Source organism: Paramicrobacterium humi (assembly GCF_900105715.1).
GTDB lineage: Bacteria > Actinomycetota > Actinomycetes > Actinomycetales > Microbacteriaceae > Paramicrobacterium > Paramicrobacterium humi.
Window position 1 is genome coordinate 1 of the sequence record NZ_FNRY01000002.1, and the last position, 114438, is coordinate 114438.

At 67.9% G+C, this 114438-nt stretch carries 105 protein-coding genes, 1 tRNA gene, 2 pseudogenes and 2 riboswitches (1 of these 110 only partly in view); of the genes and pseudogenes, 62 read left to right on the forward strand and 46 right to left on the reverse strand.

The genetic code is table 11. The features are described 5' to 3' along the window. The coding region (gene rmuC / locus BLV49_RS15120) for a DNA recombination protein RmuC (protein ID WP_143034073.1) at positions 1 to 665 on the reverse strand (665 nt) is incomplete at its 3' end. Positions 666 to 949: 284 nt separating this feature from the next. Between rmuC and ychF the strand changes: the two are divergent. Continuing rightward, positions 950 to 2021, forward strand: a pseudogene (gene ychF / locus BLV49_RS15125) (redox-regulated ATPase YchF). A gap of 298 nt (positions 2022 to 2319) precedes the next feature. Next, complete coding sequence (locus BLV49_RS15135) at positions 2320 to 2730, forward strand: type II toxin-antitoxin system VapC family toxin (protein WP_091178658.1); 411 nt, start codon at positions 2320 to 2322, stop codon at positions 2728 to 2730. Positions 2731 to 2930: 200 nt separating this feature from the next. On the opposite strand, the gene BLV49_RS17385 is transcribed toward BLV49_RS15135, so the two are convergent. Further along, positions 2931 to 3572 (reverse strand): TIR domain-containing protein, encoded by a 642-nt coding sequence (locus BLV49_RS17385; protein WP_342706607.1) that lies wholly within the window; start codon positions 3570 to 3572, stop codon positions 2931 to 2933. Positions 3573 to 4007: 435 nt separating this feature from the next. Between BLV49_RS17385 and BLV49_RS15145 the strand changes: the two genes are divergently transcribed. The 4 genes from BLV49_RS15145 to BLV49_RS17270 all read left to right on the forward strand — a co-directional run bounded on the left by BLV49_RS15145 (position 4008) and on the right by BLV49_RS17270 (position 6370). Beyond that, positions 4008 to 4241 carry a FitA-like ribbon-helix-helix domain-containing protein gene (locus BLV49_RS15145; protein ID WP_091178643.1) on the forward strand — a complete coding sequence of 78 codons (234 nt, stop codon included), beginning with the start codon at positions 4008 to 4010 and terminating at the stop codon, positions 4239 to 4241. Beyond that, positions 4238 to 4657, forward strand: coding sequence for a type II toxin-antitoxin system VapC family toxin (locus BLV49_RS15150; RefSeq protein WP_091178656.1), 420 nt, complete (start codon positions 4238 to 4240; stop codon positions 4655 to 4657). Before BLV49_RS15145 ends, BLV49_RS15150 begins: the two co-directional genes overlap by 4 nt. Before the next feature lie 100 nt (positions 4658 to 4757). Beyond that, the gene (locus BLV49_RS15155) at positions 4758 to 5366 is read left to right on the forward strand and encodes a YdcF family protein (protein ID WP_091178655.1); all 609 of its coding nucleotides are present in this window, start codon (positions 4758 to 4760) and stop codon (positions 5364 to 5366) included. Positions 5367 to 5440: 74 nt separating this feature from the next. Then, positions 5441 to 6370 carry a dihydrofolate reductase family protein gene (locus tag BLV49_RS17270; RefSeq protein ID WP_245723470.1) on the forward strand — a complete coding sequence of 310 codons (930 nt, stop codon included), beginning with the start codon at positions 5441 to 5443 and terminating at the stop codon, positions 6368 to 6370. On the opposite strand, the gene BLV49_RS15170 is transcribed toward BLV49_RS17270, so the two are convergent. Together BLV49_RS15170 and BLV49_RS15175 are read right to left on the reverse strand one after the other, a co-directional pair. Further along, positions 6367 to 6765, reverse strand: coding sequence for a hypothetical protein (locus tag BLV49_RS15170; protein WP_091178647.1), 399 nt, complete (start codon positions 6763 to 6765; stop codon positions 6367 to 6369). The genes BLV49_RS17270 and BLV49_RS15170 overlap by 4 nt on opposite strands. Before the next feature lie 83 nt (positions 6766 to 6848). Continuing rightward, a complete protein-coding gene (locus tag BLV49_RS15175; protein WP_091178652.1) occupies positions 6849 to 7763 on the reverse strand; it encodes a LysR family transcriptional regulator in 915 nt (304 codons plus the stop codon). A gap of 137 nt (positions 7764 to 7900) precedes the next feature. Between BLV49_RS15175 and BLV49_RS15180 the strand changes: the two genes are divergently transcribed. Continuing rightward, positions 7901 to 9283: an MFS transporter gene (locus BLV49_RS15180; protein WP_091187437.1), complete on the forward strand. Its 1383-nt coding sequence runs from the start codon at positions 7901 to 7903 to the stop codon at positions 9281 to 9283. A gap of 49 nt (positions 9284 to 9332) precedes the next feature. On the opposite strand, the gene BLV49_RS15185 is transcribed toward BLV49_RS15180, so the two are convergent. Next, positions 9333 to 9770 carry a hypothetical protein gene (locus tag BLV49_RS15185; protein WP_091187439.1) on the reverse strand — a complete coding sequence of 146 codons (438 nt, stop codon included), beginning with the start codon at positions 9768 to 9770 and terminating at the stop codon, positions 9333 to 9335. An 87-nt stretch (positions 9771 to 9857) separates the two neighbouring features. Between BLV49_RS15185 and BLV49_RS15190 the strand changes: the two genes are divergently transcribed. The 3 genes from BLV49_RS15190 (at position 9858) to BLV49_RS15200 (ending at position 12017) form a co-directional block, all read left to right on the forward strand. Further along, the gene (locus BLV49_RS15190; protein ID WP_245723726.1) at positions 9858 to 11345 is read left to right on the forward strand and encodes an MFS transporter; all 1488 of its coding nucleotides are present in this window, start codon (positions 9858 to 9860) and stop codon (positions 11343 to 11345) included. A 64-nt stretch (positions 11346 to 11409) separates the two neighbouring features. After that, positions 11410 to 11652: a type II toxin-antitoxin system VapB family antitoxin gene (locus BLV49_RS15195; protein ID WP_245723727.1), complete on the forward strand. Its 243-nt coding sequence runs from the start codon at positions 11410 to 11412 to the stop codon at positions 11650 to 11652. Beyond that, positions 11649 to 12017: a type II toxin-antitoxin system VapC family toxin gene (locus BLV49_RS15200; protein WP_091187444.1), complete on the forward strand. Its 369-nt coding sequence runs from the start codon at positions 11649 to 11651 to the stop codon at positions 12015 to 12017. Before BLV49_RS15195 ends, BLV49_RS15200 begins: the two co-directional genes overlap by 4 nt. A gap of 21 nt (positions 12018 to 12038) precedes the next feature. Here the strand turns inward: BLV49_RS15200 and BLV49_RS15205 are convergent, their stop codons facing one another. Beyond that, positions 12039 to 13706: a class I adenylate-forming enzyme family protein gene (locus tag BLV49_RS15205; RefSeq protein ID WP_218132672.1), complete on the reverse strand. Its 1668-nt coding sequence runs from the start codon at positions 13704 to 13706 to the stop codon at positions 12039 to 12041. 151 nt (positions 13707 to 13857) lie between these two features. Here BLV49_RS15205 and BLV49_RS15210 point away from each other — a divergent pair, with 151 nt between their 5' ends. Next, on the forward strand, positions 13858 to 14775 hold the full coding sequence (locus tag BLV49_RS15210) for a GNAT family acetyltransferase (RefSeq protein ID WP_245723728.1): 918 nt from the start codon (positions 13858 to 13860) through the stop codon (positions 14773 to 14775). Between the two features lie 2 nt (positions 14776 to 14777). On the opposite strand, the gene nhaA is transcribed toward BLV49_RS15210, so the two are convergent. After that, positions 14778 to 16565, reverse strand: coding sequence for a Na+/H+ antiporter NhaA (gene nhaA / locus BLV49_RS15215; protein WP_245723729.1), 1788 nt, complete (start codon positions 16563 to 16565; stop codon positions 14778 to 14780). Between the two features lie 340 nt (positions 16566 to 16905). Here nhaA and BLV49_RS15220 point away from each other — a divergent pair, with 340 nt between their 5' ends. The 4 genes and pseudogenes from BLV49_RS15220 to BLV49_RS15235 all read left to right on the forward strand — a co-directional run bounded on the left by BLV49_RS15220 (position 16906) and on the right by BLV49_RS15235 (position 19568). Further along, entirely contained in the window at positions 16906 to 17445 is a 540-nt protein-coding gene (locus BLV49_RS15220) for an MOSC domain-containing protein (RefSeq protein WP_091187449.1), read from the forward strand. An 86-nt stretch (positions 17446 to 17531) separates the two neighbouring features. Beyond that, positions 17532 to 18119: a dienelactone hydrolase family protein gene (locus BLV49_RS15225; RefSeq protein WP_091187451.1), complete on the forward strand. Its 588-nt coding sequence runs from the start codon at positions 17532 to 17534 to the stop codon at positions 18117 to 18119. A 25-nt stretch (positions 18120 to 18144) separates the two neighbouring features. After that, positions 18145 to 18640 (forward strand): annotated as a pseudogene (locus BLV49_RS15230) (aldo/keto reductase); the annotation flags it as partial. A gap of 55 nt (positions 18641 to 18695) precedes the next feature. Further along, positions 18696 to 19568: a carbohydrate kinase family protein gene (locus BLV49_RS15235; protein ID WP_176980901.1), complete on the forward strand. Its 873-nt coding sequence runs from the start codon at positions 18696 to 18698 to the stop codon at positions 19566 to 19568. 7 nt (positions 19569 to 19575) lie between these two features. Here BLV49_RS15235 and BLV49_RS15240 read toward each other — a convergent pair whose 3' ends face one another. Then, complete coding sequence (locus BLV49_RS15240) at positions 19576 to 19830, reverse strand: DUF3072 domain-containing protein (RefSeq protein ID WP_091187455.1); 255 nt, start codon at positions 19828 to 19830, stop codon at positions 19576 to 19578. A gap of 86 nt (positions 19831 to 19916) precedes the next feature. On the opposite strand from BLV49_RS15240, the gene BLV49_RS15245 reads away from it, so the two are divergent. From BLV49_RS15245 to BLV49_RS15255, 3 genes are all read left to right on the forward strand, one after another. Then, complete coding sequence (locus tag BLV49_RS15245; protein WP_091187458.1) at positions 19917 to 20456, forward strand: hypothetical protein; 540 nt, start codon at positions 19917 to 19919, stop codon at positions 20454 to 20456. A gap of 26 nt (positions 20457 to 20482) precedes the next feature. Continuing rightward, complete coding sequence (locus BLV49_RS15250) at positions 20483 to 21532, forward strand: GNAT family N-acetyltransferase (protein WP_091187460.1); 1050 nt, start codon at positions 20483 to 20485, stop codon at positions 21530 to 21532. Positions 21533 to 21612: 80 nt separating this feature from the next. Next, positions 21613 to 21990 (forward strand): VOC family protein, encoded by a 378-nt coding sequence (locus tag BLV49_RS15255; RefSeq protein WP_176980902.1) that lies wholly within the window; start codon positions 21613 to 21615, stop codon positions 21988 to 21990. On the opposite strand, the gene BLV49_RS15260 is transcribed toward BLV49_RS15255, so the two are convergent. After that, positions 21962 to 22594: a histone deacetylase gene (locus tag BLV49_RS15260; protein WP_218132673.1), complete on the reverse strand. Its 633-nt coding sequence runs from the start codon at positions 22592 to 22594 to the stop codon at positions 21962 to 21964. The two genes, BLV49_RS15255 and BLV49_RS15260, sit on opposite strands and share 29 nt — an antisense overlap. A gap of 75 nt (positions 22595 to 22669) precedes the next feature. Here BLV49_RS15260 and BLV49_RS15265 point away from each other — a divergent pair, with 75 nt between their 5' ends. Beyond that, positions 22670 to 23248 (forward strand): DinB family protein, encoded by a 579-nt coding sequence (locus BLV49_RS15265; protein ID WP_245723730.1) that lies wholly within the window; start codon positions 22670 to 22672, stop codon positions 23246 to 23248. Positions 23249 to 23251: 3 nt separating this feature from the next. Here BLV49_RS15265 and BLV49_RS15270 read toward each other — a convergent pair whose 3' ends face one another. The 5 genes from BLV49_RS15270 to BLV49_RS15290 all read right to left on the reverse strand — a co-directional run bounded on the left by BLV49_RS15270 (position 23252) and on the right by BLV49_RS15290 (position 27997). Beyond that, a complete protein-coding gene (locus tag BLV49_RS15270) occupies positions 23252 to 23461 on the reverse strand; it encodes a DUF6186 family protein (RefSeq protein ID WP_091187465.1) in 210 nt (69 codons plus the stop codon). A gap of 2 nt (positions 23462 to 23463) precedes the next feature. Continuing rightward, a complete protein-coding gene (locus BLV49_RS15275) occupies positions 23464 to 24084 on the reverse strand; it encodes a hypothetical protein (RefSeq protein ID WP_091187468.1) in 621 nt (206 codons plus the stop codon). Positions 24085 to 24116: 32 nt separating this feature from the next. After that, positions 24117 to 24728 carry a hypothetical protein gene (locus tag BLV49_RS15280; RefSeq protein WP_091187471.1) on the reverse strand — a complete coding sequence of 204 codons (612 nt, stop codon included), beginning with the start codon at positions 24726 to 24728 and terminating at the stop codon, positions 24117 to 24119. A 4-nt stretch (positions 24729 to 24732) separates the two neighbouring features. Next, complete coding sequence (locus BLV49_RS15285) at positions 24733 to 26580, reverse strand: anthranilate synthase family protein (protein WP_091187472.1); 1848 nt, start codon at positions 26578 to 26580, stop codon at positions 24733 to 24735. Positions 26581 to 26734: 154 nt separating this feature from the next. After that, complete coding sequence (locus BLV49_RS15290) at positions 26735 to 27997, reverse strand: FAD-dependent oxidoreductase (RefSeq protein WP_245723731.1); 1263 nt, start codon at positions 27995 to 27997, stop codon at positions 26735 to 26737. 50 nt (positions 27998 to 28047) lie between these two features. Between BLV49_RS15290 and BLV49_RS15295 the strand changes: the two genes are divergently transcribed. After that, positions 28048 to 28647: a TetR/AcrR family transcriptional regulator gene (locus BLV49_RS15295; protein ID WP_091187475.1), complete on the forward strand. Its 600-nt coding sequence runs from the start codon at positions 28048 to 28050 to the stop codon at positions 28645 to 28647. Between the two features lie 12 nt (positions 28648 to 28659). On the opposite strand, the gene BLV49_RS15300 is transcribed toward BLV49_RS15295, so the two are convergent. The 5 genes from BLV49_RS15300 to BLV49_RS15320 are packed head-to-tail and all read right to left on the reverse strand — an operon-like array spanning position 28660 to position 34159. Further along, a complete protein-coding gene (locus tag BLV49_RS15300; protein ID WP_091187477.1) occupies positions 28660 to 29793 on the reverse strand; it encodes a cysteine desulfurase family protein in 1134 nt (377 codons plus the stop codon). 1 nt (position 29794) lies between these two features. After that, positions 29795 to 30652, reverse strand: a complete 858-nt coding sequence (gene nadC, locus BLV49_RS15305; protein WP_091187480.1) for a carboxylating nicotinate-nucleotide diphosphorylase — start codon at positions 30650 to 30652, stop codon at positions 29795 to 29797. Beyond that, complete coding sequence (nadB, locus tag BLV49_RS15310) at positions 30646 to 32160, reverse strand: L-aspartate oxidase (protein ID WP_091187482.1); 1515 nt, start codon at positions 32158 to 32160, stop codon at positions 30646 to 30648. Before nadB ends, nadC begins: the two co-directional genes overlap by 7 nt. A gap of 1 nt (position 32161) precedes the next feature. After that, positions 32162 to 33445: a quinolinate synthase NadA gene (gene nadA / locus BLV49_RS15315; protein ID WP_091187485.1), complete on the reverse strand. Its 1284-nt coding sequence runs from the start codon at positions 33443 to 33445 to the stop codon at positions 32162 to 32164. 36 nt (positions 33446 to 33481) lie between these two features. Further along, a complete protein-coding gene (locus BLV49_RS15320; protein WP_091187487.1) occupies positions 33482 to 34159 on the reverse strand; it encodes an NUDIX hydrolase in 678 nt (225 codons plus the stop codon). Between the two features lie 158 nt (positions 34160 to 34317). Next, positions 34318 to 34405: riboswitch (glycine riboswitch) on the forward strand. Next, a riboswitch (glycine riboswitch) is annotated at positions 34406 to 34496 on the forward strand. A 45-nt stretch (positions 34497 to 34541) separates the two neighbouring features. On the opposite strand from BLV49_RS15320, the gene gcvT reads away from it, so the two are divergent. From gcvT to gcvP, 3 genes are read left to right on the forward strand one after another with little or no spacing between them, the layout of a single operon-like run. Next, positions 34542 to 35675 (forward strand): glycine cleavage system aminomethyltransferase GcvT, encoded by a 1134-nt coding sequence (gcvT, locus tag BLV49_RS15325; protein WP_091187489.1) that lies wholly within the window; start codon positions 34542 to 34544, stop codon positions 35673 to 35675. Positions 35676 to 35680: 5 nt separating this feature from the next. Further along, positions 35681 to 36055: a glycine cleavage system protein GcvH gene (gene gcvH, locus BLV49_RS15330; protein WP_091188033.1), complete on the forward strand. Its 375-nt coding sequence runs from the start codon at positions 35681 to 35683 to the stop codon at positions 36053 to 36055. Then, positions 36055 to 38913 carry an aminomethyl-transferring glycine dehydrogenase gene (gene gcvP / locus BLV49_RS15335; RefSeq protein WP_091187492.1) on the forward strand — a complete coding sequence of 953 codons (2859 nt, stop codon included), beginning with the start codon at positions 36055 to 36057 and terminating at the stop codon, positions 38911 to 38913. Before gcvH ends, gcvP begins: the two co-directional genes overlap by 1 nt. Before the next feature lie 221 nt (positions 38914 to 39134). Here gcvP and BLV49_RS15345 read toward each other — a convergent pair whose 3' ends face one another. Together BLV49_RS15345 and BLV49_RS15350 are read right to left on the reverse strand one after the other, a co-directional pair. Beyond that, entirely contained in the window at positions 39135 to 39380 is a 246-nt protein-coding gene (locus BLV49_RS15345; protein WP_091187494.1) for an AbrB/MazE/SpoVT family DNA-binding domain-containing protein, read from the reverse strand. A 40-nt stretch (positions 39381 to 39420) separates the two neighbouring features. Next, positions 39421 to 40206 carry a CPBP family intramembrane glutamic endopeptidase gene (locus tag BLV49_RS15350; protein WP_091187497.1) on the reverse strand — a complete coding sequence of 262 codons (786 nt, stop codon included), beginning with the start codon at positions 40204 to 40206 and terminating at the stop codon, positions 39421 to 39423. A 161-nt stretch (positions 40207 to 40367) separates the two neighbouring features. On the opposite strand from BLV49_RS15350, the gene BLV49_RS15355 reads away from it, so the two are divergent. From BLV49_RS15355 to BLV49_RS15370, 4 genes are all read left to right on the forward strand, one after another. Then, positions 40368 to 42062 carry an ABC transporter family substrate-binding protein gene (locus BLV49_RS15355; protein ID WP_176980903.1) on the forward strand — a complete coding sequence of 565 codons (1695 nt, stop codon included), beginning with the start codon at positions 40368 to 40370 and terminating at the stop codon, positions 42060 to 42062. Between the two features lie 422 nt (positions 42063 to 42484). After that, positions 42485 to 44137, forward strand: coding sequence for an ABC transporter family substrate-binding protein (locus tag BLV49_RS15360; RefSeq protein WP_342706644.1), 1653 nt, complete (start codon positions 42485 to 42487; stop codon positions 44135 to 44137). A 141-nt stretch (positions 44138 to 44278) separates the two neighbouring features. Then, the gene (locus BLV49_RS15365) at positions 44279 to 45820 is read left to right on the forward strand and encodes an ABC transporter permease (protein ID WP_091187505.1); all 1542 of its coding nucleotides are present in this window, start codon (positions 44279 to 44281) and stop codon (positions 45818 to 45820) included. Positions 45821 to 45863: 43 nt separating this feature from the next. Further along, on the forward strand, positions 45864 to 46883 hold the full coding sequence (locus BLV49_RS15370) for an ABC transporter permease (protein WP_091187507.1): 1020 nt from the start codon (positions 45864 to 45866) through the stop codon (positions 46881 to 46883). A gap of 4 nt (positions 46884 to 46887) precedes the next feature. Here BLV49_RS15370 and BLV49_RS15375 read toward each other — a convergent pair whose 3' ends face one another. After that, on the reverse strand, positions 46888 to 47505 hold the full coding sequence (locus BLV49_RS15375) for a PH domain-containing protein (protein WP_245723732.1): 618 nt from the start codon (positions 47503 to 47505) through the stop codon (positions 46888 to 46890). A gap of 77 nt (positions 47506 to 47582) precedes the next feature. Between BLV49_RS15375 and BLV49_RS15380 the strand changes: the two genes are divergently transcribed. From BLV49_RS15380 to BLV49_RS15400, 5 genes are all read left to right on the forward strand, one after another. Further along, a complete protein-coding gene (locus BLV49_RS15380; protein ID WP_091187510.1) occupies positions 47583 to 49325 on the forward strand; it encodes an ABC transporter ATP-binding protein in 1743 nt (580 codons plus the stop codon). Between the two features lie 230 nt (positions 49326 to 49555). Further along, positions 49556 to 51466, forward strand: a complete 1911-nt coding sequence (gene typA, locus BLV49_RS15385) for a translational GTPase TypA (protein ID WP_091187512.1) — start codon at positions 49556 to 49558, stop codon at positions 51464 to 51466. Positions 51467 to 51526: 60 nt separating this feature from the next. Continuing rightward, a complete protein-coding gene (locus tag BLV49_RS15390; protein ID WP_143034074.1) occupies positions 51527 to 51961 on the forward strand; it encodes a hypothetical protein in 435 nt (144 codons plus the stop codon). A gap of 1 nt (position 51962) precedes the next feature. After that, the gene (locus BLV49_RS15395) at positions 51963 to 52667 is read left to right on the forward strand and encodes an AzlC family ABC transporter permease (RefSeq protein WP_091187516.1); all 705 of its coding nucleotides are present in this window, start codon (positions 51963 to 51965) and stop codon (positions 52665 to 52667) included. Then, positions 52664 to 52975, forward strand: coding sequence for an AzlD domain-containing protein (locus tag BLV49_RS15400; protein ID WP_091187519.1), 312 nt, complete (start codon positions 52664 to 52666; stop codon positions 52973 to 52975). Before BLV49_RS15395 ends, BLV49_RS15400 begins: the two co-directional genes overlap by 4 nt. A gap of 1 nt (position 52976) precedes the next feature. Here the strand turns inward: BLV49_RS15400 and efeB are convergent, their stop codons facing one another. The 3 genes from efeB to efeU are packed head-to-tail and all read right to left on the reverse strand — an operon-like array spanning position 52977 to position 56268. Further along, the gene (gene efeB, locus BLV49_RS15405) at positions 52977 to 54254 is read right to left on the reverse strand and encodes an iron uptake transporter deferrochelatase/peroxidase subunit (RefSeq protein WP_091187521.1); all 1278 of its coding nucleotides are present in this window, start codon (positions 54252 to 54254) and stop codon (positions 52977 to 52979) included. Between the two features lie 5 nt (positions 54255 to 54259). Next, positions 54260 to 55429 (reverse strand): iron uptake system protein EfeO, encoded by a 1170-nt coding sequence (gene efeO / locus BLV49_RS15410; RefSeq protein ID WP_091187524.1) that lies wholly within the window; start codon positions 55427 to 55429, stop codon positions 54260 to 54262. Next, a complete protein-coding gene (gene efeU / locus BLV49_RS15415; RefSeq protein WP_091187526.1) occupies positions 55426 to 56268 on the reverse strand; it encodes an iron uptake transporter permease EfeU in 843 nt (280 codons plus the stop codon). Before efeU ends, efeO begins: the two co-directional genes overlap by 4 nt. A 127-nt stretch (positions 56269 to 56395) precedes the next feature. On the opposite strand from efeU, the gene BLV49_RS15420 reads away from it, so the two are divergent. The 4 genes from BLV49_RS15420 (at position 56396) to BLV49_RS15435 (ending at position 59774) form a co-directional block, all read left to right on the forward strand. Then, entirely contained in the window at positions 56396 to 56845 is a 450-nt protein-coding gene (locus BLV49_RS15420; RefSeq protein WP_143034075.1) for a hypothetical protein, read from the forward strand. A 38-nt stretch (positions 56846 to 56883) separates the two neighbouring features. After that, entirely contained in the window at positions 56884 to 57207 is a 324-nt protein-coding gene (gene fdxA / locus BLV49_RS15425; protein ID WP_091187531.1) for a ferredoxin, read from the forward strand. A 1-nt stretch (position 57208) separates the two neighbouring features. After that, positions 57209 to 58342: a succinyldiaminopimelate transaminase gene (gene dapC / locus BLV49_RS15430; RefSeq protein WP_091187534.1), complete on the forward strand. Its 1134-nt coding sequence runs from the start codon at positions 57209 to 57211 to the stop codon at positions 58340 to 58342. Positions 58343 to 58466: 124 nt separating this feature from the next. Next, positions 58467 to 59774, forward strand: a complete 1308-nt coding sequence (locus BLV49_RS15435; protein WP_091187537.1) for a citrate synthase — start codon at positions 58467 to 58469, stop codon at positions 59772 to 59774. Positions 59775 to 59837: 63 nt separating this feature from the next. Here BLV49_RS15435 and BLV49_RS15440 read toward each other — a convergent pair whose 3' ends face one another. Next, positions 59838 to 62390, reverse strand: a complete 2553-nt coding sequence (locus tag BLV49_RS15440) for a penicillin acylase family protein (protein ID WP_245723733.1) — start codon at positions 62388 to 62390, stop codon at positions 59838 to 59840. A gap of 33 nt (positions 62391 to 62423) precedes the next feature. Continuing rightward, a complete protein-coding gene (gene dapD / locus BLV49_RS15445; RefSeq protein WP_091187540.1) occupies positions 62424 to 63398 on the reverse strand; it encodes a 2,3,4,5-tetrahydropyridine-2,6-dicarboxylate N-succinyltransferase in 975 nt (324 codons plus the stop codon). 63 nt (positions 63399 to 63461) lie between these two features. On the opposite strand from dapD, the gene dapE reads away from it, so the two are divergent. From dapE to BLV49_RS15460, 3 genes are all read left to right on the forward strand, one after another. Next, on the forward strand, positions 63462 to 64544 hold the full coding sequence (gene dapE / locus BLV49_RS15450; RefSeq protein WP_091187544.1) for a succinyl-diaminopimelate desuccinylase: 1083 nt from the start codon (positions 63462 to 63464) through the stop codon (positions 64542 to 64544). 7 nt (positions 64545 to 64551) lie between these two features. Then, positions 64552 to 65757, forward strand: a complete 1206-nt coding sequence (locus tag BLV49_RS15455; RefSeq protein ID WP_245723734.1) for a mannosyltransferase family protein — start codon at positions 64552 to 64554, stop codon at positions 65755 to 65757. Positions 65758 to 65840: 83 nt separating this feature from the next. Further along, the gene (locus tag BLV49_RS15460; RefSeq protein ID WP_091187546.1) at positions 65841 to 66014 is read left to right on the forward strand and encodes a DUF3117 domain-containing protein; all 174 of its coding nucleotides are present in this window, start codon (positions 65841 to 65843) and stop codon (positions 66012 to 66014) included. A gap of 78 nt (positions 66015 to 66092) precedes the next feature. Here BLV49_RS15460 and BLV49_RS15465 read toward each other — a convergent pair whose 3' ends face one another. After that, positions 66093 to 66722 carry an O-methyltransferase gene (locus BLV49_RS15465; protein ID WP_091187548.1) on the reverse strand — a complete coding sequence of 210 codons (630 nt, stop codon included), beginning with the start codon at positions 66720 to 66722 and terminating at the stop codon, positions 66093 to 66095. Positions 66723 to 66820: 98 nt separating this feature from the next. Here BLV49_RS15465 and BLV49_RS15470 point away from each other — a divergent pair, with 98 nt between their 5' ends. From BLV49_RS15470 to BLV49_RS15480, 3 genes are read left to right on the forward strand one after another with little or no spacing between them, the layout of a single operon-like run. Beyond that, complete coding sequence (locus tag BLV49_RS15470) at positions 66821 to 67189, forward strand: twin-arginine translocase TatA/TatE family subunit (protein WP_245723735.1); 369 nt, start codon at positions 66821 to 66823, stop codon at positions 67187 to 67189. A 9-nt stretch (positions 67190 to 67198) separates the two neighbouring features. Next, positions 67199 to 68410 (forward strand): MFS transporter, encoded by a 1212-nt coding sequence (locus BLV49_RS15475; RefSeq protein WP_245723736.1) that lies wholly within the window; start codon positions 67199 to 67201, stop codon positions 68408 to 68410. A gap of 33 nt (positions 68411 to 68443) precedes the next feature. Continuing rightward, positions 68444 to 69037: a class I SAM-dependent methyltransferase gene (locus BLV49_RS15480; RefSeq protein ID WP_091187556.1), complete on the forward strand. Its 594-nt coding sequence runs from the start codon at positions 68444 to 68446 to the stop codon at positions 69035 to 69037. A 4-nt stretch (positions 69038 to 69041) separates the two neighbouring features. Here BLV49_RS15480 and BLV49_RS15485 read toward each other — a convergent pair whose 3' ends face one another. The 3 genes from BLV49_RS15485 to BLV49_RS15495 are packed head-to-tail and all read right to left on the reverse strand — an operon-like array spanning position 69042 to position 71983. After that, positions 69042 to 70202, reverse strand: coding sequence for a P-loop NTPase (locus tag BLV49_RS15485; RefSeq protein WP_091187559.1), 1161 nt, complete (start codon positions 70200 to 70202; stop codon positions 69042 to 69044). Further along, entirely contained in the window at positions 70192 to 70713 is a 522-nt protein-coding gene (locus BLV49_RS15490; RefSeq protein WP_091187562.1) for a DUF1003 domain-containing protein, read from the reverse strand. Before BLV49_RS15490 ends, BLV49_RS15485 begins: the two co-directional genes overlap by 11 nt. After that, positions 70706 to 71983: a magnesium transporter MgtE N-terminal domain-containing protein gene (locus BLV49_RS15495; protein ID WP_091187564.1), complete on the reverse strand. Its 1278-nt coding sequence runs from the start codon at positions 71981 to 71983 to the stop codon at positions 70706 to 70708. The genes BLV49_RS15490 and BLV49_RS15495 overlap by 8 nt, the downstream gene beginning before the upstream one ends. Positions 71984 to 72127: 144 nt before the next feature. On the opposite strand from BLV49_RS15495, the gene BLV49_RS15500 reads away from it, so the two are divergent. Further along, positions 72128 to 72559 (forward strand): YflT domain-containing protein, encoded by a 432-nt coding sequence (locus tag BLV49_RS15500; RefSeq protein ID WP_245723737.1) that lies wholly within the window; start codon positions 72128 to 72130, stop codon positions 72557 to 72559. Here the strand turns inward: BLV49_RS15500 and BLV49_RS15505 are convergent. Then, positions 72556 to 73974 (reverse strand): aminopeptidase P family protein, encoded by a 1419-nt coding sequence (locus tag BLV49_RS15505; protein WP_091187569.1) that lies wholly within the window; start codon positions 73972 to 73974, stop codon positions 72556 to 72558. The two genes, BLV49_RS15500 and BLV49_RS15505, sit on opposite strands and share 4 nt — an antisense overlap. 99 nt (positions 73975 to 74073) lie before the next feature. Next, positions 74074 to 75129, reverse strand: coding sequence for a hypothetical protein (locus tag BLV49_RS15510; protein WP_091187572.1), 1056 nt, complete (start codon positions 75127 to 75129; stop codon positions 74074 to 74076). Positions 75130 to 75211: 82 nt separating this feature from the next. Between BLV49_RS15510 and BLV49_RS15515 the strand changes: the two genes are divergently transcribed. After that, the gene (locus BLV49_RS15515; protein WP_091187574.1) at positions 75212 to 76096 is read left to right on the forward strand and encodes a PHP domain-containing protein; all 885 of its coding nucleotides are present in this window, start codon (positions 75212 to 75214) and stop codon (positions 76094 to 76096) included. On the opposite strand, the gene BLV49_RS15520 is transcribed toward BLV49_RS15515, so the two are convergent. Further along, the gene (locus BLV49_RS15520; protein WP_176980913.1) at positions 76093 to 77487 is read right to left on the reverse strand and encodes a DEAD/DEAH box helicase; all 1395 of its coding nucleotides are present in this window, start codon (positions 77485 to 77487) and stop codon (positions 76093 to 76095) included. The two genes, BLV49_RS15515 and BLV49_RS15520, sit on opposite strands and share 4 nt — an antisense overlap. A gap of 162 nt (positions 77488 to 77649) precedes the next feature. Between BLV49_RS15520 and BLV49_RS15525 the strand changes: the two genes are divergently transcribed. Further along, entirely contained in the window at positions 77650 to 78357 is a 708-nt protein-coding gene (locus tag BLV49_RS15525; RefSeq protein WP_091187578.1) for a ferritin-like fold-containing protein, read from the forward strand. 9 nt (positions 78358 to 78366) lie between these two features. On the opposite strand, the gene BLV49_RS15530 is transcribed toward BLV49_RS15525, so the two are convergent. Beyond that, complete coding sequence (locus BLV49_RS15530; RefSeq protein WP_091187580.1) at positions 78367 to 79677, reverse strand: MFS transporter; 1311 nt, start codon at positions 79675 to 79677, stop codon at positions 78367 to 78369. Positions 79678 to 79746: 69 nt separating this feature from the next. On the opposite strand from BLV49_RS15530, the gene BLV49_RS16970 reads away from it, so the two are divergent. Further along, a complete protein-coding gene (locus tag BLV49_RS16970) occupies positions 79747 to 80361 on the forward strand; it encodes a winged helix-turn-helix domain-containing protein (protein WP_091187582.1) in 615 nt (204 codons plus the stop codon). A 150-nt stretch (positions 80362 to 80511) separates the two neighbouring features. Here BLV49_RS16970 and BLV49_RS15540 read toward each other — a convergent pair whose 3' ends face one another. After that, a complete protein-coding gene (locus tag BLV49_RS15540) occupies positions 80512 to 80799 on the reverse strand; it encodes a hypothetical protein (protein WP_091187585.1) in 288 nt (95 codons plus the stop codon). Between the two features lie 9 nt (positions 80800 to 80808). Further along, positions 80809 to 81033, reverse strand: coding sequence for a DUF3107 domain-containing protein (locus BLV49_RS15545; RefSeq protein WP_091187588.1), 225 nt, complete (start codon positions 81031 to 81033; stop codon positions 80809 to 80811). A 299-nt stretch (positions 81034 to 81332) separates the two neighbouring features. Between BLV49_RS15545 and BLV49_RS15550 the strand changes: the two genes are divergently transcribed. Together BLV49_RS15550 and BLV49_RS15555 are read left to right on the forward strand one after the other, a co-directional pair. Then, on the forward strand, positions 81333 to 84485 hold the full coding sequence (locus BLV49_RS15550) for a UrvD/REP family ATP-dependent DNA helicase (protein WP_245723738.1): 3153 nt from the start codon (positions 81333 to 81335) through the stop codon (positions 84483 to 84485). After that, positions 84482 to 87688 (forward strand): ATP-dependent helicase, encoded by a 3207-nt coding sequence (locus BLV49_RS15555; protein ID WP_091187593.1) that lies wholly within the window; start codon positions 84482 to 84484, stop codon positions 87686 to 87688. Before BLV49_RS15550 ends, BLV49_RS15555 begins: the two co-directional genes overlap by 4 nt. Here BLV49_RS15555 and BLV49_RS15560 read toward each other — a convergent pair. Next, entirely contained in the window at positions 87628 to 88845 is a 1218-nt protein-coding gene (locus BLV49_RS15560) for a phosphotransferase (RefSeq protein ID WP_091187598.1), read from the reverse strand. The two genes, BLV49_RS15555 and BLV49_RS15560, sit on opposite strands and share 61 nt — an antisense overlap. A 69-nt stretch (positions 88846 to 88914) precedes the next feature. Here BLV49_RS15560 and nudC point away from each other — a divergent pair, with 69 nt between their 5' ends. Together nudC and BLV49_RS15570 are read left to right on the forward strand one after the other, a co-directional pair. After that, positions 88915 to 89826, forward strand: a complete 912-nt coding sequence (nudC, locus tag BLV49_RS15565) for an NAD(+) diphosphatase (protein ID WP_245723739.1) — start codon at positions 88915 to 88917, stop codon at positions 89824 to 89826. After that, complete coding sequence (locus BLV49_RS15570; protein WP_091187602.1) at positions 89826 to 91550, forward strand: ATP-dependent helicase; 1725 nt, start codon at positions 89826 to 89828, stop codon at positions 91548 to 91550. The genes nudC and BLV49_RS15570 overlap by 1 nt, the downstream gene beginning before the upstream one ends. 742 nt (positions 91551 to 92292) lie before the next feature. Here BLV49_RS15570 and BLV49_RS15580 read toward each other — a convergent pair. Continuing rightward, a complete protein-coding gene (locus tag BLV49_RS15580) occupies positions 92293 to 93642 on the reverse strand; it encodes a zinc-dependent metalloprotease (RefSeq protein ID WP_176980914.1) in 1350 nt (449 codons plus the stop codon). A gap of 109 nt (positions 93643 to 93751) precedes the next feature. On the opposite strand from BLV49_RS15580, the gene BLV49_RS15585 reads away from it, so the two are divergent. The 4 genes from BLV49_RS15585 to BLV49_RS15600 all read left to right on the forward strand — a co-directional run bounded on the left by BLV49_RS15585 (position 93752) and on the right by BLV49_RS15600 (position 98508). After that, complete coding sequence (locus tag BLV49_RS15585; protein WP_342706645.1) at positions 93752 to 94960, forward strand: YlbL family protein; 1209 nt, start codon at positions 93752 to 93754, stop codon at positions 94958 to 94960. Positions 94961 to 95039: 79 nt separating this feature from the next. Beyond that, positions 95040 to 97949, forward strand: a complete 2910-nt coding sequence (locus BLV49_RS15590; protein ID WP_091187608.1) for a UPF0182 family membrane protein — start codon at positions 95040 to 95042, stop codon at positions 97947 to 97949. 12 nt (positions 97950 to 97961) lie between these two features. Beyond that, the gene (locus BLV49_RS15595; protein ID WP_091187611.1) at positions 97962 to 98372 is read left to right on the forward strand and encodes a CHY zinc finger protein; all 411 of its coding nucleotides are present in this window, start codon (positions 97962 to 97964) and stop codon (positions 98370 to 98372) included. A 59-nt stretch (positions 98373 to 98431) separates the two neighbouring features. Then, positions 98432 to 98508 (forward strand) — tRNA-Met (locus tag BLV49_RS15600). 50 nt (positions 98509 to 98558) lie between these two features. Here the strand turns inward: BLV49_RS15600 and BLV49_RS15605 are convergent. Next, positions 98559 to 99245, reverse strand: coding sequence for an SDR family oxidoreductase (locus BLV49_RS15605; protein ID WP_091187614.1), 687 nt, complete (start codon positions 99243 to 99245; stop codon positions 98559 to 98561). A gap of 184 nt (positions 99246 to 99429) precedes the next feature. On the opposite strand from BLV49_RS15605, the gene BLV49_RS15610 reads away from it, so the two are divergent. Continuing rightward, positions 99430 to 100245, forward strand: coding sequence for a carbon-nitrogen hydrolase family protein (locus tag BLV49_RS15610; protein WP_091187617.1), 816 nt, complete (start codon positions 99430 to 99432; stop codon positions 100243 to 100245). 6 nt (positions 100246 to 100251) lie between these two features. Here BLV49_RS15610 and BLV49_RS15615 read toward each other — a convergent pair whose 3' ends face one another. After that, positions 100252 to 101448: an aminotransferase class I/II-fold pyridoxal phosphate-dependent enzyme gene (locus tag BLV49_RS15615; RefSeq protein ID WP_091187619.1), complete on the reverse strand. Its 1197-nt coding sequence runs from the start codon at positions 101446 to 101448 to the stop codon at positions 100252 to 100254. A gap of 209 nt (positions 101449 to 101657) precedes the next feature. On the opposite strand from BLV49_RS15615, the gene BLV49_RS15620 reads away from it, so the two are divergent. From BLV49_RS15620 to BLV49_RS15640, 5 genes are all read left to right on the forward strand, one after another. Continuing rightward, complete coding sequence (locus tag BLV49_RS15620) at positions 101658 to 103217, forward strand: S1C family serine protease (protein WP_091187621.1); 1560 nt, start codon at positions 101658 to 101660, stop codon at positions 103215 to 103217. A gap of 113 nt (positions 103218 to 103330) precedes the next feature. After that, positions 103331 to 104419 carry a glycosyltransferase family 2 protein gene (locus BLV49_RS15625; protein ID WP_091187624.1) on the forward strand — a complete coding sequence of 363 codons (1089 nt, stop codon included), beginning with the start codon at positions 103331 to 103333 and terminating at the stop codon, positions 104417 to 104419. Beyond that, entirely contained in the window at positions 104400 to 105215 is an 816-nt protein-coding gene (locus BLV49_RS15630) for a CDP-alcohol phosphatidyltransferase family protein (RefSeq protein WP_091187627.1), read from the forward strand. The genes BLV49_RS15625 and BLV49_RS15630 overlap by 20 nt, the downstream gene beginning before the upstream one ends. Further along, a complete protein-coding gene (locus tag BLV49_RS15635; RefSeq protein WP_091187630.1) occupies positions 105202 to 106092 on the forward strand; it encodes a glycosyltransferase family 2 protein in 891 nt (296 codons plus the stop codon). Before BLV49_RS15630 ends, BLV49_RS15635 begins: the two co-directional genes overlap by 14 nt. 58 nt (positions 106093 to 106150) lie before the next feature. Further along, positions 106151 to 107413, forward strand: coding sequence for a CDP-glycerol glycerophosphotransferase family protein (locus BLV49_RS15640; protein WP_091187633.1), 1263 nt, complete (start codon positions 106151 to 106153; stop codon positions 107411 to 107413). A gap of 7 nt (positions 107414 to 107420) precedes the next feature. Here BLV49_RS15640 and BLV49_RS15645 read toward each other — a convergent pair whose 3' ends face one another. The 5 genes from BLV49_RS15645 to BLV49_RS15665 all read right to left on the reverse strand — a co-directional run bounded on the left by BLV49_RS15645 (position 107421) and on the right by BLV49_RS15665 (position 111970). After that, positions 107421 to 108266, reverse strand: coding sequence for a hypothetical protein (locus BLV49_RS15645; RefSeq protein WP_091187635.1), 846 nt, complete (start codon positions 108264 to 108266; stop codon positions 107421 to 107423). Between the two features lie 60 nt (positions 108267 to 108326). Beyond that, positions 108327 to 109064: an ABC transporter ATP-binding protein gene (locus BLV49_RS15650; RefSeq protein WP_091187637.1), complete on the reverse strand. Its 738-nt coding sequence runs from the start codon at positions 109062 to 109064 to the stop codon at positions 108327 to 108329. Further along, positions 109064 to 109882: an ABC transporter permease gene (locus BLV49_RS15655; RefSeq protein WP_091187640.1), complete on the reverse strand. Its 819-nt coding sequence runs from the start codon at positions 109880 to 109882 to the stop codon at positions 109064 to 109066. The genes BLV49_RS15650 and BLV49_RS15655 overlap by 1 nt, the downstream gene beginning before the upstream one ends. A 58-nt stretch (positions 109883 to 109940) precedes the next feature. Continuing rightward, positions 109941 to 110636 (reverse strand): phosphocholine cytidylyltransferase family protein, encoded by a 696-nt coding sequence (locus BLV49_RS15660; RefSeq protein ID WP_091187642.1) that lies wholly within the window; start codon positions 110634 to 110636, stop codon positions 109941 to 109943. A 176-nt stretch (positions 110637 to 110812) separates the two neighbouring features. Then, a complete protein-coding gene (locus BLV49_RS15665) occupies positions 110813 to 111970 on the reverse strand; it encodes a hypothetical protein (protein ID WP_143034076.1) in 1158 nt (385 codons plus the stop codon). Positions 111971 to 112109: 139 nt separating this feature from the next. On the opposite strand from BLV49_RS15665, the gene BLV49_RS15670 reads away from it, so the two are divergent. Then, the gene (locus BLV49_RS15670) at positions 112110 to 113099 is read left to right on the forward strand and encodes an ABC transporter ATP-binding protein (RefSeq protein WP_091188050.1); all 990 of its coding nucleotides are present in this window, start codon (positions 112110 to 112112) and stop codon (positions 113097 to 113099) included. Then, on the forward strand, positions 113075 to 114438 hold the 5' portion of the coding sequence (locus BLV49_RS15675) for a hypothetical protein (RefSeq protein ID WP_091187647.1). It continues 211 nt past the right edge of the window; the window shows 1364 of its 1575 coding nt (coding positions 1-1364); the start codon lies at positions 113075 to 113077; its stop codon lies off the right edge, out of view. The genes BLV49_RS15670 and BLV49_RS15675 overlap by 25 nt, the downstream gene beginning before the upstream one ends.

Below are 114438 nucleotides of genomic sequence, written 5' to 3' on the forward strand. Positions count from 1 at the left end.
GGGGCTCGCATCGAGTCCGTCCCAGTAGGACTTGTTGCCGAGAGCCGTGACGTGATCGCGCAGCGCCTTGACGTGCGCCTTGAGCAGCGCCACCCGCCGCGCCGCTCCTCGCCGTTCGCCGTCGCCGGGATCGCGCTGGCCTCGAGGTAGGAGTTGAACGGCACCTTGGAGTCGACCGCGATGCTCTTTCCGCCCGGCAAGCGGATGACCATGTCGGGACGTCCGCGCCGGCGTCGGACGTGATGCTCGACTGGACCTCGAAGTCGACGCGCTCGAGCAGCCCGCGGCCTCGACGACGCTGCGCAGCTGCGTCTCTCCCAGACGCCGCGCATCGCGTTGTTGCTGAGCGCGGCAGCAAGGGAGTCCGCTGTCTGCCGCAAGTGCTCTTCGGACTGCGCGGCGGCGCGAAGCTGCTGCGACAGCTCGCCGTGCTGCTGCTGGCGCTGCGCCTCAAGCTCCGCGACCTTCGCCTGCATGTCGTGCAGGCTCTGCCGCACGGGCGCGAGCGCCTGCAGCACGCTGTTCTCGGCACGGTCGCGCTCCGCCCGCTGGTCCCGCTCGCGGCGAAGCTCGGTCACCTGCGCCTGCAGCTGCTCCGCCGTCGCCTCCATGCGGGCGAAGTCGGCGAGGATCTCGGCACGGACAGCCGCCTCCTCGGCGCGCACCGACTGCAGCTCGGACGCGTGGCGCGCGTGCAGCAGCGCGGGAGCGGCATCCGTCGTTCGGGCACGCCGGAGGACACGACGGCGATGCCGGCGATGGCGCCGACTACGACGCCGATGACGAGACCAATGACAAGGGAGAGCGCTGGGTCCATGGGGTCAGTGTCGCAGAGGCCGCCGACATTGGGAGGTGGATGGCTCAGCGCGTCCCGCACATCACCGAGCGCTTCCGTTTAGAATCCGGGCCGGGCACGCCTCCCAGCGTGACGCCGGTACGATAGAGCCTCGTGGCTCTCACTATCGGAATCGTCGGACTGCCAACGTCGGCAAGTCAACTCTCTTCAACGCGCTCACCAAGAACCAGGTGCTCTCGGCGAACTACCCGTTCGCGACGATCGAGCCCAACATCGGCGTGGTGAACCTGCCCGACGAGCGCCTCGACACGCTCGCCGGGCTGTTCAGCAGCGAGCGCATCGTGCCCGCGACCGTGTCGTTCGTCGACATCGCCGGCATCGTGCGCGGCGCGAGCGAGGGCGAGGGCCTGGGCAACAAGTTTCTCGCAAATATCCGCGAGGCCGACGCGATCGCGCAGGTCGTGCGCGGCTTCAGCGACGGCGACGTCGTGCACGTCGAGGGACGGGTCGACCCGAAGTCCGACATGGAGACTATCAACACCGAGCTCATCCTCGCCGACATGGAGACCCTCGAGCGCGCCATCACGCGGTACGAGAAGGAAGTGCGTGGCAAGAAGCTCGATGCGGCCGTGCTCGCCTCCGCCCAGGAGGCTTTGGCCGTGCTGCAGGCGGGAACGCCGCTGTCGGCGGCATCCGTCGATCTCGAACCCATCAAGGAGCTCGGCCTCCTCACGTCGAAGCCGTTCATCTACGTCTTCAACGTCGATGAGGAGATCTTGACGGATGCTGCCAAGAAGCAGCAGCTCGCCGATCTCGTCGCCCCGGCCGAGGCCGTCTTCCTCGACGCGAAGATCGAGTCGGAGCTCATCGACCTCGACCCGAGGACGCCACGGAGCTGCTGCAGTCGACGGGCCAGGAGGAGTCCGGACTCGACCAGCTCGCCCGGGTCGGATTCGACACGCTCGGCCTGCAGACCTACCTGACCGCGGGGCCGAAGGAGGCGCGCGCCTGGACGATCCACAAGGGGTGGAAGGCGCCGCAGGCCGCCGGTGTGATCCACACCGACTTCGAGAAGGGCTTCATCAAGGCCGAGGTCATCTCGTTCGAGGACCTCGTCGAGACGGGCTCCGTGCACGAGGCGCGCGCTCACGGCAAGGCCCGCATGGAGGGCAAGGACTACGTCATGCAGGACGGCGACGTGGTGGAGTTCCGGTTCAACGTGTAGCGCGGGTGCTACGATTGTGGTATGGGCATGAGTGAGCCGCACGTCGAGAGCTTGTCGCAGCGGGAGTTGCGCAACGAATCCGGGCGCGTTCTTCGTCTTGTCAGCGAGGGCAGTCGTTCGTTCTGACCAACCGAGGTGTCGTCGTCGGTCGTATCGTCCCGGTTGACGCGCCCGCCCCCACGTTGCCCATCGTTCGGGCTGCGAAGCGTGTCGGAGGCTGGGCGGCGTTGAGGCCTCAGCCGATTGAGAGTGATCGACCGATGTCTCACATCGTTGACGAGCTTCGAGAGGATCGGGTGTGAGCAGCACTCCACTCGTCTACGTCGACACGTCCGCACTCGGAGCGCTTCTCATCGCACAAGCGGAGACCGAGGCGCTGGCGGAGTGGCTCGACCAGGCGGACGTCAGCCTCGTGTCGAGTGATCTGCTTGAAACGGAGCTGCGTCGGATGGCCGTGCGCGAGGGGCGGGATCAGGTCAAAGTCAGTGCGATCCTCGATGGCGTTTCTCTCGCAGCGCTCGATCGTGCCACCTACCGCTCGGCAGGGTTCCTGCCGATGCCATATCTGCGCACTCTAGACGCACTCCATTTGGAGGCGGCGATGCGCCTTGACGTCGATGCGATCCTCACGTACGACTACCGACTTGCGGAAGCGGCGAGAGCCGCCGGCCTTGATGTCATTGCTCCCGGGCGGGAGCAGGCTAGATGAGTGGTCAAGGGTCGATTTCAGCCGGATGATCGCCTCGGACTCGTCCCATGAAGCGAGGGCTGTCATTGATGACGTGTTGGTCGGCGCAACCAGAGTGGTTGATTCTATGCGAGAGGCAGTGTGCAGGCGCGGATGGATGGGCAGAGTAGCGCCGACCGTCGCGGACCGCGTGCTGGGCGTGTGCGGATGCGAACGCGACTTCACTGTTCGAGGATGCTCGACAACCTGACGACTGGTTTGCCCGTGGACTTCGCGTATGCGATTTCGCGACGAGTGGACTCGCCGATGTACCCTCCAGGATCTACGACGAAGACGGCATCCGCAAGATCGATCTTCTTGATGTGGAGTTCGTCGAGCGCTCGCTTCTGATCGGTTGTGATTGCGTCGCCTCGGTGCTGGAAGACCGCTGGCGCCACGACGATCGCCCCGGCGAGCGTGAGCTTGCGATTGGCATCGGCAATTTCGTCGCAAAACCTCGTGGAACCGCAGATGCAGATGACCTTTGTGGCATCCTCTGTCACCTCACGCAGTTCGTGGGGTACCTCCCAGTCGGCCGCCGTCAGTGCAAGTTCGTCATCAGCTGGCAGCTTGGCCATGACTTGATCAAGCGGGACAACTCGAGACGCTCCGCCTCGCAGGTCGAGTACGTCGAGTTTGCAGTCTTGACGCATCCGCTCGATGTCCCGCACGAGTTCCGCATATGAGTTGCCAAACGGTTTAACCGGTTCCTTCGTGTATGCCGGCTTGCCCTTGTCATCTGGGTAGAGTTCACGGATCTCCCAACTCTGCTCACCGCTGTGATCATGCACATCAAGGCTGACGACATACCTCCAAGTTCCCATATCGTCAGAGTAGCCGGGAGCTCCGACGCAGTCGCGTGCATGCACGCGTGCTGTGCGCGGAGTTTGGTGCAAAGCTCGACGACGCTGTGTTGGCAAACCGCTGGCCCTGACGCAACGTGGGAGAGTGGCGTCCACGGTGGCTGATTGAGTTGGCTTCTGCGCACAGCGATTGCTCGGTGATGAGATCACTGGGCAACCCGTGGAGACTCTCGCGCTGAAGTGACCCGACGAGAAGGTAGCCCGCGCCGCAGCTCGGGTCGGAGCGGTGGGTCGAGAAGTGGTCAACTACGGAATGTGGAGGACTTCCGCTTCATCATCAGACTGCTCGACGCTTCGCCCACAGTCGTCCGTGACAGCCGGTCGAAGCGCGTATCAAGACTTCCGACCTGCTGTCCTGATTGCTATCATTAGTGCTATCATCGGGAGGTGATGCGGATGTCGTCCATCATCGTGCGCGGTCTTGACGACTCGGTCAAGGAACAACTCGTCGCTCAGGCGAAACGCCACGGGCGGTCGATGGAGGCCGAGGTGCGCGACATCCTGACCAAAGCGGCGCAACGTCCGAACATCGGCGTCGCGCTGATGCGAGCGGCGCAGAGTGCCGGGGGCGTAGACGTCCTTCCGATTCCGGAGCGTAGTGACATTGCTCGTGCGGTGGACTTCGAATGATCGTCCTGGACACCAACGTGATCTCCGAGCTCTTCCGCCGGGAGCCCGACGCGCGAGTGGTGTCCTGGCTCGAATCGCTTGAGGATGACGTTGCGATAACGGCCATAACGCTGGCCGAGCTGTTCGCCGGCGTGCGCCGGATGCCGGACGGGCGACGGAAGGCTGACCTGGCAAGGGCCGTGTCCGCGGCGGTCGAGCCGTACCGGGGCGGGCATGCGGTGCTTCCGTTCGACGAAGCGTGTGCCGTTCCGTACGCCGAGATCCTGCTTGAGCGAGAGCGCGCGGGGCTCCCGATCGCGACGGCAGATGCGCAGATCGCGGCTATCTGCCGGACACTTGATGCAGTGTGTGCTACGCGGAACACCAGGGACTTCGCCCACACAGGCGTGGCCGTCGTCGATCCTTGGGCGAGCTGAGGCCTGCGCGGCGAATGCTCGTCGGTCAGCGCTGATTCCTGGCCGTGATGCATGACAGGCTGAGATGTATACGAGACGTATTGAGCGCTCAGGGTGACGCGTGACCGAGACGACGAACGTTAGACGGGCCAGGAAGCTTTTGTTCTCTGGCGCGCTGACGTGCGCCGTCATCCTAGGAAGCGCCGAGGCGATCAACCGAATTCTGGCCTCGCAGCTCGTCGGCGATGTCGATGCAGCGCACACAGCTGTAGTCGTTCTCGGCTTTGCGAATCGGACCCCGGAAATCAACGCAATCAACAAATGGCGGGTACGCTCCGGAATCGCGACAGCGGTACTGTACCAAGCCGATCTTCTGGTCTTCTCCGGCGGCGATCCGGGTGGGTTCTGCGAAGCCGAGATCATGGCGACCTACGCGCAAGAGCTGGGCTATCGAGGCCCCATCGAGACTGAAGCCGCGTCGCAGACGACCGAGGAGAACCTTCAGAACACCGCGCATCTCATGGAATCGGCGGACAGAATTGCCCTGGTGTCCAATCCGTTGCACGCGTATAGAGCCCGGAAACTGCTTGCGCATCTTCGGCCCGATCTCGCCCGCCGGCTTGTCAGAACGCGTGAGGTGCGATCGGGACGATGGAGCATCTTGATCCCGATCGGCACCCTGGTCGAAGCAAGCGTGCTCTTGCGCGAGAGGCTTCATCGTCGGCGCTGATTGCGGTTGGCGATCACCACGCTTACGCTCGGCCTCAGCGAGACTCTTCAACACCATCGCGAGAACGGTGACCTATGGGCACTCTGAGCTATACGGCAACGGTCTCCCTGGATGGGTACGTTGCCGGCGCAACAGGCGACTTCCAATGGTCAGCGCCGGACGCGGAAGTGTTCCAGTTCCACGTTGACCGCATGAGCTCCGTTTCCACGGAGGTGCTGGGCCGAAACACCTACGTGCTGCTGAAGTACTGGGAAACAGAGCCAGACGACGGCTCTTGGGATGCCGCCGAGCACGAGTTCGCGCGGCGATGGCGAGACATCGAGCATGTCGTCGCCTCCTCGACATTGACGCAGGATGAGCTTGCCGGCCGATCCCGATTAGTGGAGCGCCTCGGTCTTGAAGAGCTCCGGGAGATCGTGACGGCAGCGTCGGGTGAGGTCGAGATCTTCGGTCCGACAACGGCGCGAGAGGCGATCTGCAGCGGCATGGTTGACGACTTCCGGTTCTTCGTCGTTCCCATGGCAGTGGGTGCGGGCTTGCGTGCCCTGCCCGACCACGCACATCTGGACTTAGAACTGGTCGAGCATCGCATCTTCGGCAACGGCACGGCCTACCTGCACTACCGGCCCCGCCGGCTCGGTACAGGAGGCCACACGGAAACCCCGCAAGAGGCGTTGGTTTCGAGAGTCCGCAGCAGCCTCGCGGAGGTCCCGACACACCGGGAAGTCTCGATGTTCGGCGGCCGAGCTATCCTCGTAAACGACAAGATGATCGTCAGCGCGCAGAAGGACGGCGGGCTCCTGGTTCGCGTCGCGGCTGAGCGCCACGGCGAGCTCGTTCGCCGCCCTGGAGCGACGCAAGCGGTGATGGGCGCAGGCCGCGAGATGAGTCCCGGATGGATCAACGTCGCTGCGGATTCGATCCGTGAGGACGAGAATCTTGAATTCTGGCTTCACGCCGCTCTGGAGTACAACCGCCGTGTCAGCCGCCCGCGCAGCGGTTAGTTGAGGATCGCAGCGAGGGGCACGAGCGGCACGAGACCCTCCACCTTCGCCCGCAGTCCGTCGTCAACAGTGCAGAGTGCATCGGCCTGGAGGCGCGTGAGGGCGACGAGTTCCGCGTCGAGAACCGAATCCCACGACTGCTCGGCGGCGATGTCCCACGCGACGTCACGCGAGACACGATCGCCGAGCAATCGCATCGTGAATCGGGTGATCCGCTCTTGCATGTCCTTGACATCACTCTCGTCAACCTGTCCGGCGCGAAGCGCGAGAAGAAGGAGTTGAAGCGCCTGCGATCGAACACCCTGGGCTCCAACGACCTGATGGTTTGCGCTTGGGGTCAGCTGGTGCACGACGATGTGAAACAGGGTGGGCGCATCGATCACGATTCGGCTCATGGGGCCTCCCGATGTGGTCTCTTCAGCGTACGCAATGGCGAGGGAGCTGCCCACCTATCGACCCGCCTTCCGAGCTGCGCCATTCAGCGCGCCTGGCCGAGAAGCTGCGGCGTGTAGGCCTTCGCCTGCGCTCTCAGGGCCTCCGCCACCGCGGCGACGGCGGGCAGCCGAAGCGAGTCGGGGCGCAGCACCATCCAGTAGGGCAGTCGTTCGGCGAAGTCGTCGGGCAGAAGCCGCACGAGATCGTCGTGCTGGTCGGCCATGAAGCAGGGCAGGAAGCCGATGCCCGCACCCGCGCGGGCGGCCTCGACGTGCACGAAGACGTTTGTCGAGCTCAGCGAGTCCCGCATTGTCGGAACGAGGCGGCGCGGCGCGTCCAGGTCGTCGACGAGCAGCATGGAGTCGACGAAATACACCAGCGGATGCCGCGTGAGCTGTTCCGCATTGCGTGGTTCGCCGTGCTCGGCGAGATACGGGCGCGAGGCGTACATGCCGAGAAGATAATCGCCGAGGCGGAATGCGCTGGCGCGGTGAACCTGCGGCTCGCCGACGACGACTTCGATGTCGACGCCCGAGCGGTGCTGCAGCGCGCGCCTCGTCACAGTCTCGATCTCGACGCTGATGCCGGGGTGCCGCTTGCGCAGTTGCGTGACCGCCGGTGTGGCGATGTACGCGCTGAACCCGTCGGTTGCCGACATGCGCACCATGCCCGAGAGCTGAGACTGCGGTTCTTCGGCGCCGGTTCCCAGCGTCTGGAGCGCCGTCTCGATCTGCTCCGCCGCGTGCACGGCGCGCCGGCCGAGCTCTGTCAGCTCCCACGCGCCGACGGATCGGGCGAGAACATGCCCGCCGAGATCGCGCTCGAGGCTGTCGATGCGACGCGAGACCGTCGTGTGATTCAGCTGCAGCGCCTCGGCGGCGGTCGTGAAACGACCGGTGCGAGCGACAGCGAGCAGCACGAGCAGGTTGTCGGGGTCAGTCAGGGGCAACGGTGCCATATCTGCAATTATGCACACCGCATCCTCGCAGTTGCCCGTTGATGCACGCTGGCCTGGTCAGGCACACTCGATGCAGCCGTCTCCGCGCACTCGAGCGATGACGGCGGTCAATGGAGACACTGAAGGAGAAAACGCCGATGAGCGTCAATCAACAGCCGAGCGGCGCGACCGCAACCGGGCGAAAGCCGAACAGCTCGAACCAGGGTGACGTGCCGGTCGGGCTCAAGAAAGTCGTCGCGGCCTCGATGGTCGGAACCGTCGTCGAATGGTACGAGTTCTTCCTGTACGCCACGGCCGCTTCGCTCGTGTTCGGCACGTTCTTCTTTCCTGCATCGGACAGCCCTCTCGACGGCATCATCGCCGCATTCGTGACCTACGCGGTGGGCTTCGTCGCGCGCCCCCTCGGCGGAATCGTGTTCGGCCAGATCGGTGACAAGCTCGGCCGCAAGCACACGCTTCAGGCGACGATCATCCTGGTCGGTGTCGCGACATTCCTCATGGGCTGCCTTCCCGGCTTTGCGAGCATCGGCTACTGGGCTCCCGCCCTGCTCGTTGCGCTTCGCTTCCTCCAGGGCTTCGCGGTCGGCGGCGAATGGGGTGGCGCCGTGCTGCTCGTCGCCGAGCACAGCCCGGCGCGCAGCCGGGGATTCTGGGCAAGCTGGCCGCAAGCTGCGGTGCCCGTCGGGAACCTCATCGCGACGCTCGTGCTGTTCGCGATGTCCTGGCTGCTTCCCGACGACCAATTCCTCGGCTGGGGCTGGCGCGTGGCGTTCTGGCTCTCCGCTCTGATCGTGATCATCGGGTACTACATCCGCACGCGCGTCTCGGAGTCGCCGATCTTCCTCGAGGCCAAGGCCGAGCAGGAGCGCACGAAGGCCGCGGGAGTGGGCGTCGGTGCCGTTGTCCGCCGCTACCCCGGAAAGCTGCTGCAGGCGATGGGTCTGCGATTCGCCGAGAACATCGTCTACTACATCATCGTGAGCTTCTCGATCGTGTACCTCTCGACGGTCGTGAAGTTCGACACGAGTGAGCTTCTCTTCGCTCTCCTGATCGCGCATGTCGTGCACTTCATCGTGATTCCTCAAGTGGGCCGCCTCACCGACGCGCTCGGCCGCAAGCCGGTCTACCTCGCGGGCGCCATTCTCAGCGCCACCTGGGCGCTGTTCGCGTTCCCGATGTTCGACTCCGCCAACCCCGTGCTCATCGTGGTCGCGATCACGATCGGGCTCTGCTTCCACGCGCTCATGTACGCAGGTCAGCCCGCGGTGATGGGCGAGATGTTCCCCACGCGCATGAGGTACTCCGGCGTCTCGCTCGGCTACCAGGTCACGTCGATCGTCGCCGGATCGCTCGCGCCGATCATCGCGGTCACCCTGCTGAAGGACTTCGGCTCGTGGGTTCCCGTCGCCGTGTACGTCGGGATCGCCTGCGTCATCACGGCGATCACGGTGCTGACGCTGCGCGAGACCTCGGGCGTCGCTCTCGAGGACGTCGATGCGGAGGACGCCGCTCGCGTCTAGAACCTTCGGTGCGGGGCCATTCGCCGGTCGGCGAGTGGCCCCGTTGCCGCTACGCTCGCTCGAACATCAGATCGGTCAATTGATCCGGTTCGACCCAGGCGAAGGCAAAATCGCGGTCATAGGGTTCGAGCCCCCATTTCGTCGCAAACGCATAAATCGCTGCCGGCGACATGTGATCGAGAGTCTGCACGCCCAGGCGGCCTTCCGCGTTCTCCCCGAGGATCTGGACCTTGGCGTTGCCCAGCCGAGCTGTCGCGTGCGCGTTGTGCACGTCCGACACTTCAGCCGCGTCGACGGTTTTGTAGAAGCGATCCGGAGTGCGGGCGAACCGATTGGGGTAGACGAGGTGCTCCCAGTCGGCGCCCGGGCTCTCGCCGCCGTCCTGGACAACAGTGAGCGTGCCGTCCTCCGGCGCGTGAGACCACAGCTCCCACTCCTGACCCCGCCACGTCCCGTAGCTGCCCGTCAGCTCCCTGCCGTCGCTCATCCACACACCTGCACGCTACGGCATCCGCCCGCTCCGGAATAAATAGTCAATCTATGCTTGTTGCCTGCTCATGAGCGATGGAGGAGTATGGCGACACAGAGCGAGATGGAAGCGAACAGAGGCACGACACGTGAGCGCCCGGACCCGGCCCGGTGGCGCATTCTCGCCGTGCTGCTCGTCGTCATCTTCATGTCGCTCATCAGCGTCAGCATCGTCAACGTGGCTCTTCCCTCGATCCAGAGCGGACTCGACGCGAGCCAATCCGACATCCAGTGGGTGCTCTCGGGTTATGCGCTGACGTTCGGCATCGTGCTCGTCGCAGCCGGCCGCGCCGGCGACGTGATGGGGCGCGGAGGCATCTTCGTCGTCGGCGTCATCGTCTTCACCCTGTCATCGATCGCCGCAGGCCTCGCCCCGACGCCGGACCTGCTCAACGTCGCGCGATTCATCCAGGGCATCGGCTCGGGTCTCGTGAATCCGCAGGGCGTGGGCATGATCCAGCAGTACTTTCGCGGCGCCGAACGCGGCAAGGCGTTCGGCTACTTCGGCAGCGCGGTCGGCGTGTCCGTCGCCATCGGTCCCGTTCTCGGCGGCCTCCTCATCAATCTTGGCGGTCCCGACCTCGGCTGGCGGCTCACGTTCCTCGTCAACGTTCCCGTCGGCATCGTCGCCGTCATCCTCGCGCTGCTCTGGTTCCCCCGCCCGCTGATCAGACGCGCAAAGACGACGGATGCCGCGGCCGCGGCTCCGGCCGGACGCAGCCGCTCCATGGATCTCGTCGGCGCGATGCTGCTCGGGCTCGCCGTGCTCTCGCTGCTCTTCCCGTTCGTGGAATCGGCCGCGTCCGCGCTCATCTGGCTGCTCTTCCCGCTCGGCATCCTGCTCGTCGTCGCGTGGGTGCTGTGGGAGCGCCGTTACGCGCGGCGCGGCCGCAGCCCCATGGTCGACCTGAAGATCTTCTCGACGCGCAGCTTCGCGAACGGCACAGTCATCGTCGGCCTGTACTTCCTCGGCATGACGAGCGTGTGGGTGCTCGTCGCGCTCTACATGCAGGACGGTCTCGGGCTCTCCGCGCTCCAGGCCGGGATGGTTGGCGTCCCCTCCGCGATCCTGTCCGCCCTGTCCGCCCACTGGGCCGGAAGCCGCGTGATGCGCTACGGGCGCAAGATCGTGATCGGCGGCCTGTTCATCGGCCTGTTCGGGCTTGCCGCGAGCATCGCCGTCGTTCTGCTGACCGAGGCGGGGTTCATCAGCGAATGGTGGCTGCTGCTGTCGCTGTCGTTCATCGGCATCGCGCAAGGTTCGGTCATCAGCCCCAACCAGACGCTCACGTTGGCCGAAGTGCCGCTCGACTACGCCGGAAGCTCGGGAGCGATCATGCAGACCGGACAGCGCATCGGCACGTCGATCGGCATCGCCGTGATCACCGCCGCCGCGTTCGCGATCCTCGCGATCTCGTCATGGCCCGTGGCGTTCGCCGTCGGATTCGGATTGATCGGCCTCGTCGTTCTGAGTGCCCTCGGGGTGGCGTTTAAGGATCAGCGCGACCGGGTGCGGGCCGTCGCGGCGTCCTGACCGCGCGCCGGTTCTCGACCCGGACGCACCTTTTCTAGTCTCACTGCCGTTCAAAGTGACATCATTGGAAGCATCAGAAGATGTCGCTTGTGATGCGGAGGCGGATGAGATGCGTACGACGGTGACGCTTGACGACGAGTTGCTTGCGCGCGCGAGCAAGCTGACCGGCATTACAGAAAGATCTGCTCTCTTGCGAAATGGCCTGCTGACCTTGATTCGCGTAGAGAGCGCGAGGCGGCTCGCCGCCCTGGGCAGATCCGATCCATCGGCGACGGCAGCATCACGCCGGCGGGGGAAGGTGGTGTGATTCTTGTAGACACATCTGTCTGGATCGATCATCTTCATCGTTCGGAGTCGCGATTGGTCTCCTTTCTCGAGCACGACGAAGTAGCTTCGCATCCATACGTCATCGAAGAATTGGCGCTTGGATCGATGCGACAGCGAGAAGTCGTACTCGAACTGCTCGAGCAGTTGGTGATGCTCCCCGTCGTGAGTCACACGGAGTTGATGGTGATGGTCGAACGTCAGCAGCTCTGGTCTCGAGGGCTCAGCGCCGTGGATGCTCATCTGCTCGCCAGTGTCACGATCGTGCCCGGTACGTCGCTCTGGACGCGAGACACTCGCCTGGCCCGTGAGTGCCGCGACTCCGGTGTCGACGTCATACGCGAGTGATAGCGGTCCCGCACCGTCAGCTCACGGGTGGAAGAAGCGGCCCGCCGCGGCATCCTCAGGCGCCTGCTCCTTGAGCTTGTAGTGCTGTTTCTTGCCCGTCGCGGTGTAGGGAAGCTCGTCGACGAACGTATAGCGGCGCGGACGCTTGTAGTCGGCTACCGCGACACTCGAGTGCACGAACTCGTCGAGTTCTCTCGCGGCTGCGGCGTCGTCCTGCAGCCGACCGTCTTTGCGCCGCACGTAGGCGACGACGAGCTCGCCCCACTTCTCGTCGGGGAGCCCGACGACGATCGAGTCGGCGACGCCGTCGTGGCTTGCGAGCACTTCTTCGACTTGCACAGGATGCACGTTCTCGCCGCCCGAGATGATCATGTCGTCCTTGCGCCCGACGATCGTGACGATCTCGTTCTCGTCCCACGTGGCGAGGTCGCCCGGGTACACCCAGCCGTCGCGGAACTTCTCCGCCTGCTCGGTCGGGTTGCCCAGATAGGCGTAGCCGCTCTTCGTGGAGCGCATGATGACCTCCCCGATCTCCTGCCCGTCCTTCTTCGCGTGCTCGTCCGGCGGGGAGATGCGGTCCTTGTGCACCTTGACCACGGCGACATCATCGTCGAGGCAGGCGCGGCCGGCCGCGCCTGCGGCGTCCGGCAGGTCATCGGGTCGCAGGTAGGTGTTCCAGAACGCCTCCGTCGTGCCGTAGCCGTTCGCGATGCGCGGCGTCAGCACTCGCTGGTAGCGCAGAGCCGCGGCGCGGTCGAGCGGAGCGCCCATCGTCACGATGCCGTGCAGTGATGACAGCTCGCGGGGCTGAGCCTCTTGCGCGTCCGCGAGCTGGCCGAGGTTCGTGGGAGCTCCGATGACGTATGTGAGCTTGTACTCCTGCACACGATCGAGAACGACCCCCGCATCGAACTGGGGGAGCGTGACGACTTCGGCTCCGACGAAGAAGGCCGTGTTCGGACCCGCGCAGTAGTTGCCCCCGCGATGGAACCACGGCGACATGTTCATGGTCTTGTCGTTCGGCCCGAGCGGCAGGTGCATCGTCACGTCGTGCGCCGTGAGCACCTCGTTGAGGCTCGCGAGAGGCACGGCCTTCGGCATCCCGGTCGTGCCCGACGTGTACAGGCGCGACGTCTCATCCCACGTGCTCGCATCGTCCGGGGCGCGGAAGGACGCAGCATCCGAGGAGAAAAGGTCCTCGAATCGCACGGCGCCGTCGAGCAGCTCACCGCCGACGGCGGCGAGGATCCGTGGGCTGTGCGACGAGAGCTCGAGAGCCTTGGACACGTTCACAGCGTCATCGCCGTCGTAGACGAACACGGTGGGCTTCGCGCGATCGAGGATGTAGGCCGTCTCGGCGGGAGCGAGACGGAAGTTCATCGGCGAGCTCACGGCACGCAGCCCCTGAGCAGCGATATACAGGAACGCGAACTCCGGCGTGTTCTTGAGCTGGTAGCAGATGATGTCACCCGTGCCGACCTGCCGGGAGCGCAGGCCTTCGACGAGACGCCCCGTCGTCTGCCCGAGCTCCGCGTACGTCCAGCGGCGTCCCGACGGCGGATCGCTCAGCGCCGGTCGACTCGCGAACCGGTGGGTGTTGCGTTCGAACGACGCGGCCCACGTGAATCGGCTCTCGAAGACCCGCTTGAGCTCGCTCGGGTCGTACTCGGAGTTGCCGGTGTGTGTCATGACGATTCCTCTCATGCGCGTAGCGAGGCGCCGCAACCGCGTCGTTTTTTCGTATCTCTCAGAGTGGCCTCCCAGCGGGCTCGAAGCAACCACCCTGAACGCGGGGCGTCGGCGGAGGCGAGCGCACGGTGCGCGCTGATAGCGTCGGGCAATGCGCGAACCCGTTCCCTTCCGACCGGTCGACGACGACTTCCCCGGCTGGCCGATGCCCGCCTCCGTGCCCGCGGGCGTGCGGCTCGAACTCAGCAGGGCAAAGCTGCTCGACCACGCCGAGGCGCGGTTCGACGAGTGGATGGCGATGCTGCACACGCGCTACGACGAGTGCGTGGCCACGCTGCCGCGCGAGAAGATGGCGTTCGAATCGACGTTCCTCAACCAGGAGGCCGACGGCTCGTGGTGGATGTACCACGTGCAGGTGCTCGGCGCCGACTCGCCTGGACTGGACCTGCGCAACCCGGTCGACGCCGCCCATCAGGACTTCGCCCGGGCGACGAAGCATCGCGGCTGGGAAGAGCTGCGGCCGGCGTTGTTCCTCGCCGACCCGCGGGTGCGCGCGGCCGTCATCGAGGCCGCCGCGGGGGAGAGCGGTGAGTGCTGGCCCGAGGATGAGAGAACGGATGCCGCCGGGCCGCACATCGCGCCCCTGCCGTGGCCGCTTCGCGAGCGGGCCGTGCAGCTGTGGCACGACTGCGGGCTCACCCGGCCGTGGAACGATCCGCTCGCCGACCTCGACCGGGCGCTGCGGGGTGAGACGTCGGCCGTGCTGGCCGCCGTCGAAAGAGACGAACTTCTCGGCACCGTCATGGTCGGCCACGACGGGCACCGCGGCTGGATCTACTACCTCGCCGTCTCGCCGCACAGGCGGCGTCAGGGCGTTGGCGGGATGCTCCTGGAGGCGGCCGAGCGCTGGCTCCGCGAACGCGGCGTGCCCAAGGTCATGCTCATGGTGCGCGAGAGCAATCCCGACGTGCTCGAGTTCTACCGTTCGCGCGGATACGACGATCAGGGCACGCAGGTTCTCGGCAAATTCTTCGACGCGTCGCTGCAGGATCGGCGTCGCTCAGGGTGAGGTCAGGGCCGGAATCCGGCGGTGACGGGCGCTGTCTGCTCAAGCGCGCGAATGAGGGAGGCTGCGTCGAAGGGTCCGACGTGACGGTGCCCGTTCACGAAGAACGTGGGCACGGCCGTGATTTCCATCGCCTCCGCGTCGAGGGCGTCGTCGCGCACCCGCGCCGCGACGTCGGCTGAGTTCAGATCGGCTTCGAACTGCTCGACATCCAGCCCGAGGTCTCGTGCTCGCCGCAGGATGTCGGTCGGTAACTGGTGCTCCTGGTCGGCGAAGAGGCTGTGCTCGTACTCGAAGAACTTTCCCTGCAGCGCTGCCGCCTCGGCGGCTTCGGCGGCAGCCTGGGCGTTGGGGTGGTAGCGCGTGAGTGGTGCGTGCCGCCACACGTACCTCACGCGGTCGCCGAGCTCGCGCCGCACCTCCTCGACGGCTCCGGTCGCCTTGAGGCAGAATCCGCACTGGAAGTCGCCGTACTCCACGAGGGTGAACGGTGCGTCGTCCGCTCCGAAGACGTGGTCCCTCTCGGGGTCGACGGGCCGAACGAGGACGCGGCCGATCTCCGTCATGGGGTGCACGAGATCGGTGACGCGGAAGACCACTGTGGCGATGGCGAAGGCGATGACGGATGCTGCGAGAACGCCCACTCGCGCGATGTTCTGGGTCTCGGCATCCGGTATGGCGAGGTCGACGAGGAAGAGCGAGATCGTGAAGCCGATGCCGCACAGAACACCGCCGCCGGCGACGCGGTCGAGCCCGAGACCGGGCCCAAGGGTGCCGATGCGGAACACGCCCGTCAGCCAGGACGCGCCGAACACACCGAGGAACTTCCCGACGACGAGTCCGACCACGATGCCCCACAGAACGGGTGAGTGCCACGCATCCGCGACGACGCTGGCGTCGAGGCGCACGCCCGCGTTCGCGAGCGCGAAGAGGGGCAGGACGATATACGCGACGAGTGGCGCGTAAGCCGTCTGGAGCCGCTCATTGATGGAGATCGACTCGCGCAGGCTGTTCGCGGCAGCCCTCGCGTACTCGGAGTTCGGCGACTGTCGGAAGGTGCGCGCGAGGTCAAGGGCGTGCTCGACGTCGCGGCGATTCGGACGGTATACGGGCACGAGAAGTGCGATCGCGACGCCCGCAAGCGTGGGATGCACTCCCGAGGCCAGGAAACAGAGCCAGACGAGTATCGCGAGGACGGCGTAAGCGGGGCCTCTGCCGCTGCGCAGGTAGCGGACGAAGAAGATCCCGCAGAGCCCGGCTCCTGCGAGCACGAGCGGGAGCGCGGCGAGGTTCTGGGTGTACACGAGCGCGATGATGCACAGCGCGCCGATGTCGTCGACGACCGCGAGAGCGAGGAGGAAGACCCGCAGCCGACCGGGCGCTCTCGGCCCGATGAGCGCGAGCGCTCCCACGAGGAACGCCGTGTCGGTCGAGATCACGACGCCCCACGCTCCTTCGCTCCCCGTACCTGACGTGATGAGAACGTACAGTGCGGCCGGGACAGCGAGTCCCGCGATCGCCGCGATCACGGGGACAAGCGCGCGGGACCAACGCGTGAGCTCGCCGATCGCGAATTCCCGACGCACCTCAAGGCCCACGGTGAAGAAGAAGATCGCCATGACCGCGTCGTTGACGAAGCCATGCAGGGTGAAATCGAGACGCAGATCCTCGACTCCGATGACGATTCTCGTTCCCCAGACGAGGTCGTACGCCGCCGGGGCGATATTCACCCACACGATGGCTGCGACAGTCGCGATCAGCAGGAGAAGGGCGCCGATGCGGGTGCGTCCCATCCCCTGCATCCGCTCCGTCAGGCTGACTCGGTGCGGCGGCTCCGAACCATGGCGCTCAGGATCGGGTGACACCTGGATGATCGTCAGCGCCGATCGAGATGGGCGCCGTGCGGTTCGGAAAGATCGAAGAGATTTCATCGGGCGGACCTCCGCCGTCGGGGTGCCGGCCATGTGTTGGCCGCGCCCTGATTTTCAGTGTCCTGCAGCGCGGTGCAAGGCTCGGATGCCCTCGATGATAGCGCTCTCTCACCGCGTCGCGCAGGGCACTCAGCCCGCAGGATTCCCAGGAGCAGGTGACACGTCTCGTTCGACGTATCGGCGTGGTGGCAGACTGTAGGCCATGACCAGCCGCGTAGTGGGAGTGCACCGCAGCGCCGAACACACGTTCAGCAAAGAACCGCTCGCCCGCATCCGACTGATCGAGGGGATCGGCGTCGAAGGCGACGCGCACGCCGGGACGACAGTGAAGCACCGCTCGCGCGTGGCGAAGAACCCGTCACAGCCGAACCTGCGGCAAGTGCACCTGATCCACCGGGAGCTGTTCGACCTGCTCGGCCGCGCCGGGTATCGGGTGAACCCCGGCGAGCTCGGCGAGAACATCACGACCGAGGGCGTCAATCTGCTCGCTCTGCCGGTGGGCACGCGGCTGACTGTCGGCGACGCGGTCGTCACGGTCACAGGGTTGCGGAACCCGTGCCAGCAGATCAACGACTACCAGCAGGGATTGCTCAAGCAGGTTCTGCGAACGAACGACGACGGAGACATCGAACGGCTCACCGGCGTCATGGGCATCGTGTCCCGCAGCGGCGTCGTTCAAGCCGGCGACGCCATCGCGATCGAGTACCCGCCAGAGCCTCACCTTCGGCTGGCGCCCGTCTGAGGGTGGTCCCGCCACCCAGCGTTGTCAGCGTTGCCGGAGCGGCGGTAGGGTCAATCCCGGCGCACTGATGCGCTCACGGAGGCCCCATGTCAGAGATCGTCTTGTTTCACCACATGCTCGGCCGAACCGACGGAGTCGTCGCGTTCGCCGACCGTCTGCGGGAGCGCGGTCACACCGTCCACGTTCCCGACCTCTTCGGCGGACGTCGCTTCGACTGCATCGAGGCCGGCATCGCCTATGTCCAAAGCGAAGGCTTTGACACCGTTGCCCAGCGGGGCGTCGACCTCGCCGAGGATCTTCCCGCGAACAGTGTGTACGCCGGGTTCTCGTTCGGCGTCATCCCGGCGCAGCAGCTCGCGCAGACCCGGCCGGGAGCCGCCGGCGCCCTCTTCCTGTACTCCGCAGTGTCGCCGAGCGCCTTCGGCGCAGGCTGGCCGGCGTCGGTGCCCGTGCAGATCCACGCGAAGGATGCGGACCCGTTCTTCACGGACGAAGGCGACATCGACGCGGCGCGCGAGATCACCGCGGCATCCGACGATGGCGAGCTCTTTCTCTACCCCGGGAACGAACATCTCTTCGCGGAGGCGGGGCACGACCACTACGACGCGGCGGCAGCAGCGCTCGCCCTTGACCGGATAACCGCATTCCTCGAACGTCTCGACTCGGCTCACTGAGCCGCACGCCAGCAAAGGACCACACGTGAAGAAGCTCACTCTGCCCGGAACCGACATCACCGCACCGAACGTCGTGCTCGGTCTCATGCGCATCGCGGAGAAGACAGACGACGAGGTTCGCGAGCTCGTCGGCACGGCGCGGGATGCGGGCAACGACTTCGTCGACCACGCCGACATCTATGGCGGCTCCCTGCACGCGTGCGAGCGGCGCTTCAGCGAGGCCATGGCCCTCGCTCCGAGCGAACGCGAGGAATACACGATCCAGACAAAATGCGGCATCGTGCCCGACGGCCCGTACTTCGACTTCTCGTATGAGCACATCATCGAGTCCGTCAACGGCTCTCTCGAAGCCCTCGGCACCGACTACGTCGACATCCTCCTGCTTCACCGACCCGGTGCGCTCGTGGAACCCGATGAGGTCGCGCGCCTTCGACGAGCTCGAGAGAGCAGGGAAGGTGCGCGCGTTCGGCGTCTCGAATCACACGCCGATGCAGATCGAGCTGCTGCGCCGCAGCGTGTCGCCCGGCGCCCAGAATGAACGGTGGCGACTCCTTTGATAACGAGAGACGGCGTTCGATGACGCAGAGAAACGCGTTGCCGCGCGTGTTCGTGTCAGGTCCCGTGTCGTGGAACCACCTCGTCTTCCTCGATGCGCTTCCCGAGCCGAGCCCGCACACCGTTTTCGCTCAGGCAGACCGCTTCGCCATCGGCGGCACCTCCGCCGGAAAGGCGTTCAACCTGACCAACCTCGGCGCGGGCGTCACCCTCCGCACCGTCCTGGGCGACGACGCCGACGCCGCCCATCTCGAACAGGCGCTGCGCGCCGCGGGCATCCACCTGCTCGCGGAGCGAGCCGACGACGGCCAGACGGAACGTCATCTCAATCTCATGGCGCCCGGCGGAAAGCGCCTCTCCGTCTACCTGCACGCGGCGCAATTCGAGCCGCGAGACCCGTCGAGCGACGTGCTCGCCGCGCTCGCCGCGTCCGAGGTCGCGCTCATCGATCTCGCCGATCACAACCGCCCGCTGCTCCGAGCCGCTCGCGAGCGCGGCATCCCGGTGTGGTGCGACATCCACGATTGGGACGGCGAGAGCGAGTTCCACCGCGAGTTCGTCGACGCCGCCGATGTGCTGTTCATGAGCGCTGACCGGCATCCTGACCCGATCGCGTTCCTCACCGAACGCGTCGCCGCGGGAGCTCGAGCGGCAGTGTGCACCGACGGGGCGCGAGGCGCTGTCGCGGTCGACGAAACCGGTGCGCGGCACGTGGTCGCCGCCGAGCCGGTCGGCCGCGTTGTCGACACGAACGGCGCGGGCGACGGATTCATCGCGGCCTTCTGCGTCTCGTACCTCTCCGACGGCGACGTGGCGACCGCCCTCGCCGCGGGAGCCCGCCAGGGCGCTGCCGTCGTGCAGAGCCCCGAGCTCGCGCCCGTCATGGGATCGTAGCTGCCGGCTAATCCTGGGTGCGCGGGTTGCTCTTCTGCAAGCGGTCGATGTGCTCGGACGCCTCCGCTTTCGTCAGGTTCGCCGGAAGCTCCTCGCCGGCCTCGCGGGCAAGCGTGTCGAGGTAGCTCCGCTGCGCTTCGGTCATGGGCTCGTCGCCCGTCTTCCAGTCCTCGGGATCCCGCTGGAGGCCGCCCTCGTCGGGGCTTCCCGCACCGATCGTCTCGCCCTCGTGCGACGGGTTCCGCTCGTTTTCGTTCGCCATGCCCGCACTCTATGTCGCCGCCCGGCCCCGCTGAAGACCCTTGCGCAGCGGAAGCCGGTCGCGTAGCGGGGCGCTAGCGTTGAAGCATGGGTGAATCGGATGCCGCTGAGGCGGCCATCGCGCAGATCACCGCGCTGCTTGCCGAGGCCCGCGATCGGCTCACCGCCGCCTCGATCGCCGATGAGCCCCTCGCCGACTACCAGGGCCGGCAACGGCGCCTGCTCGTGTTCGTGCGGGACTCCCGGATGGTGCAGATCGACCGCGTGTGGCGGCTTGGCGTGTTCCTGCTCGATCACGACGGCGCCCTCTTCGCGACCGGGGAGACCACGCGAGCCGTGGATCCGGGCTGGCCGCAGCACCAGGCGGCCTCGGCGGAAGTGCGTCGCGAGTACCGCGGCGCCGCCCAGCGCGGCGGCTTCCCCGCCGGGCAGACCGTCAACTTCAACGCCGCTCCCATCGAGCTCGACGCCGCGGCCCTTGCGGCATCCACCGGCCCGCTCTTCCTCCGCGACGGCGCCCCGTTCGTGCGCTGGTCGCACAACGTCGGCGACGAGGGCGCGATACCGTTCGAGAGATACCTGGCCGAGCGCCTCGAGCTTCTGCTCCACCCGCCCGAGGGCGCCTGACCGCTGCCGCGTGCGAGCATGGACCGATGACAGAACGCAGCCCACTCCGCATCCGCTCCCTGGGCGACGACGACGAGGCCCAAGCGCTCGCCGCGCACGAGACCCTCGCGGCCGCGGGATTCGAATTCCTGCTCGAGCTCGTGCCCGGAGGGAACTGGGCGCGGTACGTGCGCACCCTCGAGCGGCACACAGTGGGGGAGGACCTGGCGCCCGGTCGAGTGCCGCACTCGTTCCTCGTCGCCGACATCGACGGGCGCATCGCCGGGCGCCTCTCGGCGCGGTATGAGCTCACGCCCTACCTCGCCGAGGTCGGCGGGCACATCGGCTACGCTGTGCTTCCCGAGTTCCGCCGGCGCGGCATCGCGTCCGCGCTCCTCCGGCACGGCCTCGGACTGCTCGCCGAGCGCGGCGTCGACGTCGCTCTCGTCACGTGCGACGCGGACAATCAGGCGTCGCAGCGCGTGATCGAGGGAGCGGGAGGCCACCTGGACCCGGAGAAGCCCCGCGCCTACGAGGACCAGACGACGAAGCTGCGCTTTCTCGTTCCGACGGCGTGGACCTCACGCCGCGCGGCCGACTCGCGCGAAGGCCCGGCGTTTCTCGCGGGCGAGCGAGAATCGCTCGAGCAGTGGCTCGAGTTCTACCGTGAGACCCTGCCCGTCAAGGTCGGCGGGCTCACCGCGGAGCAGCTGTGCACCCGATCGGTGACGCCGTCGAGCCTCACGCTCGCGGGGATCGTCCGGCACCTCACCTTCGTCGAGCGGTACTGGTTCGCGAACGTCGTCGCCGGCGAACAGCAGGCATCGCTGTACTGCGACGTCGACCCGGACGGCGATTTCAACGACGCGAACCCCGCGACCGCCGCCGAGGACCTTCGGCGGTACGACACCGAACTCGCGGCATCGCGCGAACGGGCAGCCCGCGTGCTCGACCTCGACGCCCCGCTGCCCGCGCTGCGTCATGGGGAGCAGCTGAACCTGCGCTGGGTCTACGTGCACATGATCGAAGAGTACGCGCGGCACATGGGACACGTCGACCTGCTCCGGGAAGCCATCGACGGCGTGACGGGCTACTGACGGCGCTCGACACCCTTCGCACTCACGCTGAGCGATTCGCGCACTTGACGCCAACCGGTCAAGACAAGAGCATGGAACTCATGTCTCGAAGCGTCGTCCAGATCAATCTGATCGTGTCCGACCTCGAACGCACTCGTGACTTCTTCGGCGTTCTCGGCTGGGAGCTCCTCGCGATGGGGGAGCGCGCCGCCCGGTTCTCCGGTGACGACCTTGTCGTCGCCTTCCACCTTCCGAGCTTCGCTCAGGCATGGAACGAGGCGTACGCGGGAGCGACCGGCGGCAGCGCCGTCATCGACGTCGGCTGCGACTCCGCCGACGACGTGGACGCGACATTCGCCGCGCTCGTCACAGCGGGCGGGCGCGCCCGGCAGGTGCCGGCCGACACGTTCGGCGACCGCTACGCGATCGTCGAGGACCCCGACGGCAACCTCATCGGGCTGAAAGCGCACTTGCCGTAGCCGGTCGCTCGGCGGCATCCGTTCCCGCGATGCGGGCGCGCAGATAGTCTCTGATGCGCTCAAGGTCCCAGTCGTGCGCTTCGCGCAGACCCGTCGCGAGCATCATGAGGTACGCCTCGGTCGGATGCGTGTGCGCAACGTCGTCCATGCCGAACGGGGCGGTGAAGGTGTACATCGGCAGTCCGTCGCGCTCACCCACCTCGAGCAGGGTCTCATAGTGTCCGAGACCGGCTTCGTGCCGCCCCTCGGGCAGGCCGCTGACGAGGATCTCCTCGATCGGGTTGCCCTGGCCGGGGAGCCTGTGCATCTCCTGCGCGGCGACGTCGGCGAACTGCTGCACCGTGATGCGGTATGCGCGAGCGGGCGTCGGCCCGGGAGCGTCGTGGTCGTAGAAAGCCATGCCGCCCGCGCCCCACACGTGCGAGACGCCCGCGAAGTACAAGGAGCCGGGCAAGTGGACGGCGACGTCGTGCGCCGGTTCTCGCCTGTCCCGTGCGCCGGGGTAGCAGACCGTCGCTCCCGTGGGCGTGCCGCCCTGCAAGTAGCAGAGCAGCCGGTCCCGGCACATGTTGGAGCCGTAGCTCACGTACCAGACCTCGCGCATCCGCCCTCTCCTGCCGACCGGTCCGAGTCTACGTGCTCAGTCGCGCACGTCGGCCGATGTCGGTACCCTGCAGGGATGATGACTCCAAAGGACGTCCTCCGGCACTATCTCCAGGAGGCGCGCGACACGATGCTGTGGAAGCTCGAAGACCTCGGCGAACGCGACATCCGGCGGCCCATGACGGCGACGGGCACGAACCTCCTCGGGCTCGTGAAGCATGTGACCGGCGTTGAGCTCGGCTATTTCGGCCAGGTCTTCGACCGACCGGCCGCGAACGCGCCCGCGTGGCTCGACGACGGTGAGGACAACGAGGACATGTGGGCGACCGCTGACGAGTCTCGAGAGTTCATCGTCGAGCAGTACCGGAGCGCCTGGGCGCACTCCGACTCCACCATCGACGCTCTCGAGCTCGACGCGAGCGGCACCGTTCCGTGGTGGCGGCCCGAGTCCCGCGCTGTGACCCTGCAGCGAATTCTCGTGCACGTGACGAGCGAGACCGCGCGGCACGCGGGTCACGCCGACATCGTTCGGGAGCTCATCGACGAGCGGGCCGGGCTGCGCCCCGGAGTCAGCAATCTGCCCAGCGGCGATGCCGCGTGGTGGCGGGAGTACCGCGAACGACTGCAGAAGGTGGCGGACAGCTTCGACGCGTGAGGCTCAGCCGTCGAGCGTCTGGGCGAACAGGAAGTGCCAGCCGATCCACCACCAGAACACGATTACCGCGATGCGCGCAGCCCGCGAGACGAAGAGCGCATCGATGAGCGTGCTCGGCCGCGTCATGGTCTCGGGACTCCGGTGCGACCAGATGATGAAGACGATGGCGGCGGCGAGGCACAGCACGTAGGCGCCGAGCGTCATGAGATACATCGCTACCCCTCCTGCCGTACGCGACTCGATCGGGGCCCGCGCCGCAGCACCGCGACGCCCGTCGTGATCCACACGCCGACGAAGACGATCTTGCCGACGACCGTGTCGAGCAGCGGGTCCACGACGTCGGAGATCGAGGGCATGACACCGTCGGCGAGCAGTCCCCATTTCCAGGTCAGGTACGCTGTCGCCTCCCACAGCCCGGCCACGAGCACGATGCAGCCCCAGGCGACCATCGCCGTGCGGAGCGCTGGACGCGGCTCCCTGCTCGCGAGCGTCGAGGAGGTCGGCTCGGCGGGCCAGCCGCCCAGCAGAGCGACGGTGAGACCCGCTGCGCCGATAATCACGATGACGACGCCCGCGGCGATGCTGTGCCGAGGCAGGAGCACGAGAAGCACCCCGACGACGATCGCGGCCGTCACGAGCCCGTTGAGCGGCGGCACTCCGCTGATCCGGCGGTCGGGCGGATCCCGGTGGACGGCCTGCCAGAGGGCGCACGCGAGAGCGATCGCGAAGATGAGGACATCGTCCCATGTGCCCCGGATGATCTGGAACACGCCGACGAGCACGAGCGCCGTGAGCCACGGGAGGTCCCGGGAGGCGATGGGCGTCGTCGGCGACATGCTCCGACTCTAGCGGCGCCTTCCCGCGCGGCTCAGGATTTCTGCTTCGCCTTGCGCTTCTCCTCCGCGCGGCGCTCGCGATCGAGCGACGCGAGGTCGATGTCGACGAGGCGCTTCATGCGGCTGTCGCGCATTCGCTCGTAGACGTCCGGCTGGTCGGGGATGAATCCCGGCGGGCCGATGCGATTGCGCACCTCTCGGCCGATGTCCTCCCACGCGTCGGTCCGGGCTCGCTCGATGATCGCGTCCATCTGCTCGCCGTCGTCGGCACGTTCACGCAGCGCCTCGGCGAGCATGCGGTGCACTTGCGGTCGCCGCCGGTGGGCCTCGTCGTCGTCGGGGTCGGGCTTGCGGAACCCTCGCGCCCGCTCGAGCCGTGACGCGGTCTGGTCGTTCTCGGCGGCGAGGGAGAGCACGTGCTCCCTCGCCGACTGCGTGAGCTTCTCGACGTCGTACGGCTGGTCATCTCGCAGAGCGCCCACGATGAGCGCATTCTTCACCGCCATGCGCACGGACGAGAGCGCGATGAGCACGCCTTCCTCGACGACCTGCTCGATGGGCGCGACGCGCACCTCCTTCGGCGCAACGTACTTGCCGACATTGCGGGTGCGCTTGCGGGGACGCAGGCGAGAGAAAAAGGGCACCCCTCTATTGTGTCGGGACGAGCGCGCCTTCGGGAACCATTACCGCCTCAACGAGCCGTGTCAGTGTGGCGAGACCGTCGGGAGACAGCACTGACTCAAGCTGACCCTGAACGGATGCCGCCGCCCGGCGCCGCAGGCCGTGCACCGCCCCGGTGCCCGGGTCCCGCGACAGCTCGAAGTCGAGCAGCGGGCTCGAGTCGGAGCTCGCGTACGCCGCGAACGTGTTGTAGAAGCCGATGCGCGCCGGCGCGCCGGCGAGATCGACGGTGTGCTGCACGCCCTGGCGCGGTTCGGGGAGCGGGCGAACCTCGAGCCCCGCGAGCTGGGCGAGCAGCTGGTGGCTCAGGCACACGGCGAGCAACGGCCGGGCGGACTCGAGGCGAGTCGACAAGAGCTCGCGCAGCCGAGTGAGGCGCGGCTCCTCGCGACGCGGGTCTCCTGGGCCGGGACCGAACACGACGAGGTCCTCGTCGGGGTCGTCCGGGGCGACTGACCAGTCGGCGACGCGCGCGGCGACGCCGAGGTGGTTCAGCTGGTGCGCGAGCATCCGGGTGAAGTCGTCGCCCGCGTCGATGACGAGCGCGGAGGCGCCGGTTGCGGGGCGAGGCGCCTGTGCTGTGCTCCAGAACGGGGCGAGGGCGTCGTTGCGGGCGGCGAGCACAGCGGCGAACCGAGGATCCTCCGCGGGCGCTGCAATTGACGCGTTCGCGCGCGGGAGAACGCCGAGGGCCGTGAGCACGCCGGCGGCTTTCGCGTGTGTCTCGGCCACTTCCGACTCCGGCCTCGAGTGCCGGACGAGGGTCGCCCCGACGGGCACGCGCACGCGTCCCGAGTCGTCGAGGTGGGCGGTGCGGATCAGGATGGGCGCGTCGAGGTCGTAGCCGCGGGGCTTCGGGGTGAACCGCGCGAGAACCGCGGCGTAGTAGCCGCGCCCGCTGCTCTCGTGCCGGGCGATCACGGTGCACGCGTTGCCCATGGGGGATCCCGTGACGGTCGGCGCGAACATCGTCCGCCGCAGCACCTCGCGCGGGTCGAGGTCGCTGCGCCCCTCGAGCGCGTACTCGGTGTGGGTGAGCTTCGACATGCGCTTGAGGAACGGGCCGCGCATGCGTCCCCCGTCGGGGCAGACGCTGCTCATCATCTTGAGCTCTTCGTCGACGACCATCACGAGTTCATCGCGTTCCTTCTCGTCGGCGAGGAAGTCGAGGATCGCCTCGGGGGTCGGCGTTCCCTCCGGGTGCCGGAAGGTGCCGCTGATGGGATTCATCGTCACGAGGCCATCGCGCACGCTCACGTGCCTCTCCGGCGTCGCCCCGACGAGGGAGACGCCCGGCGTGTGCACCGCGAAGCTCCAGTAGGCGCCGCGTTCGTGCAGCAGGAGCTCGCGCAGCCAGCCGAGCACCGCCGGGGCGGGAGCGGACTGCGTGCGCGCGCGGAAGTCCCTCCGGATGACGAAGTTCGCGCCTTCGCCCGCACCGATCTCCTCGTCGATGACGCGGCGCACGACTCTCGCGTATGCGTCGTCGTCGATGTCCACCGTCACGTCGGTGACAGTCGCGGCAGCCGGCAGGACGTCGAGCGCCGTCTCGACGTCGAGGGTCTCCCGCTCGCGGACGATCAGGCAGCGAAGCGGTGCGCCGTCGTCGTGTGCGGCGAAGCCGCGCTCGCGCACCTGGCGGAACGGTACGAGGGCGAGCACTTCCTCGCCGTCGAGGGGAATGTCGTCGAGCCGGTCGACGTCGGCGACGTCGCCGACCAGCACGTCGAGCGTCGCGGCATCCTGCCGTCGAATGATCGCGAACGGCCGACCGCCGTCGGTGAGGGAGCGGAGCAAGCGGGCTGAGTGGGACATGGTTCTCTCGATTCGGGCCCTTCGCCCGATCATCCCGCAAACGAGAACGACCGCCACGAAGGGCGGTCGTCATACGTCGATGCGTCTGGGTCCGCCTATCGGGCGGACCACCAGCTGCGGATCGACGAGGTGTGCATGCGACGATGCTAGCGCATCAGTCCACTCCCGCGGACGGGATCACGGCGGGCTCGTCGAGCAGCTTCCGGATGGGCGCGAGCGCAACGTCGACGCTCACGAACCGCATCGCCGTATTGCGCACGTGCGCGAGCAGGGTGCTGCGCCGGAACATCAGTCGAGCCAGTTGCCGTGAGTTCGACTGCGCCGCCTCCACCCTCGGCTTCTGGGCCGCCTCATACCGCGCGAGCCGTTCCGCCACACCGCCGGGAGCTGCCCCGGTGAGCGTGTTGCACAGCACCCACGCCGACTCGATCGCCATGCCCGCGCCGATGCCGGCGGTCGGCAGGAAGCCGGCGGCCGCGTCGCCGAGAAGCACCGTGCGCCCCGTCGCCCATCGGTCCGTCCGAACGTCGTCGAGCACCCAGAAGAACGGGTCCTCGGCGGCGTCCATCGCCTCGAGCACCCGGCGAAGCCGCGGCGTCGACGCCGTCAGGGCGTTTCGGATGCGGTCCACGAACGCTGACGGGCCGTCGGCGAGGTCGGCACGCGGACCGCCGATGAACGCGCCGACGGCGCCCTTCACGGGATAGCTGCCGACGAAGAATCCGTCGCCCCACAGCTCCTCGCCGAGATCGGGCTCGGCGTCGGCCGGCGCCCAGCTCACCCAGCCGCCCCATCCCGTCACGGTCGTCTGCGGCGAGCGTCCGCCTGGCACGAAGCGGCGTGTCGCGGAATGGATGCCGTCGGCGATGATCACGACGTCGAAGTCCGCCGCGCGCCCGCCGTCCGGAGTCTCGAAGGTCACCGCGACGCCGGCGCCGGACTCGGCGAGCGACGACACCCGAGTGTGCCAGGCCACGTCGCAGCCGCCGACGGAGAGCGCATCGAGCAGGGCGGCGCGGCTGAGGCCGCGGTACTGCCCGTACTCGGCGAGCAGGGCGGCGAGCGAGTCCTGCCGCAGCGCCGTCCCGCGGTGCGAGAGCACTCGATACCGGTCCATGCGCGTGCTGCCGTCCTGGTATGCCCCTCGGGCGCCGAGCTGCTTTATCGCCGCGTCGACCATGGGCATGAGCGCGATCATGTAGCCCGCGTTCGCATCGGGCCCCGTCCCGTCGACGAGCACGGGTCGGATGCCGCTTGAGCGCAGCAGTTGCGCCGCCGTCGTTCCCGCGATTCCCGCGCCGACCACGAGCACGCGCAGCTCGGACTCGGACAGGACCGCCAACTGCTTCTCGAGCTCGCGCGACGTGAACACTTCGACCTCCCGGTAGGGCCAGACACGGTGGACTGACTGGTCCACTCACGATACCTCCTTTGGACCGAGCGGTCCAGAAGGAGTATCGTCTTCTCATGGTCCTGTCCGCCGAACGCCGTTCGCTGCTCGTCCGCACCGCTGCACGCGAGTTCGCGCGCGTGGGCTTCGAACAGGCGTCGCTCAACGCCGTCATCCGCGACTGCGGCCTGAGCAAGAGCTCGTTCTACCACGTGCTCGACTCGAAGGCGGCGCTCTACGAGCTCGTGATCGACGACATCGCCCGCGACCTCGCCGCCGCCCTCGACGCGCCCGAGCCGGCCGCCTTCGCCGGTCCGGAATTCTGGCAGCGGGTCGAGGAGTTCATCGGCCGGCTCGCGGAGGTGCTCGCGTCAGATGAGGCCTTCACCCAGCTCGCGCATATGATCTACGACCGAAGGCCGCCGCGCGACGACGGCGCGGGCGCCCGCGTCACGCAGACCGCTCAGGCGTGGGTCGGCGAGCTCGTCGCCGTGGGCCGAGACTGCGGAGCCGTGCGCGCCGACCTCCCCGAGTCGCTGCAGGGCGCCCTGGCCGTCGCGGTGCTCCGCGCGATGGACGAGTGGAGCGTCGCCCACCTCGACGAGATTCCCGCGGCGGCGATGCCCGCGCTCCTGGCGGCCCAGTTCGCGGCCCTCCGCCGGCTGCTCGACGCGTAGGCCGGCTCGATGCTACGAGAACGACGCCGAGAGGGCGGCGACGGATGCGGCGACGGCCTCGGCCGCTGCCGCGCCGTCCTCGAGCGTCGCCGTCGCGGGGAAGGTGAAGCGCACCGCCGTCTGGGCCACTCGGGGCTCGATGCCCATCGCCGTGAGCACGTGCGAGGCCTCGTCGCTTCCCGCGGCGCACGCCGAGCCGCTCGACGCGGTCACTCCGCGCCGTTCGAGCTCGAGCAGCACGGCCTCGCCGCTCGTGCGGGAGAAGCAGAACGAGGCGTGGTTCGGCAGCCGCTCCGTCGCGCTCCCCGTGAGGAACGCGCCGGGTGCGGAGTCGAGGACGCGGGCGATGAACGCGTCGCGCACCGCGCTCGCTCGCGTCGCGGCATCCGCCCTCTCGGCCTCGGCGAGCTCGAGCGCCGTCGCGAGGGCAACCGCGAAGGCGACGTTCTCGGTGCCCGAGCGGCGGTCGCGCTCCTGGCCGCCGCCGTGGATGAGCGGCTCAACGGGGAGGCGCCCGCGAATGGCCGCGACGCCGATGCCCTTCGGCGCGCCGACCTTGTGCCCCGCGAGCGTCAGCGCGTCGGCGCCGAGGCCCGCGAGGGGAAGCCAGCCCGCCGCCTGCACGGCGTCGGTATGCAGCGGAACGCCCCGCCGGGCAGCGACCGCGGAGAGACCGGCGATGTCGGCGATCGTGCCGACCTCGTTGTTCGCGTATGCGAGGCTCACGAGCGTCGTGTCGTCGCGCAGCTCGCGCTCGAGAGCCTCGGGAGTGACGACGCCGTCGGAGGTCACGTCGACGAAGCTCACGTCGAAGCCGTGCAGGCGGCGCAGGTGATCGGCGGATGCCAGTACGGCCTCGTGCTCGAGCGGCGAGGTGACGATGTGCCGCCCGCGGGGGTCGCCGAGGGCGATGCCGATGACGGCGAGGTTGTCGGCCTCCGTCCCGCCGCTCGTGAACACGACATCGCCCGCGCGCATGCCGAGCACCCGCGCGACGCGCGATCGGGCGTCGGCGAGGGCGGCTGCGGCGCGCTCGCCGACGCCGTGGTGGCTCGAGGGATTGCCGAACTCGCCCGTCAGATACGGCCACGCCGCCTCGAGGGCCTCGCGGCGCACCGGCGTCGTCGCCGCCTGGTCGAGGTACATGTCAGGCCTCCGCGACCTCGACATCGAGGCCGAGATCGAGCGAGCGCACACTGTGCGTGAGCGCACCGGAGGAGATGACGTCGACGCCCGTCGCGGCGATCTGCCGCACCGTGGCGAGAGTGACGTTGCCGCTCGCCTCCACGACGGCGCGCCCGGCGATCAGGGCGACGCCCTCGCGCAGCTGCTCGAGGGTGAAGTTGTCGAGCATGACGATGTCGGCGCCGCCCGCGAGAACCGGCTCGATCTGGTCGATCCGGTCGACCTCGACCTCGATGCGCATCGTGTGCGGGATGCGCTCGCGCGCGGCGCGGATCGCCTCCGTCACCGAGAGCCCGCGGGCCGTGAGCACGGCAAGGTGGTTGTCCTTGGCCATGACCGCGTCGGAGAGCGAGAAGCGGTGATTGCTCCCGCCGCCGGCCGCGACCGCGTGGCGTTCGAACGCGCGAAGGCCCGGCGTGGTCTTTCGCGTGTCGGCGATGCGGACGCCTGTGCCGCCGACGGCGTCGACGAAGGCGCGCGTGAGCGTCGCGATTCCGGAGAGCCGCTGCACGAAGTTGAGGCCGATGCGCTCGGCGCGCAGCACCGCCCGCGCGGACCCCGTCACCGTCGCGAGAACGTCGCCCGCCTCGAAGCGATCGCCGTCCGCGCGCTCGAGGTGCACGGCTGTCGCGGCATCGGTGAGCCGGAAGGCGGCTGCGAACACCTCGCCTCCGGCGAGCACTCCCGCTTCGCGGGCGCGCAGCACCGCTCGCGCCGTCGCCGTCTCTGGGATGAACGCCTCACTCGTGACGTCGCCGCTCGGCGCGTCCTCGTCGAGCGCGGTCTGCACGGTTCGGTCGATGTGCGCGGTCGTCAGCATGTCGCTGCCTCCAAGTGAGGGATGCCGGCGCGCACGCTGCGCGCCTGAGCGGGGTCGGGGTCGGGGAAGTCCAGGCGCGCGTGCGCGCCGCGGGACTCGGTTCGCGCGGCGGCCTGCCGCACAAGAACCTGCGCGAGCAGCAGCAGATTGCGATCCTCGAGCGCCGTGCGCGCCGGCCCGGCGCACTCCTGGCCGACGTTCTGCCACGTCGCGAGCTGCGCCGCGGCGGATTCGAGCTGCTCGCCCGTGCGCTCGAGTCCGGCGGCCGCCCACATCAGGCTCTGCAGCGCCGCGCGTGGCACGGCGGGCACGAGGATCGCGGCGGCCGGATCGGATGCCGCGACGCGCCCGCGTGCGGTCTCGGGGATCGCGGCCGCGGCGCGCACGGCGAACACGGCGCCCTCGAGCAGCGAGTTCGAGGCGAGCCGGTTGGCGCCGTGCACGCCGGTGCACGCAGCCTCCCCGACCGCGAACAGGCCGGGAACGCTCGTGCGGCCGTGCAGGTCGGTGGCGATGCCGCCCATCCAGTAGTGCGCGGCGGGCGTCACGGGGATCGGCTCGCGCGTCCAGTCGAGGCCGGCGGCCCGCACCGCCGCGTCGATCGTGGGGAAGCGCCGGCGAAGCCCCGGCACCCCGGTCGCGTCGAGAAGCACGGGCGCGCCGTTCTGCTCGGCCATGCGCCGGGCGATGCCGAGCGCGACGATGCTGCGCGGCGCGAGCTCCGCGCGCGGATCGATGTCCGTCATGAATCGGCGCCCCGCGGCATCCAGGAGCACGGCTCCCTCACCGCGAACGGCCTCGGAGACGAGGAACGGGCGCTCGCCCGCGAGCACGGTGGGGTGGAACTGGTAGAACTCCGCGTCGGCCAGTTCGGCCCCCGCGCGGAGCGCTGCCGCTTGGCCGTCGCCGGTCGCGACGTCGGGGTTCGTCGTGTGTGCGAACAGCTGTCCGCCGCCGCCGGTCGCGAGGATCACGGCGTCGGCGTCGACGCGTTCGCGCCGGCCATCCCGCAGAAGCTCGATTCCGGCGACCGATCCGGCCGAGACGACGAGGTCGACGAGCATGCTGTTCTCGAGCGTGCGGATGCCGCTCTCGCGCACGCGCGCGGCGAGCGCCGTCTCGATGGCGCGGCCTGTCGCGTCGCCGCCCGCGTGCACGATGCGCGGGTAGGAGTGCGCGGCCTCGAGGCCCTTCGCGAACGCGCCGCGCTCCCGGTCGAAGTCGACGCCCGCCGCCACGAGTTCCCGGATGCGGGCGGGGCCCTCCGTGCACAGCGCGCTCACGGCATCCGCGTCGCTCAGGCCGGCTCCCGCCGCGAGGGTGTCGGCGATGTGGTCGGCGACGCTGTCGTCGTCGAAGAGAACGCCCGCGATGCCGCCCTGCGCGTGCGGCGTGCACCCGGACTCCAGGCCGGTCTTCGTCACGAGCGTGACGTCGTGCCGGTGAGCGGCGTGCAGCGCCGCGGTGAGCCCGGCGATGCCGGATCCCACCACGATGACGCGCGTCATCTCAGGCCTTCGGCTTCGCGGCGAGCATCCGCTCGAGCGCGACGCGTGCGGGCTCGGCGACGTCGTCCGCGACGCTGATGCGGTTGACGACCTCGCCGTCGACGAGGCTCTCGAGCACCCACGCGAGGTAGCCGGGGTGGATGCGGTACATCGTCGAGCACGGGCACACGACCGGGTCGAGGCAGAAGATCGTGTGCTCCGGATGCTGCGCCGCGAGGCGCTGCACGAGGTTGATCTCGGTGCCGATCGCGAACGTGGTTCCCGCGGGAGCCGCTTCGATGGCCTTGCGGATGTAGTCGGTCGAGCCGTACTCGTCGGCGGCATCCACGACGTCCATGGGGCACTCGGGGTGCACGATCACCCGCACGCCGGGGTGCTCGGCGCGCGCCTTCTCGATCTGCGCGACGCTGAAGCGCTTGTGCACCGAGCAGAAGCCCTGCCACAGGATCACGCGCGCGTCATCGAGCTGCTCGTGGACGTTGCCGCCGAGCGGTCGGGCGGGATTCCACATCGGCATGCGCTCGAGCGGCACGCCCATGTGCTTGGCCGTGTTGCGGCCCAGGTGCTGATCGGGGAAGAACAGCACCCGCTGCCCGCGTTCGAACGCCCACTCGAGCACGGTCTCCGCGTTCGACGAGGTGCAGACGATGCCGCCGTTGCGGCCGCAGAATCCCTTGATCGCCGCCGAGGAGTTCATGTAGGTCACGGGGATCACGGGCACGCGTCCCTGGGCGTCCGGCTGCGTGCCGTACAGCTCCGTGAGCTGCTCCCAGCACTCCTCGACCTGATCGATCGAGGCCATGTCGGCCATCGAGCAGCCCGCGGCGAGGTTCGGCAGGATCACGCTCTGCGCCGGCCCCGAGAGCAGGTCGGCGGTCTCGGCCATGAAGTGCACGCCGCAGAACACGATGGCCTCGGCCTCCGTTCGCGCCTTCGCGGCGTTCGCGAGCTGGAACGAGTCGCCGACGTAGTCGGCGTACTGCACGACCTCGTCGCGCTGGTAGAAGTGCCCGAGAACGACGACGCGGTCGCCGAGCGCCGATTTCGCCGCTCGCACGCGCGCGTCGAGTTCGTCGGCGGTCGCGTCCCGGTACCGCTGGGGCAGTTCGCCCTGACGCGGCGCGGTCGCGGGGATCGGGTCCGCCATCGACGCCCCCGGGCCATACCCGGGGGACACGTCGACGTCCCACGGCGCGGTGAGCAGGTCGGTCGTGCAGGTCGAGCCGGCGCGCGTGCCCGTTGAGATGTCGCGAATGGTGAGGTCGACGGATGCCGAGAGTGTCATGGTTGTGACTTTCGTGCGAGGGGAGAGGGGAGTGGGTCAGCGACCGGAGAGCGGGCCGTTGTCGGCGAGCTCGATGGAATGGTCGTGGCGGTAGAGGCGCGCGGGACGATGGCGTCCGCCCGTGCGGAATTCGTCGGTCGGCACGACGAGACCCGTCGACTCGACCTGGCGGCGGAAATTGGCGGGGTCGAGGTCGCGCTCCAGAACGACCTCGTGCACTTCGCGCAATTCGGAGAGCGTGAACGTCTCCCCGAGAAACGCGGCGGCGATGCGGCTGTACTCCATCTTGTTGCGCAGCCGCCAGAGCGCGTACTCCACGATGAGACTGTGGTCGAACGCGAGAGGCGGAAGCGCATCGGCGAGGAACCAGCGCACGTTCTCGGTCTCGAGCCCCGCGCTCGCCTCGTCGGCGTGCACGAGCGCCCAGTACACGATCGAGACCGTGCGGTCGTCCGAGCGGTCCGGACGGCCGAACGCGTACAGCTGCTCGAGGTAGCGCGGGGCGAGGTGCGTCGTCTCGCGCAGGTTGCGCGCGGCCGACGCGGCGAGATCCTCGGCGGGGCCGAGCGGTCCGCCGGGAAGCGCCCACAGTCCCTTGTGGGGCGAGCGGATGCGGCGCACGAGCGGAAGCCAGAGCGCGGGGTGCGCGGTCTCGGGGTGGGGGCGCAGCGCGAAGATCACTGTCGACACCGCGAGGGTGAGGGATGCCGCCATGAGACCTCCTGTTAAAGTCACTGTGACTTTTACTGGTGTCCATCTTAGTGTCATCGTGACCAGAAGCGAAAGTCCGTGTCGTTGCGTCGCCCGCAAACCGTCATCGATTCCGACGTCGGCCTGGGCTATGCTTGGCGTGCAAATGAATATCGGGCCGCACACGCGATGCGGGAGAGCCCGGCTCGCCGGGCACCGAAGGAGCAAGCCTCCCCGCCAATCTCTCAGGTTCTGTACCGCATCGATCTGGCCACTCTGAAAAGCGAAGCGACGCGCTTCCGCCCACGGTGAAAGCCGCCTTCCGCGGTGAAGCTCTCAGGCCAATGACAGAGGGGGAGTTCCCAGACAAGCGCACCTCGCGTGCACGGCGGCATTGGAGAACTCTGTGTCCGATTCTGAGCAGTCCCCGCAGGCGAGCGAGCCGCGCCGCAGCCCGCTGCACGCCGAGCACGAGCGCGCCGGCGCGAGCTTCACCGACTTCGCCGGCTGGCTCATGCCCGTGCGCTACACGAGCGACCTCGCCGAGCACCGCGCCGTGCGCGAGGCGGCCGGCATCTTCGACATCTCCCACATGGGGGAGGTCACTCTCGCGGGGCCAGGGGCCGCAGCGGCCCTCGACTTCGCGCTCTCGACGCAGCCGTCAACCCTCGCGGTCGACCAGGCTCGCTACTCCCTGCTTCTCGACGAGCACGGCGGCATTCTTGACGACCTCATCGTCTACCGCACAGGCGAGGAAGAATTCCTCGTCATCGCCAACGCCGGCAACCGGGACGTCGTCGCCGCGGAGCTCAGCGCTCGAGCCGCGGAATTCGATGCCGGCGTCGACGACGTGTCGGAGGCGATGGCGCTCATCGCCGTGCAGGGGCCGCGGGCGCAGGAGATCCTCGCCGACGTCGGCGGACTCGACGCTCCGGGGCTCGCCGAACTCAAGTACTACCGCGCGAGTCGCGGACGGTTCCGCGGGCTCGACGTCTTCATCGCGCGCACCGGATACACGGGCGAAGACGGCTTCGAGCTCATGATCGCGCCAGAGGGCGCGATCGCCCTCTGGCAGGCGATCCTCGCCGCGGGCGAACCGCTCGGTCTCGTGCCGGCCGGCCTCGCGAGTCGCGACTCGCTGCGCCTTGAAGCGGGAATGCCGCTGTACGGCCACGAGCTCGGCCGCGAGATCCACCCGGCGCAGGCGGGTCTCGGGCGGGTCGTGCGCTTCGACAAGACCGGAGACTTCGTCGGGCGAGCGGCTCTCGAAGCCGCCGACGACACTGCCTCGCCCGTCCTCGTGGGTCTCGTCCTGGACGGGCGCCGCGCGGGGCGAGCGGGCTACCCGGTCGTCGCGGGGGATCTGCGCGTCGGGTCCGTCACGAGCGGGCTGCTCTCTCCGACGCTCGGCTATCCCATCGCGATGGCTTACGTGGAACCCGCCGCCGCGGCATCCGGAACCGAACTCGGCATCGACGTGCGGGGAACCCGCATTCCCGCGACAGTGACCGCCCTGCCCTTCTACTCAAGGAATAAGTGATCGACATGACAGACCTCAGCGCTCTCAGCTACACGGCGGACCATGAGTGGCTCCGCGTCGACGGGAACGTCGCGACGATCGGAATCACCGACTACGCCGCCGACCAGCTCGGCGACGTCGTCTTCGTGGAGCTGCCGGCCGTCGGCGACACCGTCACGGCGGGAGCGGCGGTGGGCGAGATCGAGTCGACGAAGTCGGTCGGCGAGCTCATCGCACCCGTCGATGGAACCGTCACCGCGGTCAACGACGCCGCCGTCGACGACCCGGCCCTCGTCAACAGCGCGCCGTTCGAGGGTGGATGGCTCATCGCCGTCGAATTCTCCGCGCTGCCCGACACCCTCCTCGACCGCGCCGCCTACGAGAAGCTGGTCACCGAGTGATGGCGGACTCGTTCGACGATCGGCACATCGGCATCGACGACGCCGCGCGCCGGCGAATGCTGGACGCGCTCCGCTTCGAGAGCATCGACGATCTCGTGCGCTCTGCGATCCCGCCGAGCATCCGTGTCGACGAGGCCCACGAGAGCATCATCCCCGCTGCGCTGACCGAGCGGGAGGCGCTGCGGGAGCTGCGCGAGCTCGCCGGCCGCAACACCGTGAACACGTCGCTCATCGGGCTCGGGTACTACGGCACGATCACACCGGCCGTGATCACGCGCAACGTCCTGCAGAACCCGTCGTGGTACACGGCGTACACGCCCTACCAGCCCGAGATCTCGCAGGGCCGGCTCGAGGCGCTCATCAACTTCCAGACGATGGTCGCGGATCTGACCGGCCTCGACACCGCGAACGCCTCCATGCTCGACGAGGGCACCGCCGTCGTCGAGGGGATGCTGCTCGCGCGTCGAGCGTCGAAGGCGAAGACCGACACCTTCATCGCCGACGCCGACGCTCTGCCGCAGACCCTCGCGCTGCTGCGCGGCCGCGCCGAGGCCGTCGGCATCGATCTCGTCGTGGCGGATCTCGCGAGCGACCCTGAGCTGCCCGAGCACTTCGGCGTTTTCGTGCAGTACCCCGGCGCATCGGGGCGCGTCTGGGACCCCTCCGGACTGATCGAGCGCTCGAAGGCGCACGGCGCGCTCGCCGTTGTCGCCGCAGACCTGCTCGCTCTGACTCTGCTCGCCGCACCGGGCGAGCTCGGCGCCGACGTCGCCGTCGGCACGACCCAGCGGTTCGGCGTCCCCATGGGCTTCGGCGGACCGCACGCCGGCTACATGGCGGTGCGAAAGGGCCTCGAGCGGCAGCTGCCCGGCCGGCTCGTCGGCGTGAGCAAGGACGCCGACGGCCATCCCGCGTACCGGCTCAGCCTGCAGACCCGGGAGCAGCACATTCGCCGAGAGAAGGCGACGTCCAATATCTGCACGGCGCAGGTGCTGCTCGCGGTCATGGCCTCGATGTACGCGGTCTACCACGGACCGGACGGCCTGCGCGGCATCGCGACCGGCGTCGCCACGAAGGCCGGGCTGCTCGCCCGTTGGCTCTCGGATGCCGGGGTCGAGATCGTGCACGAGAACTTCTTCGACACCGTGCTCGCGCGTGTGCCCGGCCGGGCGGCCGCGATCGTCGCCGCTGCGCACGACGAAGGCATCCTGCTCTGGCAGCGCGATGACGACACCGTCGGCGTCTCGGTCGACGAGACCACCGACACCGCCACGGTGCACCGGGTCGTCCGCGCGTTCGGAGGGCCGGAGAGCCGCTCGTTCGCGTTCGTGGTGGAGGCGGTGGCCGATCATCTGCCGCATCAGCTGCAGCGCGCGAGCGACTTCCTCACGCACCCGGTGTTCAGCGCGCATCACTCCGAGACCGCGATGATGCGCTATCTCAAGCGCCTCGCGGACCGCGACTACGCCCTCGACCGGGGGATGATCCCGCTTGGCAGCTGCACGATGAAGCTCAACGCGGCCACCGAGATGGAGGCCATCACGTGGCCGGAGTTCGCCGAGCTGCACCCCTTCGCGCCCGCCGGCGACGTCGCGGGCAGCCTCGAGCTCATCCATCAGCTCGAGCGCTGGCTCGCCGACGCGACGGGCTATGACACGGTCTCGCTTCAGCCCAACGCGGGCAGCCAGGGCGAACTCGCCGGGCTGCTCGCGATCCGCGGCTACCACCGGTCCCGGGGTGACCACGAGCGCACCGTGTGCCTCATCCCCTCGAGCGCGCACGGCACGAACGCGGCATCCGCCGTTCTGGCCGGCATGCGCGTCGTCGTCGTCGCGTGCGACGAGAACGGCAACGTCGACCTCGGCGACCTGTCGGCGAAGATCGCCGAACACGGCGAGACCCTCGCGGCGCTCATGATCACCTACCCGTCGACGCACGGCGTGTACGAGCACGACGTGGCGCGCATCACGGCGGCCGTCCACGAGGCCGGTGGTCAGGTGTACATCGACGGCGCGAATCTCAACGCGCTGCTGGGCTACGCCCGCTTCGGCGACTTCGGCGGCGACGTGTCGCACTTGAACCTGCACAAGACGTTCTGCATCCCGCACGGCGGCGGCGGGCCAGGCGTCGGCCCCGTCGCGGCGAAGGCTCACCTTGCGCCGTTCCTGCCCGGGCACCCGATGGCGCAGTCGAACGACCACGGCGGTTTCACCCACGATGGAGCGCCCGTGTCGGCAGCGCCGTACGGCAGCCCGAGCATCCTGCCGATCACGTGGGCGTACATTCGAATGATGGGTCCCAACGGGCTCGCGCGCGCCACGCGCGCGGCCGTGCTGAGCGCCAACTACATCGCCGCTCGGCTGAACCCGCACTTCCCTGTGCTGTACTCCGGAGACAACGGGCTCGTCGCCCACGAGTGCATCCTCGACCTGCGACCGTTGACGAAGGAGACGGGAATCACCGTCGACGACGTGGCGAAACGTCTTGTCGATTACGGGTTCCACGCGCCGACGATGTCGTTTCCCGTGCCGGGCACGCTCATGGTCGAGCCGACGGAGAGCGAAGATCTCGCGGAGCTCGACCGGTTCATCGAGGCGATGATCGGCATCAAGGCCGAGGCGGACGCCGTGGCAGCAGGGGAGTACCCCGCCGACGACAACGTCCTCGTGAACGCTCCGCACACTGCTCTCAGCATCGCGAACGCCGAGTGGCAGCATCCGTACTCCCGGGAGCGAGCAGTGTTCCCGGTGAGCGCGCTCGCACGCGACAAGTACTGGCCGCCCGTGCGTCGCATCGATCAGGCGTACGGCGACCGCAATCTGATGTGCGCGTGCCCGCCGATCGAGGCGTTCAGCTGAGGGGTTGGTCAGCGAAGCTGAACAATGCGACCCGATTCGCCCCATGCGCGATCTGCGGTGAGTACGGTCTCATCACAACGGTCGGCCAGTGCGAGGCACAGACGATCGGCCAATGAGAGACCTATGCCGCTGCGCCAGAGTGAGGCCGCGCGTTCTCCGTCAGCCAGCGTGACGGGTTCCACGAGAAGCGGATAACTGAGCAGCAGGCCGCGTGCGAATTATCACGCGGCATCCTCGGTTCGTGACGCTGCTCGCCGTTCCTCCACAAGCTCGTCAACGAGACTCTTTCCTGAGAGCTGTTCACGGACGATTCGTGTTGCTTGCTCCCGCGTCGCGACCACGACGCCCTCGGGCGTCTCGATGAACAGCAGAGACGTGCCCTGCTGCCAGTGCTGCCGGCTTCGAAGTTCCGCGGGAACAACCAAACGGCCTCCCTCGCCCATCGAAGCGGCGTACGTGGTATCCATGTCCGAAACGTACCACCGGTCGTTCGTGAGTGGGAGAGTGCTAGCTCACGCCGAACAGCCCGGGCCACCACGCCACGGCGAGCGGATAGCCCACGAACGACACGAGATCGAGCAGGAAGTGCGCGACAACGAGCGGCGCGACGCGTCCGAATCGGGTGTAGAGCCAGCCGAACACGACGCCCATCACGACGTTTCCGACAAACGGCCCGAAGCCCTGGTACAGGTGGTAGCTGCCGCGCAGTACGGCCGCCGAGCAGATGATCGCCCAGCGGCTCCAGCCCAGTTGCCGTAGCCGCGTGAAGAGATAGCCGATCACGATGACTTCCTCGAGGAGGGCGGCGCGCACGGCGGAGAGCACGAGTACCGGGATCGTCCACCAGTACGCGTCAAGTCCGGAGGCGTGTACGGCGACCGTGATGCCGAAGAGACGACCGAGGGCGTACAGGCCGAGGCCGGGAACACCGATGCAGACAAGCAGGAGCGCGCCGCCGCCGATGTCCCGCAGCGGCTTCGACGCGTCCAGACCGATCCGCCGGAATGCCGATCGCCCGGGCAGCCAGAGCAGGTACAAGGCGAGCGCGACGGGAACGACGTCGAAGACGAGACCGAGAAGCTGATAGGTGAGATCAAGCCACTCGCGCGGACTCTGCGTGGGATTGAGAGTCGTTGACTGGTCCGCGAGCGACGTTCCGGCCGTGACACGGGCGATTATCGCGACGATCGAGTAGACGGCCGAGGACCCGAGGGACAGGCCGAGCACGATAACGATCTCCCACCAGAGCCTCACTCGTGCGCCTTGGTGTGTCACAGTGTCTGTCGCGGCCATTGCTCGTTTCGATCGTGTGGCAGGCAATGGCGCCAGTGTAGCGTTCTGGGGGAGCGGGAGGTGCCATGGGGAAGGCTCGAGTCGGTGCCGTAGCGATGGTTCTGGCGGCGGCGACGGCGCTGGTCGGCTGCACATCCTCCGCACCGCAGGAGGACTCCTCCGTGACCATCGGGTGGGGCGATCGCTTCAACTCGTACAACGTCAGCACGAGCTACGGGGCCGCGTCGATAAACGGCAATATCACGAGCCTCACGCTCTCGGGCTTCACCGCATACGACAACACGCTCGAGCTGCGTGACGACACATCATTCGGCTCGGTGGAGAAGATCTCCGACGATCCGCTCGTCGTTCGTTACAGTCTCGCCGACACGGCGACGTGGTCGGATGGGACGCCCGTGGATGCCGCCGACCTGCTGCTCGACTGGGCGGCGAACTCGCGTGCCCGCGACACGCCCTCGTTCGACCCGGGCGACTATCTCCAGCACGTGGCGGACACTGGCTCCGCGACACTTCCCGACGACACGGTCTACTTCGACTCGGGGGCGAGCCCGGAGATCGGACTCGGACTGGTCGACGAGCTCCCGCAGATCTCCGACGACGGGCGATCGATGACCGTCACCTACTCCGCGCCGAACGAAGACTGGCAGCAAGCGCTCCCACCGCCGCTTCCCGCGCACGTCATCGCGCGGAACAGCCTCGGCACCGATGACCCGGACGCCGGGAAGCACGCGGTCATCGACGCGATCACGGAACCCGACAGCACCGCGCTGTCGAAAATCGCTTCGTTCTGGAACACCGGTTTCAACTACACCTCCCTCCCCGATGACGAGGGCCTCTACCTCTCGAGCGGTCCCTACGTGATCGACCGGCTCGATCCCGATACCGGCGTCACGCTGCGTGCGAACCCGGAGTATCGCGGCAAGCACGCGCCGTCGATCGAGACCATCGACGTGCGATACATCCCGGATCCCACGGATGCCGTGACAGCGCTCGCCGACGGTGAGGTGGACGTCATCTCCCCGCAAGCAACGGCGGCCGTCGCGAACGTGATCGCCGACGTGGAAGACGTCAAGATCCTCATCGGCTACGTCGCAAGCTTCGAGCACCTCGATCTCCAGTTCGGCACGTCCAAGAACGGCGTCTTCGATGATCCGCGCGTCCGCGAAGCGTTCCTCAAGGTCGTGCCCCGTCAGCAGATCGTCGATGAACTCATCCGCCCGATCGTCGGCAAAGACGCGAGTGTGAGGGATTCCTTCGTCTTCATCCCCGGCACCGAAGGCTATGCCGCATCCGTCAAAGCGAGCGCGGCGGGCGATTTCGACGCTGTCGACGTCGACGGCGCGCAGAAGCTCCTCGCAGAGGCCGGAGTTCCGAATCCGGAGGTGTGCATCCTCTACGCCTCGAACAACCCGCGGCGGGCTCAGGAGTTCGCCCTGATCAAGGCCTCCGCCGAGCAGGCCGGCTTCACCGTGACGGACTGCGGCACCGAGCAGTGGCGCGAGATCCTCGGCGTCCCCGGCAAATACGACGCCTCGCTGTTCGCCTGGGAGTCCTCGAGTCTCGCTGCCGTCGATTCGGCGAGCCGGTACATGACTGGCGCGCGCAACAACCTCAACGGCTACTCGAGCGACAAGGTCGACGGACTGTACCGAACCTTGTCCGCAACATCGGATGCCGCCACGAGCGACCATCTGCTGGCCGACGTCGACGCGGCGCTCTGGGCCGATGCGTACGGTGCGCCGCTCTACCAGTTCCCCTCGATCACCGCCTACAACCCCGCGACGGTCCGAGGCGTCGAACCGTCGATTCTGTCGCCCACCGTGTTCTGGAACGTCTGGGATTGGACGATTCCCTGAGGCCGGGCGCGGTTTACTTCGCGTTCTCGTCGGCACACCGAACGTCCGCGATGAAAATCGGAGGAACGGCGAAGTTTATTGCACGAGACGGCCGGCAAGCGCATGATGCTGGCGATTCCGCACAATAAAGACCCAACCGGGTTACTGGTATGTAACGTTTTGGTTCAAGTATTTGGCATGCCTTAAGCCGAGTGCATATCGTCAGTTCTATCAATGCGGATACGAGCGAGCCTGCTCACGTCCGCGAGCAACCCCTTGCACCAGGAGGAACAGTGAGAATGTTCTCATCGCGACGGTCGCGTCTGCTGACAGCAACAGCTGTCGCGGGCGTTGCCGCGCTCGCGCTTGCCGGCTGTACGGCAAGCAACACAGACAACGGAGGTTCGGGCAAGAGCAGTGGGGGCGGGACGATCACCATCGCGGTGACAAACGCCTTCACCTCGTTCAACGGCGACACGCCCCAGTCGAACCTCGACACCAACGGAATGGTCGGCTACTTGACCGGCATCTCCGGCGGACTCGGCCTCGGAAGCTTCGAGACGCTCGACCCCAGCTATGAGGTCGTGAAGCAAGAGAGCTTCGGCACCATGGAGAAGACCTCCGACGACCCGCTCACCGTGAAGTACACGCTCAAGGACGGACTCAAGTGGTCCGACGGTGAGCCCATCACCGCTGATGACATGCTCTTCGCATGGGTCGTCAACTCGGGCTGGTTCGACGACGCGACGCTCGATCCCGAGACGGGCGAAGTCTCGAAGGGCACGCAGTACTTCTCGCTCGCGGGAAGCACGACGGGTCTCGACATGACGGACTTCCCGGAGATCAGCGACGACAACCTGTCGCTCACGATCAAGTACTCGGAGCCGTTCGTGGACTGGGAGCTCGTCAACATGATGGGCAAGCCCGCGCACGTTGCCGCTGACCACGCCGGCATCTCGCTTGAGGACATGATCAAGCTCTTCAAGGACACCCCGAAGGGCGACCCGGCGAACCCGGCCAAGCCCAACGACACCCTGAAGAAGATCGCGGACTTCTGGAACACCGGATACGACGTGACCTCGATGCCGAAGGACGACTCGCTTCTCGTTTCGAGCGGCCCGTTCGTCGTCAGCGCCTTCACGCCGGAGCAGTCGATCACGCTCGAGAAGAACCCTGAGTACAAGGGCGACAACGAGCCGGCTTACGACAAGCTGATCATCCGCTTCATCGGTGACACCAACGCACAGATCACGGCTCTCCAGAACGGTGAGGTCAACGCGATCTACCCGCAGCCTTCGGCCGACACGCTGACGGCTCTCGAGAAGATGAACGCCGAGCTGTTCCAGGGCGACCAGGTCTCCTACGACCACCTCGACCTCAACTTCGGAACCGAGACGTTCAAGGACCCGAAGGTTCGCGAGGCGTTCATGAAGACCGTCCCGCGCCAGCAGATCCTCGACTCGATCATCACGCCGATCAACGACAAGGCTGAGGTCCTGAACTCGCAGATCTTCCTGCCCGCGAACAAGGAGTACAAGGACGCTGTCGCTGCCAGCGGCTACGACCAGTACAACGAGCCTGACATCGACGGCGCCAAGGCGCTGCTGAACGGCGCGACCCCGACCGTCCGGATCCTCTACAACACCGAGAACCCGAACCGTGTCGACTCGTTCCAGGCGATCAAGAACAGCGCTGAGAAGGCCGGATTCAAGGTCGTCGACGCCGGTTCGAAGGACTGGGGCTCGCTGCTCACCAGCAACGACTACGATGCATCCATCTTCGGCTGGATCTCGCCCGGTGCCGGTAGCGCCGCCCTCCCGCAGATCTTCAAGACCCGCGGTGGCGGAAACTACAACCACTACAGCGACGCCGAGGTCGACAAGCTCGTCGACCAGAGCCAGGTGACCCTGGACCCGGACGAGCTGGCCCAGATCAAGATCAAGATCGACGCTGCCACGGCGAAGGACTTCTACGGTCTGCCGCTGTTCCAGCTGCCCGGTCTGTTCGCGAGCAACGGCACGATTGATGGAATCAAGTACATGGGCAACCAGACGGGTCTCGTCTGGAACGCTCAGGACTGGACCCTCACGAAGTGATCTAGTCTGTTACATCGGGGCGCCGCAATGTCCAGCATTGCGGCGCCCCGCTACGACAAGGGGCACATCCTTGTCTACACTTGATTCGCTCGCACGAGGTCTAACCCTGTCGTCGTGCACCAACGCGAGAGATTCCACAACATGGTCAGTTACATCCTGAGACGCATCCTCGTCTCCATCCTGATCCTCATCGCGGCGTCGTTCATCATGTACGTCCTCGTCGCGAACTCGGGTGATCCCCTCATGGACCTCCGGGGCAGCAACGCCCCCAACAAAGACCAGCTGATTGCCGCGCGCGTTCAGGCGCTGGATCTGAACGTCCCCCCACCGCTTCGATGGTTCCTCTGGCTCGGCGGCGCTGCCGGATGCCTGGTCCCATTCGCCAACATGTGCGACCTCGGTCTCACGCTGTCCAACGCCGAAGTCACGACGATCCTGCCGACGGCGATGTGGTCGACGATCCAGCTCGTCACGATCTCCCTCGTCGTCGCGATCATCCTCGGCATCATCGTCGGCATCGCGACGGCCCTCCGGCAGTACAGCGGTTTCGACTTCAGCATGACGTTCGTCAGCTTCTTCCTCTACTCGCTTCCGTCATTCCTCGTCGCGGTGCTGCTCAAGGAATTCATCGCGATCGACTTCAACGACTTCCTGCAACGCGATCCGACGCTGAGCGTGATCGCCATCGCCCTGATCGCCATCGTGCTCGGACTGATCTGGCAGGTCTTCATCGGCGGCGACCTGCGGCGTCGAGCCATCGTCTTCGCCGTCTCCGCCGTCGCGACCGCCGCGCTTCTGGCCTACATGTCGCTCACGAACTGGTTCATCAACCCCGGGTTCGGACCGGTCGGACTGCTTCTTCTCATTGCAGCGGTCGCCGTGGGCACCACAGCGACGATCGCGGGACTCTCGCACCGCCGGACGATGATCGTCGCGGGAGTCAACGGTCTCATCGCCTACGTCTCGTACTTCGCGCTGCAGGGCCTGTTCGACGTGTCGACGATCGGCACGATCCTCATCCTCGGCGTCGTCACGCTCATTGTGAGCCTCGCTATCGGATACTTCGCCGGCGGGAACGATCGCTCCCAGGTGATCAAGGTCAGCGCGATCACGGGCGTCCTCTCGGCCGCCCTGGTCGTGGTCGATCGGTTCATGCAGGCGTGGCCCGTCTACATGTCGAACCCGCGCATCAACAACCGCCCCATCGCGACAGTGGGCTCTCAGACGCCCGGATTCAGCGGTGACTTCTGGGTCAGCGGCCTCGATTCCTTCACGCACCTGCTGCTGCCCACGATCTCGCTGCTTCTCATCTCGTTCGCCGGGTACACGCGCTACGCCCGTTCCGGCCTGCTCGAGGTCATGAATCAGGACTACATCCGGACGGCGCGCGCCAAGGGTCTTCCCGAGCGCACGGTCATCGTGCGCCACGCTTTCCGGAACATGCTCATCCCGATCGCGACGCTCATCGCCGTCGACGTCGGGAACCTGCTCGGTGGAGCTGTGATCACGGAGTTCGTGTTCTCGATTCCCGGCATGGGGCAGCTGTTCAACACCTCGCTGCAACGCGTCGATCTCAACCCGGTCATGGGCTACTTCCTCGTGATCGCCATCGTCGCCATCGCCTTCAACTTCATCGCCGATCTGATGTACGCCGCTCTCGACCCCCGAGTGAGAGTGCACTGATGATCGCCCGCATCGACCCGACGCATCGTCGAGAGGACTCACAATGTCCACAATGACTCCCGAGCCCGCAGACGCCATCCCCACCCAGGAGGACGTCAAGGGAGAGAACCAGGGCCGGCTCATCTTCCGCCGGTTCGTCACCAACAAGATGTCCATGGTGTGCCTCGTGCTGTACGTCGCGATCATCGTGTTCTCGATCTCGGCAATCGGTCTCGGTCCGATTCCCGGCTGGTGGAAGTACAACTACAGCGACCTGAACCCGCAGCTCAACGCGGGACACCCGACTCTGTCATTCCTTCCGACGTGGCTGGGCGGCAACGGAATCTCGCTCGGCGAGCATCCGTTCGGCCAGAGCCGCATCGGCCAGGACTATTTCGCCATGACGATGCGAGGCGTGCAGAACTCGGTGCTCGTCATGATCCTCATCGGCGGCGTCGGCACGATCGTCGGAACCGTCGTCGGCGCCGTCGCGGGCTACTACCGCGGCTGGGTCGACGCGGTTCTCATGCGCATCACTGACATCTTCATCGTCATCCCCGCGCTCGTCATCGGCGCCGTCGTCGGTCGCACCGCTGGCGGCCTCGGCGTCTGGGTGCTCGGCGTCCTCCTCGCCCTCGTGACGTGGATGAGCATCGCCCGACTCGTGCGCGGCGAGTTCCTCACGCTTCGTGAGCGCGAGTTCGTCGAGGCGGCGCGCGTCGCGGGAGCGAGTGACGCCCGCATCATCTTCAAGCACATCCTCCCCAACGCGATCGGGGTCGTCATCGTCTCGGCCACGCTGCTCGCTGCGACGGCGATCCTGCTCGAGACGGCACTGAGCTACCTCGGTTACGGCATCCACGCGCCCGAGGTGTCGCTGGGGCGGTTGATCTCCGACAACCAGTCAGCGTTCTCGACGCGGCCCTGGCTGTACTGGTGGCCCGCCGTGTTCATCGTGAGCCTCGCGCTTCTCGTGAACTTCGTCGGCGACGGTCTCCGTGACGCCTTCGACCCCCGTCAGAAGCGATTCAAGCGACGCAAGATGCGGGAGTTCGCCGACCGGGCGAAGGGCGCCCATGACTGAGACGTCACTGCAGTACAAGCGCCGCGACGCTCAACACCACACCCGCCGTGAGAGTCACGATCGTGCCGCGATTCGGATGACGCTCCAGCATGGCCTCGTCAGCGCGTCCGAGTTCGATGCGGCCCGCTCGTTTGAGGGACTCCCACCGGTCACGCACGAGGCGAGCCGCATCGCCCGAGTCAGTGCCGCGCAGATCGCCGGGGCGCGACGAGGACACCAGATCCCGGCGCGACTTGCCTTCCTTGCGGGCGAGACGGAACGCGGTGATGCTGCCCGGTGCGGGAGCCGCGGTCACGGGAATCCGACGACCGGGCGTGAAGAGCGTCAGCGCGTACTTCGTGTCGACGTTGATGAGCGAGTGCCACGGGATGTGCGTGGTAGCGAACACGTTGTTGACAGTGATCGCATCGTCATCGACGGTGAGGCCGGGGCGCCACAGGCACACGAACGCGGCTGCCGCGATGGCGCCGAGCGGCACAAGCAGGGCGAGCCGAATCGGCATGCCGATGACCGCGAGCCAGATCACGGCCGCGGCAGCGCCGGCCGTGAGGGCCCAGCAGACGACGCACAGAATTCGATTGAAACGGGAGACGAAGCTCGCGGAGTCCACGCTTGTAGTCACCCCAACATGGTGCCATGCACGCACCACTGGAACGTAATGGCAACGGCCACAAGCCGCACGCACAGGAAGACACGCTCATGACCACCCCCACGAACGGGCGTTCCCCGGTACTCGAGATCACCGACCTCTCCGTCGACTTCGCCGTGGACCAGGTGTGGACACCGGCCGCCAAGCACCTCACGTATTCGATCGACGAGGGGCAAGTCGTTGCCGTCGTCGGCGAGTCGGGATCCGGAAAGAGCGCGAGCTCGATGGCGATCCTTGACCTCCTGCCGGAGACCGCACGCGTTCGGGGCAGCATCAAGCTCGAAGGAGAGGAGCTCGTCGGTCTGCCGTCGCGCAAGATGCGCACAATCCGCGGAAACCGCGTCGCCGCGATCTTCCAGGAGCCCATGACCGCACTGAACCCGGTGTTCACGATCGGATTCCAGATCGTCGAGGCGATCCGCGCCCACACGAACCAGACGCCGAGCGAAGCGTCGGCGCGCGCGATGGAACTGCTGCGACTCGTCGAGCTGCCCGACCCCGAGAAGGCGTTCAACTCCTATCCGCACCAGCTTTCCGGCGGGCAGCGGCAGCGCGCGATGATCGCGCAGTCCCTCGTGCTCGACCCCAAACTGCTCATCGCGGACGAGCCCACAACGGCTCTCGACGTGACGGTGCAGGCGGAGATCCTCGAGCTCATGCGCGACCTGCGCGACCGGCTCGGGAGTGCTGTGCTTCTCATCACCCACGACATGGGTGTCGTCGCGGACCTCGCCGACTGGATCGTCGTCATGAAGGAAGGCGAGATCGTCGAGCAGGGAGACGTCAACAGCATCTTCAACAATCCGCAGCATCCCTACACGCGCGCCCTGCTCGACGCGGTTCCCCACCTCGGCACGGGCGGTGAGGAAGGCGAGGAAGTCGACATCTCGAAGACGCTCGCCGCCGCCGCCAACGAGCGCACCGCGACCGACGTGATCACGGTCGACCCGTTCGCGAACGCGCACCCCGTACTCACGCTCGAGAACGTGAGCGTCGAATACGGCAAGAAGGGGAAACTCGGAGCCTTCCGCGCCGTCGATGACGTGAGCTTCACGGTCCGCGCGGGAGAGGTGATGGGCCTCGTCGGCGAGTCCGGATCGGGCAAGTCCACGATCGGCCGTGCGGCCATCGGACTGCAGCCGATCGCCGCCGGACGGCTCACCGTGGCCGACACCGACATCTCCCGAGGGGATCGACGCACGATCAAGTCCCTGCGGCGCAAGGTCGGCATCGTCTTCCAGGACCCGTCGTCGTCGCTCAACCCGCGGCTCCCGATCGGTGAGAGCATCGGAGAACCCCTGTTCCTCGCCGGTGAGGCGAAGGGAGCAGAGCTCGACCGCCGCGTCGAGAAGCTGCTCGACAGCGTCAACCTCGCGCGCTCGTACCGGAACCGCTTCCCGCACGAGCTCTCCGGCGGGCAGAAGCAGCGCGTCGGCATCGCGCGCGCCCTCTCGCTGAGCCCGCAGCTGCTGGTCGCCGACGAGCCCACCTCGGCTCTCGACGTGTCCGTGCAGGCGACCGTTCTCGACCTGCTCAGGGAGCTTCAGGCCGAGATGGGCTTCGCGTGCCTGTTCATCAGTCACGACCTCGCCGTCGTCGACTCGATGGCAGACCGGATCATCGTGCTCCACCACGGAAAGATCGCTGAGGAGGGAACGCGCGATCAGATCCTGCGCGCACCCAAGGACCCGTACACGCAGCGGCTCATCGCCGCGATCCCGGTTCCGGACCCGGACCTGCAGCGCGAGCGCCGCGAATTCCGTCGCCGCATCCTCGCCGAGACCGACGAGTAGCTCACTCTCGGGGCGGGCCCGCCACCGTCGGGCCTCGCTCCGCTCAGCGCACGCGAAGCTGGAGCGCGCGCAAGGGAGTAGAATGAATCGTTGGGCCGCTTCACGGTCCCAGCCGGATCTTCCCATTCAGCGCCTCGTCAATGTCGTCGGCCGCGGCCACGACACACTCGGCCGTGAGCCCTTCGCTCCAGGCGCACCCAACCGCACACACTGCAGGACAGGACACAGCTATGGCCATCGCCACGCGTGAAACCCTCCGGAACGTGGCGATCGTCGCGCACGTCGACCACGGAAAGACCACCCTGGTCGACGCCATGCTGCGTCAGACCGGCTCGTTCTCCGAACACGAGCACGTCGAAGAGCGCGCCATGGACTCGAACGAGCTCGAGCGCGAAAAAGGCATCACGATCCTCGCCAAGAACACGGCGATCTCGTACAACGGCGTCCACGCAACCCACGGCCCTGTCACGATCAACGTCATCGACACGCCCGGGCACGCCGACTTCGGCGGCGAGGTCGAGCGCGGCCTCTCCATGGTCGACGGCGTCGTCCTCCTCGTCGACGCGAGCGAGGGGCCGCTCCCGCAGACGCGTTTCGTGCTCCGCAAGGCGCTCGAGGCAAAGCTGCCCGTCATCCTGCTCGTGAACAAGACCGACCGAGGCGACGCGCGCATCGACGACGTCGTCTCGGAGAGCCAGGACCTGCTGCTCGGACTCGCGAGCGACATCGCCGAGGACATGCCCGACCTCGACATCGACGCGATCCTCGACGTTCCGGTTGTCTACGCGTCCGGAAAGGCCGGTCGCGCCTCCTTGGAGAAGCCTGCCGATGGCACGCTTCCCGAAAACGACAACCTCGAGCCGCTGTTCGAGGCGATTCTCGAGCACATCCCGGCTCCCACCTACGACGACGAGCACCCGCTCCAGGCGCACGTCACCAACCTCGACGCGTCGCCGTTCCTCGGCCGTCTCGCGCTGCTCCGCATCTTCCAGGGCACGATCACCAAGGGGCAGACCGTCGCCTGGGTGAAGAAGGACGGCAGCGTCTCGAACGTCCGCATCACCGAACTGCTCATGACGAAGGCCCTCGACCGCTACCCGGCCGAGAGCGCGGGCCCCGGCGACATCGTCGCCGTCGCCGGCTTCCCCGACATCATGATCGGCGACACCCTCTGCGACCCCGACGACGTGCGCCCGCTTCCCGTCATCCACGTCGACGACCCGGCGATCTCGATGACGATCGGCACCAACACCTCCCCGCTCATGGGCAAGGTCAAGGGGCACAAGCTGACCGCCCGCATGGTCAAGGACCGCCTCGACCGCGAACTCGTCGGAAACGTCTCCCTCAAGGTCCTCGACATCGGTCGTCCCGACGCGTGGGAAGTGCAGGGTCGCGGCGAACTCGCTCTCGCCATCCTCGTCGAGCAGATGCGCCGCGAAGGCTACGAGCTCACCGTCGGCAAGCCGCAGGTGGTCACGAAGACCATCGACGGCAAGGTCCACGAGCCCTACGAGGAACTCACGATCGACGCTCCCGAGGAGTATCTCGGCGCGATCACGCAGCTGCTCGCCGGTCGCAAGGGCCGCATGGAGGGCATGTCGAACCACGGCACCGGCTGGGTGCGCATGGAGTTCATCGTGCCGAGCCGCGGCCTCATCGGCTTCCGCTCCGAGTTCATGACCACGACGCGCGGCACGGGAATCGCGAACACGATCTCGCACGGCTACGGCGAATGGGCCGGCACGATCGCGACGCGCAGCAACGGCTCGATCGTCGCCGATCGCGCGGGCGTCGTCACGCCGTTCGCGATCGTGAACCTGCAGGAGCGCATGACATTCTTCGTCAACCCGACGGAAGAGGTCTACGAGGGAATGGTCATCGGCGAGAACTCTCGCGCCGACGACATGGACGTCAACATCACGAAGGAGAAGAAGCTCACGAACATGCGTTCGTCGACGGCTGACACCTTCGAGTCGATGACGCCCTCGCGTCAGCTGTCCCTCGAGGAGTGCCTCGAGTTCGCTCGTGAGGACGAGTGCGTCGAGGTCACTCCCGACCACGTCCGCATCCGCAAGGTCATCCTCGACCAGACGGCGCGCGGCCGCCAGACCGCTCGCCTGAAGCGCCAGTCCGAGAGCTGACACGGCGGCCGGCGCTCGGGTGCGGCTCAGGGTCGATCGGTACGCTGGACAATCGTGATCTTGCGTCGTAGTGCCCGTGTCGCCGTCCTCGCCTTGTGCGCTGCTGTGCTCCCTGCCGCGGCCGGCTGCAGCCTCATCGAGCAGACGGTGACGCAGAGCGTTCAGGATGCCGTCAAGCAGGCGACCGGCGGAGACGTCGAGCTGTCAGACGGCGTGCCCACGGGCTTCCCGTCCGACGAGGTCCCGATCGTCGCGGGGGATGTGCGCGGCGGCACGAAGGGAAAGGGCGCCGACACCCACTGGGTCGTCGTCGTGACCGGAAGCGTCACGGCGGACAGCGCCGAGGACAAGCTGCTCGCCGCCGGGTTCACGGTGCACAACGCCGTCGCGCAGCAGAACGTCGGCAGCGTCGCGACGCTGTCCGGCGCGGGCTTCGACGTGACACTCGTCGGAACGGACGGAAGCGTCGTCTACGCTGTCAGCCCGCGAGGCTGACGTGACAGACGAGGTTCCGCTCTCACGACACCCTGCCGTGCGGCAGGGGCTCGCCGTCGGCGCCGCCACGGCGGCATACGGCGTCTCGTTCGGCGCCCTGTCCGTGGCATCCGGCCTTGACATCTGGCAGACCTGCGTCCTGAGCCTGTTCATGTTCACGGGCGGCTCGCAGTTCGCTCTCGTCGGCGTGCTCGCCTCCGGCGGCACGGCCTCTGGACCCGCGGCGATCGCGAGCGCCGCGCTGCTCGGCGTGCGCAACGCCGCTTACGGGATGCGCATGAAGACCGTCGTCGGCGGGGGACTCTGGCGCTCCGTCGCCGCCGCGTGGGTCACGATCGACGAGTCGACCGCTGTCGCGCTCGCGCAGCACGATGCGAGCTCGCGCCGCATCGGCTTCTGGGCGACGGGTCTGGCCGTGTTCATCGGCTGGAACATCACGACGCTTCTCGGCGCCCTCATCGGCGACGTTCTCGGCGACACTCGCGCGTACGGGCTCGACGCCGCCGCCGCTGCCGCCTTCCTTGCGCTGCTGTGGCCGCGGCTCACCCGGCTGCAGCCCGTCGCCGTCGCTGTCGGAGCCGCTGTCGTCGCCGCGTGCACGACGCCCGTGCTGCCCGCCGGGCTCCCCGTCATCCTCGCCGCCGTCGTCGCCATCGTCGTCGGCGCGTTCAACTGGTTCTCGCACGCGGGGGAGAAGCCCGCATGACTCTGTGGCACATCGTGCTCGCGGCATCCATCGCCTGCGTCGCCCTCAAGCTCGCCGGATACGCGATCCCACCGCGGCTGCTCGAGGCGCCCATCGTCTCGCGCATCGTCGAGCTCACGACTGTGGCGATGCTCGCGGCGCTCATCGCCGTTCAGTCGCTCGGCGCAGGGGAAGGGATCGTCGTGGACGCCCGGCTGCCGGCGCTCGGCGTGGCGGCCGTGCTGCTCCTGCTGCGGGCGCCGTTCCTCGTTGTCGTGGTCGGAGCGGCGGTCGCGGCCGCGCTCTTGCGGCTTGCCGGGATGCCCTGACTCAGCCGAACAGGCCGGAGCCGACGAACCCGCCCTCCGCGGCCCCCGGCGGCACGGCGAAGATCGCCGAGCTCACGTGCCGCACGTACTCGTTCATGAGATCGTTCGCCGCCAGGCGCCGCTGGATGGGGATGAACTGGCGGCGCGGGTCGCGCTGATACGCCATGAAGAACAGTCCGGCGTTGAGCCGACCGAGCTCGTCGTTGCCCTCCACGTAGTTGTAGCCGCGGCGCAGGAGCATCGCCTTCTCGTTGACACTCGGGTGGGCGAGGTGCACGTGCGAGTGCGGGTCGATCGCGGGCGCGCCGTCGACGGTGCGGTCGAAGTCGGGCTCGGTGAATTCTGTGCCGCCGCTGAGCGGAGCGCCCTCGCCCTTCGTGCGGCCGATGATCCGCTGCTGCTCGCCGAGCGAGGCACGGTCCCAGGTCTCGATGATCATGCGGATCTTCCGCGTGACCAGGTATGAGCCTCCCGCCATCCACTCGGTTCCGTCGGCCGCGTCGGCCCAGACAGCCGTCTGGACGTCGTCGCCGTTCTCCGCCTTCACGTTGGCGGTGCCGTCTTTGAAGCCGAAGAGGTTCCGCGGCGTCTGCTGGCTGGTTGACGTGGACGAAGTGCGCCCGAAGCCGAGCTGCGACCAGCGCAGTGCGGCGCGACCGAACGCGATGCGCGAGAGGTTGCGGATGGCGTGCACCGCGACCTGCGGGTCGTCGGCGCACGCCTGGATGCACACATCGCCGCCGGAGATGGCCGGGTCGAGTATGTCACCGGAGAAGTGCGGCAGGTCGACGAGCGCGGAAGGTCGACGGTCGGCGATGCCGAACCTGTCGGCGCCGTCGGCGTCGGTGAACAGGCTCGGGCCGAAGCCGATCGTGATGGTCAGGGCGGATGCCGGGAGGCCCAAGGCTTCGCCTGTGTCCTCGGGCGGCGCCTGCAGCGGGCCGCCCGTCGCGCCGTCCTGGCCGACGTCCTCTCCCGCGGTCATGCGCGCCGCGGCATCCGACCAGTCCGTGAGCAGCGAGATGAGGCCCGCGCGATCGCACGACGCGGCGATGTCGAACGCGGCGAAGTGCAGCCGGTCCTGGGCGGGAGTGACGATGCCGGACTGGTGTGCGCCGTAGAACGGGTAGCGCGCGTTCGCGTCAGTTGAGGCGAGCGTCGCACCTGCGGCGGCGCCGGCGGCTCCACCGACGGCGAGGCCGCCCGCGGCGAGGCCCGCGACACCGAACAGGCCGCGACGGCTGAGGCCTCTCCTCGAGTGTTCGTCGTTCTCTCGCACCGCTGCTACTCCGAGATGCCGAGCACGGTGTGCGTCAGTTGCGAGAGCGGCTCCGAGAGGGCGTTTATCGCGTCGGAGAGCTCCTTCACGTTCGCCGTCGACAGTTCCGTGTAGGAGACGAAGCCGGCGTCGAGACTGCCGTACTGGCCGAGAAGCGCGTTGAGCGCGTCGAACCGAGCGTCGATGGTCGTCGCGAGGGCCTTGCCGTCCGCGCCCGTCGAGACGGCGAGGTCGCGCACGTTGGCGTAGGCGACGGAGGCGCCCTCGACGTTCGCCTGGAAGTCGGACAGGTCCGTATGGCTGAACTCGTCCTCCTCGCCCGTGATCTTCGTGGACGCGACCTCGTCGAGCAGGCCGATGGCGCCGTTGGAGATGTCGGCGATGCCGATGGTGAAGTCCTTCGCGTAGACCAGGTCGTAGAGCTTCTGCACGTTCTGCACGAGACCGTCCGCGAGCTCCGTGCGCTCGGCGGGAGTGCTCGGGGTGAAGCCCTCCGGCGCCCAGAGGTCCTTCTCGATGCGGTGGAAGCCCGTGAAGGGGATGCCGTCCTCGCTCGCCATCGGCTCGCGGAAGTCGATCTTCGGGTCGAGGTCCCCGAACGCCTCGGCGGTGGGCTCGATGCGCTCGTAGTGCACGCGTGCGGCGGCGTACAGCGAACGCGCCTTCGCGTCGTCGCCGGCGGCATACGCGTCGGTGAAGTCCTTCACGTCGCCGACGAGCTCGCCCACCTGGTCCTTGACGTACGACACGTAGTTCGTGACGGCCGCGTCGATCTGCTCCTGGCGGCCGGCGTCGGTCTTCGCTGCCGTCCCCGTGACGGTGAACTTCGACGTGCCGACGCCTTCGCCCACCATGCCGAGCTTGCACTCGGTGTAGTACGTCCCGGGTTCGAGGTGCACGACGTAGTCGACCGTCTGCCCGGGTGTGATGTTCTCCTTCTCGCCGACGATGCGCAGCATGTCCTCGGCGAGGATCTCGAACTCGTTGACGTCGGTTCCGCTGTTCGTCGCCGTGAACTTGATCGCGCCCGCCGTGGCGGTCGCCGCTGACACCTGGCACGAGTCGTCCGCGATGTCGACGGTGAGAGCGTCCCCCGCGACGTTGTTCGGCACGCAGCCGGCGAGAGCGAGCGCGGCGGCAACGGTCGCGGGGATGAGCAGGATCGTTCTTCTCATGCAGTCTCTTTCACGAGGGCGGGGGAGGGCGCCGGACGCGGATGCCGCGTCGCGCGCACGTACAGCGGGACGGTGACGGCGAGGTACGCGGCCCAGCCGGCGAGCTGGAGCCAGTTCGGGGTGGGCGTGAAGTTGACGGTCGCGCCGAGCACAGTGCCGTACCAGCTCGTCGGCGGGACGATGTGCGAGATGTCCCAGGCGATCGCGTGCTGGCCCGGAAGCAGCGCCGCCTCCTGCAGGTCGCCGATGCCGTAGAGGAGCACTCCCGCCGCGACGACCATGAGCGCGTAGCCCGTCCAGGTGAAGAACCGCGACAGGTTGATGCGCACGAGTCCGGCGTAGATGAGCACCTCGATGACGACGGCCGTCGCGAGGCCGAGCACGGCGCCGAGGAGCGCGGCGCTCCCGTCGTGGCCCGGGCCGACCGTCGCCCACACGAACAGGGCCGTCTCGAGGCCTTCCCGGCCGACGCTCAGCACCGCGAGCACGACGAGTCCCCAGCCGGCGCCCTCGAGCGCGCGGTCCACTCCCGAACGCAGGTTGCGGGAGAGGTCCTTGCCCGCCTTTCCCATCCAGAAGATCATCCAGGTCACGAAGCCGACCGCGACGAGCGACAGGATGCCGCCGATGGCCTCTTGCGCCTGGAAGCTCAGCCCGTACGCGCCGAAGGTAAGCACCGCACCGGCCGCGAGGGCGATCGCGACGGAGAGGCCGACGCCGAGCCAGATGCGGGGGAGCAGGTCGCGCCGGCCCAGCTTGACGACGTAGGCGATGATGATGCCGACGATGAGCGCCGCCTCGAGGCCCTCGCGCAGACCGATGAGGTAGTTAGCGAGCACGAGATCTCCGGAAGCCGAGGGGGACGGGGCAGCCCCGGCAGCAAGTCGTTAGGTAAGGCTTCACTAAGGGCGGGGCGATTTTGAGAGTAGACCATGCCTCGCTTCGTTGTCCAGCTAATATCGCTCTGTGACCTACCTGCCGCCCGAGTCGTACGATCCCGGGGTGACGCCCGCCCGAGAGCGCGCTCGGCCCGGAGCCGGCCAGCGCGTGGGCACCGCCGTTCTGACATTCGTGCTCGGCCTCGTCTACGGGACCGTCGGCACGGTCGCGCATCCGGCGAAGGTGACCCTGCTCGGCGTGCCGATCCCGTACGGACTCGTGCTCGCCCTGCTCGGCGTGCTCGCTCTGCTCCTCGGCCTGCGGCTGGTCCTCGCCGATCGGCTGCCCGTTCTCAGCGCCGCCGTCGGCCTCGTGGGAATTGTCGTGCTGTTCTCGTTCCGGAGCGTGGGCGGGTCCGTTCTGATCGCTCAGGGCATCGTCGGCATGGTGTGGCTGTTCGTCGTTCCGCTCGTCGCCGCGCTCGTGCTCGCCTGGCCGCGCATGCCGGTCATGGGTTCCCGCTCGCCCGCGGCGTAGACTGGCAGTTCCCACCCGTCTGAAGGAGATGCTGCCCTGTGACTTACGTCATCGCCCTTCCCTGCGTCGATGTGAAGGATCGCGCCTGCGTCGACGAGTGCCCCGTCGACTGCATTTACGAGGGCGATCGCATGCTGTACATCCACCCGGATGAATGCGTCGACTGCGGAGCGTGCGAACCGGTGTGCCCGGTCGAGGCGATCTACTACGAAGACGACCTCCCCGACGAGTGGGCCGACTACTACAAGGCGAACGTCGAGTTCTTCGACGAGATCGGGTCCCCGGGCGGTGCGGCGAAGGTCGGCGTCATCCACCACGACCACCCGATCGTGGCGGCGCTTCCGCCGCAGACGGCTCAGTAGCGTGCCGCGGCTCGACCTGCCCGAGTACCCCTGGGACACGATGGTCCCGTACCGGGAGCGCGCAGCGCGGCACCCCGGCGGCGTCGTCGACCTGTCGATCGGCTCGCCCGTCGATCCGACGCCGGAACTCGTGCGCGAGGCGCTCGCCAAGGCAACGGACGCGCACGCGTATCCGGCGACGATCGGCACGCCGGAGCTGCGGGGAGCGATCGTCGCGTGGTTCGCGCGGCGCCGCGGCGTCCCGGGACTCGAGGAGAGGAACGTGCTGCCGACGATCGGCTCGAAGGAGCTCGTCGCGCTTCTGCCGTTCCTGCTCGGACTCGGCGCGGGCGACGTCGTCGTCCACCCGCGCGCCGCCTACCCGAGCTACGCGATCGGCGCGGCCATGTGCGGTGCCGAGGCGTTCGCCTCGGACGACCCGGCGCAGTGGCCCGAGGCGACGAAGCTCGTGTGGCTCAACTCCCCTGGAAACCCGGACGGCCGCGTTCTCGACGTCGATCAGCTGCGTGCGGCCGTCGCCCGCGCGCGTGAGCTCGGGGCGGTCATCGTCAACGACGAGTGCTACGCCGAGCTCGGCTGGAGCGGGCCGTGGGCCGACGAGGCCGTCCCGTGCATCCTCGACCCGCGCGTGATCGGCGACGACCGCCGCAACGTTCTCGCGAGCTACTCGCTCAGCAAGCAGTCGAACATGGCCGGCTACCGTGCCGCGTTCGTCGCGGGCTGCGGCGCGCTCATCGCCCAGCTCACGAACGTGCGTAAGCACGCGGGGCTCATGCTGCCGGCGCCGCTTCAGCACGCCATGGCGGTCGCGCTCGGCGACGACACGCACGTGGCGGCGCAGAAGCAGCGCTACCGCGAGCGTCGCGAGCAGCTCGTCCCCGCCGTCGAGGCGGCCGGATTCCGCATCGACGACAGCGAGGCGGGGCTCTACCTGTGGATCACGGAGGGCGTGGACGCGTGGGAGACGATCGGGCGGCTCGCGGATCTCGGCATCGTCGCGGGACCCGGGCACTTCTACGGCGATTTCTTCCCGACCCATGTGCGGCTCTCGCTCACGGCGAGCGACGAGCGCATCGCCGAGGCGGCGCGGCGGCTCGCGGCATCCGCTGTGCCCGATCTCCAAAGCCAGACGTGAACCATTGTCGGTTGTGACAGGAGCCGTTCGACCCGATTAGGCTGTATATGGGCAACGCAGTCCGCGACGCGTCGGATGCTGGGCCGTTCACAAAACACGTGACGAACAATCAAGAGGAGGCGCCGTGGGCGACGTCGGACAGCAGACGGGTGACGAGGCACACAAGGCGACGCTAACGTTCCCGGGAGGAACGGCCGAGTTCCCGATCCTCGCCTCGACGAGCGGAGCCTCGAGCTTCGACATCTCGACGCTCACGAAGCAGACGGGTCACACGACCCTTGACTACGGCTTCGTCAACACCGCTTCCACGAAGTCGCGCATCACCTACATCGACGGCGACCAGGGCATTCTGCGCTACCGCGGCTACCCGATCGAGCAGCTCGCCGCGAACTCCACCTACCTCGAGGTCGCGTGGCTCCTCATCCACGGCGAGCTGCCGACGGCGGACGAGCTCGCCGAGTTCGACGAGCGCGTGCGCCGCCACACGCTGCTGCACGAAGACCTCAAGCACTTCTTCTCCGCCCTGCCGCACACCGCGCACCCCATGTCGGTGCTCTCGAGTGCGCTGTCGGCGCTCTCGACCTACTACGAGAACGGGCAGGACCCGAAGGACCCGGAGCAGGTCGAGATGACGACGATCCGGCTGCTCGCGAAGCTTCCCGTCATCGCGGCGTACGCGCACAAGAAGTCGCAGGGGCAGGCGTTCCTGTACCCCGACAACTCGCTGAGCTTCGTCGACAACTTCCTCCGCCTCAACTTCGGCAACCTCGCCGAGCAGTACGAGGTCAACCCGGTTCTCTCGCAGGCCCTCGAGCGCCTGCTCATCCTGCACGAGGACCACGAGCAGAACGCGTCGACCTCGACCGTTCGGCTCGTCGGATCGACGGGAGCGAACCTCTACGCGTCGATCTCGGCGGGCATCAACGCCCTCTCGGGCCCCCTGCACGGCGGCGCCAACGAGGCCGTGCTCGAGATGCTCGGTCGCATCCAGGAGTCGGGTGAGGGCGTCGCGCGTTTCGTCGAGCGGGTGAAGAACAAGGAAGACGGCGTGAAGCTCATGGGCTTCGGGCACCGCGTCTACAAGAACTACGACCCGCGCGCGAAGATCGTGAAGGAGTCGGCGACCGCCGTGCTCGACTCGCTCGGCATTGAGGACCCGCTTCTCGACCTCGCGCAGGAGCTCGAGCAGATCGCGCTCGAGGACGACTACTTCAAGGAACGTCGGCTGTATCCGAACGTCGACTTCTACACGGGCGTCATCTACAAGGCCATGGGCTTCCCGACGCGCATGTTCACGGTGCTGTTCGCGATCGGTCGCCTGCCGGGCTGGATCGCGCACTGGCGTGAGATGAACCAGGACCCGCAGACGAAGATCGGTCGCCCGCACCAGCTGTACATCGGCGAGGGTGAGCGGGAGTTCCCGCAGCGCTGAGACCCGTCGCACGCGAAAGGTGCCGCCCGGTCACGGGCGGCACCTTTCGCGTGTGCGGGGCGGTCAGCGGCGCGGGCTGAGCTCGAGCGTGTGCGTCGCGGCATCCGTCACGGCCTTCGACGTGAACGCCCACGGCAGCGTCTTGTGCTCGGCCCAGAGCGGCGCCTGATCGACGTAGTTCGGGTGGTACGCGTGCCCTGACGCGCCCGTGAGGTTGATCCACGTGGAAGCGTCGAAGTCTGACAGGTCGATGACCTGACGCATCGAGGGCACCCAGTTGACCTCGTAGCCCTGTGACGCGTCCCACCCGGTCGCGTCGACGACGCTCGAGCCGCCTGCCAGCTCGTACGGCCCGCGGTTGAACAGCGACTCGATGAGGCCGATCCCGGACTCACCGAAGCTCGCGTTGCGGATCGTGAGGGTGTGCAGCGAACCCCACGTCCAGGTCGACGTGTCGCTTCCCATGCGCTCGACGGCGTCGTCCCACGCGGTGTCCATGGCGCGGATGAGCGCCTGGTCGCGCGTGGTCACGTCTTTCCCCTCGCCCCACCAGTCGGAGTTCTGGTGTGGCAGCAGCGAGGCGACGATCTGGAACCAGCGCGCGCTGCCCGCCGGCGGAGACGACGCGGGCAGCTTGGGGGCGAACACCTGCTCGAGCAGGTTCTTCCAGACCATGTTGAAGTAGGCGGATGCCGCGCTGTCGGCGTCGTCGGAGAAATCCCAGTTCTTCAGCAGGTTTCGCCCCGTGATGGCGTTGCCGTTCGGCTCGACGACGAGCAGGTACGGCACAAGCTTCTCGGCGATCGCATTGTGGTTGTCGGCCTGGACCTCCGACATGTCGTTCGCGGTTATCGCGTGGCCGGAGTCGATGAGGTCCGTCAGGAGCGTCGTGATGCGCTCGGCGCGGTAGCCCGCGTCCCAGTCGCGCGTGATGAGGTGCGGGTAGTCCGGGCCGACGGCCGCGTTGTTCGCCGTGACGATGTAGCCGGCGGGCGGATTGAAGGTGTGCGGCAGCTGCTCGAACGCGATGAACCCCGACCAGCCGTTCTCGCTCGTCCAGCCGGGCTTCGGCACGGTGCCGTCGCCCGTCTTGCGGATCGGAACCTGCCCGGGGGCCTGGTAGCCGATGTTGCCCTCGGTATCGGCGTAGAGCAGGTTCTGGCTCGGCACGTCGAAGAGCGTCGCGGCGTCGCGGAACGAGTCCCAGTCGGTCGCGGCGTTCATCGCGAACACGGCGCGCGCGGTGTTGCCGGGGGTGAGCGCCGTCCACTGCAGCGAGAGGCCGTAGCTCTGCCCGTCGCCGAGGTCCTCGGCCTTGCCCGCGGTCTTCGTGATCGTCTGGAACGCGCTCGTCAGGTCGCTCACGAGCGGACCCCGCTCGGTGGCGCGGATCGTGAGCTTCACGTCGTCGCCGCCCGCCACGCGGATGGTCTCGGTGCGCGTGGAAAGCGGATGCTGCTCGCCGTCGAGCTCGTAGCTGTCGCTCGTGTCGCTGACCTTCTCGATGAACAGGTCGGCGACGTCGGGGCCGAGGTTCGTGAAGCCCCACGCGATGTCGTCGTTGTGTCCGATGACGACGCCCGGCAGCCCCGAGAAGGTGAAGCCGGCGACGTCGAACGGGCAGGCCTTTCCGACGGTCTCGCAGTGCAGTCCCATCTGGTACCAGACCGACGGCATCACGGGGCCGAGGTGCGGGTCGTTGGCGAGAAGCGGCTTCCCGGTCGCGGTGTGCTCGCCCGACACGACCCACGAGTTCGAGCCGATGTCGCTTCCCGCGTCGCCGAGCAGGCTCGGCACCCCGTCAAGCAGTGACTTGAGCGCCTCGAGCTGCCCGGTCACCTCGCCGACGGCTGCGTCGGGCGCAGCGGTCGTGCGCGTCGCGGCATCCGTCATCGACTGCACGCTCGGCGCCGTGACGATCGTCGGATTCTCGTCGTAGGGGTAGGCGGGGTAGAGCTGCGCGACCTGGGAACTCGTGAGTTTCGTCGACAGCAGCGCCCGGTCGATCTCCTGCTCGAGATTCGAGCGCAGGTCCCAGGCCATGGCCTTGAGCCAGGCGACGCTGTCGGCGGGCGTCCACTTCTCGGGGGAGTAGCCGGAGTTCTGCAGACCGAGCACCGCGTACTCGAGCGACAGGTCGGCGCCGGAGCGGGAGCCGAGGTAGGCGTTCACGCCGTCGGCGTACGCCTTGTAGTAGCCGAGCGACGTGTCGTCGAGAGCGGCGACTTCCTTCTCGGCGACGTCGCGCCAGCCGAGCGTGCGGATGAACGAGTCGGTGCCCACCTGGCTCTCGCCGAACAGCTCCGCGAGCCGCCCCGACGTGACGTGGCGGCGGAAGTCCATCTCCCAGAACCGATCCTGCGCCTGCACGAAGCCCTGCGCCATGAACAGGTCGTGCGCCGTCTTCGCCGTGATCTGCGGGATGCCGTTCTCGTCGCGCTGCACCGTGACGGGCTGCTCGAGACCCGGCAGGTCCATCTCGCCGTCGGTGGTGGGGAACGAGCGCTGCACCGTCCACAGCGCGAATCCCGCGGCGACGAGAGCGAGGATCACGACGGCGACGAGCAGCCACAGGAAGAACGCCGCGATCGGGTGTCGGCGCAGGGAATGAGCCACAGTGCTCCTTCGGAAGCGGCCCCGTGCGGGGAACTAGGCGTGCAGGGCTTCGTTGAGCAGAACGCCCGACCCCGAACGCGGCAGAACCTCCACAGCGCCCGTGACCGAGTTGCGCCGGAACAGCAGCCCCGCGACTCCGCTCAGCTCGACTGCCTTCACACTACGCGACACGGTCGCCTGCGGGTCGACGACACTCACCTTCGTGCCCGCCGTGACGTAGAGCCCCGCCTCGACGACGCTGTCGTCGCCGATCGAGATGCCGATGCCGGAGTTCGCGCCGAGCAGGGCGCGCTGCCCGATCGAGATGCGCTGCGTTCCGCCGCCCGAGAGCGTGCCCATGATCGACGCGCCGCCGCCGATGTCGCTGCCGTCGCCCACCACGACGCCCTGCGAGATGCGGCCCTCGACCATCGAGGCGCCGAGCGTGCCCGCGTTGTAGTTCACGAAGCCCTCGTGCATCACGGTCGTGCCGGGCGCGAGGTGCGCGCCGAGCCGCACACGGGACGCGTCGGCGACGCGCACGCGCTCGGCGACGCTCACGTAGTCGGTCATCCGCGGGAACTTGTCGATGCTCACCGCCTGGATGCCCTGCCGCATGAGCGTGGGGCGCAGCCGGTCGTAGTCGGCGGGCAGCACGGGGCCCGCGTTCGTCCACACGACGGTGGACAAGTGGCCGAAGATGCCGTCGAGCGAGATCGTGTTCGGCGCGACCAGAAGGTGCGACAGCAGGTGCAGCCGCAAGTACGCGTCGGACGTGCTCGTGATCGGCTGCGTGAGGTCGGACTCCACAGTGACGACATCGACGGTGACCGCGCGCCGCTCGTCCGGCACCGCGAGCTGCTCGAGCTCGGCGGGAGCGATCCACTTCTCCCGTCCGGCCGGAAGCGAGCCGAGCTGGGGGGAGGGGAACCAGGTGTCGAGAACGGTGCCGTCGCTCGCGATCGTCGCGAGGCCGTAGCCCCACGCGGATTCGGGCGCGGACGACGTCGGGGAAGAAGCGGAGGTCATGCCTCAAGGCTACCCAATCCCGCCGAGCCGGAGCTCACGCTGCGGCCGCCGTAGACTTGGCCCATGCCCGCTCCGGAACTGGACCTGACCGCCTCCGTCGTCGACATCGCCCGCCAGCTGTGCGACATCCCCTCCGAGTCGGGGGACGAGAAGGCGATAGCGGATGCCGTGGAGCGCGCCGTCCGCGGCAGGGAGCACCTCGAAGTGATCCGCGACGGCGACACCGTCATCGCGCGCACCCTGCTCGGTCGCGACAAGCGCGTGGTCATCGCCGGTCACCTCGACACCGTGCCGATCAACGACAACGTGCCCTCCCGTTTCGAGACGATCGAGGGTCGTGAGTACCTTTGGGGCCGCGGCTCGGTCGACATGAAGGCGGGCGTCGCCGTGCAGCTCAAGCTCGCCGCCGAACTCGATGCGCCCCTGACCGACGTGACGTGGATCTGGTACGACCACGAGGAGGTCTCGGCCGAGCTCAACAGCCTCGGCCGCATCGCCGACGCGCGCCCCGAGCTGCTCGCGGGCGACTTCGCGATCCTCGGCGAGCCGACAGCGGCCGTCGTCGAGGGCGGCTGCAACGGCAGCATCCGCTTCGAAGTGCGCGCCTTCGGCACACGCGCGCACTCCGCACGCTCCTGGGTGGGCGACAACGCGATCCATAAGCTCTCGTCCGTTCTCGACACTCTCGCCGGATACGAGCCGGCGACCGTCGAGGTCGAGGGGCTCGAGTACCGCGAGGGGCTCAACGCCGTGGGCATCTCCGGCGGCGTCGCCGGCAACGTCATCCCCGACGAAGCCATGGTGCACGTCAACTACCGCTTCGCCCCCGACAAGTCGAGCGAGCAGGCCGTCGTGCGCATGCAGGAGCTGTTCGCGGACTTCGACGTCACGATCGTGGACCGTTCCGAGCCCGCCCGGCCGGGGCTCGACGCGCCGCTCGCCCAGGATTTCCTGCGCGCCGTTGGCGGCGAGGCGAAGCCCAAGTACGGCTGGACCGACGTCGCGCGCTTCTCCGCGCTCGGCATGCCGGCCGTGAACTACGGGCCGGGAGACGCGCTCAAGGCGCACGCCGACGACGAGCGCTGCGCGACAGACGAGATCATCGCGTGCGAGCGCGGACTGAGGCGCTGGCTCGTCGGGGAATGACGCGCCCGTGAACGCGCTGCACCGGCTCGCGCGGTCGTGGCATCGCCTCCCCGCGTGGCTCCGCGTCGTGCTCGTGTTCGGCGCCGCCCGCGTCGTGACCACGCTCATGATGCTGTGGTTCGCGGCGCACCAGCAGGCGAACCCGTGGACCGGCCCGCAGCCCGGCTACACCGCGTTCGCGTCCATCTGGGACGGGCGCTGGTACCAGATCGTCGCGGCGGGGGGCTACCCGAGCGAGCTGCCGCGCACGGAAGACGGCTTCGTGAGCGAGAACGCGTGGGCGTTCATGCCCGTGTATCCGGCCGTCGTGCGGCTCGTGATGACGGTCACGTTCCTGCCGTGGGACATCGCCGCCGTCGTCGTGTCGGTGCTGTGCGGCTTCGGCGCCGCGCTCGTGTTCCACCGGCTCATGCGCGAGGTGCTCGCCCCGTCGACCGCCATGTTCGCCGTCGTGCTGTTCGCCGTCGCTCCCACCTCGCCGATCCTGCAGGTCGCGTATGCGGAGTCGCTGTACTTCCTTCTGCTCGGCGTCGCGCTTCTGCTCGTGCTGCGGCACCGGTACCTCACGGCGCTTCCCGTCATCGCCGTCATGGCGCTCACCCGGCCGAGCGGTCTGGCGTTCGCGCTGTTCCTGCTGCTGCACCTCGGGCACCGGCAGTGGTGCCGGGCGCGGCATCCATTCCCCGTCGGGGAAGCCGTGAGACTCTGCGTCGCCGGACTGTGGGCTGCCGTGATGGGGTTCGCGTGGCCGGTGATCGCGTGGATCGTGACGGGCTCGATGACGGCGTACACCGACACCGAGCTCGCGTGGCGCTCCTCCTACATCGGGCACGGCGAGCTCGTGCCGTTCAGCTCGTGGTTCGAGGGCGCCGACTGGTGGATGCTGCACTGGTTCGGGCTGCCCGGCGGCGCGTGGGTGCTGCTGCCGCTGCTCGTCGTCGTCGCCCTCGGCCTGCTCAGCGGACCGGCACGTCGCCTCGGCGTCGACTTGCGCTTGTGGGTCGTTGCGTATCTCGTGTACCTGCTCGCCGTGTTCTTCCCGCAGTCGAGCACGTTCCGGCTGCTCGCTCCGGCGTTCCCGATCCTCGGCGCGTTCGCCGTGCCGCGCTCGCGCGTGTACCGCATCGCGGCTGTCGCGGTCTCACTCGCGCTGCAGTGGTGCTGGCTCGCGGTGTGCTGGCGCGTCGACGGCTACGACTGGACACCGCCGTAACGGAAGCGAGCATTTCTCAGTCGATTGGCACCGCGGCGCGAATCACGGGATAATGGTTGTATCAAGCGCGAAAGGGGTGCCGAATGGCAGCAATGAAGCCGAGGACCGGAGATGGGCCTATGGAGGCTGTAAAGGAAGGTCGGCTGATCATTGTCCGTGTGCCGTTGGAAGGGGGCGGGCGTCTCGTCGTGTCGGTGAACGACGATGAGGCGAAGGAACTCCACGACGCTCTCGCCGGAGTGGTCGCAGCCGGCTGAGTCCGGCAGGCAACCAGAAGGCGCCCGATCTGCGACGATCGGGCGCCTTCTGCGGTTAACAGGCGGGTCGGATGCCGCTCAGCCGAGCTTCGTCAGCTGAAGCAGTCCGTCGCCGACGGGGCTCAACGCGCTGACGACGGCGTCGGACGCCGCGATCTCCTCGATGAGCGAACGGAACGCGCTCGTCACGGCGTCACGCTGCGCGGGATCGGCGACGCGGCCCTTGTACAGGGCGTGCGGCACGAGGACCGTGCCGCCCACGCGCGCCATGCGCAGCGCGTGCTCGACGTTCTCGATGACCTCGGCGGGGTCGGCGTCGACGAGCACGAGGTCGTACGAGTCCTCGTTCATGCGAGGCAGCACGTCGCGCGCGCGACCGGTGATGAGCCGGGTGCGGTTCGCGCCGATGCCGGCATCGGCGAAAGCGGTGCGGGCGTGGCCGAGGTGCTCGGACTCCGAATCGATCGTCGTGAGCACGCTCTTCGCGCTGCCCGCGAGCAGGCACAGCCCTGAGACGCCGGCCCCCGTGCCGATCTCCATCAGGTTGTGCGCGTCGCTCGCGGCCGCGATGAGTGCGAGCTGCGCGCCGGTGCCCGGGGAGATGGCCGTGATGCCGAGCTCGAGCGACTGGGCGCGCGCCTTCTGCACGGCGTCGGCCTCCGAGACGATGTCGTCGGCGTACTTCCAGTTCGAGTCTTGTTCTGACACGGCGGCTCCTGAATCCTGATCGTGTGCCAGTTTAGGCGGCTTCTCGGCGTCGAGGCGGAGCCACGACGGGGTAGTCTGAACTCGTGCTAGGTACGGGTTTGACGGCAGACAAGCTGCTCATCATCGCTGTCGTCGCCGTGTTCCTGCTCGGCCCCGAGAGAGTGCCGATGTACGCGGCGAAACTCGCGCAACTCGTGAAGAACGTGCGCAACATGGCGCGTGACGCCAAGGAGCGCGTGCGCGACGAGATGGGCGAGGACTTCGACGACATCGACTGGAAGAAGCTCGACCCGCGCCAGTACGATCCGCGCCGCATCATCCGCGACGCCCTGCTCGAGGACGACGAGCCCGCACCCTCGGCCGTGCTGCGCCCCGCGGCATCCGAACCCGCTTCGCCGAATCGGCAGCAGCAGCTGGAGTCCGGGCTCGAGGTGGCCCCGCCGCCGTTCGACGCGGAGGCGACGTAGCCTGAGAAGGTGATCCCGCCTCGCGACCCCGGCCCGCCGCCGGACCGCTGGCACGGCCACGAGCACGGATCGCCCGAGTACCGGCGGCTCATCGCCGCACTGTTCTTCGCGGGAGTGGCGACGTTCGCCCAGCTGTACTCGCCGCAGGCGCTGCTGCCGCTCATCGCCCGCGACCTGCACGTGACCGAGTCGACATCGGCCGTGCTCATCTCGGCCGCGACGCTCGGCCTCGCCATCGGAGTGATCCCGTGGTCGCTCGTCGCCGACCGCGTCGGCCGCGTCCGAGCGATGACGATCGCGGTCATCGCCGCGACGGTGCTCGGCATCCTCGTGCCGTTCGCACCGGGCATCGAGCTCATGCTGGGCCTCCGCCTTCTCGAGGGCCTCATGCTCGGTGGCGTCCCCGCGCTCGCCATTGCGTACCTGAGCGAAGAGCTCGCGCCCGCTCACACGGCGAGGGCCGCGGGCACCTACATCGCCGGGACGACGATCGGCGGGCTCAGCGGGCGACTCGTCGCGGGGGCATTCGCGGACATCGCCGGCTGGCGCGTCGGCATCCTCGCCGTCGCCGCGCTGTGCGCGGCCGCGGCCGCCCTGTTCGTCGTGCTCGCTCCGCCCCCGAGGGGCTTTCGCCCCGGACGCCGCACCGGCGTGCTGCGCCGCGTGCGCGGCGCTGTCGCCTCACCGCGACTGTGGGCGCTCTACGCGCAAGGGTTCCTGCTCATGGGCGGTTTCGTGGCGATGTACAACTTCCTCGGCTTCCGGCTCGAGCGCGCCCCGTTCGCCCTGTCAACGGGCGCCGTGAGCCTCATGTTCCTCGCGTACCTCGCCGGCACGTGGTCGTCGGCCCGCGTCGGCGCTCTCGCCGAGCGCTGGGGACGACTGCGCGTGCTGGCGGGCGGGATCCTCGTGATGGTGTGCGGCGTGCTCGTGACGCTCAGCGACCAGCTCGTCGTCGTGCTCGCGGGGCTGGTGATCATGACGGCCGGGTTCTTCGCCGCGCACGCGATCGCCTCCGGCTGGACAGGCCAGCTCGCGACGACCGGCCGGGCGCAGGCCTCGTCGCTCTACAACCTGATGTACTACTCGGGATCCAGTCTGTTCGGCTGGCTCGGCGGCATCTTCCTCGCGGGGTTCGGCTGGCCGGGCACCGCGGTCATGATCGTCACGCTCGCTCTCGTCGGACTCGTCATCGCGGGCGCCGCGCTGCGCCGGGTGTAGCGGACGAGCCCCCGGACGGGTACCCTCGCACGCATGTCCCGCCCCGAACCCCGACCTGTCAGCTGGCACGAGCTCAATCGCATCCGCGGCCGCGCCGTCGCGACGGCGACCGGCACCGTCCTCGAGGTCGGCGCCGGCTCGGGCGACAACTTCGCGCACTTCGCTCATGACGTGACCTGGATCGGACTGGAGCCCCACGCGAAGAGCCGGGCCGCACTCGAGCGCACGGCGCACGCGCTCGGGCACGACCGTCCCGTTCTCGCGGCGACCGCCGAGCGCATTCCGCTCGCCGACGCGACTGTCGATGCGGTCGTCGCGACGTTCGTGATGTGCTCGGTCGACGACGTCGCGCAAGCGCTGCGCGAGTTCCGCCGCGTACTCGTCCCCGGCGGGCTGCTCGTTCTCGTCGATCACGTCGCAGCGCCCGCGGGAACTGGAACGCGCCTTCTGCAGAACTTCGTCTCTCCCGTGAGCCGACGGGTCGACAAGGGCTGCCGGTGGAACCGCGACATCACGCCGGAGGTCGAACGCGCGGGCTTCTCCGGAATGAGCGTCGAGCGCTACCGCATGGCGGCGCTCGGCGGGCTGCTCGCGGTGCCGTGCGCAGTCCACATGGCGCACTCCTGAGCCGCTACCGAGGGGAGAGGCCGAGCTTTCGCCCGGCAAGACCACGTCCGCGGCTCAGCAGCGCGTCAGCCGCCCGCTCGATTGCCGCGCTTGCGGCATCCGTCGGGTCGTCAAGCACGATCGGCCGGCCCGTGTCGCCGCCCGTGCGCAGCGGCACGCTCAGCGGAACCGATGCGAGAACGGGAACGGGCGTGTCCTGACCGGCCGAGAGGCGACGGGCGACCTCGCTGCCGCCGCCCGCGCCGAACACCTCGAGCACGCTGCCGTCGGGCTGTGCGAGGCCGGCCATGTTCTCGATGACGCCGACGACGCTCTGGCCCGTCTGCCGGGCGACGAGCCCCGAGCGCTCGGCCACGTCTGCGGCGGCGGGCTGGGGCGTCGTGACCACGACGACTTCCGCGTGGGGCAGCAGCTGCCCGACCGAGATGGCGATGTCGCCCGTCCCCGGCGGAAGATCGAGAAGCAGCACGTCGAGGTCGCCGAAGTACACGTCCGTGAGGAACTGGTTGAGCGTGCGGTGCAGCATCGGGCCGCGCCACGCGACCGCCGTTGACGTGTCGTCGACGAACATTCCGATCGAGATGACCTTGACCCCGTGCGCGACGGGCGGGAGGATCATCTCGCCCACCCGCGTCGGCTTCACGATGAGCGGGGCGCCCGCGTCGTCGACGGCGCCCTCGACGAGCCCGAGGATGCCGGGAATCGAGAAGCCATGCACGTCCGCGTCCACGAGGCCGACGGCGAGACCGCGCTTCGCGAGCGCGACGGCGAGGTTCGCCGTGATCGTCGACTTGCCGACGCCGCCCTTCCCGCTCGTGATGGCGAGCACCCGGGTGAGGGAGTCGCGCGTGAACGGCATCTGCCGACCCGCCCCGCGCAGCCGCTCGATCAGGGCCGTGCGCTCCGCGGGAGTCATGACGCCCACGTCCACGGAGACGGACGTGACGCCCCCTGCGGACGCGGCGGCCTCGCGCACGTCGCGCTCGATCGCGCGAGCGGCGGGGCAGCCTACGATCGTGAGCCGGATGCCGACGCTCACGTTCCCTGCCTCATCGGCGCGCACCTCGCGCACCATGTCGAGCTCGGTGATGGGCTTGCGGATCTCGGGGTCGATGACGCCGTCGAGTGCTCGGCGAACCGCAGCCTCGACGGTCTCACGCGTCACGGGACTCGGTCTCCGAGGCGTTGTCCTTCTCCTCGAGCTCCTCGAGAAGTGCGCGCAGCTCCTGCCGGATGAAGTCCTTCGACGCCATGTCGCGCAGCGCGAGCCGCAAGGCGACGACCTCACGCGCGAGGTACTCGGTGTCGGCGAGGTTGCGTTCGGAGCGCTGCCTGTCCTGCTCGATCTGCACGCGGTCACGGTCGTCCTGCCGGTTCTGCGCGAGCAGGATGAGCGGGGCCGCGTAGGAGGCCTGCAGTGACAGCATGAGGGTGAGGGCCGTGAAGCCGAGCGCGACGGAGTCGAAGCGCGCGGTCTCGGGACCCCACGTGTTCCAGACCATCCAGACCACGCAGAACACCGTGAGCGCGAGCAGGAAGCTCGGCGTGCCCATCGCACGCGCCACCCACTCGGTGAAGCGGCCGAACCGGTCGCCGTCGCCCTTGCGCGCGAACAGGGGAGTGCGCACGCCGCGCGGCGCGTCGAGCCGCTGGTCGTCCTTGGGGGACCTAGCCATGCGCCGACCTCCTCGCGCTCTCGTGTCTCACTGGTTCGTCTTCGTCTTGGCTTCGCCAGTCATCGGGCAACAGATAGTCGAGGATGTCGTCAACAGTCACCACCCCGACCAGCTGGTGGGCGTCATCGACCACGGGAACGGAGACCAGGTCGTAGCTCGCGAGAATGCGCGTGACCTCGGCGGCGGAGGCGTGCGCGCTCACGGGCTCGAGGCTCTGGTCGAGAATCGCCCCGAGGCGCTCGTGCGGCGGATGCCGCAGCATCCGCTGATAGTGCACCATGCCGAGGAACCGGCCCGTCGGCGGTTCGTACGGCGGGAGCGTGACGCACAGCGCGGCGCCAAGCGCGGGCGGAAGATCCGCCTTGCGGATGAGCGCGAGGCCCTCAGCGACCGTCGCGTCGGCAGAGAGGATCACGGGCTCGGTGGTCATGAGCCCGCCGGCGGTGTCCGGCTCGTACTCGAGCAGCATCCGCACGTCGTCGGCCTCTTCCGGCTCCATGAGACCGAGCAGCTGCTCCTGACGCTCGTCCGGCAGCTGGGCGACGAGGTCGGCGGCGTCGTCGGGCTGCATCTTGTCGAGGACGGCGGCGGCCCGATCGTCGTCGAGTCGGGCGAGAAGCGCGATCTGGTCGTCGCCGGGCATCTCCTCGAGCGCATCGGCGAGCCGGTCGTCGGGAAGCTCGGCCGCGACTTCGAGCATGCGCTCCGCGGGCAGGTCGAGGATCGTGTTCGCGAGGTCAGCCGGCTTCAGATCGGTGAAGCTGGCGACGAGGTGCTCGGCGGACTGCGCCTCCGTGGAGATCGTCTCCCGCAGCTCGCGCCACGTCGCGAACGCCGTCGGTCCCTTCGCGAAGAGGGAGCCGGAGGACTTCGGCCGTCGCACGAAGTACTGGCTGACGTTCCAGTCTCCCGGTCGCCGCTCATCGATAGCGACGTCCTCGATCGTCGCCTCGCCGGAGCCGTCGACGAATTCGACCTTGCGGCCGAGGATCTCGGCGATGACGCGGATCTCTCCACCGCGCTGCTCGAAACGGCGCAGGTTGATCAGTCCGGTCGTGATGACCTGCCCGGGCGCGATCGAGGTGACTCGGCCGATCGGCACGAACACCCGACGCTTGCCGGGAATCTCGACGATGAGTCCGACGACGCGAGGCGGGTCGTTCGTGCGGTTCACCACGAGCACGTCACGGACCTTCCCGACCCGGTCACCGGCCGGGTCGAAGACGGTGCAGCCCGCGAGGCGGGCGACGAAGACTCTGGTGGAACTCACACCACTAACTTAGACTGCCGCGCGCACGTTTCGGGACCCTCGCCGACAGCGCACAGGCGAGCGTGGAACAATGAACGTGTGAGCTACCAACAGTCCTCCGGTCGTGGGCGAATGTCGCTTCAGGGCATTCCCCGTGGTGAGACCGTGGCGTCGTACGAGACATATCCCGAAGCCCAGCGCGCCGTGGACAAGCTCGCCGCCGCGGAGTTCCCCGTGAAGAAGGTCACGATCATCGGGAACGGGCTCACGAGCGTCGAGCGGATCACGGGCAAGCTCAGCTACGGGCGCGCCGCGGCGTCCGGCGCGGTGAGCGGAGCGTGGCTCGGTCTCTTCTTCGGCCTGCTGCTGATTCTGATCAACCCGACCGCCGACATGGTCTTCATGGGCGCCGCGATCCTCATCGGCGCCGCCTTCGGCATGGTGTTCACGATGTTCAACTACGCCATCAATCGCAAGCGCCGTGACTTCAGCTCGATCGCCCAGATCGTGGCGAGCTCCTACGCCGTGATGGTCGAGCCGGATCTCGCCAACAAGGCCCGAAACGTACTCGGCGTGGAGCCGCCCGCCGCGCTCTAGCGCGTCGACTGCCGTGCGATCCACGCCTCCACGTCGTCCGCTGTGCGGGGAATATCGGCGGAGAGGTTCACGGCGCCGTCGTCGGTGACGAGGATGTCGTCCTCGATGCGCACGCCGATGCCGCGCAGTTCTTCGGGCACGGTGAGGTCGTCGGGCTGGAAGTAGAGACCGGGCTCGATCGTGAACACCATCCCCGCCTTCACCTCGCCGTCGTGGTACATGTCGCGGCGCGCTTGCGCGCAGTCGTGCACATCGAGCCCCAGATGATGGCTCGTGCCGTGCACCATGTAGCGCCGATGGTACTGGTTCTCGGGCTTGAGCGATTCCTCGGCGGTCCCGGGAAGGATGCCCCATTCCGCGGTGCGCTCGGCGATGACGCGCATCGCCTCTGCGTGCACGTCACGGAAGATGATTCCCGGGCGCACGATCGCGAATGCGGCGTCCGCCGCCTCGCGCACGGCCTCGTACACGCGGCGCTGCACGTCAGTGAAGCGACCGCTCACGGGCAGGGTGCGGGTGATGTCCGCCGTGTACAGGCTGTCGAGCTCGACGCCCGCATCCATAAGCATGAGCTGGCCCGGACGGACGGGACCGTCATTGCGGGTCCAGTGCAGGATGCACGCGTGGGCTCCCGCCGCGGCAATGGTGTCGTAGCCGACCGCATTCCCGTCGAGGCGGGCACGCGTGTAGAAGACGCCCTCGACGGCGCGCTCGCCGCGCGGCTCCTCGATGATGCGGGGGAAGTCGGCGATGACGTCGTCGAATCCGCGCGCCGTCGCGGCGACGGCGGAGCGAAGCTGAGCGATCTCGTAGTCGTCCTTCACGAGTCGGAGCTCTGAGACGAAGGTCGTGAGCTCCGCGTCATCGGGCACGCGCACGTCGTCGTCGCCCGCGTGGAACTCCTCGAGGTGGGCAGTGGCGATGTCGAGGTCGGCCGCGACTTGAGCGAGAGAGGGACGCGCGCCGATCCAGAACTCACCGATAGCGGGATTCGCATAGAACTCGCTAGACGTGCGGTCGGCGCGCTCACGGAAGTAGAGGGTGACATCGTGCCCGTCAGCCGTTGGCTCGAACACGAGCAGCGAGTCGGGCTCCGCGTCCGAGCCCCACCCGGTGAGGTGAGAGAACGCCGAGTGCGCGCGGAACGGATAGTCGCAGTCATTCGAACGAACCTGCAGCGATCCGGCCGGAATCACCAGCCGCTTTCCCGCGAACGCGGCAGAGACCGCGTCGCGACGGCGTCGAGCATAGCCGGCGGACTCGCGCGCGGCAGGCAGCTCGTCGGCCCTGCCCGCCCACTGCGAGCCGATGTACTCCTGGAAAGTGGAACTCGACGGCGTCGTCGAACGGTTGCTCGTCCCGGGCACGTCCTTGTCGACGGGCGTGGTCGTGACATCTGTGGCTGGCGTTTCCATGCCTCTATTGTTCCACCGTCCGCTGGCAGGCGGCTCAGCGTCAAGCCGGACGAGCGGCCCTGTCACTCGGACGGCGGGTGGGTTGCGGAGTCTGGGCGCTCAAATATCGAGGACGCCATCGTGAGCCAGCTCCGGCGACGGCAGACGGCCCGTGGACAGGTCCTCCATCAGATGGATGGACGCATAAAGCGCGGGGGATACCCGTCCTGCGTCGTCGAAGACCCGAATCGTCCGTCGAAGCCGACCCTGAACATAGTGGGGATGCCGAAAACTCACTTCTACGCGTGTGAACGGCCAGGTGCCTTCGACATCGACAGACGGATCACTGAGGCCGTGCGACAGCGGGGAGGTTCTGCCATCCTCCCCGCGCCAATAGTTCGCCAGGTGAGCGAATTCGCTCCGCACCGCCGCTACGGCTGACTCGCAATCTGCCTCGGTGATCTCGACACGATTCCACCGGAGACCGGGATCGTTCGGCTCGTTGTCGACGTCTCGAACTCCGATCACGTCGATGACGTCCCTCAGTTCGTCCTCGCTGAACGGTTGGGCGCCATCACCTGTCGTGCGCGGCACGTCGTCGGCCGGCAGGGCGACCTGTAGCAGCTCGTGGGCGAACGATGTTCCGCCCCATGTTCGGACGGGTTCGGGCGCGGCTGCGTAGAGCAGCAGCATGGGTCGTTCGCCATCATCGACGGCGAACGCCGCGCGACGATCGGATGAGACACGTCGCTGCACGCTGTCGGGCCCGAGCACCACGAGTTCATCCGTCGATGACCACGCCGACAGATCCCTTGGGTGCGGCGACGGTAACGTGCTCAACCAGAGACCGTGGCGCGTCGCGCCCAGCAGGTGCGAAGCCTGCAGTGCGACGAAACGCGTCAGAGTGCCGTCCCACGCAACATGAATCGCAGCCGGTTCTCCCGGCGGGGTCGCGGGATCCTCTGACTCCATCGGTCTGTACAACACCCACGCACCAGTGGGAGCGCGCAATACGGTCGCCGTCGGCGAACGAAGCCCCACGTCGAGGTCAGGCCACGACACCAGCAGATCAGCATGCCTGAGGCGCCGCACGATCGCGACGGGCTCGCAGTGACTGACGATGATCGCGGTCTCGCCGATCGCCACTTCCCGCCACGTGACCGGTTGCGGATGCATCGGCCAATTCTTCCAGACTGCGGCTCCGCCCCGTCAACGGTCCTTGTTATTCGCCCGATCAGGGCCCCCATAGGATGACGGTATGAGTGCCTCCGTTCGCGGTCCTGCCGATCTGCACGCGCATTCCGCGGTGTCGGACGGAACGGAGCAGCCTGCTGAGCTCGTACGCGCGGCGGCGCGAGCGGGACTGGGCACGATCGCGCTCACAGACCACGATTCGACGGCGGGATGGGAGGAGGCCTCCCAGGCAGCACTCGAGGCCGGCATCGCACTGATCCCCGGCATGGAGCTCAGCACCCGGTACGGGCACAAGAGCGTGCATCTTCTCGCCTACCTGTTCGACCCGAGCGATCGTGCGCTCATGGACGAGACGGCGCGCATCAGGGAGTCGCGGTTGACCCGCGCCGAGCGCATCGTCGACAACCTCGCGCGCGACTATCCGCTCAGCTGGGATGACGTTCTCGCCCAGACGCGTGATGGGGCGACCGTTGGTCGTCCCCATATCGCGGACGCGCTCGTGCACTTGGGCATCGTGCCCGACCGCAGCGCTGCGTTCGCCGGCATCCTGCACCCCTCCCGGGGCTATGTGATGCCGCACTACGCGCCGGATCCGCTCACCGCCGTCGCGCTCGTGCGGGCGGCAGGCGGAATCCCGGTCGTCGCGCACCCCGCGACGCGGGGGCGCGCGCACGTGCTCACCGCCGACTATGTGAAGTCGCTGGCCGGTGCGGGCCTGTTCGGCCTCGAGGTGGAGCACCGCGAGAACACGGCAGACGGCAAGCGCCGGCTGCGCGAGCTCGCGGAGCGATTCGACCTCGCCGTGACGGGCTCAAGCGACTACCACGGCGAGGGGAAACCCAACCAGCTCGGCGAGAACACGACGGCCCCCGAGGTGGTCGAGCGCATCATCGCCGAGGCGAGCGGCTGGCAGCCGGTGGTTCCGGAGAACCCGGCCGCGTCGCCCTAGTCGGCGCGCGGCGTCCGGCGGCGGTTGCGGCGGCGCGGAGCGCTGTTGCCGTCACTGTGTCCGGGTCCCTGACCGTCGTGCGTTCCCGTTCCGGGAGCGCTCTCGGGCGAGGTCTTCTCGGCGGCGGGGGAGGAGCCCTGCGGACGCGATGCGCCCCCACGAGTGCGGCGGCGGTTGCGGCTGCGCGTGCGCGGCTGCCCCTCGCTTGTACGGTGCTCGCTCGGCGCGATCTCCGGCTTCGGGGCGACGATGCGGCCCTTCGTTCCGGCGGGAATGTCGAGGTCGGTGAACAGGTGTTCGCTCGAGGAATACGTCTCGACCGGTTCCGGCTGCCCGAACTCGAGGGTGCGGTTGATGAGGGCCCACTTGTGCAGGTCCTCCCAGTCGACGAACGTCACCGCGATTCCGGTCTTTCCCGCGCGACCGGTGCGGCCGGCGCGGTGCAGGTACGTCTCGGGGTCGTCGGGGATCGTGTGGTTGATCACGTGCGTGACGTCGTTGACGTCGATGCCGCGAGCGGCGACATCGGTCGCGATCATGATCTCCTTCTTGCCCGCCTTGAACGCGGACATGGCGCGTTCGCGCTGCTCCTGGTTCAAGTCACCGTGCACGGCGACGGCGGGGAAGCCGCGGTCGCGCAGCTCCTCGAGCAGCTTCGCCGCCGCGCGCTTCGTGCGCATGAAGATGATCGTCTTGCCGCGGCCGTTCGCCTGCAGGATGCGAGAGATGACCTCGTCCTTGTCGAGTGCGTGCGCCCGGTAGATGACGTGCTTGATGTTCGCTTGCGTGAGCCCCTCGTCCGGCGCGCTCGCGCGAATGTGGATGGGGCGCGACATGAAGCGGCGCGCGAGGGCGACGATGGGTCCAGGCATCGTGGCCGAGAACAGCATCGTGTGCCGCACCGCGGGGGCCTTCGAGAACAGCTTCTCGATGTCGCTGAGGAAGCCGAGGTCGAGCATCTTGTCGGCCTCGTCGAGCACCATCTCCTGCACGTGCGAGAGATCGAGGATGCGCTTGTTGATGAGGTCGATGAGCCGGCCGGGCGTGCCGACGACGACTTGGGCTCCGGCCTGCAGCTGATCGATCTGGCCCTCATAGGCCTTGCCGCCGTAGATCATGGCGACCGAGATCTTGCGATTGGATGCCGCGACCTCGATGTCCTCCGCGACCTGCGTCGCGAGCTCACGCGTCGGCACGACGATGAGGGCGCGCACTCCGGGGCCCGGGTCGACGCCGATGCGCTGCAGCAGGGGAAGCCCGAAGCCGAGCGTCTTGCCCGTTCCGGTCTTGGCCTGCCCGATGATGTCCTGCCCCGTGAGCGCGAGCGGAATCGTCTGCTCCTGGATGGGGAAGGGTTCGGTGATGTTCTTCTGTGCGAGGGCGTCGACCATGTCCTGGTCGACCCCGAGATCTGCAAATGTCACGAGGTAATAGCTGCCTGTCAGTGCCTGAAAAATGGTCTACGCCTGTTTCTCACACTGAGGCGTAGTCGCCCGATCCGACGCCGGGCTCCCCACGAGCTTAGCCGACAGTGCATCGCGTAAGCTGGACGCGTGGTTTTTCGGTTCCGACGGCGCGGCACGCTCACTGAGGCTCCTCACCTTCGGGGACGAGGCGAGACGGATGCTGTCCGCGTCGAATTCACCGATCTGAACCCCGACACGAGCACATACCTCGGGCAAGTCGCCTATCTGCAGCTGAGCGTCTTCGAAATGCTGTCCGACCTGGCCGCGCGACTCGACGACCTGGAGGTGTCGCCGCGGGTCGCGTCGGCAGCGGGCGTCGCGCTGCGCAAGTACGAGGCCCTCGCGGAGGAGATCCGGCGAAGGGAGGAGGACCCGGGCATGTCTATGGCGGCGCCGCGCGAGGTCGTGCGCGAATTCCGCACGGCCACGGCGGGGCACACGCTCGAGGAGCGCGCCCTTGCGGCGTACTTGACCGCCGGGCTCCTCGACGACCTCTTCCTCGGCCTCGCCTCGAGTCTTCCCGCGGACCTCGCTCGGCGCGTGATCGCGATTCTCGCGGCCGATAACGAGCGCGACGTGCTGCGCCAGCACCTCCAAGACCGCATCGCCGCCGAACCGGGGATCGCGGCGATGCTCGCCCTCTGGGGGCGGCGGCTCGTCGGCGACACGCTCCTGCTCGCGCACCGGGTCGTGCCAAGTGAGAACGGCGAGAGCGACGAGCGCATCGAGCCGGCCTTCACCGAGCTCATCGCCGCCCACACACGGCGGATGGACTCACTCGGCCTCACGGCCTGAGCTTCGCGGCTACGACGCGTGATCGGCCGGCGGCCACTCGACCAGGTCAGCCTCCCAGCTGTCAGGCAGTCCAACCCGCCGCACGGCGCGATTGGCAGCGAACATCACGAAGCCGATGAGCATCATTGCGGCGAACACGGCGACTGACCACCCCAGGCCGACGATGCTGAGAAAGACGCCGCCGAGCAGCGGCGCCAGTGGCGCCACGGCAATCGACGACAGCGACAGCACTGAATTCATCCGCGCCTGCATGTTCTGCGGCGTGATCGCGCTCATATAGCCGAGCAGGCCCGCGTTCGCCGGCGCGATGAAAAGCGACATCGCGAAGGCCAAAAGCACGAACTGGGCGTACTCGTTCGAGAGTGCGAGCCCGAAGCAGCCCAGCACAGAGGGAGCCAGGCAGACGATCGCGAGCGGGCCACTCGGGAACCGTTTGACCAGAGAAGGCGCGACGATCGAGCCGATCAGCATGGCGACCCCGGCAGCCACATCGACAAGAGCGATCAGCAGCGGAGCCGTGTGGATCGCCACCAAATGCAGGTTGATCGAAACGAAGGTGCCGCCGAACGCAAGGTTGAGGAGCGCGACCACGCCGATGGCGGTGCGGATGATCGGCACTGCCGTCACGAATCGGAATCCGTCGACGAGGGAGGCGACCGCTCCCACTCGGCGCTCGTGCGAACGGCGGTCGTTCAACGGAACCCGCACAAGCAGAGTCGTCACGCCCGCCAGCAGGTAGCCGATGGCGCTGCCCAGGAACGGAAGTGCGCGGGAGAGGCCGTACAGCAGGCCGCCGAGCGGGCCGGAGACGAGACTCGCGACTGCTCCGCGGCCCTGCATCGCCGCCATTGCGGTGCCCAGCTGTTCGGACGACACCACGTAGCGAATGCCTGCGCTTTCCGTCGGTGCGTAGAACGCCGACACAGCCGCGGCGACAAGGAGCCCCGCGGCCAGCTCTGCCGCCGTGAGCATGCCAGTGGCCTCAGCAAGCCAGAGGCTCAGCCAGACGATCAAACCGATCGCTGAGCAGGTGAGCAGCAGTCGACGGCGGTCCACGCGATCGGCGACGACTCCGGCGGGCAGGATGGCTAGGAGCAATCCCGCCTCGCTGATCGCCCCGATGATGCCCGACCCGAGGACGGACCCTGTTATTCCGAATGCGATCAGGGGAACGGCGAAGACCGCCGTCCCATTGCCGACGAGCTGGCTTGTCTTGCCGGTCATCAGCAACAGGTAGGGCGCGTTTCGCCACAGGCTCGATGCGGCGTCGCTGTGGCCCGCAAGAGAAGGATTGACCGTATTCATGGTGATCGCAAGCATAAAAGCGCAACAACTATTGCGCAATAACAATTGCGCAATAAAGATTGCTTATTTGGGTAGACTTCCGGTGTGAACGAACAGCCGTACGCCGTGACGGACCCGGCGACGCTGAGGGCGCTCGCGCATCCGCTTCGCCAGCGAATCATGTGGGAACTGGCCGCCCGCGACTACTTGCGCGCCACCGACCTCGCCAAGATCTGCGGTGAACCAGCGAATTCCGTGAGCTTCCACTTGCGCAGCCTCGCGAGAGCCGGATTGATCGAGGAGAAGCCGGAGCAGGCGCGCGACAGCAGAGATCGGGTGTGGGGGATGACGCACCCGGAGGGCGTGCACTTTCCCCAGGCGGATATCGCGACCAATGCGCTCCTCGCCGAGCGACTGGATTGGGTGAAAGGCCTCCTGGACGAGACCCTGCCGCGGGACCCTCACGCTGCGCGCACTCAGTACCTGGGCGCCGCGGTCCTCACCCGGGACGAGGCGCTGACGATGGCGGAGGAGGTGATGGCCGTGTTCGAGAAGTGGCGCGAGCGGGGGTCGAAGGCGGCCATCGAGCACCCGCACGACCCCGACAGAGTTCTTCACTTCACGGCCGCATTCGTGGGCAACCCCCGCGTCTGCGAGCAGCCGTCACCCGTTCAGGAGGTGCACGACCTCGGCTCATCCGTTGCCGACGATCCCGCGTGACGCTGCGTCGTTCCGCGTTGCAGACCGTCACGAGCTGTCGTCTAGCTCCCGCTCCGGAGCCTCAGCCGTTCACCGTGACGCCTGGCGGGCGGAAACGATGCCGCCACGCGGCCGAATGCGAGCGCTTGTCGGCCTCTCGGCCTGAGCGCGTCAGGCGCCGAGCGCGCGGAGCGTCGCGGCATCCGCCTTGTTACGGCTCGAGCCGAGCACGAGGTCGACGGCGACGCACACGATGGCGGTAACCGCGAGAGTGACGACCCAGATCCAGCCGCCGTCCCACGCCCAGCCGAGCCAGGTCAGGGCGAGCCACACGATCGCGGAGACGATGCCGCCGAGCGCGGGAATCAGCATGCTGCCGTGCTGCGCCCGCCAGGGCAGAGCGTAGCGCGCGGCGAGACCGACGCATACGCCGAACAGCATGATGAAGAGCAGCTCCATGCGCTGAACCTATGCGACGAAGCCGACGCGGCGGGACTCTTCGTTTCCGAGCTCGACGTACGCGACGCCCTCCGTCGGCACGAGGAAGATGTTGCCCTTGTCGTCGGAGAGCTCGAAGAACGGGTCCTTGGCGGAGAGCGCATCGCCGATGATCTTCTTGACCTCGTCGATCTTCGAGTCGGTCGAGAGGTTGATCTCACGGGGGCTGTTGGTGATGCCGATGCGGATGTCCACGAATGTCCCTTTCGCTCTGATACAGCAACACTACGGCACCCCTGCGGCGCCCGGCGAACGCGCCGTGCCGCCCAGAGCGAACACCGATCCGCCGAGGCGCGAGCAGCAGGTCACAGCGCGTCGAGCAGAGCGGCGAGGGGACGGTGGCGAGGCCGGCGGCATCACAAGGGGCTGGGGAGAGTACGCCTTCCGTCGTCCCTTCCGCGGGACGCATCTCGCGGTGCCGTTCGCCGCGGGCACGTGCCGCCGCGACGGCGTGCGCGACGGGCGATGTCAGCCGCCGCCGCTAGCGTGGAATTGTGACTTCCACCGCCTTCGTTCAGCAGCAGCACTCAGCGCGATGGACGGATGCCGCTGAGCTCGATCCCGCACAGGCGACGGTGCTCGAGCGCCCCTCCGGGGAGAGCTGCGCCGTGTTCGGCGCTCCCGGCTCGGGGAAGACGACAACGCTCGTCGAGCTCCTCGCCGAGCGAATATCGAACCGGGGCTATGCGACGCGCGAGGTTCTCGCGATCGTCCCCTCACGCCTCGGCGCGACGAAGCTTCGCGACCGGCTCGCCCTTCGAGTGGGCGTGCCGACCGACGGCCCGCTCGCGCGCACGGCGAACAGCGTCGCATTCCACATCGTGCAGCAGGCCGCGGCCGTGCGCAGCGGGGAGCCACCGCGACTGCTCACGGGCGCCGAGCAGGACCGGGTGATCGCGGAACTGCTCGAGGGGCACCTCGAAGACGGGTCGGGGCCGAACTGGCCCGACACTCTCGGCCCTGACGTGCGGGAGCTTCAGGGATTCCGCACCGAGTTCCGCGAGCTCATGATGCGCTGCGTCGAATCGGGCGTGTCCACCGCAACGCTCCGGCGCCTCGGCGACGAGCACGACCGCCCCGAGTGGCGAGCGGCCGCCGCGCTCATCGACGAGTACGGCGAAGTGCTCGACCACTTCGCCGCCTCCTACCGCGACTCTTCCGAACTGCTTGCCGAGGCGGTGCGCGTCGTCACCGATGGCACCTACCAGACGGGCTTGCGCCTCGTCGCCGTCGACGACGTGCAGGAGTTCGGCCCCGGACTGTTCCGGCTGCTGCGCGCGCTCGCCGAGCGCGGCGTCGAGATCGCCGTGTTCGGCGACGCCGACGTCGCGGTATCGACGTTCCGCGGCTCGGACCTCGGCGCTCTCGGCTCCCTCAGCGATCGTCTCGGCGTTCCCGTTCGGCAGCTGACCCTTGACCGTGTCCACCGGGGCGGTCCCGGCATCCGATCTATCGTGCGCGAAGTGACCGATCGCGTGGGAGCGGCAGCGAGCGTCGCGCACCGTGCCGCCGCCGCGGCCAGCGACCTCGACGAGAGCGATGTGCCGCCCGTCGTGCGCATCGAGGCCTCGTCGCCTGCCGCCGAGTATCGGCAGATCGCGCGCGTGCTGCGCGAGCACCATCTCTTCCGCGACATTCCCTGGTCACGCATGGCCGTCGTCGTGCGTTCGGGCGCACTCGTGCCCGCAGTGTCGAAGGCGCTCGCGCTCGCGGAAGTTCCCACGAGCACCCCCGTCGGAGCGACGAGCATTCGCGACGCGTACGCCTCGCGACAGCTCATCGATGCAGCCGCGATCGCGACCGGGTACACCGCGATGACCTCCGAACTCATCGAGTCGCTCGCGACCGGGCCGCTGTGCGGTCTCGACACCGTCGCGCTCCGGCGGCTGAAGCGCGCGCTGCGGCACGAGGACATCGCCGGCGGGGGAACGTCGACTCCCGCGCAGCTTCTCGTCGATGCCTTCGGGCACCCCAACGGCTTCGCGAGCATCGACTCGGCCGCGGCGCGCCGCGCCGGCCGCTTCGCGAGAACGCTCGACGCCGCGGCGGCTCTCGCCTCGGCGGGCGGCAGCATCGAAGAGGTGCTGTGGGAGATCTGGTCGGCAAGCTCGCTCGCCGACACGTGGGGCAGCCAGGCGCTCGGCACCGGTCTCGCGGCAGAGGAAGCCAACCGGCACCTCGACGCGGTGATGGCGCTGTTCACCGCGGCGAAGCGGTACGTCGAGCGGGATCCCGCCAACGCGGCGAGCGGGTTCCTCAACGAGGTGTTCGCCGCCGAGGTCGCGGAGGACTCGCTCACTCCGCAGGCGGCCGCCGACGCCGTGTGGGTGGGGACGCCGAACTCGGTGATCGGCACCGAAGTGGACATCGTCGTCGCCGCGCACCTACAGGACGGCGCATGGCCGAATCCCCAGCTGCGCGGCTCTCTGCTCTACCCGCAGCAGTTCAGCACTGTGCTCGCCGGGCTTCCCGTCGCCGACATCGACGCCCGTGCCGAAGTGCTCGGCGACGAGCTGCGCATGTTCGCCCTCACGGTGTCGCGTGCGCGCCGCCAGGTCGTGGTGAGCGCGACCGTGACGGACGACGAGCAGCCATCGGTGTTCCTCCGATTCCGCGGCATCGCGGATGCTCCGCTGAGGAACCCCGCCGAGGGACGCCACGCGTTCACGCTGCGGGGCCTGACCGGGCAGCTGCGGCGTGTGGCGACGCACAGTGCCGACGACCACGAGCGTCGCGACGCCGCATCCGCCCTCTCCCGACTCGCGGAAGCAGGCGTCGCGGGAGCGCACCCTCGCGACTGGTACGGCACGCGTGAGCCGTCGACGCTCGCGCCGCTCGTCGATCTCGACGACGACGAGAGCTTCGTGCACGTGTCCCCGTCGAAGCTCGAGACATTCGAGAAGTCGCCACTCGTGTGGTTCGTCGACACGATGGCCGCGGCGCCGTCCGGCGTCATCGCCGGAATCGGCACGGTCATCCATGCCGCGATGGAGAAGGCCGGCCTGCTGCCGCACGAGGAGCAGACCATCGAACGACTCGGCTCCGCGGCGCTATGGGCCGATGTCGACGCTCGGTGGGGCGAGCTGCAGTTCGATGCCCCGTGGATCGGCGATGCGCAGCGCCGACGCGCCAGGGAACTCGTCGACGCGCTCTCCGACTACCTCATCGACGCGAAGCGGGGAGGCGCCCGCGTGCTGAGCTCCGAGGGTCGTTTCAGCATCGACGCGGGAAAAGTACGGCTGACCGGGTCGATCGATCGCGTCGAACTGCGTGAGGACGGCAGCGTCGTGATCATCGACCTCAAGACGGGGAAGACGATTCCGAGCGACGCGGACATCGTCACTCACGCGCAGCTCGCCGCGTACCAGCTCGCGCTCACACACGGGGCGATTCCGGATGCCGCCGGCAACCCGAACGGAGGGGCCGCGCTGCTGTTCGTCTCGAGCGGAGTGCGCGGCAAACGGTATCGCCTCAAGCAGCAGGAACCGGCAGACGCGGAAACGCTCGACGCGTTCACGAAGCGACTCGCCGAGGTCGGTACCGGCATGGCCGCCGCTGTGTTCCCCGGCGCTGTCGACCTCGACGAACGCGATCCCGCGGCGGGCTTCGCCTACCGCATCCACCTGATCGCAGCGGTGTCCGCATGACCCGCTACACCGCCCGTGAGATCGCGGCACGACTCGGGCTGCCCGCGCCGACCGAGGAGCAGGTCGCCGTCATCGAGGCGCCGCTCCAGCCGGCCCTCGTGGTGGCAGGCGCCGGGAGCGGCAAGACCGAGACGATGGCGAACCGCATCGTATGGCTGCTCGCCAACGAGCACATCACCGTGTCCCAAGTGCTCGGGCTCACCTTCACCCGCAAGGCAGCGGGTGAGCTCGCCAGCCGGGTGAGAGAGCGCGTCGCGCAGCTGCGGCGCCTCGACGACGCCGACGGCGGAGACGTGGACGTGCTCGAGACGCCGACGATCTCGACCTACAACGCGTTCGCCGCCTCCCTGTTCCGTGAGTATGGCCGCCTCATCGGGCGCGAACCCGACGTCACCGTCATCACCGAAGCCTCGGCCTGGACGCTGGCGCGGGAGATCATCGTCTCGAGCGATGACGATCGTCTCAGCGGGCTCGACAAGAGCGTCGACCAGATCACCTCCGCTGTCGTGCGCCTCGCGCACGCGCTCAGCGACAACGACGCAGCGCATCGCCGCGACGAGATCGAACGGCTGTGCGAGCAGTTTCCCGCGCTGCTGGAGCTGCCCATCAACGATGACACGACACGCAAGCGCCGCCCCGACCCGGATCTCGAGAAGGCGTGCGCCGAACTCGGGGCGCTGCCGACTCTCGTTGAGCACGCGCAGCGCTTCGACGCCGAGAAGCGCCGACGTGGGCTCATCGAGTTCAGCGACCAGGTGTCGCTCGCGCTCGAGATCTGCCGGCGCATCGAGCGCGTGCCGGCGGAATACCAGGAGCGCTACAAGGTCGTCATCCTCGACGAGTACCAGGACACCTCCGTCGTGCAGACGGAGCTGCTCGCCCGATTGTTCGCCGGGCACGGCGTCATGGCTGTCGGCGACCCGAACCAGTCGATCTACGGCTGGCGTGGCGCGAGCGCGTCGAACCTCGCCCGGTTCTCCGCCGATTTCGGCGGCGGACACGCCGACGGCTACTCGCTGTCGACGAGCTGGCGAAACCCGCGCCTCGTCCTCGACGCCGCCAACGCCCTCGTCCGCCCGCTTCCCGCACTCCCCGGCGTCGCCGTCAAACGACTGTCTCCGGCCTCGTTCGCCGGCGACGGACGCGTCGACGTCGACGTCGCTGAGACCATCGTCGACGAAGCGGACACGACGGCGCTCTGGCTCGCCGCGCAGCTCGAGCGGCCCGGACGGTCCGCCGCGCTCTTGTGCCGCTCCCTCAAGACCGTTCGGCCGTTCACCGACGCGCTCGAGCGGCGCGGCGTGCCGTACCACGTGCTCGGCCTCGCCGGTCTGCTCGAGCAGCCGGTGATCGTCGACCTCGTGTGCGCGCTTCGCGTTCTCAACGACCCGACGGCGGGTTCAGAACTGATCCGGCTGCTCACGGGCGCCAGGTGGCGCATCGGCACGAAGGACATCGCGGGCCTGCGTGAGACGGCGCGGTGGCTCGCGAAACGCGACGTGCATCAGCAGCTCATCCCCGACGAGACACGGCAGCTGCTCCGCGAGTCGGTAGCCGACGACGACAGCGCCTCGCTCGTCGATGCGCTCGACTTCCTCGTCACGGCGCCCGTGGACCACCGCGCTCTCGCAGACATCACACCGGTCGGCGTGCAGCGCATGAAAGCCTGCGGGCGCAGCCTCGCCGAGCTGCGTCGACGCTCCGGTCTCGCGCTCAACGATCTCGTCAACCTCGTCATCCAGGAACTCCAGCTCGACATCGAGGTCGCCGCCAACGCGACAAACGCGCTGGGAGCCTCGAGCATCGAAGCGTTCTCCGAGCAGATCTCCGCGTACCTCGCCGTCGACGAGCGCGGTGCTCTCGGGCCCTTCCTCGCGTGGCTCGCCGAGGCCGAGAAGCGCGAGAACCTCAGCCCCCGCAGCGAGGACCCCGAGCCTGGCACGGTGCAGATCCTGACGATCCACGGCGCGAAGGGCCTCGAGTGGGATGCGGTCGCGGTGCCGCGGCTGGTTGACGGCGAGCTGCCGTCGACGCTGCGCAGCAAACGGGGATGGACGGCGTTCGGCGAGCTGCCCTATGAGTTTCGCGGAGACAGCGCGGACCTGCCGCAGCTCGCGTGGCGTGGTGCTGCGAACCAGCAGGACTTCGCGCGCGCTTACGCGGCGTTCGGCGCCGAGCTCGAGTCGAGAAACGCGGAAGAGCAGCGGCGACTCGCCTATGTCGCCGTCACCCGGGCAAAGGACGCCCTTCTTGCGACCGGATCGTTCTGGTCGAGTCAGTCGCGTCCGCGCCGACCGGGCGTCTTCATGCGTGAGGTCGCCGCGGCAGTGGCGACGGAGCCCGTCGAGCTTCCTGAGCAGCCCCTGGCGGAGGAGAACCCGCTCGCCGTCGACGTGGATCATGTGCCGTGGCCGCTCGACCCGCTCGGGCCGCGCGAGGCGGCCGTGCACGCGGCCGCCGAGCGGGTGCGGAGCGCCGACCCGGACGCCGCCACGCCGTGGGACGACGAGATCGCGCTGCTCCTCGCCGAACGCGAGCGACGTCAGAATGCGACAGCCCAGGTCGACCTGCCGCACCGCGTACCCGCTTCGCGCTTCAAGGACTTCGTCAGCGACCCTGCAGCCGTCGCCGCTCGCGCACGCCGCCCGCTGCCCGAGAAGCCCTATCGTCAGACGCGGCTCGGCACTCTGTTCCACAGCTGGGTCGAGGAGCGCGCGGGAATCCGCGGCGGCTCTGAGATGCTCGACGCTTCGCTCGACGAACTCGACATCGAATCCGACGAGAGCGGAACCCTCCTGCCCGCCGAGCAGGCGGAACTCGACCAGCTCGAGGTTCTCAAGCGCACGTTCGAGGCGTCCGAGTGGGGACCGCGCATGCCGATCGAGGTCGAAGAGGAGATCAACTTCGTCCTCGCCGGCCAAGTGATCATCTGCAAACTCGACGCCGTGTACCGCACCGCTGACGGCTACCAGATCGTCGACTGGAAGACCGGTCGGCCGCCGAAGAGCCCGGAGGAACTGGAAGAGCGCCAGCTGCAGTTAGCACTGTACCGCGCCGCGTACGCGGAAGCGCGCGACATCGACCCCGAGCTGATCGACGCTGTCCTGTACTACGTGGCGGACGATCTCGTCATTCGCCCGGATCACTTGTCGTCGGCGGAGGAGCTGCGCTCGCGCTGGGAGTCCTCGGTGCTTCCCAGCTGAGACAGATCGATCGGCCCCGTGGCCAGATCGTCTTGAGACGCTGGCGCTTCATCGACGTCCGTCTCGTCGTTCGCCTCCTTGTCCCACTCTGAGAGGAACTCTGAGCGGTCGAAGCTGTCGGTGTCCATCGAGATGGCCGACGACGGCGCGCGGGGAGGCGTCGGATTCTTGTCGAGCATGTCCTGCACGTCGGACACCGTCATGATCGGGCCGGTCGCGGGGGACAACGGCGACATGAGGTTGCCGAGGACGCTGTCGACGAGACCGTCCAGCATCGAGACGGCGTCGGCGACGATCGCCTCATCGTGAGTGTCGCGCCCGTGCAGCAGCCACCGCGCGAGCTCGAGCTCCGCATACAGCAGCGATCGCTGTCGGATGAGCGCATCGGGGGACCGGTGGCTGGCCGCGACATACCCCGCGAAAACGCTCTCGGCCGCTTCGCCGGCCGCCGACAGCCAGTGCAGGTCATGTGCCGGGTCGGAGACCTTGAGCGAACCCCAACCGAGAACGCCGGTGACGATCGGGCCCGCCTCGTGGTCGGTGATCAGGAACGAGTCCGCCGCAACGGAGCCGTTGATGACCGTCGGCAGGAATCGCCACAGCGCCTCGTCGGCCGCGGCCTCGAGCCAGCGGTTCTTGACCGCCGCCGGAAGCATGCCGGTCGCCGCTGCCCGCTCGATGACGTTCCGCGCTTCCTCCCGGCAGTCGGACGCGCTCTGCACGGGAAGGCCCGCTTCCGAGACGAACGAGCTGGGCAGGCCGTGGATGGCCGCGAGAGCGCCCCCGATGGAAGCGGCGACACCGTCGCCGGCGGGAATCGCGGCCGCCTCCACCTGGTACCCGTAGAGGTAGTCGTAGACGACCGCGCGAGAGCCATCGACGGGGGCTTGGCCGATGACGCGGTGCACGTCGAACGGGAGGCGGCTGCGGATGCCGTCCGACATCGACTGCAGAACGAGAAGCTCGCGCGACTGGTCGGTCTCCGCTTGCTGCGTCGTCGGCACCCGGACCACGTACTGGGACTGGTCGTCGCCGAGCAGGAGGGCGGAGTCGAACTCGCCGGACTCTCCGTGGCCGAGAGGGCCGCTGCCGACGAACGACGTATCGGGCAGGGCCGACGCCGCGACCGCGGCTAGAGTGAGAGGAGACCTGGCCATGGCATCTAGGTTAGGTCGAGAACCGCCGCCTGGCGCATGCGCCACGCCCGTCCGATGCCGAGGAGTCCGATGCCCGCACTGGGGAGCCTTCCGCTTGCCCGCACAGAATTCGATCGCGACGGCGACGCCCGCCTGAAGGAGGACTTTCTCGGCGAGACGCTGCGAGATCCCGAGACGCGACTGCTGTTCGTCGCCGACCGACAGCTCCTGATTGACGACGGGCGCCTGGTCTTCAGGGGCATCGACGATCTCCCCGAGGAGTTTCTCGCGGCCGCCTACCTCGGCCGAATCGTGACCGACGGCGGGCAGCTGGAGCCGGGAACGCGCGTCGTCGCGGTCGTCCTCGCTGAGCCGTCGCCGCGCGAGCGCGGCGACTGGCGTACGCTGCGAGACGCCGCGGTCCTGCTCGATGACCTCGAGGGCGGCCTCGCCGTCGAGGCGGTCGCCGTCGCGGGCTGGCACAGCTCGGCGACACGCTGCACGCGCTGCGGAGACACGACCTCGATCGAGCACGCCGGCTGGATGCGCAAATGCGTGAGCTGCGGCACCGAGCTGTTTCCGCGCACCGACCCCGCCGTGATCGTGCTCATCACCGACGAAGACGACGAGCGCATCCTGCTCGGCTCGAACGCGATGTGGCCCGAAGGGCGCTACTCCCTGTTCGCCGGCTTCGTCGAAGCGGGAGAATCCCTCGAAGCAGCCGTCGAGCGCGAGGTCTTCGAAGAGGCGGGCGTGCGCGTCGTCGACCCCGTGTACCTCGGTTCACAGCCGTGGCCGTTCCCGCAGTCGCTCATGCTCGGCTTCTCAGCGCGACTCGCCCCCGGACAGGATGCCGCCGACACGCGCCCCGACGGGGAGGAGATCCTCGACGTGCGCTGGTTCACCCGCGACGAGATCGCCGAACCCGGCGACGACGTGCAGCTCCCCGGCACGAGCTCGATCGCCCACGCCATCATCCAGAACTGGCGGGACGGACGGTAATGTCCGATCTGCTCGCCGGACTCGACGACGACCAGCGGGTCGTAGCCGAGACCCTTCGCGGGCCGCTGTGCGTGCTTGCCGGAGCCGGAACGGGCAAGACGCGCGCCATCACTCATCGCATAGCGCACGGCGTGGCCACGGGAACGTACGCGCCGAACCGCGTTCTCGCCCTCACATTCACGAACCGCGCGGCCGCCGAGCTGCGCGGGCGACTGCGTCACTTGGGAGCGGGAAACGTCCCGGCGAAGACGTTCCACTCCGCAGCGCTGAGCCAGCTCGGCTACTTCTGGCCGCAAGTCGTCGGCGGCGACATGCCGCGACTCATCGAGGCGAAGGCGCGCGTGCTCGGGCATGCGGCAGAGAAGCTCAAGCTCAAGGTCGATACGGCCGCGCTGCGCGATCTCGCAGCCGAGATCGAGTGGCGCAAGGTCTCCAACCGCAGCATCGAGCAGTATGCCGCGGCGGGGCGGACGCCGCCCGGCGCGCTCACGGCCGAGCAGGCCGTCGCGTTGATGAGCGCATACGAGGACATCAAGGACGAGCGCAGGCAACTCGATTTCGAGGATGTGCTCCTCGTCTGCGCGGGAATGCTCGAGCAGGAGCCGCGTGTCGCGCTTCAAGTGCGCGAGCAGTACCGCTTCTTCGTCGTCGACGAGTACCAGGACGTGTCGCCTCTGCAGCAGCACTTGCTCGACCTGTGGCTCGGCGACCGCCGGGAGCTGTGCGTCGTGGGAGACGCGAGCCAGACGATCTTCTCCTTCGCGGGGGCCGATTCCGCGCACTTGCTGGACTTCCCCCAACGGTACGAGGGGAGCCGCGTGGTGCGGCTCGAACGCAACTACCGGTCAGAGTCCGGCATCGTCGCGACGGCGAACCGGCTCATGCGCGATCGGCCGGGCGCGCTCACGCTGCTCGCAGCCCGCGGCGACGCCGGGGCAGCGGCATCCGACCCCGATGTCGTGCAGTACCGCGATGACATGGCGGAGGCCCGCGGCATCGCGCAATCGATACTCACGCGACTCGAGCAGGGAGCGAAACCCGAGGAGATCGCCATCCTGTATCGCGTGAACGCGCAGTCGGCGCCGCTCGAGACCGCGCTCGCCGACGTCGGCATCAGCTATCACTTGCGCGGATCGACGCGCTTCTTCGACCGGCCGGAGGTCAAGCAGGCCGTTCTCGCGCTTCGCGGGGCCTCGGTCGCGATCTCCGGTGAGCCGCTGTTCAAATCCGTGAGCGACGTGCTGCGCTCGCTCGGCTGGAGCCAGGTGCCGCCCGAGGCGCAAGGCGCCGTGCGTTCGAAGTGGGAATCGCTGAACGCGATAATGGCGCTCGTCGACCAGGTGCCGGTCGGCACGACGTTTCGGCAGTTCACCGACGAGCTGCTCGAACGCCAAGCCGGTCAGCATGAGCCGACGATGCAGGCCGTGACGCTCGCGACGCTGCACTCGGCGAAGGGCCTCGAGTGGGACGAGGTCTACCTGCCGGGACTTGCCGAGGGCCTCGTGCCGATCAGCTACGCGAAGAGCTTCGAGCAGATCGACGAGGAACGCAGGCTGCTGTACGTCGGCATCACCCGAGCTCGCACCCGGCTCACGCTGTCGTGGGCTGAGGAAGGGCAGCGCCGGGTTCGCGAGCGGTCTCGCTTTCTGCAAGAGATCGGCATGCGCAGTCCCGGTGCGGCCGGTGCACGCGCACGGACTGGGGTGCGTTCGGCGACACGGTGATGCTCACGGCGGCGGCAGCCTCCTCGCCGGCGCGGTCGTTCTCGCGCAGCACGCGCGTGACGACCGCGGCGACATCCGTAGCGAACGGCTCCCGGTCGAGCGTCGAGCGCACGCCGAGAAGCTGCGTCGCGATCGCCGTCCACGACGGGTCCTCGTCGGCACGCTCGCGGTCGAGACAGTGCAGGCACGGACCGACGCCGGGACGCACGAGCGGGCCGATCGTGGCTCCCGCGTCGCTGAAGACCACGGGAAGGTGAGGAACGTCTCGGCTGAGCCAGCGCACCGATGTCACGGGATCGACGACGAAGTGCGCGATGAGAATCGCGATGTCGGGTCGCTCGTCGTCCGCGATGTCGGCACCGTGCACGCGCCGCACGATCTCCGCCGTCGGACCGGTTCCCTCGATCGTGAGCGTGCTGCGCCGCTCTGGCGCCGTCGCCGAACGCAGGGCCGGCCGCACGGCCTCGACGAAGGCGTCGATCTGAGCGTCGTCGACTCCCACTTCGGTGCCGATGACGGTGAGCGCGGCTCGAGGCACTCCCGCGCGGATCGCATAGAGGATGTGCTCGAGCGCGGGGGAGACCTCGACGACCGCGCGCGGACTCGCGACACCGAGCTGCACTTGCGTGGGCGTGCGCCACACGAGCGGGTACCGCGGGTCGAGCTGGAGAATCATGACGCCATGGTGCCTGAATCGGCGCGCGGCCGCCGGAGTTATCCACAGCGACCGCCTCGCGCCGGCTCAGACGGCCGGGGGAGGTGTCGTTCCCTCGTCCTTGTCGTCCTCGTCGGTCGGCTCGTCGTCGGTCGGCTCCGCCGCCGTGCGCAGCAGGTCCTCGAGCGCGACGTCCATCTCATCCGGTTCGGGAGCGTCGCCGCGCGCGGCGGCCTCCAGACGCTGGATGAGGCCGGCCGGGTCGTCGATGTCGGCAGTGGTCGGCACGAGGTCGGGATGCTGCCACAGGGCGTCGCGTTGACCCACGCCGACGGCGTCCGTCACCTTTCGCCACATCGCAGCGGCGTCTCGCAATCGTCGGGGCCGCAGCTCGAGGCCGACGAGGGTCGCGAACGCCTGCTCCGCGGGACCGCCCGTCGCACGGCGGCGACGCACGGTCTCGGCGACGGCGTCCGCCTTGGGCAGGCGAAGCGTCGCATCGTGCGTGACGACGTCGACCCAGCCCTCGACGAGAGCGAGCGTCGTCTCGAGGCGTTCGAGCGCCGCGAGCTGGGCATCGGTCTTCGGCGGGATGAGCGAGCCGTTCGTCATCGCCTCGCGCAGCTGCTCGGTGTTCGACGGGTCGAAGCTCTCGGCGAGATCCTCGATGACGTGGGTGTCGATGTGGATGCCGCGTGCGAACGCCGTTATCGACGAGATGAAGTGCAGCTTGAGCCACTTGGCCTGGCGGAACAGGCGGGCATGCGCGAGCTCGCGCACGGCGAGGTAGAGCTGCACCTGGTCCATCGGGATGTCGAGGCCCTCGCCGAACGCCGCGACGTTCTGCGGCACGAGCGCGGCCTCGTCGTCGAGCAGGGGGATGCCGATGTCGCCGCCCGACACGACCTCTGTCGAGAGCTGGCCGACGACCTGGCCGAGCTGCATCGCGAACATGGTCCCGCCGATCCCGCGGATCATGCGGGTGGCCTGGCCGATCATGTCCTTGAACTGCTCGGGCGCCTGCTCGCTCAGCACGTTCGTGAGGGCGTCGGAGATGCTCGTCGCGACGGGCTCGGCGAGCTGCGTCCACAGCGGCATCGTCGCCTTCGACCATTCCGCGCGGCTCATGAGCCTCCCGGTTGCGGTGAGCGAGGCGACGGTCGTCACATCGGCGAGCCACAGCTCGGCGAGGTGGAACGCCTGGTCATACTGCGCGTGCTCCGCCGGCGTGATCGCGATGGCGTCCTTACGGCCGATCGTCACCGCCTGGTCGCGCGAAACGTCCCAGTTCACGCTGCCGTCGCCGCTCTGCTGCATCGCCCTCTGGAACTGCATCATCATCGCCTGAAGCGAGGCGGGATCGGAGGGCAGACCCGCCGCGCCGGCGAGCTGACTCGGGTCGACGCCGGACTTGCCCGAGAGGATGTCCCGGATCATGTCCTGGAATTCGTCGTCGGGGTTCTTGTCGTCGTCTGGCACTTCAGCCACCTTTCAGCGAGCGACGGTCTTGCGGCTCTACGCTAGTGCCTGAAGCTTGAGGTTCGTCGTGGTCAGGGCAGCTCGCCGTCCGCCCGTCGCGAACATCCGGGAAGGGATCCGCGTGACGCTGCCGAACGACGATCATCACGAGTCGCCGTCCCCGCTCTCGGAGCCGCTGTTCGAGCCCGCCGCGCCGCGTCCTCCGCGGCCCCGGCGCGTCGTCGCCGGCTGGATCAGCCTCGCCGTCGCCTTCGTCATCCTCGGCGTTCTCGCGTTGTCGCCGACCCCGTACGTCGTGCAGGTCCCCGGACCCGTGTTCAACGTCCTCAGCACGACGAAGACCGACGACGGAACCCAGCCGCTCATCGACATCGAGGGTGCGAAGACGTACGACGTGAGCAAGACGCTCGACATGCTCACCGTGAGCGTCGTCGGGACCCCCGACCGCTCGCCGAGCTGGTTCCAGATCGCCGTCGCGTGGTTCGACCCGAGCCAGGCCGTCGTTCCCATGAGCACGTACTTTCCCGACGGCACCACCGTGAAGGAGCAGGACGAGGAATCGCAGCTCATGATGGTGAATTCCCAGCAGGATGCCGTTGCGGCGGCGCTCACGCAACTCGATATCCCGTTCGATTCGGCGCTCACGGTGGGAAACGTGATCGCCGACACACCGGCCGACGGCGAGCTGCAGGTCGGCGACGAGATCACCGCCGCAGGGGGCGCGCCTGTTGGCGACGTGACGCAGCTGCGCGACGTCATCGCGAAGAACGGTGAGAAGCCGCTCACGCTCACCGTGCTCAGGGACGGCGCGAGCGCGACAGTGTCGGTGACGCCCACGAAGGCCACGTACAGCGACGGAACCTCCGGCTTCGTCATCGGCATCCAGACCACGGAGACCTACGACTTCCCCTTCCACGTCGCGATCAAGCTCGACGATGTCGGCGGACCGAGCGCCGGCATGATGTTCGCTCTCGGAATAATCGACAAGCTCACTCCCGGCGCGCTCGCGGGCGACGCGGCCGTCGCCGGCACGGGAACCATCGACGCCGAAGGAGACGTCGGCCCGATCGGTGGGATCCGGCAGAAGCTGTACGGCGCGCGTGACGCCGGCGCCGACTACTTCCTCGCCCCGGCCGACAACTGCGGCGAGGTCGTCGGGCATGTGCCTGACGGCATCCGCGTCTTCAGCGTCAAGACCCTCGACGACTCGCTCGCGGTGCTGCACGCGCTCGCCGACGACGGCGATCTCGACGCCCTGCCCTCGTGCAAGTCATGACGTGAGACGGCGGCGTCTGCGCTTCACAGCAATCATCCGTAGGATTGACGTTCGACCCCGACACTGAAGAGGCACATCAATGTCATCAGCCACGGCCCGGCCGCAGCAACCCGTTCAGCGAAGAAGAGCTCCTCTGGCGATAACCCTTATCGCGGTCGGTGTTCTTGTTGTGCTGTTCTTCATCTTCACGAGCTTCTACACCGACTTCCTCTGGTTCAACCAGCTCGGCTACACGAACGTGCTGACCACCCAGTGGATCGCGACCGTGGTGATGTTCATCATCGGATTCCTCGGCATGGCTGTTCCCGTGTGGGGCTGCCTGCAGCTCGCCTACCGGCTGCGCCCGGTGTACGCGAAGCTGAACTCGCAGCTCGACCGCTACCAGGAGCTCGTCGAACCGCTGCGTCGCCTCGGCATGTGGGGAATCCCCGTGCTGCTGGGCCTCTTCGCCGGCTTCTCCGCGGCCACGCGCTGGGAGACGACTCTCATGTGGCTCAACCGAACTCCGACGGGCACGACCGACCCGCAGTTCGGCTTCGACCTCTCGTTCTACCTGTTCGAGCTGCCGTTCTACCGCTCCGTGCTCGCGTTCGCCTCTGCCGTCGTGCTTCTCGCGCTCATCGCGACCGCCGCGGTGACCTTCCTCTACGGGTCGATCCAGCTGATCGGCCGCGAGCTGCGCATCTCGAAGTCGGCGCGCATCCAGATCGCCGTGATCGCCGGAGTGTACTTGCTCCTGCAGGCCGTGAGCATCTGGCTCGACCAGTACGTGACCCTGACGCAAACCGGTTCGCTCATCACGGGCGCGAGCTACACCGACGTGAACGCGACGATTCCCACGCGCGCGATCCTCGCCGGCATCGCTCTCGTCGTCGCGATCCTGTTCTTCGTGACCGCGTTCATCGGCCGCTGGCGTATGCCCATCGTGGGCACGGCGCTGCTGCTCGTCTCCGCGCTCCTGATCGGCAGCGTGTACCCGTGGGTCGTGCAGAAGTTCCAGGTCGACCCGAACGAGCGCTCGCTCGAGCAGCCTTACATCGACAGGAACATCGACATGACGCGCGAGGCGTTCGGGGTGTCCGACGTCAAGGAAGTCGCGTACGACGCGACGACGGATGCCGAGCCCGGCGCCCTGCGCGCCGACGCCGAGACGACGGCATCCATCCGAATCATGGATCCGGACCTGATCAGCTCGACGGTTACGCAGCTCGAGCGCTTCAAGACCTACTACCGGTTCGCGCCCGAGCTCGACGTCGACCGCTACAACATCGACGGTGACGTTCAGGATGCCGTCGTCGCTGTGCGCGAGATGAACCAGGAAGGCGTCAAGGCCGACTTGAGCTGGGTGAACAGCACCCTCGTCTACACGCACGGCTACGGACTCGTCGCGGCCTACGGCAACAAGCGGTCAAGCGACGGCGAGCCCGTGTTCATGCAGTCCGGCATCCCGTCGACGGGTGTTCTCGGCAACTTCGAGCCACGCGTCTACTTCGGCGAGAACTCGCCCGAGTACTCGATTGTCGGCGCGCCGGAGGGCTCGAAGCCCGTGGAGCTCGACTACCCGTCGGGCGAGTCCGGCGAGACGTACACGACGTACGACGGCGACGGCGGGCCCAAGCTCGACAATGTCTTCAACAAGCTCGTCTACGCGCTGAAGTTCCAGTCGGAGCAGATCTTCCTCTCCGACAACGTGAACTCCGACTCGCAGATCCTGTACGAGCGCAACCCGCAGAAGCGCGTCTCGAAGGTCGCACCGTACCTGACCCTCGACTCCGACGTGTACCCGTCGGTCGTCGACGGTCGCATCGTTTGGATCGTGGACGGCTACACGACGTCAAACTCGTACCCGTACTCGCACACCGAGAGCTTGAGCTCCGCGATCTCGAACAACGCGAACGGGCAGTCGTTCCTTCTCGACGACATCAACTACATGCGGAACTCCGTGAAGGCGACGGTCGACGCGTACGACGGCTCCGTCACGCTCTACGCGTGGGACACGAACGACCCGATCCTGCAGACCTGGCAGAAGATCTTCCCGTCGACGCTCAAGCCCATCTCGGCCATGAGCGGCGACCTCATGTCGCACGTGCGCTACCCGGAGGACCTCTTCAAGGTGCAGCGCGACGTGCTGCAGCGCTACCACGTGACGGACGCCGACAAGTGGTACTCCGACTCCGACCTGTGGAAGACGCCCGCCGACCCGCAGGCGTCCGAGGGCAGCTCGGCGCTCCAGCCGCCGTACTACCTGTCGATGCAGATGCCGGGGGAGAAGACGCCGTCGTACTCGCTCTACACGACGTTCATCCCCGGCGGTGGGGGAGCCTCGAGCGTCCTCTCGGGTTACCTTGCCGCGAACGCGAATGCCGGCTCCGACAAGGGCACGATCGCCGACAGCTACGGCGCCCTCACTCTGCTGCGACTGCCGAAGGACACGACGGTGCCCGGCCCCGGCCAGGTGCAGAACGCCTTCAACTCCGACACGGCGGTCTCGAACCTCATCAACATCCTGAAGCAGGGGCAGACCGAGGTGCTCAACGGCAACCTGCTGACGCTTCCCGTCGGCGGCGGCCTGCTGTACGTGCAGCCGGTTTACGTGAAGTCCACCGGAGAGACGAGTTACCCGCTGCTTCAGAAGGTGCTCGTGAGCTTCGGAGACAAGATCGCCTTCGAAGACACCCTTGATGAGGCCCTCGACCAGCTGTTCGGCGGAGACTCCGGCGCCCAAGCGGGCGACACGGGCGTCGACAATTCGAACGAGACGCCGAGCACGCCCCCGTCCGGCGGCGATGGCAAGACGGAGAACCCGGACACGAACGCTCCCGTCGACTCCGATCTCTCGCAAGCGCTCTCGGACGCTCAGAAGGCCATGGCGGCGAAGAAGGCGGCTCTCGAAGCCGGCGACTGGGCCGCATACGGCGAGGCGGACAAGCAGCTGAGCGAGGCCGTGCAGAAGGCTCTCGACCTGCTCAAGGCCGACGAGCAGAAGTAGGCCGGACGAACGATGACGGTGCCGCTCGATGCTCAAGCGTCGGGCGGCACCGCTGCGTTCAGCGACGGAAGGATCGAGCAAGCCGGCGAGCCGACCGAACCGGGCCGCGCACTTCGGGTGCACGGCGCCGTCGTGGACGCGCAGACGCGGTGCATCCACTACGCGAGCGCGCTCGACGTCGTCGCGATCCGCTTCGCGTGCTGCCGCGAGTACTATCCGTGTCACGCGTGCCACGAGCAATTCGCCGGGCACGCGGCGACCGTCTGGCCCCAGGACCGTCGCGACGAACGAGCGATTCTCTGCGGCGTGTGCCGCCATGAGCTGACTATCAGCGAATACCGTGCCGCCGACGAGTGTCCCGCGTGCGGTGCCGGATTCAACCCCGGATGCCGCTTGCACGCCCACTTGTACTTCGAGCTCTGACACGACGCTCACGACGATTTGGGCTCCGCCGATTGCTCTGGTAAAGTCTTTACTTGTGCCGCGGGGTGGAGCAGTTCGGTAGCTCGCTGGGCTCATAACCCAGAGGTCGTAGGTTCAAATCCTGCCCCCGCAACCAAACGGAAATGCCCGGTCTCCTCGAGACCGGGCATTTCGCTTCGTTCGGGTTCAGCGGATCGCGTCCGCGATCGGCGTGGCCCCGTCATAGAAGTTGACGGTCTCCCGAATCGCGGCGTCGTGCGCGAGCACGTGGGCGATGACCTGCGCCACGTTGCCGCGCGACGTGACCTTCTCATCGTCAGCGAACCCCTGATCGGGCACGTCTCCCGACGCATCGGCGAGCTGAATGCGTCCCGTCGCAGCATCGAGCGTCAGGCGCCCCGGCCCGAGGATCGTGTAGTCGAGATCGGTGGCGCGCAGCTCCGCGTCCGCGTCGTGCTTCGCCTGCGCGTACGCGTAGAAAGAGTTCCTTTCGTCGAGGCTGTCGATGTCGACCCCTGCACGCGCATACGAGACCATGACGAATCGAGGGACGCCGGCCTGCGCCGCCGCGCGCATGGAACGAGTGGCCGCGTCGAAGTCCACTGCCCGGGTGCGGGCCGGGTTGCCGCCGCCGGCTCCGGCGGAGAAGACGATGGCGGCCGCGCCGGAGAACTCGTGGGCGAGGGCGTCGACGTCGGCATTCTCGATGTCGAGAACGACAGGCTGCGCTCCCGCGGCGCTCACGTCGTCACTGTGCTCAGGATTGCGAATGAGGGACGACACCGTGAACCCTGCGTTCACGAGTTCCGGCGCGGCGAGGAGAGCGACCTTGCCATGCCCTCCGATGATGACCACGCGGTTGTCCTGTGCCATGTGAACCTCCTTGGGCGACGCGCGAACGTCGCATCGTTGTGCCTTCCCGCACGGCTGTCGCGGAACGGCCCCTACAGTCGGTCAACGACTCGCGTGGCGCGTTATTCCACAGCGTCGGAGCCCGGCGGACGCGGCGACGACGGTGCGCCTATCGCCGCGTCCCTTGGCCGCATAGGCTGGCGGTATGACACTGCACGAGCCCATCGGCGTCGCCGTGGCACAGTTCGCGCCGACGCCCGACACGGACGCCAACCTCGCCTCCATCCGCTCGCTCGCGACCAGCGCGGCCGAGCGGGGCGCGTCCGTCATCGTGTTTCCCGAGTACTCGAGCTACTTCGTGAACCCCATGGACGACTCGTTCGCACGCCACGCGCAGTCCCTCGACGGCCCGTTCGTTCGCTCGCTCGAGGCACTCGCGGCAGAGCTCAACGTCTACATCGTCGCGGGCCTCGTCGAGTCCACCGACGAGCCGCACCGCTTCTCGAACACCGTCGTCGCCGTCGGCCCGGCCGAGGAGACGATCGCCACGTACCGCAAGCAGCACCTCTACGACGCGTTCGGCCAGAAGGAGAGCGACTGGGTAGTCCCCGGCGCCCTCGACGACCCGCAGACCTTCGAGGCCGGCGGCCTGCGCTTCGGTCTTCAGACGTGCTACGACATCCGCTTCCCCGAAGTGACGCGGCGCATCGTGGACGCCGGCGCCGACGTCGTGCTCGTGCCCGCCGAGTGGGTGCGCGGGCCGCTCAAGGAACACCACTGGCGCACCCTGCTGACGGCACGGGCGATCGAGAACACCGTGTACGTCGCCGGCGCCGACCACCCGCCGTCGATCGGCGCGGGAAACAGCATGGTCGTTGACCCGGCCGGCGTTCCGCTTGCGACGCTCGGAACGCAGACCGACGTGGCCGTCGCCTTCGTCTCGCGGGCCAACCTCACCGAGACGCGCGCCGTGAACCCGGCGCTGCAGCTCAGGCGCTTCAGCATCGTCGAGCGCGGATAGCCGCACTCACCGCGCGGAGGCCGCAAGCTGCGCGGCGGCGCGCTCGAGGACGGGCTCCTGCTTGCAGAACGCGAACCGCACGAGTGACGCGTATTCGGCTGCGTGCTGCTCGCTCACGAACGCCGAGATCGGCACACCGACCACGCCGGCGCGCTCCGGCAGACTCCGGCAGAATTCGACGGCGTCGGCGAAACCCTGCGAAGCGGCATCCGCCACAATGAAATACGAGCCCTGCGGGTGCGAGATCTCGAAGCCGGCGCCACGCAGCCCGCGCGAGAGGATGTCGCGCTTGCGCGTGAGATCCGCCGCGAGGTCGCGGAAGAACGAGTCCGACAGGCGAAGCCCGGCCGCGATCGCCGGCTGAAACGGGCCGCCGCTGACATAGGTGAGGAACTGCTTAACTGTCAGCACTGCCGTGACGAGCTCCGCCGGGGCCGTCAACCAGCCGATCTTCCAGCCCGTCGTATTGAACGTCTTGCCGCCCGAGGAGATGGTGATCGTGCGCTCCGTCGCGCCGGGCAGAGTCGCGATCGGCACGTGGGCGACGCCGAAGGTGAGGTGCTCGTACACCTCGTCTGTGACGATGAGCGCATCGTGCTTGTGAGCGAGTTCGACGACGAGCTCGAGCGTCTCACGGGTGAAGACGGATCCTGTCGGGTTATGCGGGTTGTTGACGAGGATGACGCGAGTCTTGTCCGTCACCGCGGATCTCAGTCGCTCGGGGTCCGGCTGGAACGCGGGCCAGGGGAGGGGAACCGTCGTGTGGGTGCCGCCCGCGAGCGCGATGAGCCCGCCGTACGCGTCATAGAAGGGCTCGAACGTGAGCACTTCGTCGCCGGGCTCGACGAGAGCGAGGAGCGTCGCAGCGAGAGCCTCCGTCGCTCCCGCCGTCACGAGGACCTCTGTGCCGGCGTCGACCTCGAGGCCGTAGAAGCGCTTCTGGTGCTCGGCGATCGCGTCGAGCAGGTCCGGGATGCCGCGCCCGGGCGGGTACTGATTGTCACCGCGCCGGATCGCGTCGAGCGCTACCTCGAGCACCCCGGCGGGACCGTCCTCGTCAGGGAATCCCTGGCCCAGGTTTATCGAACCCGTCGCGGCGGCAAGCGCGCTCATCTCGGCGAAGATCGTCGCCGCTATCGTTCCGTCGCTCTTCAGCAGGCCCGCCCCTGCCGCCGTGCGCCGCCAGGCTCCGTGCTGCTCCATGCTTCGAGGCTAACGCGAACCGGCGAGTCGGGACTACAGCCTCCGCTCACGGGCGGCTGTGCTCCCGGCCAACGGTCAGTCGCCTCCACTAGCCTTCCGATAGCCGATTCTCAGCGTCGGAACAGAGGTGCCATAGCTTCGTCATAGCCTGCGCACGAGGGATCGATAGCTTCACGACGCACACTTGGGGTGTCTGGAAGGAACAAACCATGAACGAGAACCCTTCGAACGGCCCGACGGCCCCCGAACCTGACAACTCCGCCGACGCGGCCGCCCGCCACGACTCCGCGAACGAGTCGTCGGCGTCGACGCAGCCCGAGCAGCCGACGTCGTTCGGCGCGGCATCCGTGCCTCCGCGACCCGACCTCCCGCAGGGGTGGAGCGCGCCGACCACCGGCTACTCGCAGACGCCGAACGCCGCCACGCACCCCGGACAGCCGACCGGCGCATTCGGGCAGCAGCTGCCGCCGCAGCAGGCGCCGAACAGCTACGCGCCGTACGCTCCCTACACGGCGAGCGACGGCAGCGGCGGCCACACGCAGCCGCCCACGGCGCAGAAGACGAAGGAGCGCAAGCCGAAGCGCGCCAGCGCCGGCCTGCTAGTCGCATGCCTCGCGATCGGCGCCGTGGTCGGCGGCGCCTCGGGGGCCGGTGCGTTCGCCGTGATCGACAGCATGCAGCAGGGCACCCCGGTCTCTAACGAAGCCGGCAACTCCTCTGTGACGATAAACAACACCGACGACGTCACGAAGACCACCGCGATCGCCGCGAAAGCGGCCCCGAGCGTCGTGACGATCTCGGTGCGCGGCACGCAAGCGGCGGGAAGCGGCTCGGGCATCGTGCTCAGCAAGGACGGCTACGTCCTGACGAACAACCACGTCGTCACGCTCGACGGCGAGACCGCCGACGCCGTGATCCAGGTCACCGACGACGCGGGCAACATCTACAAGGCGAAGGTCGTCGGCACCGACCCGATCTACGACATCGCCGTCATCAAGCTCGAGAACGTGAACGACCTGACGCCGATGGCGTTCGGCGACTCATCAGACATCAACGTCGGTGACGCTGCCGTCGCGATCGGCGCGCCTCTCGGCCTCTCGGGAACCGTGACGGACGGCATCATCAGCGCGCTCAACCGCAGCATCACGGTGGCGTCGTCGGCGGTGCCTGACAACTCCGGCGACCAGGGCGACGACGAGACGCCGTTCCAGTTCGGTCTTCCCGGGCAAGACCAGAACCAGTCAAAGGGCGGCGGGTACATCTCCCTCTCGGTGATCCAGACGGATGCCGCGATCAACCCCGGGAACTCCGGCGGCGCCCTCGTCGATGACGAAGGAAAGCTCATCGGGGTGAACGTCGCGATAGCGAGCGCCGGCTCGTCCTCGGACAGCGGATCCCAGTCGGGCAGCATCGGCGTCGGCTTCGCCATCCCGTCGAACATCGCCAAGCGGATCGCCGACGAGATCATCGAGAACGGCCACGCGACCCACGGTCTTCTCGGCGCGAGCGTCATGGACGCGTCAAGTGACGAGAACGCGACGGTCTCGGGCGCGCTCATCAAGGAAGTCTCGAGCGGCGGAGCCGCGGCCGACGCCGGGCTGCGCGCCGGTGACATCATCACTCGGTTCAACGACACCCCGATCTCGAACAAGGTCGACATCACCGCTCAAGTCCGCGCCGAGGCCGCGGGCAGCAAGGCGACGATCACGTACGTGCGCAACGGCCAGAAGTACACGGTCGACGTGACGCTCGGATCGCTGTCTGAATAACCTTCCAGCGACATGTGCCCGCGCCCCCAAAGCGCGGGCACATTCGCGTGCGGCTCAGCTGCGGCGCACAGCCTGCTGATAGGCTCAAGCCGATCCAGCGTCGAGTGGAGAACATGGGAACGTCAACGTCGGGTGCGTCATCAGATGCACTACCAGGCGTGTCGTACGTCATGCCCGTTCTCAACGACGTCACGCACGTCCGCGCCGCCGTTGCCAGTCTGCTCAACCAGGACTATCCGGGCCCTTTCGACGTCTCGATCGCGGTGGGACCCTCGATCGACGGCACGAACGAGCTCGTCGACGAGCTCTCGCGAGCAGACTCGCGCATTCACGTGCTCGAGAACCCCGTCGGTTCGACGCCGTCGGGGCTCAACATCGCGATCACGGCATCCGCGTACCCGATCGTCGTCCGCGTTGATGCGCACTCCGTGCTGCCGCCGGACTACACGCGCATCGCCGTCGAGACGATCCAGCGCACGGGCGCGGGGAACGTCGGTGGAATCATGGATGCCAAGGGCACGACGCCCTTCGAAGACGCCGTGGCCGCGGCTTACGGATCTCGCGTCGGACTCGGCGGAACTCCTCATCACGTGGGCGGGAAGGAAGGACGCGCCGACACCGTGTACCTCGGCGTCTTCCGTCGAGATGTGCTCGAACGGGTCGGCATGTTCGACGAGCGCATCAAGCGCGGCCAGGACTGGGAGCTCAACCGGCGCATCCGATCCTCGGGAAGCGGCGTGTGGTTCACGCCGGAGCTGCGGGTCGTCTATCGTCCGCGGCCAAGCCTCTCACGGCTCGCTCGGCAGTTCTTCTCGACCGGCATGTGGCGCGGCGAACTGAGCCGCCGGTTCCCGAGCCCGAACACGCTTCGCTACTTCGCCCCACCCGTCATGGTGCTCGCCGTCACGGTCGGACTGCTGCTCGGCCTCGTCGGGCTCGTGCAACTGGCCATCGGGACTCCCGCGTTCGCGCTCTGGGGCTTCGCGATCCCGGCCCTGTACGCCCTCATCGTCATCGTCGCGGCATTCGCGCTGCGCGGGGATCTGTCGCCTCGCGCGCGGTGCTGGCTGCTTGTCGTGCTGCCGTGCATACACTTTTGCTGGGGGATCGGCTTCATTCCCGGTTTCCTGCTGCTCGCCAGCAACATCGCTGCACAGAAGTACGAGAAGGGTTCCGGCTCGAGTGTCCACCCCGCACCATGACCGTCCCGCGAAGCCGCGTTCGCTCGCCGAGCTGCGCGCCGTCGCGCAGCCACCCGAGGTGCGTTCGCGCCGGAACGCCGAGCACTGGACGGCCTCCCTGTACTTGCGGGATCTCTCGCCGTACGTGACCTGGCTGCTCCTGCGCACGTCGATAAGCGCCAACGGCGTGACGGGGCTCATGATCCTCAGCGGCTGGTGCGTCGCGGCATCCCTGCTCATTCCCGGATTCGCCGGAGCAGCCCTCGCTCTCGTGATGTGCCAAGTGCAGATGCTCATCGACTGCTGTGATGGCGAGGTCGCGCGCTGGCGGCGCACGTCATCGCCGGCAGGCGCCTTCCTCGACGCGGTCGGACACTACTCGACAGAGGCGCTCATCCCGCTCGCGCTCGCGATCCGCGCGGCCGGCTACCCGTTCACGCCCGACGGCGACTACCTGTGGACGACGCTCGGCGCCCTGCTCGCGCTCGTGCTCGTGCTCAACAAGGCGCTCAACGACATGGTGCGCGTGGCACGCGCGAACTTCGGAGCGCCCAAGCTCACGTATTCCGAGGCGGAGATGGCGCCCTCCGGTGGGCTGCTCGCGACGGTGCGCCGAGCGGCGAAGGTCGTGCCGCTGCACCGCATGTTCCACTCGGTCGAGATGACGATCGTGATCTTCGCGGCGGCGATCGTCGGCCTTTTCGTGGGCGACCTCGTCGCGATGCGATGGGTCCTCGTCATCCTCCTCGTCGTCGCCACCCTCACGCTCTTCGGGCACTTCGTCGCGATCATGGCATCCAAACGTGTCCGCGCCTGACGCGTCGAGCGACCTGCCGGATATCGGCGTCGTCGTTCTCACCCAGGGGAATCGACCGGAGGCGCTCGCCGCCGGCATCCGCTCCGTGCTTGAGCAGAAGGACGTGACCACGAACATCGTCGTCGTGGGCAACGGCTGGCAGCCCGAGGACCTTCCCGACGGCGTCGGCGCTCTCGCCCTGCCCGAGAACCTGGGCATCCCCGCGGGACGGAACCGCGGGGCCGCACGAGTGACGGGGGAGTACATCTTCTTCCTCGATGACGATGCGACCCTGCCCGACGATCACTTCCTCAGCGACGCCATCGGCATCCTGCGGCGAAGTCCCGACATCGGGCTCGTGCAGCCCCGGCTCGAGGACGCCGTCGACGGCCGCGCTCCGCGCCGTTGGATTCCGAGGATCCGCAAGGGCGACCGGCACCGGTCAAGCAACATCTTCTCGTGCCTCGAAGCCGTCATTGTGATGCCGCGGAGCGTGTTCGACGCGTGCGGCGGCTGGGGCGAGGAGTACTTCTACGCGCATGAGGGCATCGAGCTCGCCTGGCGCGTGTGGGACCAGGACCGTCGGGCCTGGTACGCCGGGAACCTGGTTGCGAACCATCCGTTCGTGCATCCGACACGGCACACCGAGTACTACCGACTCAACGCGCGCAACCGCATCTGGCTCGCTCGCCGCAACCTGCCGCTGGTCCTGCAGCCGCTCTACGTCGGCGCCTGGACCGGCATCACGCTGCTGCGGTGGTGGCGCAAGCGCGACGTGCTGCGCGTCTGGTTCGCGGGCTGGCGGGAAGGCTGGCGCACGAGCCCGGGAGCACGACGGCCGCTGCGCTGGAAGACGGTGTGGCGCATGACGCTCGCCGGTCGGCCGCCCGTGATCTGATTCTGCGGTGAGGACGCTCCAAGCAAACCGTTATCTGCTCTGGGTACCCTGAAGCGCGATGAATGTGATGCGGGACGCACGAAAGGCCCTTCGACTTGGGCGCAAGCTCATCGACAACCGACGCGCGCACGCGGCACTCCGGCAGAAGACCCGACAGCAGCCTCCGCTCGAGCCGGGCCGCTTCAAGATCGCCGTGTATTTCGCCGACGAGCAGGTGAACCTGTATCAGATCCGGCAATGGTACAAGCCGCTCGTCGAGCTCTCGAAGACCTGGCCCGTCGTCATTCTGAGCCGCGGCTCGACCGGGGCGCTTCGGCTTCTCGACGAATCACCGGTTCCCGTCACGTACGTGCGCACCGTCACTTCCCTTGAGAAGACGATCGCGAAGCAAGACGTCCGCATCGTGTTTTACGTCAACCAGAATGCCAAGAACTTCCAGATGTTCCGGTACGGGCAGCGCTGGCACGTTTTCATCAACCACGGTGAGAGCGACAAGATGTACATGACGACGAACCAGTTCAAGGCATACGACTACGCCTTGATCGCCGGGGACGCGGCGCGCGCTCGTCTCGAGAAGGCGCTCTGGGACTACGACTTCGACAAGCGCGCGATTCCCATCGGGCGGCCGCAAGCCGACCACTTCTCGGGAGAGCTGCCGTACACGCCCGACGATCGCACCGTCGTGCTCTACGCGCCGACGTGGGAGGGCGACCGCGAGGCCGCCGCATACGGCTCGGTCGCGAGCCACGGCGTGGCTCTCGTGCGCGCACTGCTCGCGACCGGTGAGCATCGCGTGATCTATCGCCCGCACCCGCGATCCGGAGTGGTCAGCCGCGCATATGCCGCCGCCAATCGCCAGATCATCGACATGCTCGCGGCGGCCAACCGCAGCGACCCGTCCGCGAAGCACGTCTACGACAATGGACCCGAGATCGGCTGGCAGATCGCAGCGGCGGATGTGGCCATAGTCGACATCTCCGCGATGATCTACGACCGTCTGGCGACCGGGAAGGCGCTTATGGTCACGCGACCCGTGAGCGAGACCGCGAAAGTGGACGAAGGCGGATATCTGTCCGCGTGCGAGTGGCTCGATGCGGACGAGGCGGGGGCGATCGTCGAGCACGTCGACCGCCTGCTGCACGACCCGGAGACGACGCAGCGTATCGCCTTCTGGTCGCAGCACTACTTCGGTGACACCGCGCCGGGAGCTGCCACGCAGCGATTCCACGCCGCCGTGCAGCACCTGATGGACGAGTGGGAGAAGTACGCGGCGCTTCACGCGGACGATCTCGCGGGACGTCGACCCGACTCACCGCACTGACGACAGCTCAGTCCTCGTCGTGGTCGCGCTCTCGGCCGCCGCGGCGCACGACGGGAATACGTGCGCGAAGCTGCGCAGCCCCCGAGCGGGCGGAGCGGTCACGGGGCTCGAGCTCTGGCGCGAGCCTGAGCGGCGCCGGTCCGAAGGCGCTGCGCGCGCTCTTGACGACTTCCCGACCCGCTATGTGATTGCCGACGCCGCCGATCGCCGCGCCGATGCCGAACGGGATCACCTTGCCGACGAGTGACGTGCCCTGGCTCGCGAGGAGCTTCTTGATGAAGCGCTTCTTGAGCTCGTCCGCGAACGGGCCGACAGCGAACTGCGGAAGCGTCGAGGTGATCATCTCGCCCCAGAACGTTCCTCGCGCGGGAACCGAATGCAGGGTCTTGCCCGTGAACTGGCGAATGAGCTCCATCCCCGGGCGGCCCAGCAGCATCGTCATCACGAGGGCGCGCGCCCGCACCGGGTCCGAGACCGGCAGCCCGTGCAGTTCCGCGACGGACTGCGCGAACAGGGCGGTGCTCTCCAGAAACCCGACCGTCTCCGTCGCCGCGAGCGCGAGCGCGACCCCGGTGCCGATCGCGGGGACCGCGGCGGTGGCTCCGACCGCGGCGCCTCCCGTGGTGATCGCTGCGAGGTAGCGCCGCTCGAGCACGCGCACGAGCTGTTCTGGCGTCGCGTGCGGGTGAGAACGACGGATGCCGCGAATGTGCGCCATCACGACAGGACGCTGAACGGCGAGAACCCTTTCGATGCTGCGCAGCCACAGCGGCAGATCTTCGGCCGCACCGGCGCGCTCCACGGCCGCGGGATCGACGATGACAGGGGTCGACGTGGGCTGTTCCTCGGTCATCGCGCCTCCTTGACGAGCATCGGTCAAGTCTCTCGCAGCCGACTGGGCGCTGCCTGCGCGCTACCTGTTGTAATCGTCGTTGTACCGGTCGAGCACTTCGTCGATGGCGGCATCCAGAACGAGTTTCCCCTTGTCGAGGTAGAGGCCGCGCGAGCAGAACCGCCGCAGGTCGCGTTCGTTGTGCGAGACGAAGAAGAGCGTGCGTCCGCCCTCGAGCATCTCGTCGATGCGGCGGTAGCACTTCTCCTTGAACCCCTTGTCGCCCACGGCGAGGACTTCGTCGACGAGGATGATGGGTTCCTCGAGCTGGGAGATCACGGAGAACGCGATGCGAACCTTCATGCCGCTCGACAGGTGCTTGTACGGCGTGTCGACGAAGTCATCGATCTCCGCGAAACCGATGATGTCATCGAATCGCCGGTCGATCTCCCGTTTTGGCATGCCGTGCAGGCCCGCCGTCAGATACACGTTGTCGCGCACCGTCAGATCATTGACGAACCCGCCAGTTATCTCGATGAGCGGTGCGACGCCGTCCCGCACGGAGACTGTGCCCTCATCGGGAAGCAGCACGCCCGCTACGAGCTTCAGCAACGTCGACTTGCCCTGCCCGTTCCGGCCGACCACGCCGATCGCCTCGCCCGCCTCGACCTCGAACGACACTCCGCGAAGGGCCCAGAACTCGCCCGGACGCGAGCGCCGGTTCTTGCCCGCGAACAGATCTTTGAAGCTACGGCGACCACGCCGGTTGCGGCGGAAGCGCACGCCCAGATCACGCACGGAGATGACGGATGCCGGCATCACAGCTCCTTCAGCACGCTGCGTTCCGACCGTTGGAACAGGGCAATGCCGATGCCGAGAAGGACGAGGGATACGAGAGCGGACGCGCCGACGGCGAACCAGTCGAGCTGAGCGGGGAAGAACGCCGCACGATACAGCGACATGACCCCCGCGAGCGGATTGAACGAGGCGATCGTCCGGATGCTGTCAGGAAGATTCGTGATGCCGTACACGATGGGGGAGGCGTAGAAGAGGAAGCGCAGCAGCAGCTTGGTGGCGCGCTCGAGATCGCGGAAGAAGACGACGGCGGGAGCGACGATCAACCCGACGGCGGTTGTGAGCACGGCCTGCAGGAGGATGCCGACCGGAAACAGCAGGGCATACCCGTTGACGGGAGCGTGGTACACGATCGCGAACAGTGCGAGGACGGGAATGGCCGCAATGAACTCGATGCCCTTGGAGAGCACGAGACGATTGACCCAGATCGTGCGAGGGATCGACGTGGAGCGCACGAGCTTCGCCTCGCGCAGGAACGCTCGCGTGCTGTCGGAGACCGCGCCGTTGAACCACATCCACGGGAGCAGGCCGGCGAGGAGGAAGACGATGTACGGCTGTTCGCCGATCTTCCCGGCACCCCGGTCGAACACCTGGGTGAAGACGAACCAGTAGATTCCCGCCATGATGAGCGGGTCGATGATCGACCAGAGATAGCCCAGCGCGCTTGTGGAATAGCGCACGCGCAAGTCGCGCTTCGTCAGCAACCAGAGTGCGCTCCGATAGCGCGCGGCTGATGACCGCGCGGGTCGTGGGGCGGCAACGGAAGTCACAGCCTCCAACATAACGGCAAAAGAATGCCGGCACGTGCATGGCACGTACCGGCATCCGCAGCTCTGACTGCTAGACGAACAGGTTGGCTCGCTCCAGATCCTCGGCGAAGTCGACCTCGACCGCGTACAGGTCGGAGATGTCCATCGGCTCGATGAGCAGGCTGTCGTTCTCGATCGCGAGCTCGAGGCCGCGCTCGAAGTAGTCCTGGTCGTCGACGCGCTGCAGCTGACGGATGAACGCCGCCTTGTCGTCGCGCGAGATGTAGTTGATGCCGACGGCTTCGCCGAGGGCGCCCGTCTTGATCGTCTTCGAGAGCTCCTTGATATAGCCCTCGGCGCTCGTCGTGTACTTGACCTCCTCGTCGGAGACCTTCGACGTGTTCACGGTGACGAACGACTGGTCCCGAGCGACAAGTGCCGTGGCGCGCTCGAGCGCGGACGGGTCGAAGACGACGTCGCCGTTCATCCAGAGAACGCCGCCGTTCGATGACGCCTTGAGCGCCCGCAGCAGGCTCTTCGAGGTGTTCGTCTGGTCGTACTGCTCGTTGTAGACGAAGTTCGCGTCGGGGAACGCCTCGATGATGTGCTCGAGCTTGTACCCGACCACGATCGTGACCTTGACGTTCTTGCCGAAGGCCTGGTGGATGTTGTCGAACTGCTGCTGCATGATGGTGCGGCCATCGTTGAGCTCGGTCAGCGGCTTGGGGAGCGAGCGTCCGAGTCGACTGCCCATTCCCGCAGCAAGAATAACGACCTGGGTGGTCATAGTGGCTCCTCACGTAGTGTGGCGGAGCAAACAGTTGGCGATGATCTCGCTACGCGTTCACGCGGTGTTTCTCCGTGGATCAATGTGCTGACACCTCGTTATGCCATTTATTACGGTAGCTGACCTCCGAATTGGGGTCGTGCATCCTCTCATTCTTGTTGTTATTTCGTAACCAGTCATTCGGCTGGCTCACAGTTACGGCTCGAAGAGGCGCTTGCCAGCACGAGTTGGTAGATTTCTGTGGTGACTTCAGCGCCTTCTCCCTCCTCTGACAAGACGCCTTCCGGCGATGACGCCACGTCGCCTTCTGCGGCACCCGACAACGCTGTTGAACAGACGGCCGCGATCGACCAGGAGCAGGCTGCGGCGAAGAAGAAGGCAGCGCCGAAGAAGCCCGCAACAGCGAAGAAGCCGGCCCAGGCGAAGGCTCCGGCAAAGAAGGCCCCCGCCGCGAAGCCTCCCGCCCGACCGGCGGCGCCCGCGAAGCCGTCCCCGGAAGCGCCGGCACCGACGGCAGTAGAGTCCACGTCGGCTCCGGCGAAGAAGACCTCCGCCACGAAGACGACGGCGGGAAAGAAGCCGGCAGCCGCGGCGACGAAGGGAAAGCCCGCGTCGAAAACGACCTCAGCAGCGGCGGCGAAGGCGCCGACGACGAAGAAGACGCCGGCGAAGAAGACCGCTTCATCGGGCTCGACGAAGAAGAAGACGACCGACACCGAGACGACTGCTGCCGCCGACCGGAGCGACGCGGACACCGCGGTTCCAAAGCAAGCGGCAGCAGAGACCGCGCCGTCAGCGACAGTGTCCGAGCCTGCGACTCGCGATGAGGCCGGCGCCCGAGACGAGTCGGCGACTGCGAAACCTCGCGCAAGCTCTCCCGCGTCGAGCGCGACCGTGAAGAAGGCCAGCGGCACGACACGCACGACAACAGTCAAGAAGACCACAGCCAAATCGACGACATCGAAGCGTCCGACAGCCAAGTCGACAGCGACAAAGAGGACGCCGAGCGAGAAGGTCCCGAGCACGAAGCCGCGTCCCGCAGCGGTGCCGGCGGCGAGCGAGACGACTCCTCCAGCGGAGCCGGCCGAGCTGCCGACTCTTCCCGTCGAGCGCGAGGAAGCACCGAGCGTCCCCGTGACCTTCACGCCGACGCCGGCGGTTGCCTCAGCGGCACGCAAAGCGCAGACCGCTGCTGCCGATGTGACGGGACCAACCGAGGTTTCGCGTCCGCCGTCGGAAAGCGGCGCGCCCAGCCTGGAAGACGATACTGCGCTCCCGCTCCGGGAAAGCTCTGAGTCTGCGACGCCGTCGCAGCCGACGGCCGAGACGATCACGGCGGCACCGGAGTCTTCGCCCGCCGAAGCCGTCGAGAGCGCGCCAGAAGCCGGCGCGACGAACGCCGAGACGAAGGCAGCGGATCCGGCCGCAAAGCCGTCGTTCACGGCACGCGCGTGGTCTCGGATTCAAGCGCTCGTGGCGAGTGCCCGTGACGCACTCGGCTCTCGACCCGAGAGCGACGCCTCAGCACTCGTTGGAGACGCTCCCGCGACCGGCGCAGGCGGTCCGGCCCCGACTGCCGGAGCCGAGCCCGCACCGGAACTTGTGGAAGCGGAGCCGGCGATCGAATCGCCGGTTTCCCATGAACAGCCTGCGGCGGTAGCACCGGCGGGCCTCGCCGAGTCGACGGAGCCCGCTGCCGCGGATCGCGGCGTCATCGAACTCGTCGGCCTCACCAAGCGGTTCGGCGACACCGTAGCGGTCGACAACATCGGCCTCACCATTCCGGCCGGCTCGTTCTACGGGATCGTCGGACCGAATGGTGCGGGGAAGACGACGACGCTGTCGATGATCACCGGGCTCTTGCGCCCCGACGCAGGCAGGGTCCGCGTCAACGGCATCGACGTGTGGGCGGAGCCAGCCACCGCGAAGCGCTCGATGGGAGTGCTGCCCGATCGCATGCGCCTCTTCGACCGCCTCACGGGTGCGCAGCTGTTGTACTACTCCGGCGTCCTTCGCGGCCTCGACAATGCGACAGTGCGATCGCGCGTGCGCAGCCTCACCAAGGCCTTCGCCCTCGAGGACGCGGTCGGTCGCCTCGTCTCCGACTACTCCGTCGGAATGTCGAAGAAGATCGCCCTCGCGTGCGCGCTCATCCATTCACCGCGCGTTCTCGTGCTCGACGAGCCGTTCGAGTCGGTCGATCCGGTTTCCGCGGGCGCGATCACGGAGATACTGCAGAAGTATGTCGAGAACGGCGGCACGGTCGTCCTCTCGAGCCACGGCATGGAGTTCATCGAGCGCGTCTGCGACAACGTGGCGATCATCGTCGGGGGAGAAGTGCTCGCCGATGGGAGCGTGGACTCCGTCCGCGCCGGTGCGACGCTCGAGGAACGGTTCATCGAACTCGTCGGCGGACGCAAAGCAACGGAGGACCTGGAATGGTTGCACAGCTTCTCCGACTGAGGCTGGACCTCGGCTACGGAGCCGTGCGCGGCCGCGTGTGGCGGATCGCGGGCGCCATCGTTGCCGGAATCGCGCTCATCATCGTGCTGTGGTGGCTGTTCGGAGCGATCGCCTCGCTCGCGGACATCCGCCCCGAGAACGCTCGGAGCCTGCTCGTCGTCATCGGCTCGTTCAGCCTTCTCGGCTACCTCACGGTCCCCGCGATGCTCGGCATCCGCGACCCCATCGACCCGCGCGCGTTCGCGCTGTACGGCATCGCCGAATGGAAGCTGGCCGCTGGTCTCCTCGCGGCATCCCTCGTGAGCGTCCCCGGCCTGATCCTGATCGCGCTGTGCGCCGCCACTATCGCGACATGGGCTCGAGGGGGTCTCTCCGCCACGATCGCCGTCGTCTGCGCGGCTCTCGCCGTGATCACGTGCACGCTCCTTGCCCGCATCGTGGAACTCGGCGCGGGCGCCGCGCTGCTGAGCCGTCGGTCGCGTGAGATTCGTCTTGTCTTCCTACTCCTGATACTCGTGCTCATCGCGCCGGCGATCATCTTCGTGCTCGGCATTGACTGGTCGAGCGGTTCAGGGCTTGTCGAGTTCGGTCGCGCGGCGGGAGTGGTCAGCTGGACCCCGTTCGGCGCCGTCTGGGCGGCGCCAGGCGACGCCGCGGCCGGCAATGTCGCTGGGGCGCTGCTCAAGACGCTCATCGCCCTCGCCACCGCCGCCGTCCTGTATCTCATCTGGTGGTCCCTCGTCGCGAAGACCGTTCACACGGCTCCCCAAGCCATTCATGAGGGGAACTTCGGCAGCCTCGGCTGGTTCGATGTTCTTCCCGCCCGCGCCGCCGGTGTGATCGCCGCCCGCAGCCTCAGCTACTGGGGCCGGGATGCCAGGTACATCGTGTCGATCCTCATCATCCCCGTTCTGCCGTTCCTGCTCATCCCGCCGCTCCTCATCGCCGGCGTGCCCGCGCAGCCGCTCGCCCTTGTGCCGCTTCCGGTGATGTGCCTGTTCCTCGGCTGGTCACTGCACAACGACCTCGCGTTCGACTCGAGTGCCGTCTGGCTGCACGTGGCGTCGGGCGTGAAAGGCAGTGCGGACCGGCTCGGCCGCATCGTCCCAACGGTGCTGCTGGGCATTCCGCTTCTCGTCATCGGCGCGATGATCTCCACCGCCTTCTTCGGCTCCTGGGCGGTTCTCCCCGCGATGTTCGGTGTGTCCTGCGCTCTGCTGCTCAACGCCATCGGCATCTCAAGCTACCTGTCTGCGACGTCGCCGTACCCCGCGGCGGCCCCGGGGGACAGTCCCTTCCAGCAGCCCCAGTCAACGGGAAGCCGCGGCGGCTTCAGCCA

Coding starts and splice junctions, on each gene's coding strand:
- BLV49_RS17385 (WP_342706607.1), bottom strand. CDS start 3,572: ATGGGAACTTGGAGGTATGTCGTCAGCCTTGATGTGCATGATCACAGC.
- BLV49_RS15145 (WP_091178643.1), top strand. CDS start 4,008: ATGTCGTCCATCATCGTGCGCGGTCTTGACGACTCGGTCAAGGAACAA.
- BLV49_RS15150 (WP_091178656.1), top strand. CDS start 4,238: ATGATCGTCCTGGACACCAACGTGATCTCCGAGCTCTTCCGCCGGGAG.
- BLV49_RS17270 (WP_245723470.1), top strand. CDS start 5,441: ATGGGCACTCTGAGCTATACGGCAACGGTCTCCCTGGATGGGTACGTT.
- BLV49_RS15170 (WP_091178647.1), bottom strand. CDS start 6,765: ATGAGCCGAATCGTGATCGATGCGCCCACCCTGTTTCACATCGTCGTG.
- BLV49_RS15175 (WP_091178652.1), bottom strand. CDS start 7,763: ATGGCACCGTTGCCCCTGACTGACCCCGACAACCTGCTCGTGCTGCTC.
- BLV49_RS15180 (WP_091187437.1), top strand. CDS start 7,901: ATGAGCGTCAATCAACAGCCGAGCGGCGCGACCGCAACCGGGCGAAAG.
- BLV49_RS15185 (WP_091187439.1), bottom strand. CDS start 9,770: ATGAGCGACGGCAGGGAGCTGACGGGCAGCTACGGGACGTGGCGGGGT.
- BLV49_RS15190 (WP_245723726.1), top strand. CDS start 9,858: ATGGCGACACAGAGCGAGATGGAAGCGAACAGAGGCACGACACGTGAG.
- BLV49_RS15205 (WP_218132672.1), bottom strand. CDS start 13,706: ATGACACACACCGGCAACTCCGAGTACGACCCGAGCGAGCTCAAGCGG.
- BLV49_RS15210 (WP_245723728.1), top strand. CDS start 13,858: ATGCGCGAACCCGTTCCCTTCCGACCGGTCGACGACGACTTCCCCGGC.
- nhaA (WP_245723729.1), bottom strand. CDS start 16,565: ATGGGACGCACCCGCATCGGCGCCCTTCTCCTGCTGATCGCGACTGTC.
- BLV49_RS15220 (WP_091187449.1), top strand. CDS start 16,906: ATGACCAGCCGCGTAGTGGGAGTGCACCGCAGCGCCGAACACACGTTC.
- BLV49_RS15225 (WP_091187451.1), top strand. CDS start 17,532: ATGTCAGAGATCGTCTTGTTTCACCACATGCTCGGCCGAACCGACGGA.
- BLV49_RS15235 (WP_176980901.1), top strand. CDS start 18,696: ATGACGCAGAGAAACGCGTTGCCGCGCGTGTTCGTGTCAGGTCCCGTG.
- BLV49_RS15240 (WP_091187455.1), bottom strand. CDS start 19,830: ATGGCGAACGAAAACGAGCGGAACCCGTCGCACGAGGGCGAGACGATC.
- BLV49_RS15245 (WP_091187458.1), top strand. CDS start 19,917: ATGGGTGAATCGGATGCCGCTGAGGCGGCCATCGCGCAGATCACCGCG.
- BLV49_RS15250 (WP_091187460.1), top strand. CDS start 20,483: ATGACAGAACGCAGCCCACTCCGCATCCGCTCCCTGGGCGACGACGAC.
- BLV49_RS15255 (WP_176980902.1), top strand. CDS start 21,613: ATGTCTCGAAGCGTCGTCCAGATCAATCTGATCGTGTCCGACCTCGAA.
- BLV49_RS15260 (WP_218132673.1), bottom strand. CDS start 22,594: ATGCGCGAGGTCTGGTACGTGAGCTACGGCTCCAACATGTGCCGGGAC.
- BLV49_RS15265 (WP_245723730.1), top strand. CDS start 22,670: ATGATGACTCCAAAGGACGTCCTCCGGCACTATCTCCAGGAGGCGCGC.
- BLV49_RS15270 (WP_091187465.1), bottom strand. CDS start 23,461: ATGTATCTCATGACGCTCGGCGCCTACGTGCTGTGCCTCGCCGCCGCC.
- BLV49_RS15275 (WP_091187468.1), bottom strand. CDS start 24,084: ATGTCGCCGACGACGCCCATCGCCTCCCGGGACCTCCCGTGGCTCACG.
- BLV49_RS15285 (WP_091187472.1), bottom strand. CDS start 26,580: ATGTCCCACTCAGCCCGCTTGCTCCGCTCCCTCACCGACGGCGGTCGG.
- BLV49_RS15295 (WP_091187475.1), top strand. CDS start 28,048: ATGGTCCTGTCCGCCGAACGCCGTTCGCTGCTCGTCCGCACCGCTGCA.
- BLV49_RS15300 (WP_091187477.1), bottom strand. CDS start 29,793: ATGTACCTCGACCAGGCGGCGACGACGCCGGTGCGCCGCGAGGCCCTC.
- nadC (WP_091187480.1), bottom strand. CDS start 30,652: ATGCTGACGACCGCGCACATCGACCGAACCGTGCAGACCGCGCTCGAC.
- nadB (WP_091187482.1), bottom strand. CDS start 32,160: ATGACGCGCGTCATCGTGGTGGGATCCGGCATCGCCGGGCTCACCGCG.
- nadA (WP_091187485.1), bottom strand. CDS start 33,445: ATGACACTCTCGGCATCCGTCGACCTCACCATTCGCGACATCTCAACG.
- BLV49_RS15320 (WP_091187487.1), bottom strand. CDS start 34,159: ATGGCGGCATCCCTCACCCTCGCGGTGTCGACAGTGATCTTCGCGCTG.
- gcvH (WP_091188033.1), top strand. CDS start 35,681: ATGACAGACCTCAGCGCTCTCAGCTACACGGCGGACCATGAGTGGCTC.
- gcvP (WP_091187492.1), top strand. CDS start 36,055: ATGGCGGACTCGTTCGACGATCGGCACATCGGCATCGACGACGCCGCG.
- BLV49_RS15345 (WP_091187494.1), bottom strand. CDS start 39,380: ATGGATACCACGTACGCCGCTTCGATGGGCGAGGGAGGCCGTTTGGTT.
- BLV49_RS15350 (WP_091187497.1), bottom strand. CDS start 40,206: ATGGCCGCGACAGACACTGTGACACACCAAGGCGCACGAGTGAGGCTC.
- BLV49_RS15365 (WP_091187505.1), top strand. CDS start 44,279: ATGGTCAGTTACATCCTGAGACGCATCCTCGTCTCCATCCTGATCCTC.
- BLV49_RS15370 (WP_091187507.1), top strand. CDS start 45,864: ATGTCCACAATGACTCCCGAGCCCGCAGACGCCATCCCCACCCAGGAG.
- BLV49_RS15380 (WP_091187510.1), top strand. CDS start 47,583: ATGACCACCCCCACGAACGGGCGTTCCCCGGTACTCGAGATCACCGAC.
- typA (WP_091187512.1), top strand. CDS start 49,556: ATGGCCATCGCCACGCGTGAAACCCTCCGGAACGTGGCGATCGTCGCG.
- BLV49_RS15400 (WP_091187519.1), top strand. CDS start 52,664: ATGACTCTGTGGCACATCGTGCTCGCGGCATCCATCGCCTGCGTCGCC.
- efeO (WP_091187524.1), bottom strand. CDS start 55,429: ATGAGAAGAACGATCCTGCTCATCCCCGCGACCGTTGCCGCCGCGCTC.
- dapD (WP_091187540.1), bottom strand. CDS start 63,398: ATGACCTCCGCTTCTTCCCCGACGTCGTCCGCGCCCGAATCCGCGTGG.
- dapE (WP_091187544.1), top strand. CDS start 63,462: ATGCCCGCTCCGGAACTGGACCTGACCGCCTCCGTCGTCGACATCGCC.
- BLV49_RS15460 (WP_091187546.1), top strand. CDS start 65,841: ATGGCAGCAATGAAGCCGAGGACCGGAGATGGGCCTATGGAGGCTGTA.
- BLV49_RS15480 (WP_091187556.1), top strand. CDS start 68,444: ATGTCCCGCCCCGAACCCCGACCTGTCAGCTGGCACGAGCTCAATCGC.
- BLV49_RS15490 (WP_091187562.1), bottom strand. CDS start 70,713: ATGGCTAGGTCCCCCAAGGACGACCAGCGGCTCGACGCGCCGCGCGGC.
- BLV49_RS15505 (WP_091187569.1), bottom strand. CDS start 73,974: ATGGAAACGCCAGCCACAGATGTCACGACCACGCCCGTCGACAAGGAC.
- BLV49_RS15510 (WP_091187572.1), bottom strand. CDS start 75,129: ATGCATCCGCAACCGGTCACGTGGCGGGAAGTGGCGATCGGCGAGACC.
- BLV49_RS15515 (WP_091187574.1), top strand. CDS start 75,212: ATGAGTGCCTCCGTTCGCGGTCCTGCCGATCTGCACGCGCATTCCGCG.
- BLV49_RS15520 (WP_176980913.1), bottom strand. CDS start 77,487: ATGGTCGACGCCCTCGCACAGAAGAACATCACCGAACCCTTCCCCATC.
- BLV49_RS15530 (WP_091187580.1), bottom strand. CDS start 79,677: ATGCTTGCGATCACCATGAATACGGTCAATCCTTCTCTTGCGGGCCAC.
- BLV49_RS15540 (WP_091187585.1), bottom strand. CDS start 80,799: ATGGAGCTGCTCTTCATCATGCTGTTCGGCGTATGCGTCGGTCTCGCC.
- BLV49_RS15555 (WP_091187593.1), top strand. CDS start 84,482: ATGACCCGCTACACCGCCCGTGAGATCGCGGCACGACTCGGGCTGCCC.
- BLV49_RS15560 (WP_091187598.1), bottom strand. CDS start 88,845: ATGGCCAGGTCTCCTCTCACTCTAGCCGCGGTCGCGGCGTCGGCCCTG.
- nudC (WP_245723739.1), top strand. CDS start 88,915: ATGCCCGCACTGGGGAGCCTTCCGCTTGCCCGCACAGAATTCGATCGC.
- BLV49_RS15570 (WP_091187602.1), top strand. CDS start 89,826: ATGTCCGATCTGCTCGCCGGACTCGACGACGACCAGCGGGTCGTAGCC.
- BLV49_RS15580 (WP_176980914.1), bottom strand. CDS start 93,642: ATGATCCGGGACATCCTCTCGGGCAAGTCCGGCGTCGACCCGAGTCAG.
- BLV49_RS15590 (WP_091187608.1), top strand. CDS start 95,040: ATGTCATCAGCCACGGCCCGGCCGCAGCAACCCGTTCAGCGAAGAAGA.
- BLV49_RS15595 (WP_091187611.1), top strand. CDS start 97,962: ATGACGGTGCCGCTCGATGCTCAAGCGTCGGGCGGCACCGCTGCGTTC.
- BLV49_RS15605 (WP_091187614.1), bottom strand. CDS start 99,245: ATGGCACAGGACAACCGCGTGGTCATCATCGGAGGGCATGGCAAGGTC.
- BLV49_RS15610 (WP_091187617.1), top strand. CDS start 99,430: ATGACACTGCACGAGCCCATCGGCGTCGCCGTGGCACAGTTCGCGCCG.
- BLV49_RS15615 (WP_091187619.1), bottom strand. CDS start 101,448: ATGGAGCAGCACGGAGCCTGGCGGCGCACGGCGGCAGGGGCGGGCCTG.
- BLV49_RS15620 (WP_091187621.1), top strand. CDS start 101,658: ATGAACGAGAACCCTTCGAACGGCCCGACGGCCCCCGAACCTGACAAC.
- BLV49_RS15625 (WP_091187624.1), top strand. CDS start 103,331: ATGGGAACGTCAACGTCGGGTGCGTCATCAGATGCACTACCAGGCGTG.
- BLV49_RS15640 (WP_091187633.1), top strand. CDS start 106,151: ATGAATGTGATGCGGGACGCACGAAAGGCCCTTCGACTTGGGCGCAAG.
- BLV49_RS15645 (WP_091187635.1), bottom strand. CDS start 108,266: ATGACCGAGGAACAGCCCACGTCGACCCCTGTCATCGTCGATCCCGCG.
- BLV49_RS15650 (WP_091187637.1), bottom strand. CDS start 109,064: ATGCCGGCATCCGTCATCTCCGTGCGTGATCTGGGCGTGCGCTTCCGC.
- BLV49_RS15655 (WP_091187640.1), bottom strand. CDS start 109,882: ATGTTGGAGGCTGTGACTTCCGTTGCCGCCCCACGACCCGCGCGGTCA.
- BLV49_RS15660 (WP_091187642.1), bottom strand. CDS start 110,636: ATGACCACCCAGGTCGTTATTCTTGCTGCGGGAATGGGCAGTCGACTC.